97 protein-coding genes and 2 riboswitches (1 of these 99 cut by a window edge) are annotated in these 100961 nt (G+C 67.3%); of the genes, 49 read left to right on the forward strand and 48 right to left on the reverse strand.

Annotated elements, in window-relative coordinates; translation table 11 throughout:
- Nucleotides 1-214 carry the 3' end of a nucleoside deaminase gene (locus tag ACWEFV_RS21450; RefSeq protein WP_450071641.1) on the forward strand. The gene continues 266 nt to the left of window position 1, outside the view, so the window shows 214 of its 480 coding nt (coding positions 267-480); the start codon falls outside the window, past its left edge; the stop codon is at nucleotides 212-214.
- A complete protein-coding gene (locus ACWEFV_RS21455; RefSeq protein WP_450071642.1) occupies nucleotides 207-1514 on the forward strand; it encodes an alpha-amylase family protein in 1308 nt (435 codons plus the stop codon). Before ACWEFV_RS21450 ends, ACWEFV_RS21455 begins: the two co-directional genes overlap by 8 nt.
- Here ACWEFV_RS21455 and ACWEFV_RS21460 read toward each other — a convergent pair.
- Entirely contained in the window at nucleotides 1498-1938 is a 441-nt protein-coding gene (locus ACWEFV_RS21460) for a DUF1810 domain-containing protein (protein ID WP_450071643.1), read from the reverse strand. The two genes, ACWEFV_RS21455 and ACWEFV_RS21460, sit on opposite strands and share 17 nt — an antisense overlap.
- A gap of 61 nt (nucleotides 1939-1999) precedes the next feature.
- Here ACWEFV_RS21460 and ACWEFV_RS21465 point away from each other — a divergent pair, with 61 nt between their 5' ends.
- From ACWEFV_RS21465 to ACWEFV_RS21480, 4 genes are all read left to right on the forward strand, one after another.
- Nucleotides 2000-4153 carry an adenylate/guanylate cyclase domain-containing protein gene (locus tag ACWEFV_RS21465; protein ID WP_450071644.1) on the forward strand — a complete coding sequence of 718 codons (2154 nt, stop codon included), beginning with the start codon at nucleotides 2000-2002 and terminating at the stop codon, nucleotides 4151-4153.
- Nucleotides 4150-5550, forward strand: coding sequence for a mechanosensitive ion channel family protein (locus ACWEFV_RS21470; protein ID WP_450071645.1), 1401 nt, complete (start codon nucleotides 4150-4152; stop codon nucleotides 5548-5550). Before ACWEFV_RS21465 ends, ACWEFV_RS21470 begins: the two co-directional genes overlap by 4 nt.
- Nucleotides 5551-5712: 162 nt before the next feature.
- The gene (locus ACWEFV_RS21475; protein ID WP_450071646.1) at nucleotides 5713-6708 is read left to right on the forward strand and encodes an esterase family protein; all 996 of its coding nucleotides are present in this window, start codon (nucleotides 5713-5715) and stop codon (nucleotides 6706-6708) included.
- A gap of 77 nt (nucleotides 6709-6785) precedes the next feature.
- On the forward strand, nucleotides 6786-8351 hold the full coding sequence (locus ACWEFV_RS21480) for a molybdopterin-dependent oxidoreductase (protein ID WP_450071647.1): 1566 nt from the start codon (nucleotides 6786-6788) through the stop codon (nucleotides 8349-8351).
- Between the two features lie 18 nt (nucleotides 8352-8369).
- Here ACWEFV_RS21480 and ACWEFV_RS21485 read toward each other — a convergent pair whose 3' ends face one another.
- The 3 genes from ACWEFV_RS21485 to ACWEFV_RS21495 are packed head-to-tail and all read right to left on the reverse strand — an operon-like array spanning nucleotide 8370 to nucleotide 10271.
- Nucleotides 8370-8570 carry a hypothetical protein gene (locus tag ACWEFV_RS21485; RefSeq protein WP_135455037.1) on the reverse strand — a complete coding sequence of 67 codons (201 nt, stop codon included), beginning with the start codon at nucleotides 8568-8570 and terminating at the stop codon, nucleotides 8370-8372.
- Nucleotides 8571-8601: 31 nt separating this feature from the next.
- Nucleotides 8602-9348: an SDR family oxidoreductase gene (locus ACWEFV_RS21490; protein ID WP_450071648.1), complete on the reverse strand. Its 747-nt coding sequence runs from the start codon at nucleotides 9346-9348 to the stop codon at nucleotides 8602-8604.
- Entirely contained in the window at nucleotides 9345-10271 is a 927-nt protein-coding gene (locus tag ACWEFV_RS21495) for an NADP-dependent oxidoreductase (protein ID WP_450071649.1), read from the reverse strand. The genes ACWEFV_RS21490 and ACWEFV_RS21495 overlap by 4 nt, the downstream gene beginning before the upstream one ends.
- Nucleotides 10272-10383: 112 nt before the next feature.
- Between ACWEFV_RS21495 and ACWEFV_RS21500 the strand changes: the two genes are divergently transcribed.
- The 8 genes from ACWEFV_RS21500 to ACWEFV_RS21535 all read left to right on the forward strand — a co-directional run bounded on the left by ACWEFV_RS21500 (nucleotide 10384) and on the right by ACWEFV_RS21535 (nucleotide 17452).
- On the forward strand, nucleotides 10384-11022 hold the full coding sequence (locus tag ACWEFV_RS21500; RefSeq protein ID WP_450071650.1) for a VC0807 family protein: 639 nt from the start codon (nucleotides 10384-10386) through the stop codon (nucleotides 11020-11022).
- Nucleotides 11023-11050: 28 nt separating this feature from the next.
- Nucleotides 11051-13375 carry an endopeptidase La gene (gene lon / locus ACWEFV_RS21505; RefSeq protein WP_450071651.1) on the forward strand — a complete coding sequence of 775 codons (2325 nt, stop codon included), beginning with the start codon at nucleotides 11051-11053 and terminating at the stop codon, nucleotides 13373-13375.
- A 175-nt stretch (nucleotides 13376-13550) separates the two neighbouring features.
- A riboswitch (glycine riboswitch) is annotated at nucleotides 13551-13649 on the forward strand.
- A 161-nt stretch (nucleotides 13650-13810) separates the two neighbouring features.
- Entirely contained in the window at nucleotides 13811-15277 is a 1467-nt protein-coding gene (gene cycA, locus ACWEFV_RS21510) for a D-serine/D-alanine/glycine transporter (protein ID WP_450071652.1), read from the forward strand.
- A gap of 19 nt (nucleotides 15278-15296) precedes the next feature.
- Nucleotides 15297-15686 (forward strand): nitroreductase/quinone reductase family protein, encoded by a 390-nt coding sequence (locus tag ACWEFV_RS21515; RefSeq protein WP_135455044.1) that lies wholly within the window; start codon nucleotides 15297-15299, stop codon nucleotides 15684-15686.
- A gap of 1 nt (nucleotide 15687) precedes the next feature.
- Complete coding sequence (locus ACWEFV_RS21520) at nucleotides 15688-16020, forward strand: TfoX/Sxy family protein (protein ID WP_450071653.1); 333 nt, start codon at nucleotides 15688-15690, stop codon at nucleotides 16018-16020.
- A 69-nt stretch (nucleotides 16021-16089) separates the two neighbouring features.
- The gene (locus tag ACWEFV_RS21525) at nucleotides 16090-16314 is read left to right on the forward strand and encodes a hypothetical protein (protein WP_135455048.1); all 225 of its coding nucleotides are present in this window, start codon (nucleotides 16090-16092) and stop codon (nucleotides 16312-16314) included.
- 14 nt (nucleotides 16315-16328) lie between these two features.
- On the forward strand, nucleotides 16329-17201 hold the full coding sequence (locus ACWEFV_RS21530; RefSeq protein ID WP_450071654.1) for an oxygenase MpaB family protein: 873 nt from the start codon (nucleotides 16329-16331) through the stop codon (nucleotides 17199-17201).
- Complete coding sequence (locus ACWEFV_RS21535) at nucleotides 17201-17452, forward strand: hypothetical protein (RefSeq protein WP_135455052.1); 252 nt, start codon at nucleotides 17201-17203, stop codon at nucleotides 17450-17452. The genes ACWEFV_RS21530 and ACWEFV_RS21535 overlap by 1 nt, the downstream gene beginning before the upstream one ends.
- Here the strand turns inward: ACWEFV_RS21535 and ACWEFV_RS21540 are convergent.
- The gene (locus ACWEFV_RS21540) at nucleotides 17420-18106 is read right to left on the reverse strand and encodes a DUF998 domain-containing protein (protein WP_450071655.1); all 687 of its coding nucleotides are present in this window, start codon (nucleotides 18104-18106) and stop codon (nucleotides 17420-17422) included. The genes ACWEFV_RS21535 and ACWEFV_RS21540 overlap by 33 nt on opposite strands.
- 55 nt (nucleotides 18107-18161) lie before the next feature.
- Between ACWEFV_RS21540 and ACWEFV_RS21545 the strand changes: the two genes are divergently transcribed.
- The 5 genes from ACWEFV_RS21545 to ACWEFV_RS21565 all read left to right on the forward strand — a co-directional run bounded on the left by ACWEFV_RS21545 (nucleotide 18162) and on the right by ACWEFV_RS21565 (nucleotide 24688).
- A complete protein-coding gene (locus ACWEFV_RS21545) occupies nucleotides 18162-18731 on the forward strand; it encodes a hypothetical protein (RefSeq protein ID WP_450071656.1) in 570 nt (189 codons plus the stop codon).
- A gap of 9 nt (nucleotides 18732-18740) precedes the next feature.
- Complete coding sequence (locus tag ACWEFV_RS21550) at nucleotides 18741-19469, forward strand: DUF72 domain-containing protein (RefSeq protein WP_450071657.1); 729 nt, start codon at nucleotides 18741-18743, stop codon at nucleotides 19467-19469.
- A gap of 11 nt (nucleotides 19470-19480) precedes the next feature.
- On the forward strand, nucleotides 19481-20707 hold the full coding sequence (locus ACWEFV_RS21555; RefSeq protein WP_450071658.1) for an NAD(P)/FAD-dependent oxidoreductase: 1227 nt from the start codon (nucleotides 19481-19483) through the stop codon (nucleotides 20705-20707).
- Nucleotides 20708-20858: 151 nt separating this feature from the next.
- Nucleotides 20859-21503, forward strand: coding sequence for a hypothetical protein (locus tag ACWEFV_RS21560; protein ID WP_450071659.1), 645 nt, complete (start codon nucleotides 20859-20861; stop codon nucleotides 21501-21503).
- Entirely contained in the window at nucleotides 21503-24688 is a 3186-nt protein-coding gene (locus tag ACWEFV_RS21565) for a helicase HerA domain-containing protein (protein ID WP_450071660.1), read from the forward strand. Before ACWEFV_RS21560 ends, ACWEFV_RS21565 begins: the two co-directional genes overlap by 1 nt.
- 21 nt (nucleotides 24689-24709) lie before the next feature.
- Here ACWEFV_RS21565 and ACWEFV_RS21570 read toward each other — a convergent pair whose 3' ends face one another.
- Nucleotides 24710-26197, reverse strand: coding sequence for an acetyl-CoA acetyltransferase (locus ACWEFV_RS21570; protein WP_450071661.1), 1488 nt, complete (start codon nucleotides 26195-26197; stop codon nucleotides 24710-24712).
- A 10-nt stretch (nucleotides 26198-26207) separates the two neighbouring features.
- On the reverse strand, nucleotides 26208-27650 hold the full coding sequence (locus ACWEFV_RS21575) for an aldehyde dehydrogenase (protein WP_450071662.1): 1443 nt from the start codon (nucleotides 27648-27650) through the stop codon (nucleotides 26208-26210).
- A 150-nt stretch (nucleotides 27651-27800) separates the two neighbouring features.
- On the opposite strand from ACWEFV_RS21575, the gene ACWEFV_RS21580 reads away from it, so the two are divergent.
- Both ACWEFV_RS21580 and ACWEFV_RS21585 read left to right on the forward strand, forming a co-directional pair.
- A complete protein-coding gene (locus ACWEFV_RS21580) occupies nucleotides 27801-30170 on the forward strand; it encodes a phosphoketolase family protein (protein ID WP_450071663.1) in 2370 nt (789 codons plus the stop codon).
- Between the two features lie 38 nt (nucleotides 30171-30208).
- Nucleotides 30209-30973 carry a CPBP family intramembrane glutamic endopeptidase gene (locus ACWEFV_RS21585; RefSeq protein WP_135455072.1) on the forward strand — a complete coding sequence of 255 codons (765 nt, stop codon included), beginning with the start codon at nucleotides 30209-30211 and terminating at the stop codon, nucleotides 30971-30973.
- Between the two features lie 21 nt (nucleotides 30974-30994).
- On the opposite strand, the gene ACWEFV_RS21590 is transcribed toward ACWEFV_RS21585, so the two are convergent.
- On the reverse strand, nucleotides 30995-31579 hold the full coding sequence (locus tag ACWEFV_RS21590; RefSeq protein WP_450071664.1) for a CGNR zinc finger domain-containing protein: 585 nt from the start codon (nucleotides 31577-31579) through the stop codon (nucleotides 30995-30997).
- Nucleotides 31580-31697: 118 nt separating this feature from the next.
- Here ACWEFV_RS21590 and ACWEFV_RS21595 point away from each other — a divergent pair, with 118 nt between their 5' ends.
- Complete coding sequence (locus ACWEFV_RS21595; protein ID WP_450071665.1) at nucleotides 31698-32171, forward strand: hypothetical protein; 474 nt, start codon at nucleotides 31698-31700, stop codon at nucleotides 32169-32171.
- 1 nt (nucleotide 32172) lies between these two features.
- On the opposite strand, the gene ACWEFV_RS21600 is transcribed toward ACWEFV_RS21595, so the two are convergent.
- From ACWEFV_RS21600 to ACWEFV_RS21620, 5 genes are all read right to left on the reverse strand, one after another.
- Entirely contained in the window at nucleotides 32173-33201 is a 1029-nt protein-coding gene (locus ACWEFV_RS21600) for a zinc-binding alcohol dehydrogenase family protein (RefSeq protein ID WP_450071754.1), read from the reverse strand.
- Nucleotides 33202-33210: 9 nt separating this feature from the next.
- Nucleotides 33211-33513 carry a GlsB/YeaQ/YmgE family stress response membrane protein gene (locus tag ACWEFV_RS21605; RefSeq protein WP_135455078.1) on the reverse strand — a complete coding sequence of 101 codons (303 nt, stop codon included), beginning with the start codon at nucleotides 33511-33513 and terminating at the stop codon, nucleotides 33211-33213.
- 231 nt (nucleotides 33514-33744) lie between these two features.
- On the reverse strand, nucleotides 33745-34773 hold the full coding sequence (locus ACWEFV_RS21610) for an APA family fibronectin-binding glycoprotein (RefSeq protein WP_450071666.1): 1029 nt from the start codon (nucleotides 34771-34773) through the stop codon (nucleotides 33745-33747).
- 235 nt (nucleotides 34774-35008) lie between these two features.
- Entirely contained in the window at nucleotides 35009-36106 is a 1098-nt protein-coding gene (locus tag ACWEFV_RS21615) for a sulfate/molybdate ABC transporter ATP-binding protein (RefSeq protein WP_450071667.1), read from the reverse strand.
- Nucleotides 36097-36891 carry an ABC transporter permease gene (locus ACWEFV_RS21620; RefSeq protein WP_450071668.1) on the reverse strand — a complete coding sequence of 265 codons (795 nt, stop codon included), beginning with the start codon at nucleotides 36889-36891 and terminating at the stop codon, nucleotides 36097-36099. Before ACWEFV_RS21620 ends, ACWEFV_RS21615 begins: the two co-directional genes overlap by 10 nt.
- Nucleotides 36892-37068: 177 nt before the next feature.
- On the opposite strand from ACWEFV_RS21620, the gene ACWEFV_RS21625 reads away from it, so the two are divergent.
- The 3 genes from ACWEFV_RS21625 to ACWEFV_RS21635 all read left to right on the forward strand — a co-directional run bounded on the left by ACWEFV_RS21625 (nucleotide 37069) and on the right by ACWEFV_RS21635 (nucleotide 40191).
- Complete coding sequence (locus ACWEFV_RS21625; RefSeq protein WP_450071669.1) at nucleotides 37069-37743, forward strand: SDR family oxidoreductase; 675 nt, start codon at nucleotides 37069-37071, stop codon at nucleotides 37741-37743.
- Nucleotides 37744-37761: 18 nt separating this feature from the next.
- Nucleotides 37762-38688, forward strand: coding sequence for an LLM class F420-dependent oxidoreductase (locus ACWEFV_RS21630; protein ID WP_135455087.1), 927 nt, complete (start codon nucleotides 37762-37764; stop codon nucleotides 38686-38688).
- Between the two features lie 129 nt (nucleotides 38689-38817).
- The gene (locus ACWEFV_RS21635) at nucleotides 38818-40191 is read left to right on the forward strand and encodes an NAD(P)/FAD-dependent oxidoreductase (protein WP_450071670.1); all 1374 of its coding nucleotides are present in this window, start codon (nucleotides 38818-38820) and stop codon (nucleotides 40189-40191) included.
- Here ACWEFV_RS21635 and ACWEFV_RS21640 read toward each other — a convergent pair.
- The 8 genes from ACWEFV_RS21640 to ACWEFV_RS21675 all read right to left on the reverse strand — a co-directional run bounded on the left by ACWEFV_RS21640 (nucleotide 40188) and on the right by ACWEFV_RS21675 (nucleotide 45940).
- Nucleotides 40188-40844, reverse strand: a complete 657-nt coding sequence (locus ACWEFV_RS21640) for an urease accessory protein UreD (protein WP_450071671.1) — start codon at nucleotides 40842-40844, stop codon at nucleotides 40188-40190. The genes ACWEFV_RS21635 and ACWEFV_RS21640 overlap by 4 nt on opposite strands.
- A complete protein-coding gene (gene ureG, locus ACWEFV_RS21645; protein WP_135455094.1) occupies nucleotides 40844-41530 on the reverse strand; it encodes an urease accessory protein UreG in 687 nt (228 codons plus the stop codon). The genes ACWEFV_RS21640 and ureG overlap by 1 nt, the downstream gene beginning before the upstream one ends.
- 29 nt (nucleotides 41531-41559) lie before the next feature.
- Nucleotides 41560-42195, reverse strand: coding sequence for an urease accessory protein UreF (locus tag ACWEFV_RS21650; RefSeq protein WP_450071672.1), 636 nt, complete (start codon nucleotides 42193-42195; stop codon nucleotides 41560-41562).
- Nucleotides 42196-43917 (reverse strand): urease subunit alpha, encoded by a 1722-nt coding sequence (locus ACWEFV_RS21655; protein ID WP_450071673.1) that lies wholly within the window; start codon nucleotides 43915-43917, stop codon nucleotides 42196-42198.
- Entirely contained in the window at nucleotides 43914-44228 is a 315-nt protein-coding gene (locus ACWEFV_RS21660) for an urease subunit beta (protein ID WP_135460081.1), read from the reverse strand. Before ACWEFV_RS21660 ends, ACWEFV_RS21655 begins: the two co-directional genes overlap by 4 nt.
- A 7-nt stretch (nucleotides 44229-44235) precedes the next feature.
- A complete protein-coding gene (locus tag ACWEFV_RS21665; RefSeq protein ID WP_135455099.1) occupies nucleotides 44236-44538 on the reverse strand; it encodes an urease subunit gamma in 303 nt (100 codons plus the stop codon).
- Nucleotides 44539-44611: 73 nt separating this feature from the next.
- Nucleotides 44612-45013: a PaaI family thioesterase gene (locus ACWEFV_RS21670; protein ID WP_135455101.1), complete on the reverse strand. Its 402-nt coding sequence runs from the start codon at nucleotides 45011-45013 to the stop codon at nucleotides 44612-44614.
- Between the two features lie 156 nt (nucleotides 45014-45169).
- A complete protein-coding gene (locus ACWEFV_RS21675) occupies nucleotides 45170-45940 on the reverse strand; it encodes an iron reductase (protein ID WP_450071674.1) in 771 nt (256 codons plus the stop codon).
- A 224-nt stretch (nucleotides 45941-46164) separates the two neighbouring features.
- On the opposite strand from ACWEFV_RS21675, the gene ACWEFV_RS21680 reads away from it, so the two are divergent.
- From ACWEFV_RS21680 to ACWEFV_RS21705, 6 genes are all read left to right on the forward strand, one after another.
- On the forward strand, nucleotides 46165-46581 hold the full coding sequence (locus ACWEFV_RS21680) for a BlaI/MecI/CopY family transcriptional regulator (protein WP_044518806.1): 417 nt from the start codon (nucleotides 46165-46167) through the stop codon (nucleotides 46579-46581).
- Between the two features lie 14 nt (nucleotides 46582-46595).
- The gene (locus ACWEFV_RS21685) at nucleotides 46596-47567 is read left to right on the forward strand and encodes a M56 family metallopeptidase (protein WP_450071675.1); all 972 of its coding nucleotides are present in this window, start codon (nucleotides 46596-46598) and stop codon (nucleotides 47565-47567) included.
- Nucleotides 47568-47618: 51 nt separating this feature from the next.
- Complete coding sequence (gene gndA, locus ACWEFV_RS21690; RefSeq protein WP_450071676.1) at nucleotides 47619-49073, forward strand: NADP-dependent phosphogluconate dehydrogenase; 1455 nt, start codon at nucleotides 47619-47621, stop codon at nucleotides 49071-49073.
- Nucleotides 49074-49087: 14 nt separating this feature from the next.
- Nucleotides 49088-50524 (forward strand): GuaB1 family IMP dehydrogenase-related protein, encoded by a 1437-nt coding sequence (locus ACWEFV_RS21695; protein WP_135455109.1) that lies wholly within the window; start codon nucleotides 49088-49090, stop codon nucleotides 50522-50524.
- Between the two features lie 239 nt (nucleotides 50525-50763).
- The gene (locus tag ACWEFV_RS21700) at nucleotides 50764-52131 is read left to right on the forward strand and encodes a hemolysin family protein (protein ID WP_135455111.1); all 1368 of its coding nucleotides are present in this window, start codon (nucleotides 50764-50766) and stop codon (nucleotides 52129-52131) included.
- Nucleotides 52124-53176 (forward strand): hemolysin family protein, encoded by a 1053-nt coding sequence (locus ACWEFV_RS21705; RefSeq protein ID WP_135455113.1) that lies wholly within the window; start codon nucleotides 52124-52126, stop codon nucleotides 53174-53176. The genes ACWEFV_RS21700 and ACWEFV_RS21705 overlap by 8 nt, the downstream gene beginning before the upstream one ends.
- A 9-nt stretch (nucleotides 53177-53185) precedes the next feature.
- Here the strand turns inward: ACWEFV_RS21705 and ACWEFV_RS21710 are convergent, their stop codons facing one another.
- A complete protein-coding gene (locus ACWEFV_RS21710) occupies nucleotides 53186-53803 on the reverse strand; it encodes a TetR/AcrR family transcriptional regulator (protein ID WP_135455115.1) in 618 nt (205 codons plus the stop codon).
- 171 nt (nucleotides 53804-53974) lie between these two features.
- On the opposite strand from ACWEFV_RS21710, the gene ACWEFV_RS21715 reads away from it, so the two are divergent.
- The 4 genes from ACWEFV_RS21715 (at nucleotide 53975) to ACWEFV_RS21730 (ending at nucleotide 60652) form a co-directional block, all read left to right on the forward strand.
- Nucleotides 53975-55048, forward strand: coding sequence for a zinc-binding dehydrogenase (locus tag ACWEFV_RS21715; protein ID WP_450071677.1), 1074 nt, complete (start codon nucleotides 53975-53977; stop codon nucleotides 55046-55048).
- Between the two features lie 86 nt (nucleotides 55049-55134).
- Complete coding sequence (locus ACWEFV_RS21720; RefSeq protein ID WP_450071678.1) at nucleotides 55135-56037, forward strand: 3-methyladenine DNA glycosylase; 903 nt, start codon at nucleotides 55135-55137, stop codon at nucleotides 56035-56037.
- Nucleotides 56038-56115: 78 nt separating this feature from the next.
- Nucleotides 56116-58314 carry a malate synthase G gene (locus ACWEFV_RS21725; RefSeq protein ID WP_450071679.1) on the forward strand — a complete coding sequence of 733 codons (2199 nt, stop codon included), beginning with the start codon at nucleotides 56116-56118 and terminating at the stop codon, nucleotides 58312-58314.
- A gap of 55 nt (nucleotides 58315-58369) precedes the next feature.
- Entirely contained in the window at nucleotides 58370-60652 is a 2283-nt protein-coding gene (locus ACWEFV_RS21730) for a substrate-binding domain-containing protein (RefSeq protein WP_450071680.1), read from the forward strand.
- Between the two features lie 154 nt (nucleotides 60653-60806).
- On the opposite strand, the gene gcvP is transcribed toward ACWEFV_RS21730, so the two are convergent.
- From gcvP to secA2, 11 genes are all read right to left on the reverse strand, one after another.
- Nucleotides 60807-63638 (reverse strand): aminomethyl-transferring glycine dehydrogenase, encoded by a 2832-nt coding sequence (gcvP, locus tag ACWEFV_RS21735; protein ID WP_450071681.1) that lies wholly within the window; start codon nucleotides 63636-63638, stop codon nucleotides 60807-60809.
- A gap of 153 nt (nucleotides 63639-63791) precedes the next feature.
- Nucleotides 63792-63890, reverse strand: a riboswitch (glycine riboswitch).
- Nucleotides 63891-63996: 106 nt separating this feature from the next.
- Complete coding sequence (locus ACWEFV_RS21740) at nucleotides 63997-64617, reverse strand: MerR family transcriptional regulator (RefSeq protein WP_135455129.1); 621 nt, start codon at nucleotides 64615-64617, stop codon at nucleotides 63997-63999.
- A gap of 255 nt (nucleotides 64618-64872) precedes the next feature.
- Nucleotides 64873-65367, reverse strand: coding sequence for a bifunctional nuclease family protein (locus tag ACWEFV_RS21745; protein WP_019346056.1), 495 nt, complete (start codon nucleotides 65365-65367; stop codon nucleotides 64873-64875).
- A gap of 123 nt (nucleotides 65368-65490) precedes the next feature.
- Nucleotides 65491-66243: a transcriptional regulator FtsR gene (gene ftsR, locus ACWEFV_RS21750; protein WP_450071682.1), complete on the reverse strand. Its 753-nt coding sequence runs from the start codon at nucleotides 66241-66243 to the stop codon at nucleotides 65491-65493.
- Between the two features lie 3 nt (nucleotides 66244-66246).
- Nucleotides 66247-66726, reverse strand: coding sequence for a glycogen accumulation regulator GarA (garA, locus tag ACWEFV_RS21755; protein WP_036449747.1), 480 nt, complete (start codon nucleotides 66724-66726; stop codon nucleotides 66247-66249).
- Between the two features lie 189 nt (nucleotides 66727-66915).
- Complete coding sequence (gcvH, locus tag ACWEFV_RS21760; RefSeq protein ID WP_450071683.1) at nucleotides 66916-67311, reverse strand: glycine cleavage system protein GcvH; 396 nt, start codon at nucleotides 67309-67311, stop codon at nucleotides 66916-66918.
- A 36-nt stretch (nucleotides 67312-67347) separates the two neighbouring features.
- Entirely contained in the window at nucleotides 67348-68100 is a 753-nt protein-coding gene (locus ACWEFV_RS21765) for a DUF881 domain-containing protein (protein WP_450071755.1), read from the reverse strand.
- A gap of 178 nt (nucleotides 68101-68278) precedes the next feature.
- The gene (locus ACWEFV_RS21770; RefSeq protein WP_003882035.1) at nucleotides 68279-68611 is read right to left on the reverse strand and encodes a small basic family protein; all 333 of its coding nucleotides are present in this window, start codon (nucleotides 68609-68611) and stop codon (nucleotides 68279-68281) included.
- A 28-nt stretch (nucleotides 68612-68639) separates the two neighbouring features.
- Nucleotides 68640-69539, reverse strand: coding sequence for a DUF881 domain-containing protein (locus ACWEFV_RS21775; RefSeq protein ID WP_135455135.1), 900 nt, complete (start codon nucleotides 69537-69539; stop codon nucleotides 68640-68642).
- Nucleotides 69536-70159 carry a CDP-alcohol phosphatidyltransferase family protein gene (locus ACWEFV_RS21780; protein WP_135455137.1) on the reverse strand — a complete coding sequence of 208 codons (624 nt, stop codon included), beginning with the start codon at nucleotides 70157-70159 and terminating at the stop codon, nucleotides 69536-69538. Before ACWEFV_RS21780 ends, ACWEFV_RS21775 begins: the two co-directional genes overlap by 4 nt.
- A 10-nt stretch (nucleotides 70160-70169) precedes the next feature.
- Entirely contained in the window at nucleotides 70170-72527 is a 2358-nt protein-coding gene (gene secA2 / locus ACWEFV_RS21785; RefSeq protein ID WP_450071684.1) for an accessory Sec system translocase SecA2, read from the reverse strand.
- A 120-nt stretch (nucleotides 72528-72647) separates the two neighbouring features.
- Between secA2 and ACWEFV_RS21790 the strand changes: the two genes are divergently transcribed.
- Nucleotides 72648-74579 (forward strand): ABC transporter ATP-binding protein/permease, encoded by a 1932-nt coding sequence (locus ACWEFV_RS21790; RefSeq protein WP_450071685.1) that lies wholly within the window; start codon nucleotides 72648-72650, stop codon nucleotides 74577-74579.
- A 41-nt stretch (nucleotides 74580-74620) separates the two neighbouring features.
- Nucleotides 74621-76525 carry an ABC transporter ATP-binding protein/permease gene (locus tag ACWEFV_RS21795; protein WP_450071686.1) on the forward strand — a complete coding sequence of 635 codons (1905 nt, stop codon included), beginning with the start codon at nucleotides 74621-74623 and terminating at the stop codon, nucleotides 76523-76525.
- Here the strand turns inward: ACWEFV_RS21795 and ACWEFV_RS21800 are convergent.
- From ACWEFV_RS21800 to ACWEFV_RS21825, 6 genes are all read right to left on the reverse strand, one after another.
- Nucleotides 76522-77997, reverse strand: coding sequence for an FAD-binding protein (locus tag ACWEFV_RS21800; protein WP_450071687.1), 1476 nt, complete (start codon nucleotides 77995-77997; stop codon nucleotides 76522-76524). The two genes, ACWEFV_RS21795 and ACWEFV_RS21800, sit on opposite strands and share 4 nt — an antisense overlap.
- Nucleotides 77994-78488, reverse strand: coding sequence for a VOC family protein (locus tag ACWEFV_RS21805; protein WP_135455148.1), 495 nt, complete (start codon nucleotides 78486-78488; stop codon nucleotides 77994-77996). Before ACWEFV_RS21805 ends, ACWEFV_RS21800 begins: the two co-directional genes overlap by 4 nt.
- A gap of 104 nt (nucleotides 78489-78592) precedes the next feature.
- A complete protein-coding gene (locus ACWEFV_RS21810; RefSeq protein ID WP_135460083.1) occupies nucleotides 78593-79255 on the reverse strand; it encodes an Rv1815 family serine proteinase in 663 nt (220 codons plus the stop codon).
- A 188-nt stretch (nucleotides 79256-79443) separates the two neighbouring features.
- Nucleotides 79444-80052 (reverse strand): LysM peptidoglycan-binding domain-containing protein, encoded by a 609-nt coding sequence (locus ACWEFV_RS21815; protein ID WP_135455150.1) that lies wholly within the window; start codon nucleotides 80050-80052, stop codon nucleotides 79444-79446.
- Between the two features lie 303 nt (nucleotides 80053-80355).
- Nucleotides 80356-81267 carry a sterol desaturase family protein gene (locus ACWEFV_RS21820; protein WP_450071688.1) on the reverse strand — a complete coding sequence of 304 codons (912 nt, stop codon included), beginning with the start codon at nucleotides 81265-81267 and terminating at the stop codon, nucleotides 80356-80358.
- Nucleotides 81268-81310: 43 nt separating this feature from the next.
- Nucleotides 81311-82882 carry a carboxylesterase/lipase family protein gene (locus ACWEFV_RS21825; RefSeq protein ID WP_450071689.1) on the reverse strand — a complete coding sequence of 524 codons (1572 nt, stop codon included), beginning with the start codon at nucleotides 82880-82882 and terminating at the stop codon, nucleotides 81311-81313.
- A 75-nt stretch (nucleotides 82883-82957) separates the two neighbouring features.
- On the opposite strand from ACWEFV_RS21825, the gene ACWEFV_RS21830 reads away from it, so the two are divergent.
- Together ACWEFV_RS21830 and ACWEFV_RS21835 are read left to right on the forward strand one after the other, a co-directional pair.
- On the forward strand, nucleotides 82958-83293 hold the full coding sequence (locus ACWEFV_RS21830; protein ID WP_135455156.1) for a DMT family transporter: 336 nt from the start codon (nucleotides 82958-82960) through the stop codon (nucleotides 83291-83293).
- Nucleotides 83293-83622 (forward strand): DMT family transporter, encoded by a 330-nt coding sequence (locus tag ACWEFV_RS21835; protein ID WP_167858136.1) that lies wholly within the window; start codon nucleotides 83293-83295, stop codon nucleotides 83620-83622. Before ACWEFV_RS21830 ends, ACWEFV_RS21835 begins: the two co-directional genes overlap by 1 nt.
- Here ACWEFV_RS21835 and ACWEFV_RS21840 read toward each other — a convergent pair.
- The 3 genes from ACWEFV_RS21840 to ACWEFV_RS21850 are packed head-to-tail and all read right to left on the reverse strand — an operon-like array spanning nucleotide 83566 to nucleotide 86371.
- Nucleotides 83566-84828: an MFS transporter gene (locus ACWEFV_RS21840; RefSeq protein ID WP_450071690.1), complete on the reverse strand. Its 1263-nt coding sequence runs from the start codon at nucleotides 84826-84828 to the stop codon at nucleotides 83566-83568. The two genes, ACWEFV_RS21835 and ACWEFV_RS21840, sit on opposite strands and share 57 nt — an antisense overlap.
- A gap of 29 nt (nucleotides 84829-84857) precedes the next feature.
- Nucleotides 84858-85766 (reverse strand): SDR family NAD(P)-dependent oxidoreductase, encoded by a 909-nt coding sequence (locus ACWEFV_RS21845; protein ID WP_450071691.1) that lies wholly within the window; start codon nucleotides 85764-85766, stop codon nucleotides 84858-84860.
- The gene (locus ACWEFV_RS21850; RefSeq protein ID WP_450071692.1) at nucleotides 85763-86371 is read right to left on the reverse strand and encodes a TetR/AcrR family transcriptional regulator; all 609 of its coding nucleotides are present in this window, start codon (nucleotides 86369-86371) and stop codon (nucleotides 85763-85765) included. Before ACWEFV_RS21850 ends, ACWEFV_RS21845 begins: the two co-directional genes overlap by 4 nt.
- Nucleotides 86372-86449: 78 nt before the next feature.
- Here ACWEFV_RS21850 and lysA point away from each other — a divergent pair, with 78 nt between their 5' ends.
- The 5 genes from lysA to ACWEFV_RS21875 all read left to right on the forward strand — a co-directional run bounded on the left by lysA (nucleotide 86450) and on the right by ACWEFV_RS21875 (nucleotide 92517).
- Nucleotides 86450-87724, forward strand: coding sequence for a diaminopimelate decarboxylase (gene lysA / locus ACWEFV_RS21855; protein ID WP_450071693.1), 1275 nt, complete (start codon nucleotides 86450-86452; stop codon nucleotides 87722-87724).
- A 33-nt stretch (nucleotides 87725-87757) separates the two neighbouring features.
- Entirely contained in the window at nucleotides 87758-89899 is a 2142-nt protein-coding gene (malQ, locus tag ACWEFV_RS21860) for a 4-alpha-glucanotransferase (RefSeq protein WP_450071694.1), read from the forward strand.
- 79 nt (nucleotides 89900-89978) lie between these two features.
- The gene (locus ACWEFV_RS21865) at nucleotides 89979-90389 is read left to right on the forward strand and encodes a hypothetical protein (protein ID WP_135455168.1); all 411 of its coding nucleotides are present in this window, start codon (nucleotides 89979-89981) and stop codon (nucleotides 90387-90389) included.
- A 98-nt stretch (nucleotides 90390-90487) separates the two neighbouring features.
- The gene (locus ACWEFV_RS21870; protein ID WP_135455171.1) at nucleotides 90488-91387 is read left to right on the forward strand and encodes a metal-dependent hydrolase; all 900 of its coding nucleotides are present in this window, start codon (nucleotides 90488-90490) and stop codon (nucleotides 91385-91387) included.
- 11 nt (nucleotides 91388-91398) lie between these two features.
- A complete protein-coding gene (locus ACWEFV_RS21875) occupies nucleotides 91399-92517 on the forward strand; it encodes a PDR/VanB family oxidoreductase (protein WP_450071695.1) in 1119 nt (372 codons plus the stop codon).
- Nucleotides 92518-92521: 4 nt separating this feature from the next.
- Here ACWEFV_RS21875 and ACWEFV_RS21880 read toward each other — a convergent pair whose 3' ends face one another.
- Nucleotides 92522-93019: an NUDIX domain-containing protein gene (locus ACWEFV_RS21880; protein ID WP_450071696.1), complete on the reverse strand. Its 498-nt coding sequence runs from the start codon at nucleotides 93017-93019 to the stop codon at nucleotides 92522-92524.
- A gap of 298 nt (nucleotides 93020-93317) precedes the next feature.
- Here ACWEFV_RS21880 and ACWEFV_RS21885 point away from each other — a divergent pair, with 298 nt between their 5' ends.
- Together ACWEFV_RS21885 and ACWEFV_RS21890 are read left to right on the forward strand one after the other, a co-directional pair.
- A complete protein-coding gene (locus ACWEFV_RS21885; protein ID WP_450071697.1) occupies nucleotides 93318-93617 on the forward strand; it encodes a hypothetical protein in 300 nt (99 codons plus the stop codon).
- A gap of 101 nt (nucleotides 93618-93718) precedes the next feature.
- On the forward strand, nucleotides 93719-94489 hold the full coding sequence (locus tag ACWEFV_RS21890; RefSeq protein WP_450071698.1) for an SGNH/GDSL hydrolase family protein: 771 nt from the start codon (nucleotides 93719-93721) through the stop codon (nucleotides 94487-94489).
- On the opposite strand, the gene ACWEFV_RS21895 is transcribed toward ACWEFV_RS21890, so the two are convergent.
- From ACWEFV_RS21895 to ACWEFV_RS21905, 3 genes are all read right to left on the reverse strand, one after another.
- Nucleotides 94486-94887, reverse strand: coding sequence for a DUF732 domain-containing protein (locus tag ACWEFV_RS21895; RefSeq protein ID WP_450071699.1), 402 nt, complete (start codon nucleotides 94885-94887; stop codon nucleotides 94486-94488). The genes ACWEFV_RS21890 and ACWEFV_RS21895 overlap by 4 nt on opposite strands.
- Nucleotides 94888-94931: 44 nt before the next feature.
- Entirely contained in the window at nucleotides 94932-95495 is a 564-nt protein-coding gene (locus ACWEFV_RS21900; protein ID WP_135455180.1) for a hypothetical protein, read from the reverse strand.
- 71 nt (nucleotides 95496-95566) lie between these two features.
- A complete protein-coding gene (locus ACWEFV_RS21905; protein WP_450071700.1) occupies nucleotides 95567-96367 on the reverse strand; it encodes a ketosteroid isomerase family protein in 801 nt (266 codons plus the stop codon).
- An 89-nt stretch (nucleotides 96368-96456) separates the two neighbouring features.
- Between ACWEFV_RS21905 and ACWEFV_RS21910 the strand changes: the two genes are divergently transcribed.
- The 3 genes from ACWEFV_RS21910 (at nucleotide 96457) to ACWEFV_RS21920 (ending at nucleotide 99166) form a co-directional block, all read left to right on the forward strand.
- Nucleotides 96457-96843 carry a hypothetical protein gene (locus ACWEFV_RS21910; protein ID WP_135455184.1) on the forward strand — a complete coding sequence of 129 codons (387 nt, stop codon included), beginning with the start codon at nucleotides 96457-96459 and terminating at the stop codon, nucleotides 96841-96843.
- A 113-nt stretch (nucleotides 96844-96956) separates the two neighbouring features.
- Nucleotides 96957-97394 (forward strand): hypothetical protein, encoded by a 438-nt coding sequence (locus ACWEFV_RS21915; protein WP_450071701.1) that lies wholly within the window; start codon nucleotides 96957-96959, stop codon nucleotides 97392-97394.
- Between the two features lie 101 nt (nucleotides 97395-97495).
- Nucleotides 97496-99166, forward strand: a complete 1671-nt coding sequence (locus ACWEFV_RS21920) for an acyl-CoA synthetase (protein ID WP_450071702.1) — start codon at nucleotides 97496-97498, stop codon at nucleotides 99164-99166.
- Nucleotides 99167-99192: 26 nt separating this feature from the next.
- Here the strand turns inward: ACWEFV_RS21920 and ACWEFV_RS21925 are convergent, their stop codons facing one another.
- Both ACWEFV_RS21925 and ACWEFV_RS21930 read right to left on the reverse strand, forming a co-directional pair.
- Nucleotides 99193-99651 (reverse strand): SRPBCC family protein, encoded by a 459-nt coding sequence (locus ACWEFV_RS21925; RefSeq protein ID WP_450071703.1) that lies wholly within the window; start codon nucleotides 99649-99651, stop codon nucleotides 99193-99195.
- A 4-nt stretch (nucleotides 99652-99655) separates the two neighbouring features.
- Nucleotides 99656-100840, reverse strand: a complete 1185-nt coding sequence (locus ACWEFV_RS21930) for a cytochrome P450 (protein WP_450071704.1) — start codon at nucleotides 100838-100840, stop codon at nucleotides 99656-99658.
- Nucleotides 100841-100961 lie beyond the last annotated feature (121 nt).

A 100961-nucleotide genomic window follows, 5' to 3' on the forward strand; every position in this document is an offset into this window, starting at 1 on the left:
CTCTGCCGCGCACGCCTGGGTCGGCCTCGGCCGGATTGTCTACGCCACCTCCTCGGCGCAGCTGAGTGGCTGGCTGTCCGACTGGGGCGCGCCTGCCGGTCCGGTGGCACCGCTGCCGATCACCACCGTGGCACCGGACATCGAGGTGGACGGCCCGGCGCGGGAGCTGGCCGAGACCATGAAGGATCTGTACGCGGCGAAGTTCCGTGCCTGAGCCCGCCTGGATCGCGCACGCCATCTGGTGGCAGATCTATCCACTGGGTTTCGTCGGTGCGTTTCCGGCCGACCAGCCACCGTCCACCGACGAGCACCGGTTGCGCCGGATCGTCGATTGGCTCGATCACGCCGTGCAGCTCGGCGCCTCCGGCATCGCGCTCGGCCCGATCTTCGCGTCACGAACCCACGGTTACGACACCACCGACCACTTCCGCATCGACCCGCGCCTGGGTGACGACGACGACTTCGATCACCTGGTTGCCGAGGCCCGACAGCGCGGACTCCGCGTCTTGCTCGACGGCGTGTTCAACCACGTGGGCACCGACTTCCCCGCGTACCGGCAAGCGCTCGACGGCGGGCCGGATCACCCCGCCGCGAACTGGTTTCGGCACGGCGGCAACGCATCCCAGTTCGACACATTCGAAGGGCACGGGGAGCTGATCGCGCTCAATCACGACGAGCCCGCGGTGGTGGACTACACCGCCACGGTGCTACGGCACTGGTTGAGCCGCGGCGCCGACGGTTGGCGCCTGGATGCCGCGTATGCGGTGCCCGACCGGTTCTGGGCGCAGGTGTTGCCGTCGGTGCGTCGGGAGTTCCCCGATGCCTGGTTCGTCGGCGAGGTGATCCACGGCGATTACTCCGCGACCGTCCGCGCCACCACCTTCGACTCGGTGACCCAGTACGAGCTGTGGAAGGCCATCTGGAGCAGCCTCAACGACGGCAACTTCCACGAACTGGACTGGGCGCTGAAGCGGCACAACGACTTCCTCGACACCTTCGTGCCGCTGACCTTCGTGGGCAACCATGACGTGACCCGGATCGCCAGCCAGTTGGAGAACTCCGCGCACCTCGAACACGCCCTGGTGCTGTTGCTCACCACCGGTGGGACACCGAGCATCTACTCCGGCGACGAGTCGGCCTACCGGGGCGTCAAGGAGGAACGTCGCGGCGGCGACGATGCCGTGCGGCCGGAATTCTCCACTCCCCCAGATGATTCCGATGCGCTCCGGCTGCATCAATATCTGATCGGGCTGCGCCGTCGGCACCCGTGGCTGCACACCGCCACGACGTCGCCGTTGCTGCTGACCAACACGCACTATGTCTACCGAACCAGTGCAGGTGCCGAGTCCCTGATCGTGGCGCTCAACATCGGTGACGCGCCACTGCGGCTGTCGCTGCCCGATCTCGCGGCAGCATCCGGCCGGGTGATCGCGGGGTCGGGTGCACCGCCGCACGAGGACATCAGCCACACGGAGGTTCCTCCACACGGATGGCTGATCATCCAGCCGCACTGAGCATTTCGAGAGTCATCTGATCCTCCAGCCCGTCATAGAACTTGTCCAGCACGGCCTGGAAGTCGACTCGCTCGGCCGGGTCCGCGGCGGCCTCGGCGAACAACGTCATGCTGGAGCGCACCTTCAGCCAGTCCGGCCAACCGAAGATCTGCTCGGCGGAGCGCCCGTCGATCTGCGCAACCAACCGGGCGCATTCCCGCAGCCTCGGCCCCAGCGTCGGGTGCGCCAGGTAGGCACGAGCCTCCTGGGCTGAGGCGATGCCGTAGTGGGCCGCGGTCGGGCTACGGCCGAGCCCCCGCAACTGCGGGAAGATGAACCAGATCCAATGGCTGCGCTTACGGCCGTCCCGCAACTCGCCGCAAACTTCGGCGTAGACGCCGGCCTGGGCATCGACGAACCTCTGCAAGTCGAATGGGTCGCTCATACCTCAAGTTTGTCGCGCAACCTCACGCAATACATCGCGACAAGCTAATCTTCGGGATTCAATGACTACAACTGCCGACGTCGAGCACGTCGCTCGTACCAGAAGTCCGCGTCGGCGCGTCCTGTCGCGGATCAGCATTCAGTCGAAGCTGCTGGTGATGCTGTTGATGACCAGCATTCTGTCGGCTGCCATCGTCGGTGCGATCGGATACCAGTCCGGCAGGTCGTCGCTTCGTCAGTCGGTATTCGACCGGCTGACCGAAGTTCGGGAATCGCAAACCCGGCAGTTGGAGTCGAAGTTCGCCGACCTCGAGGATTCCCTGATCGTCTACACCCGGGGGACGACGACCATCGAGGCCGTCGAGGCGTTCTCCGGTGCGTTCGGTCAGCTCAACAACTCGACGATCAACCCGCAGCAGTGGCAGTCGATCGTCAACTACTACAACACCGAGTTCGAGCCGCAGGAACAGAAGCAGACCGGCGACGCCGTGGACGTGTCCCGGCTGCTGCCCACGACCAACGCGCAGAAGTACCTCCAGGCGTACTACACGGCGCCGGTCGCCGACCCGGAGAAGGCGATCAGGGCCGACGACGCCCGTGACGGCAGTGCATGGTCGGCCGCGAATGCCCGGTTCAACGACTACTTCCGGGAGATCGTCGAACGATTCCAGTTCGAGGATGCGCTTCTGCTCGACACCGCAGGCAACGTCGTCTACACCGCGTACAAGGGCATCGACCTCGGCACCAACGTCGTCACCGGGCCGTACCGCCAGAGCCTGCTGTCGGACGCGTACGAGAAGACCCTGGCGTCGAACGCGGTCGACTATGTCGGGATCACCGACTTCGGTGACTATCAACCGGCCGATGAGCCCACAGCCTGGATGATGGTGCCGGTCGGCCCGCCCGGCCGGGTTGAGGGCGTACTCGCCCTGCAGTTCCCGATCTCCAAGATCAACCGGCTCATGACGGCCGACAAACAATGGGAAACCGCCGGGATGGGTGCGACCGGCGAGACGTTCGTGGTCGGTCCCGACGGTTTGATGCGGTCCGATTCACGGCTGTTCCTGGAGAATCCGGAGAAGTTCGAACGCGACGTCGTCGATGCCGGCACTCCACCGGCGGTGGCGGCGAAATCACTCCGTCAGCACGGGACCACGCTGGTCCAGCCGGTCGAGACGACAGCGACCCGGTTGGCCCTGCGCGGCCAGAGCGGCACCGTGATCGAGGACGACTACCTGGGCAAGAAGACGCTGCAGGCCTACGCACCGGTCAATCTGCAAGGGCTGAACTGGTCGATCATCGCCAAGATCGACACGGCCGAGGCATTCGCTCCCGTCGCGACGTTCACCCGCACCCTGGTGTTGTCGACCGTCATCATCACCTTCATCGTGTGTCTGGCCGCCATGATGTTGGCCCGACTGTTCGTCCGACCGCTGCGCCGGCTGGAGGCCGGCGCCCAACAGATCGGCGCGGGCGATTACGACATCTCGCTGCCGGTGCAGTCGAGGGACGAGTTCGGTGATCTGACAACAGCATTCAACGACATGAGCCGCAATTTGGCGATCAAGGAAGATCTGCTCGCCGAGCAGCGTCGGGAGAACGACCGCCTGCTGCGCACGCTGATGCCGGAGTCGGTGGTACAGCGTTACCGCGACGGCGAGGAGACGATCGCGCAGGACCACCACAACGTGACGGTCCTGTTCGCCGACACCGTCGGCCTGGACGAGCTGACATCCGAAATGTCCTCCGAGGAAGCGCTGGCCATCGTCAACCGCTTGGTGCACCAATTCGACGCCGCCGCAGATGATCTGGGAGTGGAACGGGTCCGCACCCTGCGCAACGGCTACTGGGCCAGCTCCGGGTTGAGCGTCCCGCGGCTCGACAATGTCCGCCGTACCGTCGACTTCGCTCTCGAAATGCAGCGCATCATCGAACGGTTCAACACCGAGGCCGGGACCGCACTCAACCTGCGCGCGGGCATCGACACCGGCGCGGTGAGCAGTGGCCTGGTCGGACGCTCCAACCTGGCCTACGACATGTGGGGCTCGGCGGTCAACCTCGCCTACCGGGTTCAGCGGGGCTCGCCACAGCCGGGGGTGTACGTCACCGAGCGGGTGTTCGAGGTGATGGGCGATACCCGCGACCTCGAGCCGGCGGGCACCGTGCACGTCGACGGTACCGACCAGCCGATCTGGAAACTGCAGGACCGACGATGACCGGTCTGCTCGATGCTCCCTGGTTCTACTGGGCGATCGGCGTCGCGGTCGGATTTCCCGTCTGTCTGGTGCTCCTCACCGAACTCCACAACGCGCTCCGCAGACGGGGCAGCTTCCTGGCCGGCCCGGTGCACCTGGTCCGGACCTACATCCTGCCGCTGGGTGCGCTGCTGATCCTGCTGAGCCAGGCGATGCAGATCTCCGGGGAAACCACGCCGGTGCGGATTGTGGCGACGGTGTTCGGCTTTGTCGTACTGGTCCTGTTGCTGTCCGGACTCAACGCGACACTGTTCCAGAGTGCTCCGGAAGGCAGTTGGCGCAGGCGCATTCCGTCGATCTTCCTCGACGTCGCCCGGTTCGCACTGATAGCCATCGGCATCGGTTTGATCTTCGCCTACATCTGGGGCGCCAATATCGGCGGGCTATTCACGGCCCTGGGAGTGTCGTCGATCGTGCTGGGCCTGGCCCTGCAGAACTCGGTCGGCCAGATCATCTCCGGGCTGCTGGTGTTGTTCGAGCAGCCGTTCCAACTCGGTGACTGGGTCGATGCGCCATCGGCGCGCGGGCGCGTGGTGGAGGTGAACTGGCGCGCAACCCATATCGACACCGGAAGCGGCCTGCAGGTGATCCCGAACTCCGTGCTGGCCGGCGGATCGTTCACCAACCTGAGCCGCCCGTCAGGCGCGCACACCATTTCTGTGATCACGGTGTTCGCCGTCGATGATGCCCCCGACGAGGTCTGCCGCGTACTCAACGAAGTGGGCTGCCGCCTACCTCAACTACGAAGCGACGGAACGGTATCCACCGTTGCGGCCGGCTCGTTGCAGTACAAGACGCTCATCCCACTGCACTCGCCCGCCGATGATTTCAGCGCGAGATCCACGTTCCTGCGCTGGACGTGGTACGCCTCGCGGCGTGCCGGTCTGCATCTGGACGAGGCCGAGGACGAGTTCGAGACCAGCGAACGTGTAGAGCAGACGCTCCGTCTGATCGCACCGACACTCCGCCTGAGCGCCGAGGACCAGCAGGATCTGGCACCGTACGTCCGTCTCACCCGGTACGGCACGGACGAGATCATCCAGGTCGTCGGTCAGGTTCCCAAGAAGATGACGTTCGTCGTCGCCGGCACGGTACAGCTGGCCGTTGCCGACGCGGACGATCTGTTCGTCCCGGTCCTCACCCTGGAACAGGGTGACTTCCTCGGGCAGACCGCCCTGACCCGCGAGCCGGTCATCACGACGGCCTACGCGCTGACAGAGGTCACCGTCGCGCAGTTCGACCGCGAATGCATCGAGGATCTGGTGGCGCGGAAGCCGGTACTGCTGCAGGACATCGGCCGGGCGATCGAGGAGCGCCGGGCCAGCGTCAGGCAGGCGCTCGTCGCGGCCGCTCGCTGAATGCGGTCGCCGAGGGTCTCGGCGCCGAGTTCCAACCGTTAGTAAACCGCGATCTGCATGTGCGGTGTTGTTACGCGTGTGACTGATGGGACGCGTGTTTCACTACGGAAGCAAGCGGCAAACTGCTTGGGATACGTGCAGAAAGGACGGTTGGTTGCCGTTATGAAGTTCCTCAACAAGATTCGCGGAGCGTGGACGCGCCGACTGGCGGCGGGGGCAATGGCTGCCGCCACCCTGCCCGCGCTGATCGGTCTCGCAGGAGGTTCGGCGACCGCTGGCGCGTTCTCCCGCCCGGGTCTTCCGGTCGAGTACCTCGACGTGTTCTCGCCGTCGATGAACCGCAACATCCGCGTCCAGTTCCAGGGCGGCGGACCACATGCCGTGTACCTCCTCGACGGCCTGCGGGCCCAGGACGACTACAACGGTTGGGACATCAACACCCCCGCCTTCGAGTGGTACAACGGATCGGGCCTGTCGGTGGTCATGCCGGTCGGCGGCCAGTCCAGCTTCTACACCGACTGGTACCAGCCCTCGAAGGGCAACGGTCAGGACTACACCTACAAGTGGGAGACCTTCCTGACCAATGAGCTGCCGACCTGGCTGGCCGCGAACCGCGGCGTGTCGCAGACCGGCAACGCGGTCGTCGGCATCTCGATGGCGGGCAGCGCAGCGCTGACCTACGCGATCCATCACCCGCAGCAGTTCATCTACGCCGGAACGCTTTCGGGCTTCCTGAACCCGTCCGAGGGCTGGTGGCCGATGCTGATCGGGCTGGCGATGAACGATGCCGGCGGCTACAACGCCGAGAGCATGTGGGGACCGTCGACCGACCCGGCGTGGAAGCGCAATGACCCGATGGTCAACATCAACCAGCTGGTCGCCAACAACACCCGCCTCTGGATCTACTGCGGCACCGGCACCCCGTCGGATCTCGACTCCGGGACCAACGGCGGCAACCTGATGGCAGCTCAGTTCCTCGAAGGCCTGACACTGCGCACCAACGTCACCTTCCGGGACAACTACATCGCCGCCGGCGGCACCAACGGGGTGTTCAACTTCCCCGCCAACGGCACGCACGCCTGGAGCTACTGGGGACAGCAGCTCGAGCAGATGAAGCCCGACATCCAGCGGGTGCTGGGCGCGCAGTCGGCCACCTAGAAGACCACCCACCCAGGGAGCCTGTCGTCACCCCTACGGCAGGCTCCCTGCCCTGTGTCCGGAGTACGTTGGTGGCGATGACTGAGTCCCCGTCGAGGTCCTCGTCCGGGCCCTCGCCGAATGCACGGATGCTCGGCGGAGTTGCGGCCGCCGCGGTCTCGCTCGGTGTCGCGGCGGTTGTCGGCATTCCGTTCCCGACTCAGGCCCAACCGCTCGGCGCGGTCGGCGCGGTGATCGTCGACCGCACACCAGGCCCCGTCAAAGAATGGGTGATTCAAACGCTGGGCGGCCTGGACAAGCTCTTCCTCGTCGTCGTCCTCCTGGTGGTGATCGCGGCCATCGCCGCCCTCGCCGCGACCTACGAAACCCGGCGCCGGCCGGTCGGCAGCGTGATCTTTGTCATCGCAGGACTTCTCAGCTGTGCCGCCGTGCTCTCGCGGCCCGGCGCGACCCTGCCCGACATCGTGCCGACGGTGGCGGGCACCGCATGCGGCGTGGCAGTGCTGCGCCTCCTTGCGCTGCGGCTGTGGACGGTCCCCGAGACCGGCCCCGCCGACGGCGGTGACGAACCCGACGTCACCCGACGAATGTGGCTCACCACCGGCGGCCTGCTGGCCTTCGGGGCGGCGAGCGGGCTGCTGGGTGTCGTCATCGGCCGCTTGACCAATTCCGTGGCGGCCGAGCGCGATGTCTCGGTGATCCCGCGTCCGCACATACCCGCTCCGCCGATACCGGCCGGTGTGCAGCCGAAAGATGTTGCCCTGCCGAGCTTCATCACCGATGGTGCCGACTTCTACCGGGTCGACATCGCGCTTTCCGTTCCCCAGCTGAGCCGCGACGAATGGCGGCTGCGCATTCACGGCATGGTGGACCGCGAGATCACCTACAGCTTCGCCGACCTGGACCGATTCGAAGTCGTCGAGAAGGCGGTGACGCTGACGTGCGTCTCCAATCCGGTTGGTGGCGAATATATCTCGACGGGAATGTGGACCGGTTATCGACTGTCCGACCTGCTGCGGGCCGCCGGGGTATCTCCCGATGCGGACATGCTGCTGTCGAAATCCGTCGACGGATTCACTGTCGGCACGCCGGTGGAGGCCATCGGCGACGGCCGCGACGCGATGTTGGCCGTCGGCCTCAACGGGCAACCGCTTCCCGTCGTGCACGGCTACCCGGCCAGGCTGGTGATGGCCGGACTCTACGGCTACGTGTCGGCCACCAAATGGGTCACCGACCTCGAACTCACCCGCTTCGACCGGGCTGAGGCGTACTGGACCAAACAGGGCTGGGCACCGCGGGGCCCGATCAAAACCGAGTCACGCATCGACGTTCCCAAACGCGGCCAACAAGTACCGGTAGGGCCGACGACGTTCGGTGGAGTGGCGTGGGCGCAGAACCGCGGCGTGCGCGGCGTCGAGGTCCGAATGGACGACGGCCCGTGGCAACCCGCCCAACTCGGGGACGCGTACTCCAACGAGACATGGCGGTTGTGGAGCTTCGACTGGCAGGCGAACAGCCCGGGCGGACACACCATCACGGTGCGGGCGACCGACAACACCGGAGCTGTCCAGACATCAGACGAAGCCCCTACGGTGCCCGACGGCGCGACCGGTTGGCATTCGGTGAATTTCACCGTCGCGTAACGCAGGCCCTTGCTACGGCTACTTCGACGAGATCTTGCGCCAACTCAACGCCGCGATCACGACACCGATCACCGCGGTGATCGGTCCGATGATCGACCAGGTGGTGGTGTTGCTCATCGGGCTGCCCTGCACCACACCGAATCCCTGTAGCGCCCACAGCAGGCCGAACAAAGCCACGATCACACCGACTGCGAACGCCACGACGTATCCCCTGTTCATGGCTGGATGCTACGCGCAAATGTGCGTCAACTCAGCCCTGAACGGTGGGCCGGATGACGATTTCGCCGATCTCGACATCGCGTGGCTGCTCTATCGCGAATGCCACCGCACGTGCCACCGCTTCCGCCGGGAGGCCGAATTCGTCCATGTTGGAACGTATCCGGGCGCGCAGCACCGGATCATCTATCGAGCCGTCGAGCTCCGTACGGACAAATCCCGGTGAGATGGAGGTGGTCCGGATGACACCGTCGGTGGATTCCTGTCGCAGTGCCTCCATCACGGTCCGTACCGCATTCTTGGTCGCGGCGTAGACGCCCATATCCGGCACGATCTTCAACCCGGCGGTCGACACCGTGGTGACGAAATGCCCGTGGCCCTGGCGCCGGAACACCGGTGCGGCCGCTGCGATTCCGTGCAACACGCCGCGCAGATTGACGTCGATCATCGCCGACCACCCGTCGACGTCACCATCGGACAGCGGCCCGATCTTGCTGATGCCCGCATTGTTCACCAACACGTCCAGCCGGCCGAACTCGTTCGTCGCCGCTTCGACGAACATTTCGACGTCGGCCCGGCGGGTGACATCGACAGCCAGCGCGACCACGCTCGATCCCGCCGCTACGAGTTCGGCGGCGATCCGCTCAAGGCGGTCCTCTCGCCTGGCGCCCAAGACCAACCTCGCGCCCCGCGCTGCCAAAAGTCGCGCCGTCGCTTCACCGATGCCACTGCTGGCTCCGGTGACTGCGACCACCGTTCCGGCGATCGGTTCATCGGTCACGGACGCAGTACCAATTTCCCTCTGGTATGCCGCTTTTCCAGCTCGGTGTACGCGGCCCGGACGTCGTCGAGGGCGAACACCCCGGCGATCGGCACGTCGAGTTCCCCGTTGGCGGCGAGATCGGCCAGCTCGGCGATGATCGCGATGTCGGCCCCCTCGGCATTGCCGGCCCCCTGGACGCCGAACTCCTCGATGGCGCCGAAGTCGATGATGGTGTCGACTCGCTCCGGCGCGACGCCCAACTCCTCGACGGCCAGCTTCACGTATCCGCCGCCGAAGAAATCGAGGAGGGCATCGACGCGACCCGACGGGGACGCGGCGCGGAGGCGGGCGGCCAGATCGTCGCCGTAATTGACCGGGACGGCGCCGTGCCGGGTGAGCCAGTCGTCGTTGTCGGGCCCGGCGATGCCGAGCACGGTGGCGCCGGCACGCTTGGCGAGTTGCACGGCGATGGTGCCGACACCACCCGCAGCACCCGCGATCGCCACGGTGTCCCCGGGTTGCAGCCGCACGGCCCGCACCGCCGCATAGGCGGTGGCACCCACGACATACAGCGATCCGGCGACCTCCCACGGCAGGCCGGCAGGTTTGGGAGCCAACTGGGTGGCGGGCACGCTCACATACTCGGCGTGGCTGGCGCGATCGTCGGTGAATCCAAGTACCTCGTCACCGATGTCGAACCCGCTCACACCGGGCCCGAGTTCGGCCACCACACCCGCGAGGTCGCTGCCTTCGCCGGACGGAAATGCGGCCGGGAACCGGTCGTGCAGCGCGCCACGGCGAATCATGGCCTCGCCCGGGTTGATTCCAGCGGCCCGGACCTGCACGAGCACCTCGCCTGCCGCCGGAACCGGCCTCGGCACGTCACGCACCTGCAGGACGTCGATCCCGCCGTATTCATCGAATTGGACTGCTTTGCTCATAAGGCCTAAGACGACCCACCGGCCGAAAACATTCCGAAGTGGTCGCGAAACCGATCCACCGTTCCCCAAAGCGCACAGACAGTTCACAGGGTGTGTCCATATCTTCGTGGTGGTGAGCCAAGATCACTCACTGCGTCCCGTGATGCGGGGCATCCTCTTTGATGTCGCCCCTCCACTGATCGCCTACTACGGGCTGCGCGCCGCGGGCATCTCCGAGTACGCCGCACTGCTGACGGCGACCGTGGTCGCGGGAATCAAGGTCGCCTATGACGCGATCAAGGCTCGCCGGCTCGATCCATTCGCGGGCTACCTGATGCTCAGCTTCGGTCTGAGCCTCGCGGTGGGCCTGGCCACCTCGGACGCCCGGATGCTGATGGCGGGCAACACCCTCGTCGGCGGCATCGGCGGTCTGGTTTTCCTCGGCAGTTGTTTCATCGGCAAACCGCTGACCCAGATCGTCGCCGAACGGGTCCGCTTCGCCTCCGACGAGGCTCCCGAACCCGGCGAGGCGGCGTTCAGGCACCGGGTCCACGTTTCGCTCTCAGCGATGTGGGGCATCGGCTTGCTGATCGGGATGTTGATCAGCCTGGCGATCATCTTCTCCCTGGCCATAGACGTCGCGAATGGCGTGAACACGGTCGTCTCGCTGGGTTTCACGGCCCTGCTGATGGCGGCGACTGTCGTGGTGGCCAAGCGGGCCAGGGCCAAGGGGGAACTCCTCCGGGAACAAACGGGAGCCCGCCAAGGTTGAGCGCATCAGACTGAACTTTGGAGGTTTGATGTCCCAATCAAACGCAGTGCCCATCCTGTTCCTGAGCGAACCGATCGTCCTGCCCGGAATGGTGGTGCCCGTCGAGCTCGACGACGCTGCCCGCGCGGCGGTCGACGCCGCCCAGGCCAGCGAATCCGGCAAGCTGCTGATCGCCCCGCGCCTGGACGACCGCTACCCCACTCACGGTGTGATCGCGTCGATCGTGCAGGTCGGGCGCATGCCCGGCGGTGCGGAAGCCGCCGTCGTCCGCGGTGAGCGCCGTGCCCACATCGGTTCCGGAACCACCGGACCGGGCGCAGCCCTGTGGGTCGAGGTGGAGGAAGCCGCCGAGCCCGAATCGGCGACCGACGAGACCAAGGCCTTGGCTGCCGAATACAAGAAGCTGCTGCTGGCCATGCTGCAGCGGCGCGAGGCCTGGCAGATCGTCGACGTGGTCAACAAGATCACCGACCCGTCCGCATTGGCCGACACGGCCGGTTACGCCTCGTACCTGACCGACGTGCAGAAGCGTGAGCTGCTGGAGACCTCAGATGTGGGTCGCCGGCTCCGTCTGCTGATCGACTGGACCGGCGAGCACCTGGCCGAGGTCGAGGTCAACGACAAGATCGCCGAGGACGTCCGGGCCGGGATGGACAAGCAACAGAAGGAATTCCTGCTGCGCCAGCAGTTGAACGCCATCCGCAAGGAACTGGGCGAGGGTGAACCGGAAGGGTCCGATGATTACCGGGCCCGGGTGGAGGCCGCCGACCTGCCCGAGAAGGTTCGCGAGGCCGCGCTGCGCGAGGTCGGCAAGCTGGAACGCTCCAGCGAGCAGAGCCCCGAGGGCGGCTGGATCCGCACCTGGCTGGACACCGTGCTGGATCTGCCGTGGAACGTGCGCACCGAGGACTCGACCGATCTCAAGGGTGCCCGCGAGATCCTGGACGCCGACCACCACGGTCTGGACGACGTCAAAGACCGCATCGTCGAGTACCTGGCCGTGCGAGCCCGTCGTGCGCAGCGCGGCATGGCCGTCGTCGGTGGGCGCGGTTCGGGCGCCGTGATGGTGCTGGCCGGGCCGCCCGGGGTCGGCAAGACCTCGCTGGGCGAGTCCGTCGCCCGCGCGCTGGGCCGCAAGTTCGTGCGCGTCGCCCTGGGCGGCGTGCGTGACGAGGCCGAGATCCGTGGCCACCGGCGTACCTACGTCGGCGCGCTGCCCGGCCGCATCGTGCGGGCCATCGGTGAGGCGGGTTCGATGAATCCCGTTGTGCTGCTGGACGAGATCGACAAGGTGGGCTCGGACTACCGCGGCGATCCGTCGGCCGCCCTGCTGGAGGTGCTGGACCCGGCGCAGAACCACACGTTCCGCGACCACTACCTGGATCTGGACCTGGACCTGTCGGATGTGGTGTTCCTGGCGACAGCCAACGTCATCGAGAACATCCCGTCGGCCCTGCTGGACCGGATGGAGTTGGTGCAGATCGACGGCTACACCGAGGACGACAAGGTCGCCATCGCGCGTGACTACCTGCTATCCCGGCAGGCCGAGCGTGCGGCGCTGACCGACTCCGAGGTGAGCGTGACGGACGCGGCACTGCGCAAGATCGCCGCGGACTACACCCGCGAGCCGGGCGTGCGGCAGTTCGAACGGCTGCTGGCCAAGGCGCTGCGCAAGGTCACGACCAAGTTGGACTCGACGGCCGCTCCGGTCGTCATCGATGAGCCGGATCTCGTTGAGTACCTGGGCCGTCCGCGGTTCACACCGGAATCCGACGAACGCACCGCGGTGCCCGGCGTGGCGACCGGCCTGGCCGTCACGGGCCTGGGCGGCGATGTGCTCTACATCGAGGCCAACGGGAACGACGGCGAACCGGGTCTGAAGCTGACCGGTCAATTGGGTGACGTCATGAAGGAGTCGGCACAGATCGCGCTGTCCTATGTGCGGGCCCACGCCGAGCAGTTGGGTGTCGACCCCAAGACGCTGGACCGCCAGATCCACGTGCACGTCCCCGCGGGCGCGGTGCCGAAGGACGGTCCCTCGGCCGGCGTCACGATGGTGACGGCACTGGTGTCGATGGCGACCGGCCGGCAGGTGCGCGGCGATGTCGGCATGACCGGTGAGGTCACGCTGAACGGCCGGGTGCTGCCGATCGGCGGCGTCAAGCAGAAGCTGCTCGCGGCACAGCGAGCCGGTCTGAAGACGGTGTTCATCCCGGTGCGCAACGAGCCCGACCTGGACGACGTGCCGGCCGAGGTGCTCGATGCGCTGGAGGTCAGGCCCATGACCGACGTGGCTGACATCATCGCGGCGGCGCTGGAGCCGGCTGCCGAGCTCGCGACAGCCGCCGCGTAAGGACGGCCACCGCTCGGGCGACCGTGAATGTGCGCAGGTGACTGCCGGTCACCGTACAGACACGGTCGCTCGGCGGGCAGGGCTTGACCAGGGGGGGTGCGCATTCCGCACTCGGCTGCTAACGTGACGCGCGGCACACTCCGGGTTCGGGGTGGCCCACAACTCAAGATGCCGTTGAGTCGCGGCGGGAGAGTCCCGCCCCATCCAGCCGGCGGGCGCCGCAGGAGCAAATCCTCCCCAGGAATCTCTCAGGCCCCCGTATCGCCGCGACTAGGCACCTCTGGAAAGCAGTCGGCCAGTCCAGGACCGGCTCACCGAAGGGGCAGGTGAAGCGCCGATAGCGGCGGTTCGTGAAAACTCTCAGGTTCAAAACGACAGAGCGGGGAGGCGCCCGCAGTCCGCGCGCCCCATGGGGCCTGAGATCCTTAGGTTGTTATGTCCCAATCCAGTGATCTGTCCGCTGATTCAGCGGAATCGCCGGCATCGTCCGGCGAGCCACAACACCTCTCGCGCCAGCTGTCCAACCGGCACATCCAGCTGATCGCGATCGGCGGTGCGATCGGAACGGGCCTGTTCATGGGGTCCGGCAAGACCATCTCGCTGGCCGGCCCGTCGGTCCTCTTCGTCTACATGATCATCGGCTTCATGCTGTTCTTCGTGATGCGGGCCATGGGCGAGCTGCTGCTGTCCAACCTGCATTACAAGTCCTTCGCCGACTTCGCCGCCGACCTGCTCGGCCCGTGGGCCGGCTTCTTCACCGGCTGGACGTACTGGTTCTGCTGGATCGTCACGGGCGTTGCCGACGTCGTGGTGATCGCCGGGTATGTGGCCTTCTGGTGGCCGGATCTCCCGCTGTGGATACCGGCACTCGCGACGGTCGTGGTGCTGATCGGTCTGAATCTGCCTACTGTGCGAGCCTTCGGTGAGACCGAGTTCTGGTTCGCCCTGATCAAGATCATCGCGATCGTGACGTTGATCGTCATCGGCCTTGTCATGATCTTCACCAGTTTCGAAGCGCCCACCGGCGCCCAGGCCTCGTTCGCCAATCTGTGGAACGACGGCGGGTTCTTCCCCACCGGCCCAATGGGATTCGTGGCAGGCTTCCAGATCGCCACCTTCGCGTTCGTCGGAATCGAATTGGTGGGCACCACCGCGGCCGAGGCCAAGGACCCCGAACGCAACCTGCCCAAGGCGATCAATTCGATCCCCGTACGCGTCATGCTCTTCTACGTCGTCGCCCTGACCGTCATCATCGCGGTCACGCCGTGGCGCGAGATCGATCCCAAACTCAGCCCGTTCGTGGCCATGTTCAGCCTCGCAGGCCTGGGCATCGCGGCATCGGTGGTCAACTTCGTGGTGCTGACCTCGGCGACGTCGTCGGCCAACTCCGGCATCTATTCGACCTCCCGGATGGTCTACGGCCTGGCCACCGAAGGTGACGCGCCGAGTCTGTTCGGCCGGCTCACCTCGCGGCGCGTGCCCGCAAACGCATTGTTCCTGTCCGGGGTGTTTCTGCTGTCGGGTGTGGTCATGGTCGTGGCCGGCGACTCGATCGTCGCGGCCTTCACGTTGGTCACGACCATCTCGTCGCTGTGCTTCATCTTCGTCTGGTCGGTCATCCTGATCAGCTATCTCGTGTACCGGAAACGCCGGCCGGAACTGCACGAGGCCTCGAAGTTCAAGATGCCCGGCGGCGTCGTGATGTGCTACGTCGTCCTGGCTTTCTTCGCCTTCCTGATCGTGGCGTTCGCGTTGAAGGAAGACACCCTGCAGGCCGAGCTGGTGACGCCGGTGTGGTTCCTGGTCCTGGGTATCGCCTGGCTGGTGCTACGGCGTCGCCCGCAACATCTGGCCCGCGAAGCCAAGTTCCGCGCCGAGCTGGAGTCCACGGATTCCGACTGACGCTCGGTAGGGTGGCGCCATGGTGGATCTTCGTGATCTGAAGCGACGCATCGTCCATGGCGCCCAACGCCGGTTCGTCAATCCGGTCGGCCGTCAACTGCCCGTCACCATGCTGGAGACCATTGGCCGCAAATCCGGCGAACCACGGCATACCGCTGTGGGCGGCCGGGTGATCGGCGATCAGTTCTGGATGGTCTCCGAGCACGGCGAGCGATCCCACTACGTGCTGAACATCAAGGCCAATCCTGCTGTCCGGCTCCGGATCAACGGTCACTGGCGGACCGGGACGGCGCACCTGCTGCCCGACGACGACCCGGCCGCGCGGCTGAAGGAGCTGCCGACGCTCAACAGCGCGGTGGTCCGCGCCGTGGGCAGCGACCTGCTGACCCTCCGCATCGACCTCGACTGACATGGCCTTCGATCCGGACCTGGCCGACCGCATCCGCGAGTTGACGGCATCCGAGAGCGGTCTCGACGAGAGGCGCATGTTCGGTGGGCTGGCTTTTCTGGTCAGCGGCAACATGGCCGTCGCGGCGACCCGGGAAGGCGGCCTGATGGTGCGGGTCTCGCGCGACGACGGCGAGAAACTGCTGCAACGCGATCACGTCGAGCCGATGGTCATGGGCGGCCGGGAGATGCGGGGCTGGCTGCGGATCGCCGGCCCCGGCATCAAGACCCGGCGGCAGCTCCAGTCGTGGGTCACCCGCGGCATCGATTACGCCAAGGGACTGCCGCCCAAGTAATTTCCGGCGCGGCCGAGGAGAATCCCCATTAACATAGAGCGTGCCTGACAACGACGGGGGCCCGCTCTGATGTTGACCGCAGTACGTAAGATCCTCGGCTTCCAGATGACGATCGCCGAGTGGCTCGGCACCGCCATCATCCTGGCGGTGCCTTACCTGCTCATCGGCCTGATCTGGTCACTCACCCACACCAGCCACCTGGCCGGCCTGCACGGCGCCGACACCGTGGTGTCCTTTCTGGGCTCCATTGTCTCGTGGCCGGTCCTGCTCTTCACCAACGTGTGCATGAGTTGACGAGGAGCCGACGAATGCCTTCCGACGAAACCTCCGCCAACCGGATCTCGATCACCCGACGCACCGCGCGCTGGTCCGACGAGGACGTCACCATCGCCGATGCGATGGACCTGTGGGGCTTCGCCGCCGGCGCGGCCAACGTGATCATGCAGCTGTCCTCGCCGGGCGTCGGCTACGGGGTCGTGGAGAGCACGGTGGATTCCGGCAACCTGCTCAAACATCCGTGGAAGCGGGCCCGCACCACGCTCAGTTATCTGGCGGTGGCCATCCTCGGAGAGCCCGAGGACCGGGCCGCGTTCCGCGACGCCGTGGACGCGGCCCACCGGCAGGTCCGCTCCGGGCCGGCAAGTCCCGTGCAGTACAACGCCTTCGACCGCGACCTGCAACTGTGGGTGGCGGCCTGTCTGTTCGTCGGACTGGAGGACGTGTACCAGCTGTTACGCGGTGAGATGACCGCCGCGCAGGCCGAGCAGTTCTACCGATCCGCCGCCACCCTGGGCACCACTCTGCAAGTCGACCCGGAGCAGTGGCCGGCGACTCGGGCCGAATTCGACACGTACTGGGACACCGCGTGCGAGCAGATACAGATGGACGACGTCGTCAGGCGGTATCTACACGACCTGGTGGATCTGCGGATGATCAACCCGCTGTTGCGAATACCGTTTCGGCCGCTGCTGAAATTCCTGACCACGGGATTTCTGGCGCCGGTGTTCCGGAATGCCGTCGGCTTCGGCTGGGGCCGTCGCCGGCAGCGGCTGTTCGAATGGCTGTTCCTGGCGGTGGCATTCGGCAACCGGTTCCTACCGGTGTTCGTCCGCCAGGGCGGCAGTTACCTGCTGCTCGCCGATGTCCGCCGACGTGTGGCCGCCGACAAGGCACTGATCTGATGGACCGGATCCGCCACATCTTGAGCTACAAGCTCAGCGTCGAGCAACTGCTCGAGACTTTGATGTGGATATCCCTGCCCTACCTCGTGATCGGCCTGGTCTGGACGTTCTTCCACCCCGAACAGGTGCAGCTCATCGAGGCGAGCCTGCTTACCAAATTCCCGGCCGGTGCCGATCTGGTGGCCTTCGGTCAGGTGACGCTGCTGTGGCCGGTGCTGCTACTGGGTGCCGACATATGCGTCGCGATGTGAATGCAACAGTCGCGCGGCCACAGCCGCGACAAACAGCCACAGCACCGCACCACTGATCCACGTCGGCACAAAGTTGAACGTCTCGGTATGTGCACCGGCGTCGAGGCCCATGTACGCACCCACCGACAACACCGCGACGCCGACCCCGGCCGACATCGCCATCCACCCCCGGTCTCCCATTTGCGCGAAATACCTTGCCAGCGCGAAGCATCCGCAAGTCGCGGCCAGGAAGCCGAGCCCACCGGCCACGCCGTGGATCTTCGCCGAGGTACTCAGCTCCTCCACCTCGGGATAGCCCGGCGGGAACCCGAAACCCGGATCGGTCGGGTTGAGCCCCACGACCACACCGGCCAGTAACCCGTAGAGCGTCACGCACATCGCCGCGACCCGGCCGGACAGCACGCCCGAGGCCACGCGCCAGATCCCGAACCCGAACCCGATCAGCAACAGCCCGCACACAACGAAGTTCACCGTCTGAATCCAGCCCCAATCACCGAGAACCAGCATGGAATTGGCATGTCGGGTCAGGTCGAAGCCGGGACGGGTGAACGCCAGGGTGAGCGAAACCGTGGTGATCGACAATCCGGCGCCCAGCCCGGCCGCCAGCAACGCCGTGGTGAGTCGGGAAGCTGCGGGGCGTGGGGCAGGTGTCACGGAAACTCGACGCTACCGTCCGGACGGCCGGGGCGATTGACTAGGGTCTTGCGTCGTGAAGGCTTGTCTCGTCGTAGTCGCCGCCGCTGCGGCGCTCGCCGGATGTACGTCGGGAACCGTCGTCAACACCGACGACGCCGCGGCGCCGCCGCCCACGAGCACCACCGCGGCGCCACCGGCGTTCGGCACCGCCCACCTGGTCAACGCCGCCGACTACCTGCTCGACGTCAACGGGCGCAAGGCCTATTACTTCAGCACCCCGAGCGGCCGGTGGCAGTGCGCGATACTGCCCCGCGATCGCGCGGGCTGCCAGGCGGCGGGCGGCGCATCGGCGATGGCGGTGACGGGAGCGCCGACGGAGGTGCCCGACGCGACCGGTGGGACGGCAGCACCGAATGCCCTTGTGCTCGACCGGGACAACGACGCCCAGTTCGTCAACCTGGCACAGCCCGAATTCGCGCAACCGACCGCCGTCGCGCTGCCGTTCGGGAAGGTGCTGGCGGTCGCCGGATTCCGGTGCAACGTCCAGGAGCAGTCCGGGGTGTCCTGCGTACGGGAGCTGACCGGCCGAGGTTTCACCTTCTCGGCCGAGGGCTACACCCCGCATTACACCGACGTCCCCTAGCGATGGCACATGATCCGGATCGGCACCTCGGGCTGGTCATACGACCACTGGACCGATGTGCTGTATCCGCGGGGCACACCGGCGAAGACCCGGCTGGCCCACTACGTCGACGAGTTCGACACCGTGGAACTCAACGGCAGCTTCTACCGCTGGCCCACTGACGCCACGTTCACCGGGTGGCGCGAACAGATGCCCGCCGGTTTCACGATGTCGGTCAAGGCCCACCGCGGGTTGACCCACTACCGGCGACTGCGGTCACCGGAGAGCTGGACGCCGCGGTTCGAGCGCTGCTGGCAACTGCTCGACGCACACAACGAAGCATTACTGGTCCAGCTTCACCCCGCCCTGGAGCGCGACGACGAGCTGCTCACCGCGTTCCTGTCCCAACTCCCCCGCCAGATCCGGGTCGCGATGGAACTACGTCACCCGTCCTGGCACGAGCTTGCGGTGTACGCCGTGCTGGAGCAGTACGGCGCGGCGTACGTCGTGATGAGCGGCCCCGGGCTGACCTGCCGCCCGGTGGCCACCGGTGATCTGGTCTATCTCCGGATGCACGGTCCGGGCGACGACGGCATGTACACCGGCTGCTACTCCGACGACGAGCTGAGCGGGTGGGCGCAGCAGATCCGGCAGTGGGACCGCGACGGCCACCGCGTCGTCGTGTACTTCAACAACGATCTCGGTGGTCATGCGGTACGCAACGCCCGAAAACTGAAGCAGTTGGTATCGGGCGAGTAGGCTGAATCGACATGACAACGTCGTCCACATTCGCGATCGTCGGTGGCGGCCTGGCCGGCGCCAAGGCTGCTGAAGCTCTGCGGGACAACGACTTTGACGGCCACGTCGTGGTTTTCGCCGCCGAAGACCAGCTCCCCTACGAGCGTCCGCCGCTGTCCAAGGAGTACCTGGCCGGAAAAAAGAAGCTCGATGACTTCACCGTCGATCCGGCGTCCTGGTACCGCGACCACAACGTCGAGCTGAGGTTGGGAACCGAGGTCACCGCCGTCAACGCCGCCGAGCACACGCTCGCACTGCCCGACGGCACCACCGTCGGTTACGACAAGCTGCTGCTGGCCACCGGTTCCTCGTCACGCCGGCCACCGATCCCTGGATCAGACGCCGCGGGCGTGCACTATCTGCGCACCATCGACGACGCCGCGGCCCTGAGCGCCACGTTGACCCCGGGTTCGACGCTGGCCATCGTGGGCGGCGGCTGGATCGGGCTGGAGGTCGCCGCCGGTGCGCGCGGCCGCGACGTGAACGTCACGGTCGTCGAGGCCGCGCACCTACCGCTGCTGGCCGCCCTCGGCGCCGAGGTGGGTGAGGTGTTCGCGCAATTGCACCGCGAGCACGGGGTCGATCTGCGGCTGGACCAGTCGGTGAAGGAAATCACCACCGACAACGGCACCGCCACGGGACTACGCCTCGGGGACGGCTCCACCGTCACCGCCGACACGGTCCTGATCGCCGTCGGCGCGGCACCGAACATCGGCCTGGCCGAAACCGCCGGGCTGGCCATCGCGGACGGCGGCGTGCTCGTCGACGCCTCGCTGCGCAGCAGCGATCCCGACATCTACGCCGTCGGCGACATCGCCGCCGCAGAGCATCCGTTCTTCGGAGTGCGAATCCGCACCGAACACTGGGCCAACGCGCTCAAGCAGCCCGCGGTGGCCGCTGCGGGGATGTTGGGCAAGCAAGCCGAATATGACGAATTGCCCTATTTCTTCACCGATCAGTACGACCTCGGCATGGAGTATGTCGGCCACGCACCCGAATATCGGCGAGTGGTGTTCCGCGGCGACGTTGCTGGGCGCGAGTTCGTGGCATTCTGGCTCGACGCCTCCAACCGTGTCCTGGCGGGGATGAACGTCAACGTGTGGGATGTCCTTGACGACGTCAAGGCACTGATCCGATCAGCCGAGCCGGTCGACCCGGAACGCATCGCCGACCCGGCGCAGCCGTTGCCGGTCGGGTAGCTGCGGGCACTGGGCCTGCCGCGCGGGCGAAATCCGTGCAGCGCAACAACATTCTCCTGCGGTCAGGGGTACGCGCTAACGTGCATGAGACACGTGCCGGTATCGCCCCGCCCGCGTGCCCAAACCACGACGGCAGGAAGGTGAGCATCCGGTGAATGTCGCGCCCGACGAGCTGTCCGGCACCGAGCAGGCAGTCCTGCTGGTACTGATGGCCGAGTCCCGCCCGGTGCCCAACGCTGAACTGGAGCGGCTCGGGCCCAAACTCGACAAACCGAAGCGCGACCGGCTCAACCGGTTGGGCCTGATCGAGTCGACCGGGACCCGCCCCCTCGTCCACGAACTGACCGACACGGGGTGGGCGCTGTGCCGATCCCTGTTCGGCGCCGGCGCGCCGCCCCGGTCCACCGGGCAGGGCAAGGCCCTGTACACGCTGCTGGGTGCGCTGCACCGCTATTTCGAACACGCCGACCTCGTTCCCTCCGACGTATTCCTGCCCGCCGAGGTGCCCGTCCAGGCGGCCGCGCCGGCTCCCGAAGCCGGTCCCGAAATCCAGCTGCGCACCGCCTATGCCGGGCTGACCGCCCGGCCCGGAGGCTGGGTGAGTCTGCTGCGCCTGCGCCAGGCCGTGCCCGGGCTGCCCCGACCCACCGTCGACGCCGCGCTGATCAGCCTCTATCAGCAACCCGGCGTCAGCCTGATCCCCGAGGAGAACCAGAAGGTGCTCACCCCCGCCGACCGCGAAGCCGCGGTGGAGATAGGCAACCAGGACAAGCACCTGATCGCGATCGAGTCCTGATGGAGTTACAGCACCGCGAAGCGCTCAGCGCGCTTCGCCTGACCTGGGCGCCGACCGCCGACGATCTGTGGCATTCGCAGGGCGCGCTGCACGTGCGCGGGCTGCACGACCGGCCGATGTGCGATGTGATGGCCGCGTTCGGCGATGCCGAACGGGAGATCGACTCCAGCCCGCTGGGCGTGGTGGTACGGGGCCCGGCCGGGTCCGGCAAGACCCACCTGCTCGGTCAGGTGCGCGAACAGGTGCAAACCGGCGGCGGTTTCTTCTTTCTCGTCGAGTTGCTCGATGCGGCCAGCTTCTGGCAGTCCGCCCGCGCGGGCATCCTGGAAAGCCTGGGCCGGCCGGGCAGCGAGCGCGAAACCCAACTCAAAGACCTGCTGTGGGAACTGTCCTCGGTGGCCCACATCTCCCGCGCCAATCGCCGGGCCGTGATCGGCGACGACGACCTGACCCCCGAGATCCTCACCGACTTCGTCAACTCCCTGCACAAGGTCCATCGCCACACCGTCAAGCGCGCGCACCACACCCTGCGCGCCCTGGTGCTGCTGGGTGCCGGAGACCTCGAGCTGCAGGACGTCGGCGAGGCGTTCCTGACCGGCAGCGGCGAACGGGAGGCCTGGGGGCTGCCCGCGCCGGTGCTCACCCCGCAGGAATCGGTACGCGACATCTCCCGGCTGATCGCCCTGGCCGGGCCGTCGGTTCTGGCCCTCGACCAGATCGACACGCTGCTGGCCCAATCCACCGAGCGCACCGACACCGCGGGCGCCGTGTCCGGCGCCGACCCCGGTCGAACTGCCCGCTCCGCGGGCGATGGCGGAACTGCCCACTCCCCGGGCAACCGCGACCTCGAGCACATCGCGCACGGGCTGATGTCCATCCGCCAAACCATGCGGCGCACGGTGGGTGTGGTGGCCTGCCTGCCCGCAGCCTGGGAGGCGATCCAGGACCGGGCCACCGCCACCGTGCAGGACCGGTTCCGGACCACCGCGCTGCTGCAGGGCCTGCCGACGCCGGAGGTCGGCCGAGCCATCCTGGAACGGCGGTTCACCGCGAGTTACGCGTCCATCGGATTCACCGCGCCGTACCCGAGCTGGCCGATCCTGCCCTCGGCGTTCGACGACGCCACCCAATACACGCCGCGACAACTGCTCAAGCGGGCCGACACCCATGTCCGCCGCTGCCTGGACCGCGACACGATCGAAGAGCTGTCCCAACTCACCGGCGAGGTGGCCGAACCACACGAACGCGCTACGGGCGCCGCCGCCGGCGACACCGGCGAGTTGGACCGTCGCTTCGCCGACTACCGGCGCCGCGCGGTGACCGTCGCCGCGCTCGACCCCGACGGCGAGGACACCACGATGCCCGGCCTGTTGTCGGCGGCATTGGATGCGTGGATCACCGAACTCGGCGAGGCCGGGCAGGCGTTTCGCCCCGATCCGCTGCCGGGCCAACGGGTGGTGCTGCACGGGCGGCTGCGCCAGACGCTCGACGCCGCCACCGACGACGAGCGGCACTGGGCATTTCGCGCGATCTCGTCCGGCAATGCCGTCGCGGTACAAAACAGGATTCGGAAAGCCTGGGAAGCAACGGGTTTCAACCCTGACCGGCGTCGGCTGTTCCTGCTCCGCAACACCGCGTGGCCGAAGGGCGCGAAAACCGCGGTGGTGATCGCCGAGTTCGAGGCGGCCGGCGGCCGAGTGTTGCCGATGAGCGAGGACGACGTACGCACCATGACGGCGCTCCGCGATCTGATCGACGACAATCACCCCGACCTGCCCGAGTGGCTGCGCCGGCGCCGCCCCGCCCACGGGATCGGCTGGCTGCGATCCGCACTCGGGGACATCGCGGGTGATCCGCCGCCACCGGCCCAGATCGATGTGGAGGCCGAGCTCGCGACCGGGCCGATACGGGTACAGCCGCCCGCGCCGTCGATCGAGCATTCGCCCATCGCCGTCACCCTGGGCCTGGACAGTCCCGGCGGGCGCCCGGTATCGGTGGACCTGGCCGCGCTGCGTAAGCACACCGCGATCTTCGCCGGCTCCGGATCGGGCAAGACCGTGCTGATCCGACGCCTGGTCGAGGAGTGCGCGCTGCGCGGCGTGTCGTCGATCGTGTTGGACCCCAACAACGACCTGTCCCGGCTGGGAGCCCGTTGGCCCGACAATCCCCCGGGATGGAACCCGGCCGACGACGAACGCGCCGACGCGTACTTCGACAACGCCGAGGTCGTGGTGTGGACGCCGGGCCGGTCGACCGGCCGCCCGCTGTCCTTCCAGCCACTCCCCGACTTCGCCAGTGTCATCGATGACGCCGATGAGTTCTCCGACGCCGTCGAATCCGCCGTCGCCGCACTCGAACCCCGCGCCCTGATCGCCGGCAACACCGCCAAGGCCGAGCGGTCTCGCGCGGTGCTGCGCGAGGCGCTGCGGTTCTACGGTGCGAGCCCCTCGGTGTCCCTGGGCGGATTCATCGACCTGCTCGGCAATCTGCCCCCAGAGGTCAGCGCACTGAGCGGGGCGCACAAACTGGCCACCGAACTGGCCCAGAATCTTCGGGCCGCGACCGTCAACGATCCGCTGTTCGGTGGCTCCGGGACTGCCGCCGACCCCGGCGTGCTGTTGACACCGTCACCGGGCTACCGGGCCCGGGTGTCGGTGATCAGCATGGTCGGTCTGACCAGCGATCAACAGCGCGAAGGGTTCGTCAACCAGCTGCAGATGGCCCTGTTCGCCTGGATCAAGCGCAACCCGGCCGGCGACCGGCCGCTGGGTGGGCTGCTGGTGATGGACGAGGCGCAGAACTTCGCGCCTTCCAGTCACACGACTGCCTCCACACACAGCACCCTGGCGCTGTCCTCGCAGGCGCGAAAGTACGGGCTGGGACTGGTGTTCGCCACGCAGTCTCCACGCGGTCTGCACAACCACATCCCGGGCAATGCCACCACGCAGTTCTACGGTCTGCTGAACTCCCCCGCGCAGATCGCCGTGGCCCGGGAGATGGCCCGGGTGAAGGGCGGCCACGTACCCGACATCAGCAAGCTGCGGTCGGGCCAGTTCTATGTGGCGTTGGAAGGCAACGCCTTTCACAAGATCCAGACGCCGTGGTGCCTGTCCAACCATCCGCCCAGCCCGCCGACGACCGACGAGGTCCTCGCGCTGGCGCAGCGAGAGCCGGCGACGCGCTGAGCCGTTGACCCGATCCGAGGCTCATAGGAGGGTCGCGCTGCCGTCGGCGTGAACCTGCACCTTCGCGCCGGCGATGTCCTCGGACATGGTCGCCGCGGCCTGTGACTCGTCGACGATCCGGGCCAGTGTGCGACCGTCCTCCGGGGTGCGCACCGCCAGGAATGCCCGCTCCGCGGTGCCGTCGCGACCGACCGGCGTGGTCCAGGATTCCACGGTGCCGGTGCCCGCGAATTCCACCTGCAGCTGACGTGTGGGCTCGGCGTCCACCTCGGATTGCACGTCCTGCCAACGGAATTCATGAGTCGGTGGCTCGGTGCCGTATACACCGAAACTGTGCTTGGTGAGGTAACCGCCGTTGGCGGTGATCAGCCCCCGGGTCCCGGGATTGGCCACGAGCCGCTCGGCCATGGTGGCGATCGAATGGGACACGTAGTTGTTCCACGGCCCGCCCGCGAACGTCAGCCCGCCGGTCACCGTCAATGGCCGCGACGGATCGGCCAGAGGCAGACCGATTTCGGCCGCCGCCACCTGCACCGCCGACGGGAAGCAGGAGTACACGTCGACGAAGTCGACCTCGTCAACTCCCACACCGGCCAGTTCCAGAACCCGGCTACCGGCGATCCGGATCGCTGGCGACCGGTAGAGCTCGGCCCGCTCGCCGATCGCATAGGTGTCGTGCGAATCCGTCCCGGCATACGGGAAAACCCAACGGTCGGTGGGGATCTGAAGATAGGTCGCCTTCTCGACTGTGGTCAGGATCAGCACCGCGCCCTGGTCCACCATGTTGTTGGAGTTCATCAGCTTCGTGTAGGGCCAGCTGATCATCCGGTTGTCCGGGCCCGGCTGCCAGATCTGCTCGGCGGGCACGGCTTCCCGGCTCCAGGCATGCGGATTGCCCGCCGCCACGGCACTGAACTGTGACCACAACTCGCCGATCCGCCTGCGGTGCTCCTCACTGGTCTCGCCGGCCGCGATCCGCAGCGCCTGCTCGAACATCGGGTACACGTAGGCCGGGCGGTCCAGCTTGATCCGGATCTCGGCCTCACCGGCCATCGGCACACCTTCATGCGCACCCGGGGCCTCCGGCACGGATTCGTCTTGGCGCGTCCAGTCCGGTTTGGCCCCGGCCGCGCGCAGCCGACTGCGGGTACGCCACGTCTCGGCGCCGGCGATCAGCACCACCTCGGCCCGGCCGCCCCGCAGATCCAGGCAGGCTTCGTTCACCAGTGTCTGCGGTACGTTTCCGCCCACCCCGGTGTAGCGCGTGGCGGCCTTGTCAGCCCGGATGCGCTGGGCCAACAGCAAACCCGGATCGCGGTAGTGCCAGGACAGTAGATTGACGATCCGTACCGAGTCGACCGCTTCCAGAACCCGCGGGTCGGCGGCGGCCCGGGCCGCCTCCACCATGAGATCGACCGGCTCGACGTCCGGCTTCTCCTCCCGCTGGTTGACCTGGCCGTAGCCCACCAGTACCGGGGTTCGCGGGTCGAGAGTCCTGGGCAGGGTCATGCCCACGAACCTAGCCGACGCGGTAGATGGACTTGAGGATCTGGTAGGCGGCCAAACCCTCGGGCCCCAATTCGCGCCCCATGCCACTGGATTTCACGCCGCCGAACGGCGCGCCCATGTCCAGTTGATAGTCGTTGATCCCGATGGTGCCGGTGTGTACCGCCCTGGCGATGTTCGTGGCCCGCTCCACGTCCGTGGACCACACGCTGCCGCCGAGACCGAACTCGCTGTCGTTGGCGATGGCCACCGCATCGTCGTCGCCGTCGTACGGGATGACCGTCAGCACCGGCCCGAAGATCTCCTCCTGCGCGATCCGCGCCGAGTTGTCCACCTCGGCGAACACGGTCGGCGAGACGAACCAGCCGCGCGGTTGATCGGCGGGAACCGACCCGCCCGCCACCAGCTTGGCTCCCTCACCCAGTCCCACCTCGATGTAGTCCAGCACCCGCCGTCGCTGCCGGGCGCTGACCAGCGGCCCGACCTCGGTCGCCGGGTCCAACGGATCACCCACCTGCAACCCGTCGGCCAGAGCCGCCACCGCCTCGACCACCTCGTCATATCGCGAACGGGGGGCCAGCACGCGCGAATTGAGATGACAGGTTTGACCGTTGTTGACGAACGACGCGCTGCGTAGCCCGCGGATCGTCGCGCCCAGGTCGGCATCGTCGAGCACGATCGCCGCCGACTTCCCGCCGAGCTCCAGGGTGACCGGACGCATCAGCCGCCCGCACACCTCGGCGATCTTGCGCCCGGCCGCCGTCGACCCGGTGAAGGCGACCTTGTCGATCCCGGGATGCGACACCAGATGCGCCCCGGCATCGGGTCCACCGGCCAGCACGTTCAACACCCCCGGCGGCAGTCCGGCCTCGGTCGCCGCGTCCCCGAAAACCAGTGCGTCCAGGGCTGTTTCCGGTGCCGCTTTGAGTACCACGGTGCAGCCCGCGGCCAGTGCGGGCGCAAACTTCATCGCGGCCAGCGCCTGCGGGTAGTTCCACGGGATGACCGCCGCGACCACGCCGACCGGTTCACGCCGCACGATTGTGTGGCCGATCATGCTCGGCCGGGTCTCCTCGACGCCGGTCTCCACGATCAGCGCGGCGTAGTAGCGCAGCAGCGCCGCGGGAAATGCGCCGTTTGCCCCGCGCGACAGGGCGAGCGGCATCCCGTTCTCCCGGCTGCACAGTTCCCTGGTTCTGTTCGCCCGGGACTGCAGCGCGTCGGCGAACCGGATCAGTACCGCGGCACGCTCGGCCAGCGGAACCTCCCGCCAGCCGGGCAATGCGGCGCGGGCCGCAGCGACCGCCCGGTCGACCTCGGATTCATTTGCTGCACAGCCTGATCCGAGGGGTTCGCCGGTGCCGGCCTCGATCACCGGCTCGGCCCGCTCGGCAGTACGGAACGCACCGTCAATGAACAACTGGGCGGGCTCGCCCGGCGCGGGAACGCGATCCATGATGGGCTCCGATCTGCGTGAGTTCTCAGGCTGTGAATAGCACATCGGGCCGGGTGCGGCGGGGTATTTCGCGCGGCGTTGGTTGACCCGTACGAAATCAGGTACCCGGATCGTGGGCGCCATTCACCGACACCCGCCACTATGGAGAACATGAGCGACGCGACCCTCTCACCGGCACTGACCGACACAGAACTCGAGCAGCTCAACGCCTACTGGCGGGCGGCCAACTATTTGTCCGTCGGCCAGATCTATCTTCTGGACAACCCGTTGCTCCACGAGCGGCTGGCCGCGGAGCACGTCAAACCGCGGCTGCTGGGCCACTGGGGCACCACTCCGGGTTTGAACCTGCTGTACGCGCACCTCAACCGGATCATCCGTGAGCGCGACGCGAACGTCATCTACGTGACCGGGCCCGGTCATGGTGGTCCGGGCCTGGTGGCCAACGCTTATCTCGAAGGCACCTACAGCGAGGTCTACACCGGTATCGGGCAGGACACCGATGGCCTGCGGAAACTGTTCCGCCAGTTCTCGTTTCCCGGCGGGATTCCCAGCCACGTGGCCGCCGAGACACCCGGCTCCATCCACGAGGGCGGCGAACTCGGGTACGCACTGGTGCACGCCTACGGCGCCGCGTTCGACAATCCGGACCTCGTGGTGGCCTGCGTCGTCGGCGACGGTGAGGCCGAGACCGGCCCGCTGGCCGCCAGCTGGCATTCGAACAAGTTCCTCAACCCCGTCGTCGACGGTGCGGTGCTGCCGATCCTGCACCTCAACGGCTACAAGATCGCCAATCCCACAGTGCTGTCCCGCATTCCGGCCGAGGAACTCGAATCGCTGTTCTACGGCTACGGCTATCGCCCCATCACCGTGGCCGGGGACGACCCGGCCATTGTGCACCAGGAGCTGGCCGCGGCCATGGACGAAGCGTTCGACGAGATCGCGGCGATCCAGCGCGCGGCCCGCCTCGACGACGAGCCGGGCCGTCCGCTGTGGCCGATGATCATCCTGCGCACTCCCAAGGGCTGGACCGGCCCCCACGAGGTGGACGGGAAACTGGTCGAGGGCACCTGGCGCGCACACCAGGTGCCGCTTTCCGAGACCCGGACCAACCCGTCGCACATGGCGCAGCTGGAGACGTGGCTGCGCAGCTACCGGCCCGAGGAGTTGTTCGACGCAGACGGGGCGCTGCGGCCCGATCTGCGGGCCCTGGCGCCCTCGGGCACCCGGCGGATGAGCGCCAACCCGCATGCCAACGGCGGACTGCTGTTGCGTGACCTCGACCTGCCCGACTTCACCGACTACGCGGTCACCGTCGAGAGCCCGGGCACCGGGATGGCCGAAGCCACCCGGGTGCTCGGCACGTTCCTGCGTGATGTGATCGCCGACAATCCGGACCGCTTCCGGCTGATGGGTCCGGACGAAACCGCCTCGAACCGTCTGGCCGCGGTGTTCGAGACGACCGACAAGGCCTGGGAGGGCGAGATCCTGCCCGTCGACGAGAACCTGGCCCCCGATGGCCGGGTGATGGAAGTGCTCTCTGAGCATCTGTGCCAGGGCTGGCTGGAGGGATATCTGCTGACCGGACGCCACGGGTTGTTCAACTGCTACGAAGCCTTCGTCCACATCGTCGACTCCATGCTCAACCAGCACGCCAAGTGGTTGTTCAGTAGCTCGCATCTGACCTGGCGCCAGCCGATCGCGTCGCTGAACTATCTGCTGACCTCCCATGTCTGGCGCCAGGACCACAACGGTGCCTCGCATCAGGATCCGGGCTTCATCGACCACGTCGCCAACAAGCGTCCCGAGGTGGTGCGCGTCTACCTGCCGCCGGACGCCAACACCCTGCTGTCGGTCGCGGACCACTGCCTGCGCAGCCGCCAGTACGTGAACGTCATCGTGGCCGGAAAGCAACCGGCCCTGACATACCTGACGATGGACGAGGCGGTCGCGCACTGCACCCGCGGGCTCGGGATCTGGGAGTGGGCCGGCAATACGACCGGGGAACCCGACGTGGTGCTCGCCTGCGCCGGGGACATCCCGACGCTGGAGACGCTGGCCGCCGCCGACATCCTGCGCCGTCGACTCCCCGAGGTGAGAGTCCGGGTGGTCAACGTCGTCGACATCATGCGCTTGCAACCCGAGTCCGAGCATCCGCACGGGCTGTCCGAGCGCGAGTTCGACTCGATCTTCACCACGGACAAGCCCATCATCTTCGCCTATCACGGCTACCCCTGGCTGATTCACCGGCTGGCCTACCGGCACACCAACCACGCCCAGCTACACGTGCGGGGGTTCAAGGAGCGGGGCACGACAACGACGCCGTTCGACATGGTGATGCTCAACGACCTCGACCGGTTCCACTTGGTCATGGATGTGATCGACCGAGTCGAGGGGCTCGCGGTCAGCGCCGCGGGGCTCCGTCAGGAAATGGTCGACGCGCGACTCGCCGCCCGGCGCTACACCCGGGAACACGGCGAGGACGATCCGGCGATCTCCCAGTGGACGTGGAATGCGGTGTGACCTGGGTAATTGCGCCGCACCGGTACGATTGGCAAGTTATGTCTGATCAGAGCGCCGTGGCCGCGCATCCCCATCCGCTGGTGGCCCAGCTCTCGGCATTGCACCATTTCCGGATCTACGCCGACATCGGCATCGTCGTCGTCATCCTCACGCTGACCAACCTCATCGCGCACTTCACCACCCCGTGGGCCAGCATCGCCACCGTCCCGGCGGCCGCGGTGGGCCTGCTGGTCCTGGTGCGGGCCCGCGGCCTGGGCTGGGCAGAGCTGGGGCTGGGCCGCGAACACTGGCGCTCCGGCGCCGGGTACGCCCTGGGTGCCGTCGCACTCGTGGTCTCGGTGATCGCGATCGGCGCGGCGCTGCCGTGGACCCGGCCGATGTTCATGAACGACAACTACGCGACCGTCTCGGGTGCGCTGCTCGCGTCGATGGTGATCATCCCGCTGCAGACCGTGATCCCCGAGGAGTTGGCGTTTCGCGGTGTGCTGCACGGAGCCCTGAACCGGGCCTGGGGTTTTCGCGGCGTCGCAGCCGGTGGTTCGCTGTTGTTCGGCCTGTGGCACATCGCCAGTTCGCTCGGGCTGACGAGTGAGAACGTCGGCTTCACGCGACTGTTCGGTGGCGGCGTGTTCGGCATGCTCGCCGGTGTGGTGCTGGCCGTGGTGGCCACCGGCATCGCCGGTTTCGTGTTCACCTGGCTGCGGCGGCGCAGCGGCAGCCTGATCGCCCCGATCGCCCTGCACTGGTCACTCAACGGGGTGGGTGCACTGGCGGCCGCCCTGGTCTGGCATCTGTCGACCTAATTCGCGCCTCCGGCACGGGACCTAATTCGCGCCTCCGGCACGGCGACGCGCCCGGAACTCACGGTTCTTCAGCTTGTTCCCACACTCGGACATCACGCACCAGGTACCGCCATGGTTGCGGGACCGGTCGTAGAACGCCCACGTGCATTCATCGTTCGCACACGCCTTGAGCCGTGCCCACGTACCGTCCTGCTGCGCGTCGCGCATCACCAGCAGCAGCTCCAGCAGGCGCTCGCCCACGCCCTCTCCTGCGGCTGACAACCGCACCTGCCCGTCGGGGTTCACGTCGACCTTTGCGGTGGACGCGTCGGTGAGCGCCTGCAGCACGGCGAGCTGACCGGCATCCGGCGGTGCACCGCCGGTGTTGTGAATCAGCAGCGCGCGCAGTGCTTCGCGCACCCGGCGCACCAGGTCCAGTTCGGCTGCGGTCGGGCTTGCCCCTACGGCGAGCAACCCGTTGGCCGCCAGCCAGGGCGCCGCGTCGTCGGGATCTGCGAGGCGGTCGATTCCGGCAGGTAACTCGATCGTGTTGACCAGGGCCTGAATCCGGGCCAGCGGTCCGGGCGCGGGTTTGGTCTCGGAGTCACCGGCCCACGTCGTCGTCATCGCTCCAGCGTACCGCCGTGACCACTAAATTGGTTTGACTAGTCATTCATGACCAGCGTACGGTAATAGATAGTCACGATCTCCGGACTGGGCATACGGAAAAATACGAGGTATCGCCGTGAACGACAACCGAATTTCTGCGACACCCGCGACCTCAGTCCGCCGTGTACCCATCCCCTGCCGCGCCTCGATCCGCGCCCGCCTGACCGCACGCATCCGGTCGGGTCGCCTCGACGCCATGCTTGCCGTCGGCGCGCCGATCACCCCGGGCAGCGCGATCGCCGCGCGCGCGGCCCGGCTGACGTCGGCCTCCGAGCGCGAGGCGATCGCCCGCGTACTGCGCCGCTGCGTGCGTGATGCCGCCAACGACACCATCTTGTGGTCGTCGCGAATCCCGTTACACCGGAAGAACATTGCCGCAGCGGAGATGATGATCGACGCGATCACCCTGCGGCTGCACTCACCTGCGCCGGTGGACGCGCGCGGCATGGCCCGGCTCAGCCGGGTGATCAATGACGGACTCGGACCGATGTACGCGTTCGGCCACGGTGACCTGAACGGCAGATTGGGCGCTGCGCTAGCCGCGCTCTGAACTACACCCGCAGCACCGCAGCACCCGCGACATGGCCGGCGCTCAGATCGGCCAGCGCCTCGTCCGCACGGTCCAGGCCGTACACGGGAGTGCTGACCGCCATCCGGTGGCCACCGGCGAACGTCAGGAATTCTCGGGCGTCGGCACGGGTGTTGGCGGTGACCGAGCGGATCTCGCGTTCCTGGAACAGGTGCCGTTGATAGTTCAAGGTCGGGATGTCGCTGAGGTGGATGCCCGCGATCGCCAGCACGCCCCCACGGTCCAGTGCCGCCAGAGCGGGCAGCACCAGATCCCCCACGGGAGCGAACAGGATCGCGGCATCCAATGGCTCAGGCGGCATGTCGGCGCTGCCCTGCACCGACGACGCACCCAGTGCCAGCGCGAGTTCGCGGGAGCGCTCGCCACGGGTCATCACATGCACGCGGGCCCCCTGCGCCAACGCCACCTGAGCGGTCAGGTGCGCACTACCGCCGAAGCCGTAGATACCCAGCCGCCCACCCTGCGGTAGGTCGGTGCGCAACAGCGACCGATAGCCGATGATCCCAGCGCACAACAACGGCGCCAGCTCGACATCGGAGTAACCGGTCGGCAGCCGGAGCGCGAATGCAGCCGGGACGGTGGTGAATTCGGCATAGCCGCCGTCAGCATCCCAGCCCGTGTACCGCGAGGACGGACAGAGATTCTCCCGACCACGCACACAGTAGGCACACCGCCCACACGTGTGGCGCAGCCAGGCCACGCCGACGCGATCACCCGGCGCGAACCCGCCGCCGGCCTCGGGGCCGACCGCGATCACCTCACCGACAACTTCGTGCCCGGGTATCACCCGCGGCCGGTGCACGGCCAAATCACCTTCCGCCACATGCAGATCCGTACGACACACCCCGCAGGCCAGGACCGCGACGAGCAGCTCGTCAGGCCCCGGTCGCGGGGTGGACACGTTAACCCGTTGCAGCGGATGCGAACTCACCGGACCCGGGCTGACGACCTGCCAGGCCGTCATGGTCCCAGCGGTTCCGGTCGGCATCAGCCGCTCCGGTCAGCTGCGCTTACGTACCAATCCGACAAGCCAGAGCAGGATCACCGATCCGAGGATCGCGGTGAACAGGGTGAACCACCACCCGCCGCCGGCAGTGTTGAGGAAAAAGCTGAGTAGGAACCCGCCGATGAGCGCGCCGATCACACCGATGACGATGTTCATCAGAATGCCCTGGCCGCCGCCCTCGACGATCTTGCCGGCGATCCACCCGGCGATCGCGCCGATGATGATGTAGCCGATCCAGCCGACACTCGTCAGTGTGGAGGAACGCGCCAGGATTTCGGTAGCCGCCATTACGTCCATTGCAGGTCTCCTGCCTGTCACTGGCCATGCTCAGCGGGCTCGCTGAGCCTCACCCAAGGTGTACCTCCCGAACGTAACGATTCGGTTGGCTGTTTGGGAACGATCAACGTTCACCTATGGGTTTCCCACGGCACAGACAGGTCACACCTGTGTGTGCAGACGAAAAATCACGTGGCTTAGAAATGTCTCACGCCGACCCTGAACAGGGCCGGCGTGAGCAATGAACGGATATCAGGCCGGGGGCTGCATCTCCGGCGGAGCGTTGGTGACCGGCACCGGCACCCCGACACCCGGACGGGCAGGCGGCGCGTTCGGGTCGGCCGGCGGCGGTGCCGCATTGGGATCGCCTGCGGGTGGCGCCGGCGGCGTCCACGGCCGGATCGAGTTGGCCAGCGTCGCGGCGGCAGCCTTGTCCACCGGATGGCTGGCCGACCCCAGCCAGACCACGAACCAGCGTTCCGGTGCGCGTTGCCCGCGCGGGGTTCCCGGGGCGGGCGGCGCGCCGACCACACCGGCCCAGATCTGGCCGTTGGGCTTGTTGGTATCGGTGAACTTCACCTCGTAGTACGAGGCGACGCCGCTGAGCCCGTTGGCGTCGAGCGGCACGGTCTCCTGATTCACCCGGGTCCCGGGGAACGGCATGAAGAACTCACCCATGTCGGAGGCCAGGCGGACGGCAGCCTTGGCGTTGTCAGACTCGGCGCCTGCGAACAACTTCAGGTCGAGGCGCCCGAGCAGCACACTGGTGTCGTTCGGCGGTTCAGGCGTGCCCTCCGGCGGGATCTTGGTCAACAACGCCTGCCCATAGGACAACTGGGTCGCGTCGGACACCTTCCAGCCTCCGGGGACGACGTAGCTGAACCCGCCTGCGGCGTTGTCGATGCGGCCGGGCTCCGGCGCGGGAGCAGCAGGTGCCGCGGCCGGGGAGTTCGGGTCAGCAGGTGCCGGGGCCGGCGCGTTCGGGTCAACGGGAGCCGGAGCCGGCGCGGGAGCCGGAGCGGGTGCATTGGGATCGACAGGCGCCGCCGCGGCCGGGGCCCCGGGAGCGGGAGCGGGAGCGGGAGCGGGAGCGGGAGCAGGTGCGGCCGGGGCACCGGGCACTGCCGGGGCGGGCGCCGGCACCGGGGGCGCCGGCTCGGGATCCGCATACGCCACCGCCGGCAGCGCAACGGCCGCGGCGGTCGCGCCGGTCATCGCAACCAGCGCCAGCTTCTTCGACAGACCTCTGCGCCGATGTGACATCGCATCCGACTCGTCCATGGGGAAGAAACTACCGTGTTACGGCCGTGACGCAAGTGTGAGTTGCTCTTAGAGTGCCAAAAAGTGCGATTGCGACAGATGAGATATGCCCAGCTAGGCAGCAGGGTGACAAGTTGCTGAAGCGTGGGTGTGTCGGGCGCCACGCCGGACCTGGCAACCCACCTTCGACACCCGCGGTGCCGCGACCCTCACAACGTGATTCGGACGTGCGCGCACATGCGTTACGCCGCGCAGGTCAGTTACTTCCGGCGCCCGCAGGGTGGACAGCAACCTCCTGCGCCTTCACCGAGAAGTACACCGTGTCCCCAGGGGTCAGTCGCAGCTCGGCGGCCGATTCGGCGGTGATGTCAGCGGCCAGGCCCGGTGCACCGTCGGGCTGTTCATCGGCCCGCACCCGGATGCCGGGCCCCCGGCTGTCCAGCTCCGCGACCGTCACCGCGACGGTGTTGCGCGGACTGCCATGTGGCTCGTCCCGGTACACCGAGACCGACGCCGGCGAGAACACCGCTACCACCGGCGCCCCGGGCCGGACCTCGACCGCCGGCGTGCCCTGCCAATTCGCTTCCCATGCGGTGACCACCACGCCGTCGCCGGCAGCCGTGCCGCCGATCAGGTTCACCCCGGCGAACCGCGCCCCGAAATGACTCTTGGGCGTCGCCAACACCTCTGCAGCAGAACCACTTTCAATGATCCGCCCGCTCTCCACCACAATCACCCGATCGGCCAGCGTGAGTACGTCGAGCAAGTCATGGGTGATCAGCACCGCACACCTGCCGCCCGTCGTCAGCACCCGCCGCAACACCCTGCGCATCGACGCGGCCACGGCCACGTCCAAACCCGCCAGCGGTTCGTCGAGCAACAGCACCTCGGGATCGGCGGCCAACGCCCGGGCCAGCGCGACGCGCTGAGCCTGGCCACCCGACAACTGGCGCGGCCGCCGGTGGGCCAGATCCGTGGCGTCGACCTCGGCCAACCACCGGTGCGCGGTCTCATGCGCGGCGCGTCGCCCGAGCCGGCGCCCGCTGCGGGCACCGAATGCCACATTGGCCAGCACACTCAGATGCGGAAATAGCAGGGAGTCCTGCAACAGCAGGCCGACCCGGCGGGCATGGGTCGGCACCTGCACACCCGCTGCCGCGTCGGTGAGCACCCGATCACCCACCTGGATGCGCCCGGCGTCCAGGCCGACCAATCCGGCGATCGAATGCAGGGTGGTCGACTTGCCCGCGCCGTTGGGGCCCAGTACCGCGAGCACCTCTCCGGCCGCCACACCGAACTCCAGGTCCAGGCCGCGGTTCTCGACGACAGCGCGCACATGCAGCGTCATGCCCATCCCCCGGCCCGCAGCCGTCGACTGCCGAGACCGATGACCACCACCGCAGCCACCACCACCAACAGCACCGACAACGCCACAGCGGCGTCGGCGTCACTCTCGCGCTGCAGGTAGATCTCCAGCGGAAGGGTGCGGGTGACGCCCTGGCGCGACCCCGCGAACGTGAGCGTGGCGCCGAACTCGCCGAGGGAGCGCGCGAAGGCCAGCACGGCTCCCGAGATCAGGCCGGGTCCCAACAGCGGGAGGGTCACCCGCCACCACACCGTCGCCGGCGACGCACCCAGCGTCGCCGCCACGACCTCGAAATCGGCGCCGGCGGTGCGGGCCGCCCCTTCCAGCGAGATGACCAGGAACGGCAACGATACGAACGTCTGCGCCAGCACGACCGCCACCGTGGTGAAGGCGATCTGCACCCCGGCGCCCTCCAGATACCGGCCGACCAGCCCGAGCCGGCCGAAGGCGTACAGCAGCGCGATGCCGCCGACCACCGGCGGAAGCACCAGCGGCAGCAGGATCAGCGGCCGCACGATCCGGGCGACGAGCCCTTCGGCGCGGGCCAGCACCAGCGCGAGCGGGACACCGAACAGCACGCACAACACAGTGCTCGCCAGCGAGGTCTCCAGACTGAGTTTCAACGCCGCGGTGGACGACGTGCTGGTGACCAGCGACCCGAACTGCGGCCAGTTCACCTTCGCCACCATCGCAACCATCGGTAGCACGACGAATATCGCGCCCGCCGCGGCAGGGAGATAGATCCAGCGCGGAAGCCGTGGCGGATTCGTCACGATGTAGCCCCGGTGACGACGTCGACGCAGATGAGAGCGCTGGGTCGGGTCATCCGCGCAACCTTAGGTGAGCCGGCACGGGCGCGCCGGGTTTCGTCTCCTAGCTACTGTCCAGTAACATTGGCCGATGGTCGCCCCCGTCCGGCGCGGCGATCCCCGGGTACATGGAGGTACATCATGGCGGAGGTGCTGGTCACCGGCGGCGACACTGAACTGGGCCGCGCGATCGCGGCAGGTTTTCTCGACGCAGGCCACAACGTGGTCATCGCCGGCGCCCGCCGCGAAGATCTGGAATTGGCCGCCAAACAGCTCGACGTCGCGTCGATCGTGTTCGACAACACCGATCCCGCCAGCCTCGAGAGCGCCCGCGCGCTGTTTCCCCATCACCTCGACACCCTTGTGAACGTCCCGGCCCCGTTGTTCGAGGCCAAGGACCCCCGCACGTTCACGCTGACCGATCTGGCCACCGCGTGGCGCAATGCGCTGGATGCCAACGTGGTCTCCGCGGTGCTGACCGTGCAGATCGTCGGCGATCACCTGCGCTCGGGCGGTTCCATCATCAACGTCGTGCCCACAAGCCCGCGTGAGGGCAGCGCAGAAGCTGCCGTCAAGGCGGCCATCGGCGATTGGACCGCCGGTCAGGCCACATACTTCGGCACCCGCGGAATCACCGTCAACGCCATCGCCCCCGGCCTGTCGGCCGAGCCCGGCTACGACGGCCTGGGCAGCACGCCGCCGTCCGTCGCCGACGAATTCGCCCGTCTCGCAGTATTTTTGAGCACCCCGGCGGCTCGCCACATCACCGGGCAGACGATGCACGTCAGCCGCGGAGCATTGGCCACTCTGGGCTAGAGGGTTACGGTAGATGGAGTGACGATCCGACTCGGACTCCAGATACCCAATTTCTCCTACGGCACCGGTGTCGCCGAACTGTTCCCCACCGTCATCGCCCAGGCGCAGGAAGCCGAGGCCGCGGGCTTCGACTCCGTCTTCGTGATGGACCACTTCTATCAGTTGCCCGGCCTCGGCACCCCCGACCAGCCGATGCTGGAGGCCTACACCGCACTGGGTGCGCTGGCCACCGCGACGCAAAATGTGCAGCTGGGCACCCTGGTCACCGGCAACACCTACCGCAACCCCACGCTGCTGGCCAAGGCCATCACCACGCTCGACGTGGTCAGCGCGGGCCGAGCGATTCTGGGCATCGGCACCGGATGGTTCGAGCTCGAGCACGACAGCCTCGGCTACGAGTTCGGAACCTTCACCGACCGCTTCAACAAGCTCGGCGAGGCGCTGCAGATCATCCTTCCGATGCTCGCCGGCGAGCGCCCGACGTTCAGCGGCAAGTACTATCGCACGGTCGAGGCGATGGCCAATCCCCGCTTCCGCGATCACATTCCGCTGATGATCGGCGGCAGCGGAGAGAAGAAGACGATCCCGCTGGCCGCGCGGCATTTCGACCATCTCAACATCATCGCCAACTTCGACGAACTGCCCCGCAAGCTCGACGTCATCCGACAGCAGTGCGAGCAGATCGACCGTGACCCGGCGACGTTGGAAACCAGCATGCTGGTGATCGCCCTGATCGGCGAGCAGTTCACCGCCGACGCCATCCCGCCCGACTTCCAGCAGCGCGCCGTGTTCGGTAGCGCCGAGCAGATCGCCGAGCAGCTCAAGACCAAGCTCTTCGACACCGGGGTCGACGGCGTCATCCTCAGCCCGGTGACCATGGGCGGATACGTGCCGGGCGGTATCACTGCCGTGGCCGAAGTCTTGAAACCACTGATTTCGGGGTAGCTGAAGTCTTGAAACACTGATTTCGGGGTAAACGTTCGGTGCGGTTGCCCATCTCACCGCGCTGCGGGGAATCGCGCCGACTAACCTATCGGTTGTATCGAGTGGCAAACACGTCCGCGAGGAGCAGCAATGAGCCATCCCGGAGCTACGGCATCGGATCGGCATAAGGTAGTCATCATCGGATCGGGTTTCGGCGGTCTGACCGCCGCCAAGACCCTCAAACGTGCTGACGTCGACGTCAAGCTGATCGCCCGCACCACCCACCACCTGTTCCAGCCGTTGCTGTACCAGGTGGCCACCGGCATCATCTCCGAGGGCGAGATCGCCCCGGCCACCCGCGTGATCCTGCGCAAGCAGAAGAACGCCCAGGTGCTGCTGGGCGACGTCACCCACATCGATCTGGAAAGCCAGACGGTGGATTCGGTGCTGCTCGGACACACCTACTCCACTCCGTACGACAGCCTCATCATCGCCGCGGGCGCCGGGCAGTCCTACTTCGGCAACGACCATTTCGCCGAGTTCGCTCCCGGTATGAAGTCGATCGACGATGCGCTGGAACTCCGTGGCCGCATCCTCGGCGCGTTCGAACAGGCCGAGCGTTCCAGCGACCCGGTGCGCCGGGCCAAGCTCCTGACCTTCACCGTGGTGGGCGCCGGTCCGACAGGTGTCGAAATGGCCGGGCAGATCGCCGAGTTGGCCGACCAGACCCTGCGTGGCAGCTTCCGCCACATCGATCCCACCGAGGCCCGGGTGATCCTGCTCGACGCCGCGCCCGCGGTGCTGCCGCCGATGGGCGAAAAGCTGGGCAAACGGGCCCAGGCCCGGCTGGAGAAGATGGGGGTCGAGGTTCAGCTCGGCGCCATGGTGACCGACGTCGACCGCAACGGCCTGACGGTCAAGGACTCCGACGGCACGCTGCGACGCATCGAATCGGCCTGCAAGGTGTGGTCGGCAGGCGTCTCGGCCAGCCCGCTGGGTAAGGATCTGGCCGAGCAGTCCGGGGTCGAACTGGACCGGGCGGGCCGGGTAAAGGTGGATCCCGACCTGACGATCCCCGGTCATCCCAACGTGTTCGTGGTCGGCGACATGGCCGCTGTGGACGGGGTGCCGGGCGTCGCCCAGGGCGCGATCCAGGGCGGCCGCTACGCGGCCAAGCTGATCAAGCGCGAGGTCGCCGGCACCAGCCCGAAGATCCGAGCCCCGTTCGAGTACTTCGACAAGGGCTCGATGGCCACGGTGTCGCGGTTCTCTGCGGTCGCCAAGGTCGGCCCGATCGAGTTCTCCGGGTTCTTCGCCTGGGTGTGCTGGTTGGTGCTGCACCTGGTGTACATCGTCGGGTTCAAGAGCCGGCTGGTGACGGTGCTGTCCTGGGGTGTGACGTTCCTGAGCACCAAGCGGGGGCAGCTCACCATCACCGAGCAGCAGGCCTACGCCCGCACCAGAATCGAAGAACTCGAGGAAATCGCGGCTTCCGTGCAGGAAACCGAGAAAGCCGCGTCCTAGGCCTCTGTGCCTTCTGCTGTCTGAGGCGGCAGCCGGTCCCCCTGCCAGGTGGCCAGGCTGCCGCCGCGGGCCAGCTCCAGCACAGTCCCGTGCGCCTCGAATGAAGCTGCGGGATAACGCAATTCGCTGATGCAGGCCCGAGGTGCGGCCAGCACATCGTCGCCCACGGCCCCGCAGCCGAGTTCGATGCGATGACGCAACAGCGGCGTCGATTCGACGTCGGCGTACAGCGCTGACGACCAGAACCCTTCCTGCTCACCGGACCTGCCGATCTGGACCCGCTCCCGTATCCGCACCTGCGCGGACTCGGCGAGTCGCAGTCGTGTCGTGGTGTGATGCACCGAGCCGCCGGCCACGACAGTCGGCTGCGGATCGAGGTCCAACTGGCCGGCCACCTCGATCTCCCACTGCGCTACCGACCGCAACGTGTGGCCGCCGGGCAGCACCATCGTCGCGGCCGCGGTGCGGATACGCAGCCGGGCACCGGCTTCCACCACCACGCGCACCGTGAGCGTGTCGCCGCCGAGCGGCGTGGCCGCCGTGGAGATCAGATGCAACGTATCGGGTTCGGTGCAGCGTCCCGCCAGCCCGCCGCGCGCCTCGATCCGCGGCAACCGTCCCGGCGAGGCCACGACAACCACGTTCGGATGCATCACGCCGACGGCGCCTGCGCGACCTTCAACTGCTCACGCACCCAGGCCAGCACCGGACCCGCCGACGGATCCTCGGTCAGTGAGATGAGCGCCGTCGGTCTGTCTGCGCGGACCTTGGCCGCGTCGCGTCGCATCACGTCCAGATCGGCACCCACCAACGGCGCCAGATCGGTCTTGTTGACCACCAGCAGGTCCGAGTACGTCACGCCGGGCCCACCTTTGCGGGGCACCTTGTCTCCGCCGGCCACGTCGACGACGAAGATCTGAACGTCCACCAGGCCCGACGAGAACGTCGCGGTGAGGTTGTCACCACCGGATTCGACGAGGATCAGGTCCAGTGCGGGGTTCGCCTCGATCAGGTCGTCGATGGCATCGAGGTTGGCGGTGATGTCGTCTCGGATCGCGGTATGCGGACATCCCCCGGTCTGGACCGCGGCGATCCGCTCGTCGGGCAGCACCGCATGCCTGCGCAGGAAGTCGGCGTCCTCGGTGGTGTAGATGTCGTTGGTCAGCACGGCCAGCGACAGGTCATCGCGCAACTGCCGGCACAGGGCAGCCACCAGCGCGGTCTTTCCGGACCCGACGGGGCCGCCGACGCCGATGCGCAGCGGCTCGCCGGGGTGGCGCACCCGCTTGGGCCGGTCGACGTGGGTGTGGGGCTCGCCGTCGAGGAAATGCGGTGGCATGGTGGGCCTTTCGAGATCGAACTACGGGTTTACGAGACGAACAGCGGCCGGTCACGTTCGGTGTGCCGCTGCGCCAGGACGTCGAGCAAGGGATCGGACAGGTCGGCCAGTCCGGTGACCGCCTCGGCCGCCACCGCGTCACACAACCCCGACAGCTCGAAGGTCAGCGCCGCGACATCGGCCGGATCCAACGCGAGCAGACGCTGCGCGGCGGTGGCCGAGCCGGTCATGGTGGTGTACACCACCGACAGTGCCGTCTGGCCCGGATCCAGCGCGGCGGCTGCCCCGACGGCGCCGGCCGCCACCGGCAGATGCGGCCGGGGTCCGAGCGCGTCCCACGACTCCTGAGGCCAGACCCGCCGGGCCAGCCGGACCAATCCGCGGCCCTGGGCGCGCGAGGCCTCGCGCGCCGCCGGAGCTGGTGTGCGGGCGTCGGTTTCGACGTCGGCAACCTCGGGGCCCAGGGTCCCGGTCTGCACCGCCACCGCGATCGAGGCGGCGACCAGCCCGCTGGTGCGAACCCGCCGGACCAGGTATGCGCGCACGGTGGCGACGTCGGTGAGCAGACCGCTGGTGATCGCCTCCTCGACGCCACCGGAGTGCACGTGACCGCCGGTCGGCAACCGCGAGTCGGCCAGGGTCAGAAGCGTTGCCAGGCTGCTCATCTAGAACAGGAAATATCGCTGGGCCATGGGCAGTTCGACGGCGGGCTGTTCCTGCCAGACCTGCCCGTCGATCCGAACGGTGAAGGTATCCGGCTCGACCTCGATGTGCGGCAACGCATCGTTGAGCGGCATCTGCGCCTTGCCTACTTGCCGAACGTTCTTGACCGCAGCCAGCTTTCGACGAATGTCGAGGCGGTCCGCCAAGCCGTCCCCGATGGCCTGCGGTGCGACGAAGTGCACGGAGGTGGCGGCCGCGGCGGCCGGGGCCGCACCGAACATCGGCCGCGGCAGCACCGGCTGCGGGGTGGGGATGGACGCGTTGGCGTCACCCATCGCCGCCCAGGCGATCATGCCGCCCTTGATCACCGCGTGCGGGCGCACTCCGAAGAACGCGGGTTCCCACAGCACCAGGTCGGCCAGCTTGCCGACCTCGACCGACCCGACCTCATCGTCGAGGCCGTGCGCGATGGCCGGGCAGATGGTGTATTTCGCGACATACCGGCGGACGCGGTTGTTGTCGGCCTGACCGTCCCCTTCGAGAGCTCCGCGTTTGCGCTTCATCACGTGCGCGGTCTGCCAGGTCCGCAGTACCACCTCGCCGACTCGCCCCATCGCCTGCGAGTCGCTGCCGATCATCGAGATGGCCCCGATGTCGTGTAGTAGATCCTCGGCAGCGATCGTCGACGGCCGGATCCGGCTTTCGGCGAATGCCAGGTCCTCGGGCACGCTCGGATTCAGGTGATGGCACACCATGAGCATGTCGAGGTGCTCGTCGAGGGTGTTGACCGTGTGCGGCCGGGTCGGATTGGTGGAGCTGGGCAGCACATTCGGATGCGAGGCGACGGTGATGATGTCGGGTGCGTGCCCGCCACCGGCGCCCTCGGTGTGATACGCGTGGATGCCGCGGCCCTTGATCGCGGCCAGCGTGTCCTCGACGAAACCGGCCTCGTTGAGGGTGTCGGTGTGAATGTTGACCTGCACCCCGGCGGCTTCGGCGACCGTGAGGCAGGCATCGATGGCCGCCGGCGTGGTGCCCCAGTCCTCGTGCAGCTTGAATCCCGCTGCGCCACCACGCAACTGCTCCCACATCGCCTCGGAACTGACAGTGTTGCCCTTGCCGAGCAGCGCGACATTGAGCGGCCAGGAATCCAGCGATTCGAGCATCCTGGCCAGGTGCCAGGCGCCCGGGGTGACCGTAGTCGCCTTGCTGCCCTCGGCCGGGCCGGTACCGCCGGCCACGATCGTGGTGATGCCGCCGCCGAGGGCCTCTTCCATGATCTGCGGACAGATCAGGTGCACGTGGCAGTCGATCGCGCCGGCGGTCAGGATGCGACCGTTGCCCGCGATGATCTCGGTCGACGGACCGACGACCAGATCCGGGTGCACACCGGTCATGATGTCGGGGTTGCCGGCCTTACCGATGGCGGCGATGCGGCCGTCGCGGATCCCGATGTCGGCCTTGATGATTCCCCAGTGGTCGATGATCACCGCGCCGGTGATGACGGTATCGGGCGCGCCGTCGGCGCGAGTCGCCCGCGACTGCCCCATCGACTCACGCAAGACCTTGCCGCCGCCGAACACCGCCTCGTCACCGGCCAGGCCCGGGCCGCCACTGCGGTCCTCGGTGATCTCGATGAACAGGTCGGTGTCGGCCAACCGGATCCGGTCACCGGTGGTGGGGCCGAACAGTGCCGCGTAGCGGGCCCGGGTCAATTCGGTCATTCGGTTCCCAATCGGCCGGGCGGGTCGAGACTGATCCCGTGAACCTCGCGGGCGCCGCCGAGTGGAACCAGTGAAACGCGCTGGGCGACACCGGGTTCGAATCGAACCGCGGTACCGGCCGGGATATCGAGGCGGTGACCGCGGGCAGCGGACCGGTCGAAGTCCAGGGCGGCGTTGGCCTGCGGCAGGTGCACATGGCTGCCGACCTGCACCGGACGGTCACCGGTGTTGACGACGTCGAGCATCAACCGCGGCGCACCGGCATTGAGCGCGATGCCACCGTCACCGAACACGATCTCGCCGGGAACCATGGCGATCTCAGGCAATCGGGTGGTGGACGGTGACCAGCTTGGTGCCATCGGGGAAAGTGGCCTCGACCTGCACGTCATCCAGCATCTCGGGCACTCCCTCCATGACCTGCTCGCGGGTCAGCACATCGCGTCCGCTAACCATCAACTCGGCAACCGTCCGACCGTCACGGGCACCTTCCAACAGGTGATCGGTGATCACCGCGACGGCCTCGGGATGGTTGAGCAGCAAGCCGCGAGCCTGTCTGCGCCGCGCCAGTTCCGCGGCATACGAGATGAGCAGACGATCCTGCTCATGCGGGGTCAAACGCATAGTGCGCGATCCTGCCACGGCGAGCGGGGTTCGGCAGCGCTCGCTGTCCCGGCCCGACCGGCGGGCGAATTCGCTACTCGGGAATGTTCTGCAGCCGAACCTGACCGCGGGCCACGAGCTTGCCGTTCTCATCGGTGATGGTGATCAGCCACAGCTGCTGGCGGCGGCCCCGGTGGATCGGCTCCGAAACCGCTGTGACAGTGCCGGATCCGATCGCGCGCAGGAAATCGGTGTTGTTGTTGACCCCGACCACGGTGCCGCCGCCGTTTTCCGACAGCCACACATGGGCCGACACACTGGCCAGGCTTTCGACGATCGAGCAGTACACGCCACCGTGCACGATGCCCCAGGGCTGCAGCAGCTTGTCATGGATCGTCAGCTGTGCGCGGCCGCCGTCGGGGGTGAGCTCGAGATAGGTGAGGCCTAGTTCGGTGTCGAAACCTTTGCCCAGACCTTCGGGGAAATCAGTGGTCACAGTCCTCGTGTCTACACGCCGTATTGCCACAAAGATGCGGGCGGGTCCCGCGCATCAAACGCGGGACCCGCCCTCGAGCGGACCGGGGGTCTCTGCAGCCCTCAGGACTCCGGCACGGTCCGTTAGTCTCGTCCCTACATACTAGGCAAGGCTATCCTAATTAAGCAAGACCTTCCCCGCCCGGCCCGAGCCGCGGACCGGCAGACCGAACCCCACCAGGGCATCGAGCACCGCCTGGCCACGCCGCATGCTCACCACCTCACTGGACCCGGCCAGCAGCGGGACCTGGGTGGCCGCACCGACCACTGCCGCGCCCACCATGTGCCACATGGTCGCGACCGACACAGCGCCGTCACTGATCTGCACCAACCGGCCGAACAGCGGCTCAAGCGCGCGATGACTGCGATGCGCCACCCAGGTGGTCAGTGCGGCCTCGCTGGGCAGCGCGACGATCCCGTCATGGGATGCGTTGACAAACCGGGCGGCCCGGCCCGCGAAATAGGGGTCTTCGGGCAGCCCACGCAGGGTCGGATCGATGACACCGACCCAGTCGATCGCCCCCTCGGAATCGACGTGGACCCAGAGGTTCTCCAGGCCTGTGTCCCAGGCCCGCCCTTCCAGCACCAGCAGCGGCACCACCCGGCCGATCACCACATGGGTGAACGTGGCAGCCAACTGCTGGGCGACGGCGGCGCGATTACCCGTCTCGGCCATCGCGGCGTCGAACATGCCTTGCAACCGATCGGCGGACAACGCCTCGGCCAGCGGCCACCACCGCCGGCGCGACAGGTCCCCCACGACGGCCACACCGTAGACCCGCGGACACTCCGGATACAGCTCACGTAAACGCCGACTCGACTCGTGCAACGGCAGCGTCCGCTCGATGGCCATACCCGCGATCAGCGGATCTTCGATCAAGACCGTCATGTCACCTCCGAAGGCTCCAGTTTGACTTAGGTTAGCCTTACTATAGTCACGTGAAGGATGAGAGCTACCTCCTGTGACTCGATTCACAACGGACCCCATATATGGCGCTGACCTTGCCCTAAACCGCTTCGGAAGGCAGTTGGAGCGCCGTCGCCAAACGCATACGACGCGCGGTAGTAAACCCGTAGTACGCTGGCTTTACTGCTCAGGAGAGTGAACGGAACATGGCCAAAATGACGCGTCTCGGGGAGCTTGAGCGCGAGGTGATGGACCACTTGTGGTCCGCGCCCGAACCCCAAACAGTGCGCCAAGTCCATGAGGCGCTGGCCGCCCGCCGCGACTTGGCCTACACCACGATCATGACCGTGCTGCAACGACTGGCGAAGAAGAACCTGGTCGTACAGCACCGCGATGACCGTGCGCACCGCTATGCGCCCACCAACGGCCGCGACGAGCTGGTCGCCGGCCTGATGGTCGATGCCCTCGACCAGGCCGCGGACTCCGGCAGCCGCCAGGCCGCCCTGGTCCATTTCGTCGAGAGAGTCGGTGTCGACGAAGCCCGGGCACTGCGCCGGGCGCTCGCCGAACTGGAGAGCAAGCACCAGCTGCCCCCACCGGCTGGCAATTCGGGCACTGCCTGAGAGAGACTTACGGCGTGTCCGCGCTGGCCTTCACTCTCGTCGCGCTGGCCCTGGTGGGACCAGTGCCGGCAGTGCTGGCCCGTGCGGCGTGGCCGCTGCGCGCCCCTCGTGCGGCGATCGTCCTGTGGCAATCGATCGCACTGGCCGCGGTGCTCTCGGCCTTCTCGGCCGGTATCGCGATCGCCAGCCGCCTGTTCGTTCCCGGTCCTGACGGCCGGCCGACCGCAACCATCACCAGTGAGATCGACGCTCTCGGTTTGCCGTTGTGGCTGCTCTACGTCGTGGTGTTCACCCTGACCCTGTTCATCGGCGGGCGGCTCTGCGTAGCGGTGATCCAGGTGGCGGTGGCCACCCGGCGCCGCCGCGCCCATCACCGCATGATGGTCGACCTGCTCAGCAAGTCGCGCGACGCGGTGCCGGCCCACCTCTGTACGGCCCACCGCCCGCTCGCCGGCGACGGGTTGCGCATCCTCGACGTCGCACAGCCTCTCGCCTACTGCCTGCCCGGGGTCCGCAGTCGCGTCGTGGTCAGTGAGGGAACACTGACCACGTTGTCCGACAACGAGGTCGCCGCGATCCTCACCCATGAGCGGGCCCACCTGCGCGCACGCCATGATCTGGTCCTGGAGATGTTCACCGCCGTCCACGCCGCCTTCCCTCGGTTCGTCCGCAGCGCCAACGCCCTGGACGCGGTCCGGCTGCTGATCGAGCTGCTGGCCGACGACGCCGCGGTACGGACCGCGGGCCCCACTCCCCTGGCCCGGGCGTTGGTCGCCTGCGCGGCCGGCCGCACCCCCTCCGGCGCGCTGGCCGCCGGCGGACCGACCACCGTGATCCGGGTGCGCCGCCTCGGCGGCAAGCCCAACAGCGTGGCCATGGCGGTCACCGCCTATCTGACCGCGGCCGCGGTTCTGGTGGTACCCACCGTCGCCGTCGCCGTCCCCTGGCTCACCGAGCTTCACCGCCTGTTCTCCGGACTCGGATAAAGCGCTGCACGACAGGCGTTCTGCTACAACAAAACAACGAAAGGCTGCTGCATGAGCAAGACCAGCACTTCCGGTACGGCGCAGATCGGAGTCACCGGCCTGGCCGTGATGGGCTCCAACCTCGCTCGCAACTTCGCCCACCACGGCTATACCGTTGCGCTGCACAACCGGTCGATCGCCAAAACCGATGCACTCCTGGCCGAACACGGTTCCGAGGGCAAGTTCGTGCGCAGCGAGACAATCGCGGAATTCCTTGACGCCCTGGAGAAACCACGCCGGGTGATCATCATGGTCAAGGCCGGCGACCCGACCGATGCCGTGATCAACGAGTTGGCCGACGCCATGGAGCCCGGCGACATCATCATCGACGGCGGCAACGCCCTCTACACCGACACCATCCGCCGCGAGAAGGCGATCCGCGAGCGCGGCCTGCACTTCGTCGGCGCGGGCATCTCCGGCGGTGAGGAGGGCGCACTCAACGGCCCGTCGATCATGCCCGGCGGCCCCGCCGAGTCCTACAAGTCCCTCGGCCCGCTGCTGGAGGAGATCTCCGCCCACGTGGACGGTGTGCCGTGCTGCACCCACATCGGCCCGGACGGGGCGGGGCACTTCGTGAAGATGGTGCACAACGGCATCGAGTACTCCGACATGCAGCTCATCGGCGAGGCCTACCAGTTGCTGCGCGACGGGCTGGGCAAGTCCGCGCCCGAAATCGCCGACGTGTTCGCCGAATGGAACAAGGGCGAACTGGACAGCTACCTGGTCGAGATCACCGCCGAGGTGCTCCGTCAGGTCGACGCCAAGACCGGCAAGCCGCTGGTCGACGTGATCGTGGACGAGGCCGAGCAGAAGGGCACCGGGCGCTGGACCGTGAAGTCCGCACTCGACCTCGGGGTTCCCGTCACCGGTATCGCCGAAGCCGTGTTCGCGCGGGCACTGTCCGGTTCGGTCACCCAGCGCAAGGCCGCCACCGGTCTGGCCTCCGGCGAGCTCGGTGCAATGCCCGGTGACGCAAAGCAGTTCACCGAGGATGTGCGCCAGGCGCTGTATGCGTCCAAGATCGTCGCCTACGCACAGGGCTTCAACCAGATCCAGGCCGGCAGTGCCGAGTACAACTGGAACGTCAATCCCGGCGATCTGGCCACCATCTGGCGCGGCGGCTGCATCATCCGGGCCAAGTTCCTCAACCGGATCAAGGAAGCCTTCGACGCGGAGCCGGAGCTGGCCACATTGCTCGCCGCCCCGTACTTCCGCAGCGCGGTGGAGTCGGCGATCGACAGCTGGCGCCGCGTAGTGGTGACCGCCACCCAGCTCGGTATCCCGGTCCCCGGTTTCTCGTCGGCACTGTCCTACTACGACGCGCTGCGCACCGAGCGGCTGCCCGCGGCACTGACCCAGGGCCTGCGCGACTACTTCGGCGCGCACACCTACGGACGCACCGACGCCGAGCCCGGTCAGAAGTTCCACACGCTCTGGAGCGGCGACCACAGCGAAGTGCCTGCCTGAGTAGATTCGTTGGTGTGAGGTTTTTGAACGGACACATCCCGCCGTACGACCTGACCTACAACGACGTCTTCGTCGTGCCCGGACGGTCGGATGTGGCATCGCGCTTCGACGTCGATCTGTCCACCTCCGACGGGTCCGGCACCACCATCCCGGTGGTGGTGGCGAACATGACGGCGGTGGCGGGTCGACGCATGGCCGAGACGATCGCCCGGCGCGGCGGCATCGTGGTGCTGCCGCAGGACCTGCCGAGCGGCGTGGTCGCTGACACCGTGCAGTTCGTCAAGAGCCGCGATCTCGTGGTGGACACGCCTGTGACGCTGGGCCCGGACGACTCGGTGTCCGACGCCGCGGCGTTGCTGCACAAGCGTGCGCACGGCGCGGCGGTGGTGGTGTCCGAAGGACGCCCGATCGGACTGGTCACCGAGGCCAATTGCGCCGGGGTGGACCGGTTCGCCCGGATCCGTGAGGTCGCGGTGACGGACTTCGTCACTTCGCCGGTGGGCACCGATCCCCGGAAGGTATTCGATCTTCTCGAGCACGCGCCGATCGATCTCGCGGTGCTCACCGAGCCGGACGGCTCCCTGGCCGGCGTGCTGACCCGCACCGCTGCGGTGCGGGCCGGCATCTACACCCCGGCCGTCGACTCCGCCGGGCGGCTGCGCATCGCCGCAGCCGTCGGCATCAACGGCGATGTCGGCGCGAAGGCCCGCGCGCTGGCCGAGGCCGGGGTCGACCTGCTCGTCATCGACACCGCCCACGGTCATCAGCTCAAGATGCTCGACGCGATCAAGTCGGTGGCGGCCCTGGATCTCGGCCTGCCGCTGGCGGCGGGCAATGTAGTCTCCGCCGAGGGCACCCGCGATCTCATCCAGGCCGGCGCCACGATCGTCAAGGTCGGCGTGGGGCCCGGCGCGATGTGCACCACCCGGATGATGACCGGCGTCGGCCGGCCGCAGTTTTCCGCAGTCGTCGAATGTGCCGCTGCGGCAAAGGAACTCGGCGCTCACGTGTGGGCCGACGGCGGAGTGCGGCACCCGCGGGACGTGGCGCTGGCGCTGGCCGCAGGGGCGTCGAACGTGATGATCGGCTCCTGGTTCGCCGGAACCTACGAGTCCCCCGGCGACCTGATGCACGACCGGGAGGAACGCCCGTACAAGGAGAGCTACGGCATGGCCTCCAAGCGTGCGGTGGCCGCCCGGACCGCCGGAGACGGCCAGTTCGACCGGGCCCGCAAGGCCCTGTTCGAGGAGGGCATCTCGTCCTCACGGATGAGCCTCGACCCGGGCCGCGGCGGTGTCGAGGACCTGCTCGACCACATCACCTCGGGGGTGCGCAGCACCTGCACCTACGTCGGCGCCACCAACCTCGCCGAGCTGCACGAGAACGTGGTGCTGGGCGTGCAGTCGGCCGCTGGTTTCGCCGAGGGGCATCCGCTACCGACGGGCTGGTAATCCGCCGAGTCGCGATACTATTGGGTTTCCTGGATACCGAGTGGACGATGGCAGATTGACCATTTCGCCCGCTCGGTCAGATCGAACGAAAGGGTTCACGTGCCGCAGGCACCCACCGAGGCCTCCGGTTCTGAACTGGCCTTCCGGGTGGAACAGCAGTCACTTCTGAGCGCCGAAGCTGACGACCCCTCTTCTAGTCGGCCGGGCCCCGGGCCCGGCGTACCCCTGGTGAGAATCTGATGGGCAGCTCAGCGGACGTGTTTCTCTCGTTGCTGTCGATCCTGGCGATCGTCCTGCTCACCTTCGGCACCGCGGTGTTCGTGGCCGCCGAGTTCTCTCTGACCGCACTCGAGCGCAGCACGGTCGAGGCCAATGCCCGCACCGGGGACCGCCGCGACCAGCTGGTCCGCCGCGCCCACCGCACGCTGTCCTTCCAGCTCTCCGGGGCCCAGGTCGGCATCTCGATCACCACCCTGGCCACCGGTTATCTCGCCGAACCCGTCGTCGGGGAACTGATCCGCCCCGGCCTGGATGCCATCGGCATTCCTGCCAGATTCACCGGCGGCCTGTCCCTGTTCCTTGCCATCCTCATCGCGACGTCACTGTCGATGGTGTTCGGCGAGCTCGTGCCGAAGAACCTGGCGGTGGCCCGCCCGGTCCCGACGGCCCGCGCGTCGGCACCGTTCCAGCTGCTGTTCTCGATGCTGTTCACCCCGGTCATCCGGCTGACCAACGGCACCGCCAACTGGATCCTGCGCCGGCTGGGCATCGAACCGGCCGAGGAGCTGCGGTCGGCGCGCTCGGCGCAGGAACTGGCGTCACTCGTGCGCAACTCGGCCCGCAGCGGGTCGCTCGACCCGTCCACCGCGTTGTTGGTGCACCGCTCGCTGCAGTTCGGCGAGCGCTCCGCCGAGGAACTGATGACCCCGCGCTCCAAGATCGAGGTCCTCGACGCAGGCGACACCGTCGCCGACCTGATGTCGGCGGCGATCCGCACCGGCTACTCCCGATTCCCGATCGTCGAGGGCGACCTCGACGAGACCATCGGCGTCGTCCACATCAAGCAGGTGTTCACGATTCCGCGCGAGGACCGGGACAAGACCCGGCTGGCCGCCCTGGCACTGCCGGTGGCCACCGTGCCGTCCACCCTCGACGGCGACGCCGTGATGACCCAGATCCGTGCCAACGGATTGCAGACCGCGCTCGTCGTGGACGAATACGGCGGCACCGCGGGCATGGTGACGGTCGAGGACCTGATCGAGGAGATCGTCGGCGACGTGCGCGACGAACACGATGACGCCACCCCCGACGTGGTGCCGGCCGGGGACGGCTGGCAGGTATCCGGGCTGCTGCGCATCGACGAGGTGGCGACCAGCACCGGATTCCGGGCTCTCGAAGGCGAATACGAGACCATAGGAGGCCTGGTCCTGCAGGAACTCGGCCACATACCGGAGCCCGGCGAATCCGTGGAGCTCGCCGCCTTCGATCCCGACGGAGACCCCGACAAACCGACGCACTGGCTGGCCACGGTGGTGCGGATGGACGGCCGTCGCATCGACCTGCTCGAGCTGACCAGCCTCGGCCACCGGGAGAACAGTCATGGGTGACATCCTCGGTGTGCTGTTGACCGTGCTGCTGCTGGCCGCCAACGCCTTCTTCGTGGCCGCGGAGTTCGCGCTGATCTCGGCCCGCCGGGATCGGCTGCAGGCCCTGGCAGAACAGGGCAAACGCAGCGCCGTCACCGTCATTCGGGCCGGCGAGCGCCTTTCACTGATGCTGGCCGGCTCTCAGCTGGGCATCACGATCTGCTCGATCCTGCTGGGCCGGGTCGGCGAACCGGCCGTGGCGCATCTGCTGGAGAAGCCGTTCGCGTTGGTCGGCGTGTCCGACACCGTGCTGCACACGGTCTCGTTCTTCGTCGCGCTGGCCATCGTGGTGATCCTGCACGTGCTGCTCGGTGAGATGGTGCCGAAGAACATCGCCATCGCGGGACCCGAAACCGCCGCGATGCTGCTGATCCCGCCATATCTGGTCTACATCCGCGCGGCCCGGCCGTTCATCGCGTTCTACAACTGGTGTGCCAACGCCACCCTGCGGGCGTTCCGCGTCGAACCGAAGGACGAGCTGGAATCGGCCGTGTCGACCGTCGAACTGGCCGAGATGATCGCGGAGTCGGTATCCGAGGGCCTGCTCGACACCGAAGAGCACGGTCGGCTGACCCGGGCCCTGCAGACCCGCAGCCGCTCGGTCAGCGATGTCGCGATGCCGTTGAACGAGATTCACGCCATCCGGGTGGCCGCGCCGGGTTCAGGACCGACCGTCGGCGATGTGGAGCGGGCCCTCACCGAGACCGGGTACTCACGCTTCCCGGTGGCGGATTCGTTCGGCGAGTTCATCGGATATCTGCACATCAAGGATGTGCTGCCACACATCAACGACCCCGATGCGGTGCTGGATGTGTCCATGGTGCGTCCGCTGCCGCGGGTCCCGGCCTCGACGCCGCTGCCCGACGCATTGTCGCGGATGCGGCGGAGCAACAGTCACCTCGCGCTCGTGACCGGAGCGGACGACACCGTCACCGCGATGGTCGCACTGGAGGACCTGGTAGAGGACCTGGTCGGAACGGTGCGCGACGGTACGCACCGCATCTGAGCGCGGGGACTATCCCCCGGGTCGATCGAGCAGGCCACGCAGAATCAGGTCGGCCAGTTCGACGGCCGCACTTTCGATGGCCTGTTCCGCGTCGTCGATCCCGCGCACGCACACGGCGTACAGGGCTGCCCCGCCGATCGCATCCATGATGGTGTCGACATTGACCTGCCGACGGACCAGCCCCTCAGAGGCGGCGGCGGTCACGAGTGACGCGAGCTGCGTGCGCGCGGCGGCGTCGAGCCGCTCCGTCATGAGCCTGCGGATGTCGGAGTCCGCCCGCAGATCGGTCAACAGACCCGGAATCGATTCCCGCACAGCGGGATCGCAGAACATCAGAAATGCACCGCGACACAGCCGGGTGACCTCGGTGGCGACGTCGTCGCTCGGGGCAGCGGGGTCCAGATCCGGGAACACCGCTTCGTGGACCAGGAGCGCCTTGGATTTCCACCTGCGATAGATGGTCGGCCGGCTGACCCCGGCCGTGCTGGCGATCAGGTCGATGGACGTCGCCGCGTAGCCACGCTGCACCAACAGTCGGCGGGTCGTACTCAGCACGGCCTGATCGATCGACGGATCTGGACGTGACCCCTGCCGCCGATGGCGAGTGCCGGCCGAACGCGTCGCCACGCTGTCTCCTCACATCGCCGGGCAGGTCAGCCGAGTCTGGCACACCGTCCATCTCCAGCGGCGCCACCACCTATTGCCATGGTGCCACATTTGTTGTTACATCGTGTAACAACAAATATTCATAGGAGCCCAAGCGACTTCCCTCAACATCAACCATGAAATGGAGAAACAGTGAACGAGACTGCAGCCAAACCGATTTCGGCTGAAGCCTGGGTGGCCACTGCCCTCGGCGATCCGGCGAAGGTGCTCGAGCGCCAGACCGTGGAGGTCCGCGCACCCGGGCCGGGTGAGATCCGGGTCGCGGTGCGGGCCTTCTGCCTGAACTTCAACGACATCGACGTCATTCAGGGCCGGTACACGACCATGCCCCTGCAGCCGCCGTTCATCCCCGGCATGGAGGCCGTGGGCGTCGTCGAGAGCGCCGGGCTCGGCGCCGAGCACCTGGTGGGCCGGCGCATCGTGGGCATCCCGTCGATGGCCTTCGGCGGGTACGCCTCGTACGCGATCGTCGATGCGGCGACCGCCCTCGAGCTGCCCGACTGGGTCAGCGACGCCGACGGAGCCGCCCTGCACTACCCGTTCCATCTGGGTTGGTTCGCGCTGCACGAGAGGGGCCGGCTCAAGCCCGGCGAGACGCTGCTGGTGCACGCGGCGGCCGGTGGAACCGGATCGGGCGCGCTGGTGCTCGGCAAGGCTCTCGGCGCCCGCGTGATCGCCACCGCGGGCAGTGACGAGAAGCTCGACTTCTGTCGCCGGCTCGGTGCCGACCACGCCATCAACTACCGCAACGGCGACTGGGTGGAGCAGGTCATGGACCTCACCTATGGCCGCGGCGTGGACGTCGCATTCGATGCGGTCGGAGGGAGCGTGACCACCGATACCTTCCGCTGCATGGGTTTCAACGGGCGTCACCTGATGGCCGGATTCGCCGAGGACATCGCGCTGGAGGACGGCGACTACCTCTCGCCGCGTCCCATCGCCTACGGCAACTTCGACGTGTGCGGGGTATGCCTGGTCTACGTGACCGACCCGCTCGCGGTCCGCCGCACCCTCGGGTTCAACTGGCCCGCCCGCTCCGAGGGCCTCGATGCCCACGTCAAGTTGCTCGAAATGCTGCGTACCGGGGCCATCCAGACCGTCATCGGCGCCCAGGTGGCCTGGTCGGACCTGCCGGCACAGCTGGAGCGGATGCAGGCCCGGCAGACCACGGGCCGGCTGGTGGTCACCACCGGCGCGCACGGCTGAGCCCGCAACGCCACAGGTAGGCTCAAGCCGCACGGCGGCGGCGGGCCACCCAGTGGAGGAGACATGGAAGAGCGACGGGATGCACCATGCCCGGGCTGACCCTTCCGGGTGTCGCCGAAGCCGAAGAGGTATTGGCGGCCCCGGACTGGGCGGCCCGAGCAGAATCACACCGGCGCCGCACCGACGACTTCCTCACACCACACCTGCGCCGCCAACACGCCGGTGAACCGCATCCGGTATGGGATTTCCTGTTCACTTATTACAGCCTCCGTCCCCGGCAGCTACGGCGATGGCATCCGGGGTTCGGGGTGGTACTCGCCGGCGAGAACGCCGGCTCCTATCTGCAACGCACCGGGTACGGCCGACACCCGCACGGCGTCACGGTCCGGGACGAATACCTGCGCTCGCGCATCGAGACGGTCCGATTCGTGGCACGTCTGATGCGCGCGACCGCCACCCGGGCACCCCGGATGAACTGCTTCGGCCTACATGAATGGGCAATGGTCTACCGGACTCCCCAGCTACGCCACGACCAGGTTCCACTGCGCCTCGGCACCGCCGGAACCGATGCCGTCGTCGAATCAATGCCGTTGCGGTGCAGCCACTTCGATGCATTCCGGTTCTTCACCGACGCTGCCGTTCCCCGCAACGACCGGCAACTGAGCCGGGACCAGCAGATCGACACCGAACAGCCCGGCTGCATCCACGCCGCCATGGACACCTACAAGTGGGCCTACAAACTGGGTCCGCTGGTGCCGTCGGAATTGGTGATGGACGCGCTCGATCTCGCGGCCGACGCGCGGGCGCTCGATATGTGTGCCAGCCCATACGACTTGAAGCAGTATGGTTTCGAGCCGATCGCCATCGAAACACCGGCCGGGCGTGCCGAATACGTCAGGGCCCAACAGCGCATCGCCGAGCGGGCGGCTCCGTTGCGGGTCACTCTGGCAAACCGGTGTGAGCTGTTGCTCACCAGGCTGGACGGCTGAAAGGCCGACGTTACCAATGGGTAAGCTGGATAAACGGCAGGCATCGCACGGTGCCTGGAGCCGAGGGAGGAAACGCGCATGACCAATCGCGTGACTGTCGGAAACCTGCGCGTTGCACAGGTGCTGCACGACTTCATCACGAACGAGGCACTGCCGGGCACCGGCGTCGACCCGGACAGCTTCTGGTCCGGCGTCGACAAGGTCGTCGCCGACCTCACCCCCAAGAATCAGGACCTGCTGGCCCGTCGCGACGATCTGCAGGCGCAGATCGACAAGTGGCACCGCGCCCACGTGCTCGAGCCGGTCGACCCCGAGGCCTACAAGCAGTTCCTCACCGATATCGGCTACCTGCTGCCCGAGCCCGCCGACTTCACCATCACCACCTCCGGCGTGGATGACGAGATCACCTCGACCGCCGGCCCGCAGCTCGTTGTGCCGATCCTCAACGCCCGTTTCGCGCTCAATGCCGCCAACGCCCGCTGGGGCTCGCTCTACGACGCGCTGTACGGCACCGACGTCATCAGTGAGGAAGACGGCGCCGAGAAGAGCAAGGGCTATAACCAGGTCCGCGGCGACAAGGTGATCGCCTATGCGCGCAACTTCCTGGATCAGGCCGTGCCGCTGACCGCGGGCTCGTGGAGCGATGCCACCGGTCTCAAGATCGACGAAGGCCAGTTGCTCGTCGAGTACGGCGACGGTCTGTCCGCCGGCCTGGCCACCCCCGAACAGTTCGTCGGTTACACGGGTGAACTCGGGCAGCCGCAGTGGTCGGTGCTGCTGGTCAACCACGGCCTGCACATCGAGATCCTCGTCGACCCCGACTCCCCCGTCGGCTCCACCGACGCCGCCGGCATCAAGGACGTCGTCCTGGAATCCGCGATCACCACGATCATGGACTTCGAGGACTCGGTGGCCGCCGTCGACGCCGATGACAAGGTGCTCGGCTACCGCAACTGGCTGGGCCTGAACCGGGGCGATCTAACGGAAGAGGTCGCCAAGGGCGGCAAGACCTTCACCCGCGTCCTCAACCCCGACCGCACCTTCACCACCCCCGACGGCGAGGGCGAGCTGACCCTGCCCGGACGCAGCCTGCTGTTCGTGCGCAACGTCGGACACCTGATGACCAACGACGCGATCGTTGATGCGGACGGCAACGAGATCCCCGAGGGGATCCAGGACGCGCTGTTCACCGGACTGATCGCCATGCACGGGCTGAAGTCCACCGAAGAGAACGGCGAGCTGACCAACAGCCGGACCGGCTCGGTCTACATCGTGAAGCCCAAGATGCACGGCCCCGACGAGGTCGCCTTCGCCTGCGAGCTGTTCGGCCGCGTCGAGGACGTCCTGGGCCTGCCCGGGGGCACCCTCAAGGTCGGCATCATGGACGAGGAACGCCGCACCACGGTCAACCTGAAAGCCTGCATCAAGGCAGCGGCCGACCGCGTGGTGTTCATCAACACCGGCTTCCTGGATCGCACCGGCGACGAGATCCACACCTCGATGGAGGCCGGCCCGATGATCCGCAAGGGCGGCATGAAGACCCAGCCGTGGATCAAGGCGTACGAGGACAACAACGTCGACGTCGGCCTGGCCACCGGCCTGGCCGGTAAGGCCCAGATCGGCAAGGGCATGTGGGCCATGACCGATCTGATGGCCGACATGGTCGAGCAGAAGATCGGTCAGCCCAAGGCCGGCGCCACCACCGCGTGGGTGCCGTCGCCGACCGCGGCCACGTTGCACGCGATGCACTACCACCAGGTGGACGTCGAGGCCGTGCAGAAGGAACTGGCCGGCAAGAAGCGCGCCACGATCGAAGAACTGCTGACGATCCCGCTCGCGGACTCCTCCCTGACCTGGTCACCCGAGGAGATCCACGAAGAGGTGGACAACAACTGCCAGTCGATCCTGGGCTACGTGGTCCGCTGGATCGACGCCGGCGTCGGCTGCTCGAAGGTGCCCGACATCCACAACGTCGCGCTGATGGAAGACCGCGCCACGCTGCGGATCTCCAGCCAGCTGCTGGCCAACTGGCTGCGTCACGGCGTCATCACCGAAGAGGACGTCAAGGCCAGCCTGCGCCGGATGGCCGCCGTCGTCGACGAGCAGAACGCCGGTGATCCCGACTATCTGGCGATGGCACCGAACCCGGATGCCAGCATCGCGTTCGGCGCGGCGCAGGAGCTGATCCTGTCCGGGGCCCAGCAGCCCAACGGCTACACCGAGCCGATCCTGCACCGGCGCCGCCGCGAGTTCAAAGCGAGCACCGCCGGGAAGTGATTAGACTTCGGCGGGTCCGGATGACTAGTCGGCGCGAGACGTACAGGGGTTAGGAATGGGCAGGCACAGCATTCCCGACCCTGAGGATGCTCCCGACGAGCCGCATGTCGGCGAGCCCGGGTATTCCGACGGCTACGAACCTCCCCGCCGCGAGCAGTCACGGCGCGCCGCAGACGATTTCGACACGTCCGGGCATCAGGCCGATCGCGGGTACCGGGATGCACCGGCATACCGCGAAGAGCCTGACTACCGGGGCTACCGGGCCGAGCCCGATTACCGTGCGCCCCAGTACGCCGACGGTGACGACGACTACGAATCGGACTATCGCGAACCGTATGCCGATTACGACGAAGCGGACTACGTCGAGGCCGATTACGCCGACGCCGACGCCGACGGCGACGGTTACGAGGACGAGTACGTCGACGGTTACCGCGGCAAGTACGCCGATGCCGACGACGACTATGCCGCGGAGTACTCCGACGAGTATTCCGAGGGCGACTACGCCGATGATCAGCCGACCGCGCAGTTCGGCGCCGTCTCCGAGCCACCACCCCCGTCCGCCCCGTCGAGCCGCCAGCACGGCGGCGACTGGGACGGCGGCGAGTGGACCGGCAGCCACCGCGCCGTTCAGTCCGGGCGGCGCGGTGTCAGCGTCGGCGTGATCGTCGCGCTTTGCACCGTGGTGGCCGTGGTCGGCGCGATGATCCTGTGGAAATTCTTCGGTGACGTCCTCGCCGGCCGCAGCGATGCCGCGGCCGCGCGCTGCGTCGACGGCGAACTCGGAGTCGCCGTGATCGCCGACCCGACCATCTCGACGCACATCGAGGGACTGGCCAACACGTACAACGAGTCGGTCAGCCCCGTCGGTGACCGCTGCGTCAAGGTGCGCGTGCAGTCCGCCGAATCCGACCGGGTGGTCGGTGGCTTCGCCAACACGTGGCCGAGCGAGCTCGGCGACCGTCCGGCACTGTGGATTCCGGCCTCCAGCATCGCCGAGGCGCGGCTGGAGGCGACGGCAGGCGCCAAGGCCGTCAGCGACAGCCGCTCCCTGGTCACCTCACCGGTCCTGCTCGCGGTCCGTCCGCAGCTCAAGGACGCACTGGCACAACAGTCCTGGGCCACCCTGCCGCAACTGCAGAGCAGCCCGGCCGCGATGAACGCGCTCAAGCTGCCCGGTTGGGGCACACTCAAACTCGCGTTGCCGACCCGCAGCAACGGCGATGCCGCTCCCCTGGCCGCCGAGGCCGTCGCTGCGGCATCCGCCCCCGCGGGCGCGCCGGCCACCTCGGGCATGAGCGGCGTCAACAGCCTGCTCCGCGGGCAGCCCAAGCTCGACGACACCGAGCTGGGAACCGCCTTCGATGCGCTGCTCAATGCCTCCGATCCGGCGACCGCGCCGGTGCACGCGGTGGCCACCACCGAACAGCAGATCTTCCAGCGGGGCAGCTCGCTCGATGACGCCAAGGGCTCCCTGGCCGGCTGGGTGCCGCCCGGCCCGACGGCCACCGCCGACTACCCGACGGTTCTGCTGGCCGGAGACTGGCTGGAGAAGGAGCAGGTCACTGCGGCCAGCGAATTCGCCCGCTACCTGCGCAAGCCCGAGCAGCTCGCCGTGCTCGCCAAGGCCGGATTCCGGGCTGAGGGGACGACACCGCCGTCCAGCGATGTGACCGCTTTCGGTCAGCTGGCAGCGCCGTTGTCGATCGGCGACAACACCATGCGGGTGACGCTGGCCAACGCGACAGCTACGCCGACGGGAAGCCCCGCCGTCACCATCATGCTCGACCAGTCGATGCCGACCGAGGAGGGCGGCAAGTCCCGGTTGGCCAACGTGGTGGCTGCGCTCAACAGCCGGGTCAAGGCACTGCCGGACACCGCGGCGGTCGGCCTGTGGACCTTCGACGGCACCGAAGGCCGCTCTGACGTCTCGACGGGGCCGTTGGCCGAGCCGGTCGGCGGTGAGCGTCGCTCCGATGCGCTGACCTCGACGCTGGACCAGCAGTCGGCGTCCGGAGGCGGTGCGGTGTCGTTCACGACGCTGCGGATGGTCTACACCGAGGCGCTGTCGAAATATCGTGAGGGCCAGGCTAATTCCATTCTGGTGATCACCACCGGCCCGCACACCGATCAGAGCCTGGACGGGGCGGGACTGCAGGAGTTCATCCGCGGCGCATTCGACCCAGCCCGTCCGATCGCGGTCGACGTGATCGATTTCGGCAGCGGCTCGGACCGGACCACCTGGGAAGCCGTCGCACAGGCGAGCAGCGGCACGTATCAGCACCTCTCCAGCTCGACCTCGCCCGAACTGGCCACCGCCGTCAACACCATGCTGGGCTGAGCCTCACCACCCTGCCGCGCCCGTCCCCCGGTGACGCATCAACGCGCTGATGCGCCGCTTTCTACCCCAGGGCTGTTCGCCGCGACCGAGCGCAGCCTTGGGGTAGAAAGCGACGTACGAATCCCGCGACCGGTACACCGGCCGCGGGTCTGCATCAAGCGAATGCCTCGACCGGCGGGCAGGAGCACACGAGATTCCGGTCGCCATAGGCGCCGTCGATACGCCGCACCGGGGGCCAGACCTTGGGACGGTATCCCTTGCCCAACGGGTAGGCGGCCTGTTCGCGGGTGTACGGGTGATCCCAGTCGGCCACGAGCAGGCACTCGGCCGTGTGGGGAGCGCCGCGCAGCGGGTTGTCATCCACCGGCCACTCCCCCGAACCGACCCGGTCGATCTCGGCGCGAATCGCGATCATCGCGTCGCAGAACGCGTCGACCTCGGTCAGGCTCTCACTCTCGGTCGGCTCGACCATCAACGTGCCGGCCACCGGGAAGCTCATGGTCGGTGCATGGAATCCGTAGTCCGCGAGGCGCTTTGCCACATCGTCGACGGTCACGCCGGTGTCCTTGGTGATCCCGCGGAGGTCCAGGATGCACTCGTGGGCGACCATGCCGTTCTCGCCGGTGTAGAGCACCGGGTAGTACTCGTCGAGCCGGCGGGCCACGTAGTTGGCTGACGCGATCGCAGTCAGAGTCGCCTCCCGCAGGCCGTCGGCACCCATCATCCGGATGTAGGCCCAGGTGATCGGGAGGATCGACGCCGACCCGTACGGGGCGGCCGAGACCGTGTGCTCATCGGGCAGTTCGTCCGCGAGCGGATGGCCCGGCAGGAAGGGAGCCAGATGGGATCGAACCGCGACCGGCCCGACCCCCGGGCCGCCACCGCCGTGCGGGATGCAGAACGTCTTGTGCAGGTTCAGGTGGCTGACGTCACCGCCGAATCGGCCCGGCCGGGCCAACCCGACCAACGCATTGAGGTTCGCGCCGTCCACATAGACCTGGCCGCCCACGTCGTGCACCGCAGCGCAGATGTCGGCGACGTCGTGCTCGTACACCCCGTGCGTCGACGGGTAGGTGATCATCAGCGCCGCAACGCGATCCGCATGCTCGGCAATCTTCGCGCGCAGGTCGTCGAGGTCGACGTCGCCGTTCTCGCGACAGGCCACCACCACGACCCGCATCCCGGCCAGTGCCGCCGAGGCCGCGTTGGTGCCGTGTGCGCTCGACGGGATCAGGCAGAGGTCACGGTCGACGTCACCGCGGGAGACGTGGTAGGCCTTGATCGCCAGGAGTCCGGCGTACTCACCTTGCGAACCGGCGTTGGGCTGCAACGAAATCTGGTCGTAGCCGGTGATCCCGGTGAGCCAGTCCTGCAGATCGGCGATCAGTTTGCGCAGCCCCGGGTTGTCCGACGCCGGTGCGAATGGGTGCTGACTGCCGAATTCGGGCCAGGTGATCGGCTCCATCTCTGCGGCCGCGTTGAGCTTCATCGTGCAGGAGCCCAGCGGAATCATGCTGCGGTCCAAGGCAATATCCTTGTCCGCCAGCGACCGGAGGTAGCGCATCATCTCGGTCTCGGTGCGGTAGGAGTTGAATGCCGGATGAGTCAGGAACTCGGAGGTTCGCGTCAGGATGCCGGCGGACACCGGAGCGGCGGGCGAAACCTCGAACGCCTCCACGACCGCAGCCACATGCGCACCGGTGGTCGCCTCGTCGCAGGACACGGACACGTGGTCGGCGTCGACGCGCCACAGGTTGATCCCCTTGGCCTTGGCCGCAGCGATCACATCGTCGGCGCGTCCGGGAACCCGGGCCAGCACGGTGTCGAAGTACTTGTCGTGCACCAACGCGTCTCCGAGCGCGCCCGCGATGGCTGAGGCATGACCGTGCACGCGGCGGGCGATGGCGGTCAAACCCGGTGCACCGTGATAGCTGGCGTACATCGCGGCCATCACCGCCAGCAGCACCTGCGCGGTACAGATGTTGCTGGTCGCCTTGTCCCGGCGGATGTGCTGCTCACGAGTCTGCAGCGCCAGGCGGTACGCCGGGGCCCCGTCCGCGTCGACGGACACGCCGACCAACCGGCCCGGAAGCTGCCGGGCGTGCTTGGCGTGCACGGCGAGATAACCGGCGTGCGGACCGCCGAATCCCATTGGCACACCGAACCGTTGGCTGGTTCCGAAGGCCACGTCGGCCCCGATCTCCCCCGGCGGGGTGATCACGGTCAGCGCGAGCAGATCGGCGCCGACGGCGACGAGCGCGTCCCGCTCGTGGGCCGCACTGATCAGTCCAGCCCAGTCATCGACACGTCCGCTCGCTCCCGGCAGTTGCACGATGACGCCGAAGAACTCGCCGTCCGGAAGTCCCTGGCGCAGATCGGCCGTGACGATCTCGATGCCGAGCGGCTCCGCACGGGTGGCCAGCACGGCCGCGGTCTGCGCATACACGTCGGTGTCGACCAGCAGTCGATTCGCCTTCGACTTGGTCGCGCGGTGCATCAGCGTCATGGCCTCGGCCGCGGCGGTGCCCTCGTCGAGCATCGAGGCGTTCGCCACCTCGAGTCCGGTCAGATCCGACACCATGGTCTGGAAGTTCAGCAGCGCCTCGAGGCGGCCCTGGCTGATCTCGGGCTGATACGGCGTGTACGCGGTGTACCAGGCGGGGTTCTCAAGAATGTTGCGCCGCAGCACAGCGGGCGTGAAGGTGTCGAAGTAGCCCTGGCCGATCATCGAGACCGCGGTCGTATTGGAGTCGGCCAACGCGCGCAACTCGGCCAGCGACTCCTCTTCGGTGGCCGGCGCGGGCAGACCCTCCAGGCCCGGGGCGACACCACCGGAGGACAGCGCGTCGAGGATGCCTGCCGGAAGCGCCTTGGCGGCGAGCTCGTCGAGGGAGGCCACGCCGATCACGTCGAGCATGGTGCTGACGGCGGAGGCGTCCGGGCCGATGTGACGATCGGCGAAACGCGATTGATGCTGGTCGGACACGACACTCTCCTGAGGCGCAGACGTGCTCAGACGTCGTAGCAGTCCCTCTCCCTCTGTCGTCGACCCGGTCCGGGCGCCTGAGAGATTCAGCCCCGGTACAGGACTTTTCCCCATGGGCGGGTACCCGATGGGCACCACTTTCCAGAGGCATCGGGGCCTGGCGCGGTCCTGGGTGCCTGAGAGGTTGACGGAGAGGTATTGCTCCTTCGGCGTCCGTGGCTGGCTGTCACGAAACTCTCCCGCACGAGGGCGATGCGTCGATAATTCTACCGGCCGCTCACCTATGCCCGCGAACAGACGCGCAGCTGCCCCACATCGCTGGATGCGGGGCAGCTAGGTGTCTGTTCGCGAGGGGAGATCAGCCGATCTTGCGGTCGCGGCTTTTGCGGCGCGACGCCAACTCATCCTCGGGTGATGCGATGGACTCGCCGCCGTCGGCACGCTCGCCCGGGAAGTCGGCGATGGTGCCGGTCAACTCACGCATGGCGCCGGATACCGCGATGCCGAACACGCCCTGGCCGCCCTGCAGCAGATCGACAACCTCTTCGGCCGAGGTGCACTCATAGACCGTGGTGCCGTCGGAGAACAGGGTGATGTTGGCCAGATCCTGCACGCCCCGCTGACGTAGGTGGTCGACCGCGACCCGGATGTTGTGCAACGAGATACCGGTGTCCAGCAACCGCTTGACGATCTTGAGGACCAGGACGTCCTTGAACGAATACAGGCGCTGGCTGCCCGAGCCGGCCGCGCCGCGGATCGAGGGAACCACCAGGGAGGTGCGGGCCCAGTAATCGAGCTGCCGGTAGGTGATACCGGCGATCTGGCATGCACTGGGACCGCGGTAACCGACCAGTTCGTCGGGCACCGAATCGTCGGGGAACAGGCCTCCCTGCACGGGTTCGCCAGATGGCCTGACGGGCGGCTCCGCGCCGCTCCCGGTGGTCAGATCCAGCTCTTCCTGCCGTGGCGTGTCACCCACTGTGAATCCTCTCGCCGTTCGAACTCGCACGCACCGTACTCCTATGTCCTGCAACGCGGCGATCTCTGCCGCGACGGTTTGCTGCGAGCTCGAATGTGTCGAGCATACGCTTCCCGCCGGGCCCTGATTGCCCGCTGCGAAGAAAGTATGGCGCCCGAATTCCCGCCGGATTGTCTCCCGCGCCGCGTGTTGACACCGGTATGCGCACTTGAGACGTATCCGTGATCTGCGGCCGCGCAGCGGGGGGCGGGACGGTCATGTCGCCTTGAAGTCGTCCGGCGAAACGCTGTCCAGGAACTCCTTGAACTTCTCCACCTCGTCCTCACGGACGGTGCCTGCGGCTTCTTCGTCGTTCTCGTCGGGAATCAGCAGGCCGGCCTCGGCAAGCACCGCTTCCTCCACGTAGATCGGCACGCCGACGCGCAGGGCGATCGCCACCGAGTCCGACGGCCTGGCCGAGACCTTGATGTCACGGTCGAAGATCAGGTCGGCGTAGAAGGTGCCTTCCTGCAGGTCCACGATCCGCACCTCCTTGAGCGAATGCCCAAGGGCGGCAATGACATCTCGGATCAGGTCGTGAGTGAGAGGCCGGGTGGGTTCGACACCCTGCTGTTCCAGCGCGATCGCGGCGGCCTCCGACTGCCCGATCCAGATCGGTAGGTAACGGTCACCGTTGGACTCCCGCAAAAGCAACACGGGTTGGTTCTGCGGTTGCTCCACCCGAATGCCGACCACGCGAACCTCAGCCATCTGTGCCTGCCCTCCGCACCGCCGTGCCGTTTCGTCGAATCTTCGTCCGTCGCGCAGTCCGCCAGTTACCGATCGCCAGGGGTCCCGACTTAGACGAACTGGCCGTCGAAACGAGTCTAGTCCTCAGCGATCCAGAACGTCGCGTACGGCGGACTTGATCAGAGACGTGTGCAAAGTGATGGCCAAGGCGGCCACTTCACGAGCCAGATCGTCGGCTCGGTCGCGGGCTCCGGCCTTGCCCGCCTTGCCCACTGGGCCTGCGATCTGGGCGATCAGATCGGATTGCCGGTCGGCCGCGGAGCGGAATGCCCGCAGGTGTCGGGGCTCGACGCCGTAGTCGCCCAGGGCCCGCGCACACTGGGCGATCACCACGGAATGTTCATCGAAAAACCCGGCGGGCCCGGCGATGATGATGCCGTTGCGGACCAGCGCCCCCAGCGTCTCATCGTCGATGCCCGACCGGGCCAACAGGTCTTCGCGGGACAGCCGTACATGGGTCGGCGCCACCGCCGCGACGACGGCAGCCCCGGACCCGGCCGCATCGGCGCCATCACCGGATACCGGCACCAGACGCGGTACCCCGTAGGTGGATCCCGCCTGAGGCAGCTCCCCGTCGGGTAGCGCGTCCAGCTGCGCCTTGATCACCTTCAACGGCAGATACTGGTCACGCTGCGCGGTCAGGATGAATCGCAACCGCGCACAGTCGTACGCCGTGAACCGCCGGTACCCCGACGCCGTCCGCTGCGGCGTCACCAGCCCCTCGGCCTCAAGGAACCGAATCTTGGAGATGCTGATGTCCGGAAAGTCGCCCCGGAGCAGGTCCAGCACTGCGCCGATCGACATCCCGGCCAGTGCAGGTCTGTCGGGGGCAGTCATCGGCTAGCTGGTCTGGCCGCTGTCGTCGTCAGAACGAGGGCCCGTCAGGAACACCAGGCGGAACTTCCCGATCTGCACTTCGTCACCATTGGCGAGTACGGCCGAATCGACCGGCTCGCGGTTGACGTAAGTTCCGTTGAGGCTGCCGACGTCGACAACCTGGAACTCACCGCTCTCCAACCGGAACTCGGCGTGCCGACGGCTCACCGTGACGTCATCGAGAAAAATATCGCTGTCCGGGTGGCGCCCCGCCGAGGTCGTCGGCTGATCGAGCAGAAAACGCGATCCGGCGTTCGGTCCGCGCTTGACGACGAGCAATGCCGAGCCCGCGGGCAGGCCCTCGACACCGGAAACGGCGCCTTCGGTACCGGCCGTCGCGGGCGCATCCAGTTCGTTCAGAAAGTCCGCGCGGAAAACCGATGTGGTTTCCACCGTCACGTCTTCCGACTGGTCGGCCCCCAAATTGCTGTCCTTGTCCGTCACCCGCTGCTCCTCACTGGCTGCTGTGGCGTTGCCCGGCGTGGCCCCAGCCCATCGTCGGTCTCACGTCGACCGTACCGCGCATCAGCCATCATTGGGTCCACCACCGCCGGATCCGATGGTGAAGATATCTGCGCGCAGGTTACGGCCCAACCGGTCTTTGCGACCGGCCCTCGAAACCCTAACAATTCCTTACTCGGTCACGGCGGCGCGGTAGCCGTCCGCGTCGAGCAAACCGGCCAGGGCGTCCTCGATCGTGCCCTCCTCGAGCCGCAGATCGACCAGCCAGCCTTCGCCGTAGGGGTCGGAATTGACCAGCTGCGGACTGCCGTCCAGATCACCGTTGACCGCAACGACTTTCGCCGCCACGGGGGCGTACAGGTCCGACACCGACTTGGTCGACTCGACCTCGCCGAACGCGTCACCGGAGGCCAGCTGGGCCCCGACTTCGGGCAGTTGGACGAACACCACATCGCCGAGTGCGGACTGCGCGTAATCGGTGATGCCGACGCGCACCGTGTCGGCACCGGTACGCGACACCCACTCGTGCTCCGAGGTGTAGTACAGGTCGGCTGGGATCTCGCTCACGGTGCTCCTTATGGTCGGGAGAGTTGGTTGCTCTGCTCACTTGACGGGCTGAGCGTATTGGCGTGGTTTCGGTTGCCGCAAGGCGGTGACGTCGACGCGCTCGGCTTGTTGTACCACCATCGTGCCGCCGACACGTTTCACACTGTCCATTGCCCCGCCGGGAATGTTCATCGCGGCCGCCAGCGTGGGCGGATCCCCTATCACCAGAACCGAATACGGCGGCCGCAGGGTCACATCGTCGACCGTGAGCTGCCCGGGGGTGCCGATGATCCAGGTGTCGAGGCCCACCCGCACGGCGGATTGCTGATCCCCGCCGCGGATCTCGACGGCCTCGGCGCCGGCCGCGCGCAGCTCGTTGATCACATCGAGCATGGTCTCGGCGGGCACCCCGGGCGCATTGTCTTCTATGGTGAGCGTCACTCCGGGACCCGTCGCAGCCACCGTCCCGATCTGGATGGACAGCGCCTCCAGCCGGGACTGGGCATTCTCGATCGCGGCCTGATCACTGCTGCCCGAGGCCTGCAACTGTTGCAGTGTCCGCTGTAGATCGCCGACCTCGGTGTTGAGCGAGGCTTCACGTTGCTGCAGGGAATCGAGCAGCACGAGCAGATCCGCCGGCCGCGCGGTCTCCAGCGAATCCCCCGACTCGTTCTGGCGGACCTGCGTGACGATCGCCATACCGAGCAGGATGCACAACAGCACGCCGAGACCGCCGAACACGAGCTGCGTGCGGCTGCGGCGCACGATTCGCAGATTCCGGAACCGGCGTGGCGAGACATCCGCGGGCATCTCATGACGGCCGTGGTGCTCGGCGTGGTGTTCGGGCTTGTGTTCGGGCTTGTGTTCGGGCTTGTGTTCCGCCTCGGCCTCCGGCTGAGGCTCCGGCCGGTCTTCGGGCTGGTCCGGTTCGGTGGTGCCGGACGGCGGGTCCGGCTCGGCCGGGGGTTTGGACTCCGATTCGCTCATGTCAGGCGCCGAACAACCTGCGCCGCAGTGCGGCGGCATTACCGAAGATCCGGATACCGAGAACCACGATGATCGCCGTCGACAACTGGGTACCGACACCCAGCTGATCGCCGACATACACGATCAGCGCCGCCACCAACACGTTGAACACGAACGACACCACGAACACCTTGGCGTCGAATATCCGCTCCAGATATGCCCTCAACCCGCCGAAGACCGCGTCCAGCGCGGCCACCACCGCGATCGGAAGGTACGGTTCGACGAACTCGGGAACGCTCGGATGGAACACCAATCCGAGCACGATCCCGACGACCAGTGCGACGATCCCGATCATCTAACGGTCAATCCTGTGCACGTCAGGCCTATCCAATCTGTTTGGCGAAGTTGACATCCCGTACCGACACCGCGGGCACGGTCAGACCGTCGCCCGCGCTCACGTTCGCCCCGACCCCGTAGGAAGTCTCCAACAACCGCAGCCGCTGCAGACCCGGAGTGCGATCGAACGTATCGGCCATCCCCTTCGGCGGTCCGATGGCCACAATGACATACGGACTCGTGATCGGCTGGTTGTCGACCAGAATCCCGCCACCCGCCTGGCGGATCGTGACGCCGGCGCCGACCCGCACCCCGCCCACCGAAACCGCCTCTGCCCCACTGGCCCACAGTGAGTTCACCACCAGCTGCAGGTCCCGGTCGAGGATGATCTGCTGATTACCGGCGACCCGCTGTTTGGACACGTCGCTGAGGTCCTTTGACAGACCCGGATCCGTGACCGTGACGGTCAGCCCGGGACCGATCATCGGAATGGCGGCCGCTTCGATGTTGGCCGTGTCCAGACTGCCGAGCAACCGCTGGCCGTTCTCATCCATGCCGAGCCTGCTGCGCCGCTCGGCGTCCAGCTGATCGACGAGCGCGTCGCGCTCGGTACTGGCCGTGTCGGCACCGGCCTGAGCCGCTCGAACCCGCCCGGCGAGCGTGTGCTGGGCAACGCGTGCGGCCGGGGCCGCCGTCTGAGCCTGCCCCGCTGCGACCGCAAACACCGTGGCAATCGCGCCTGCGCCCACCAGCAACCACCCGATATCGGTGAACCGCCGGCGGGGCCGGTCACCGGCCTCACGTGCGGCAGCGGCCGCGGCATAGCCCGGGTCGAGGTGCTCCGACAGCAATGACCGCAGGAGCGAGGGCAGCGGAATGCGCTTGGGGGCGTGGGCCTCATGGTCGTTGAGCCCTGCCCCCGACTCGTAGCCGCCCAGGGTGCTCATGATCTGACGGGGAGTTGTCGCACCACCATCGTCACCTGGATCAGGTAGAGCACCGCAGACCACAGGTACAACGCCACGCCCCACAGCAGGAAGGCCCATCCGCAGGCCAGTGCCACCCGGCTCCACGTCGTGTCCCACTGACCGAGCAGCACCCACGGGAAGGCCGACATCAGGGCAAAGGTCGCGGCCTTGCCCACATACGTCACCGGCAGCGCCGTCAGGCCCCGGCGACGCAGGATCGGCAGCGTGGCGGCGAGCAGCACATCGCGGCCCAGCAGGGTCAGCACCAACCACCACGGCACCACGCCGTACAGCGCCAGGGCGACCGGAACCGTGACCATGTAGATCCGGTCGACGAGCGGATCGAGCAGCTCGCCGAGCCGCGACGACTGATTGTCGACCAGGCGCGCGATCTTCCCGTCGGCCCAGTCGGAGAAGCCGCTGAACATCAGGACCGCTACGGCCCACCCGTTGGCGTGCGCACCGAACAGCAGCCACAGGAACACCGGTACCAGCAGCAGGCGCAGCACACTGAGCGCGTTCGGCACGGTGAATACCCGGTCGCGTGCGTCAGTCGGCGGCGGTGCGCTCCTGCCCTCCGGAGCAGGCGCGTGGTCCATGCCTTAAAACCTAGCGGAACACGCCCGGCAGGCTCAGTGCCGACATGGTGTCGTCGTTGAGCGGATTGTCGTGGACCATGTACGTCCACGTCGACGTCGGCCGCGCGAGCTTGGACAGATCGATGCCCGGTTCGGCCTCGATCTCCTCCGCCGTGTCGAAGGTCTGCTGGGCGGCCTCGATGGCATCGGCGGCCAGCGAGGCGAAGGCGTCGACGGCCATCCGGTGGAATTCGTCGAGCGGGTTCTGGCGACCCAACGCCCGCAGGTGGATGCTCTCCCGGATGTCGGCGAGGAAGGCCAGATGGTCACACCAGCCGCGGTCCAGGTGGTAGAGCATGATCAGCCGGCAGATCTTCTCCAGCTTCTCCTCGCCGTCCTCCCCCAGTTCCTCGGCCAGCTTGGCGTAGCGCTCCGGTGACCGGGCCTGAAGCTCCTGGCGTGCGGTGTCGGTGCGCAGCAGGGTTTCGCGGCGGTCCACGATGATGGCGCGCTGCTGCGCGATCAGCTGGTTGTAACGCCAGGTGTTGGCGTGCACGTCGAGCAGCCGGCCCTCGGCGACGCGCTGCGCGTGGTCGAGCAGACCCGCGGCCTTGGGCGCGGTGATCCGGCCGTCCTCGTCGGTTTCAGTCGGCAGCTTGGTGTCGTCGAGGTGGGAGGCCACGACCTCGTCCTCCCAGCTGGAGAAGAAGACCGTGGACCCGGGGTCGCCCTGGCGCCCGGACCGTCCGCGCAATTGGTTGTCGAGGCGTTCGGTGTGGTGACGGCCCGTGCCGACCACATGCAACCCGCCGAGATCGGCCACCTTCTGCTTTTCCGGCGAGTCGTCGGCCGCATCGGATCCGCCGAGCCGGATGTCGGTGCCGCGACCGGCCATCTGGGTGGACACCGTGACCGAGCCCAGCTTGCCCGCCTCGGCGATCACGGCCGCCTCCTCGGCGTCGTTCTTGGCGTTGAGCACGACGGCGGGTACGCCCGCCTTGACCAGCCTGCGGTGCAGGTCCTCGGACTCGGCCACGTCGTGGGTACCGACGAGCACGGGTTGACCGGTCTCGTGCACCTCGGCGATGTGTTCGACGATGGCGTGGTTCTTGGCCGCCTCGGTGAGATAGACCCGGTCCGTCTCGTCCTCGCGGACGTTGGGCTTGTTCGGCGGGATCGGCGACACCCCGAGCTTGTAGAACTGGCGCAGCTGCTCGCCGGCGGCCAGCGCGGTACCCGTCATGCCGCAGACGGTCGGGTACCGGTTGACCAGTGCCTGCACCGTGATGGTGTCGAGCACCTCACCGGTCTCGGTGGTCTCGATGTCCTCCTTGGCCTCGACGGCGGCCTGCAGGCCGTCCGGCCAGCGCTGCAGCGAGGCGATCCGGCCACGGGACGCGTTGATCAGGTGGACCGCGCCGTCACGGACGATGTAATGCACATCGCGCTGCAGCAGCACGTGCGCGTGCAGCGCGACGTTGACCTCGGTGAGCGTGGTGGCGACGTGTTCCTCGGAGTACAGGTCGATATTGCCCAGGCGGGCCTCGAGCTTGCGGGCCCCGGCCTCGGTGAGGTGCACGTTGCGGTTGTCGTCGTCGGTCGCGAAGTACTCGTCAGAACCGGTTCCGCTGATCAGCTCGCCGACCATCCGGATGATCTCGACGCGCGGCTGTTCTCGGTGACTGGTGCCGGCCAGCACCAGCGGCACCAGCGCCTCGTCGACCAGCACCGAGTCCGCTTCGTCGATGAGGGCCACGTCGGGATTCGGAGAGACGAGGTCGGCGACGTCGGTGACCAGCTGATCGCGCAGCACGTCGAAGCCGATCTCGTTGACCGAGGCGTAGGTGATGTCGCACTCGTAGGCCGCGCGGCGCTGCTCGGCGGTGGAGTCGGCGGTGATCCAGCCGACCGTGAGCCCCAGCGCCTCCAGCAGCGGGGTCATCCACTCGGCGTCGCGGCGCGCCAGGTAGTCGTTGATGGTGATGACATGGACGTGCCTGCCGCCGATCGCGTAGCCGGCCGCCGCGATCGCCCCGGCCAGGGTCTTGCCCTCACCGGTGGCCATCTCCACGACGTCCCCGGCAAGCATGCGCAGTGCTGCCAGCAGCTGCACATCGAAGGGACGCAGGGAGGTCGTTCGATCGGCAGCTTCCCGCGCCAGTGCCAGGAATTGCGGCATGTCCGCGGACGCGGCCAGGTCCTGCAGTTCGAGCAGCTTGGCGGCCTTGGTGAGCTGCTCGTCATCGAGTCCGGCAGCCTTGTCCTCGAATTCGGCAGCTCCCTTGACCTCGGAGAGCGACCGGGCCTGATTCCGCTCGGTGGTGGCCCCCAATAGCTTCCAGAACTTGCTGCTCACGCGGCCCGGTTTGGCGCTGGACGTCTTCGGCACATGTTCACGGTACGCGGACGCGGCGGATGCCTTTGAGCGTGACCCCGAACCGCATCGGCGGAGCCATGTCCTGGGACGTCCGACCCGGCTCATGCCAGTTGGTAGGGGTACTTTGCCCGCATGGAGATGTTCACCCCAACTCTCGACTGGGGCAGCGAGCTGCCGACATCGCTGATGTGGATCGCCAAGGGTTGGCTGATCGCAGCGGTGTCGACGATGGTGATCCTGTTCCTGATCGCACGCTTCACCGAATGGGGCAGGCAGTTCTGGCGCGTCAGCAGCGGTTACTTCACCGGCGCTGCGAGCGTCAAGGTGTGGGTGTGGCTCGCCGCGCTGCTGCTGTCGGTGATCACGAGTGTGCGGCTCAATGTGCTGTTCAGTTTCTATGGCAACGACCTGATGACCAGCTTCCAGGTCATTGCATCCGGCATCTCCAGCGGCAACGAAGCAGTGAAGGTGTCCGGTCGGGACGGCTTCTGGTTGGCAATGACCGTCTTTGCCATCCTGGCAGTCCTCAACGTCGGCCGGATCATGCTCGACCTGTACATGTCGCAGCGTTTCATGCTGCGCTGGCGCGCCTGGCTCACCGACCAGCTCACCTCCGACTGGCTGGACGGCAAGGCCTACTACCGAGCCCGCTTCATCGACGGCACGATCGACAACCCGGATCAGCGCATCCAGTCCGATATCGACATCTTCACGGGCAGCACCGACTCCCTGCCCAACAGGCCGAGCAACACCTCGACAGCGACGTTGTTGTTCGGCGCGATCAATGCCATCGCTTCGATGATTTCGTTCACCGCGATTCTGTGGAATCTGTCGGGCGAGATCACCCTGCCTTTCGTCGGAATCGACCTCCCCAGGGCGATCTTCTGGATCGGAATCGTGTACGTCCTGTTCGCCACAGTCGTGGCGTTCTGGCTCGGCCGGCCAATCATCGCTTTGTCGTTCAACAACGAGAAGTACAACGCCGCGTTCCGGTATGCACTGGTGCGCCTACGCGACGCATCGGAGGCCGTGGCGTTCTACCGCGGCGAACTCGCCGAGCGCACCGGGCTGCGGCACCTGTTCGCCCCCGTCATCGTGAACTACAAGCGCTATATCAACCGAATGACAAAGTTCCTCGGCTGGAACCTGACGATCGGCCAGGCCCAGGAGCTGATCCCGTACGCCGTTCAATTCCCGCGGTTCTACAGCGGCGAGATCACGCTCGGCGCACTCACACAGACTGCCACGGCGTTCCGCAGTCTGCTGGATGGCCTGTCGTTCTTCCGCGGCGCCTACGACAACTTCGCCGGCTACCGCGCCGCCATCATCCGCCTCCACGGGCTGGTCGTCTCCAACGAGGAGGCCAGAGAACTGCCCGAGGTGACCACCACTCCATGTGTGGACGGCACCGTGAAGCTCTCCGACATCGAGGTCCGCACACCCGACGGCAGGCAACTCGTCAACCCGCTCGACCTGCACCTTCAGGTGGGTGAAACGTTGGTGATCACCGGGCCTTCGGGCAGCGGCAAGACCACGCTGCTGCGCAGCCTCGCCGAACTGTGGCCGTTCACGTCGGGCACGCTGACCCGCCCGTGCGGCCCCAACGAAACCATGTTCCTCTCGCAGTTGCCGTACGTCCCACTCGGCGACCTTCGGGCGGTGGTGACCTATCCGGGTGAGGAAGGTGCCGTCGACGACGAGACGCTCAAGCGAACCCTCGACGAGGTGGCCCTGCCGCATCTGGTCAGCCGGCTTGACGAGGTGCAGGACTGGGCCAAGGTGCTGTCTCCCGGTGAGCAACAAAGGATTGCGTTCGCCCGGATCCTGCTCGTCAAGCCCAAGGTGGTGTTCCTCGACGAGTCGACGTCTGCGCTCGACGAAGGCCTTGAGTACATGCTGTATCAACGGGTGCGCACGGATCTGCCGAACACCATCCTGGTCAGCGTCAGCCACCGCACGACCGTCGAGCAGCACCACACCCACGAACTCCAGTTGCTCGGAGACGGGGAGTGGCGACTCGGCCGGATCGAGGACGACGCGGCCGACCTGGTCAAGCAACCCTGATACCGGCAACCAAACCGGGCGGTTCCCGGTAGTTTTCGGCCATGGAGATGTTCACCCAGTCACTGGACTGGGGCAACGAGATCCTTGCGTCGCTGTTCTGGGTCCTCAAGGCGTGGGCGATCGGCGCGGTGGCAGTGGTGGCCGTCCTGGCCGTGCTGGCTCGCATCACCACCTGGGGCCGTCAGTTCTGGCGGGTTACCGGTGGCTATTTCGTTGGGCGCCAGAGCATTCCGGTGTGGGCACTGCTCGGAGTTCTGCTCTTGTCGGTGATGCTCTCGGTGCGCATGGACGTGTTGTTCAGCTACTACCTCAACGACCAGACCACGGCCCTGCAGGTGGCGTTCTCCGGTGCCGGTTCGGGCGATGAAGCGGTGCGCCGCTCGGGAATCGACGGTTTCTGGCACTCGATCCTGATCTTCGCGATGTTGGTGACGGCGGACATCACCCGCACTTTGCTCGACCTGTATCTGATGCAGTACTTCATCGTTCGGTGGCGGGTCTGGCTCACCAACCGGCTCACCGGCGACTGGCTGGACCAACGCGCCTACTATCGCGGCCGATTCATCGGCGGGTTCGGCGGCAACCCGATCGACAACCCGGATCAGCGCATCCAGCAGGACATCGATGTCTTCACCACCGGTACCGGCCCCGAGACCAACACGCCGACCGTCGCCACCGCGCAGACGCTCATGTTCGGATCGGTGTACTCGATCGTGTCGGTCGTCGCGTTCACGCCGATCCTGTGGGATCTGGCCGGCCCGTTGACGATTCTGGGCATCACGGTGCCGAAGGCGTTGTTCTGGATCGCGCTGGTGTGGGTGGCGATGACAACCGTCGTGGCGATCTGGATCGGCAGGCCGATGATTCGCCTGACGTTCCGCAACTCACTCACCAACGCCGCGTTCCGGTACGCACTCGTGCGCGTCCGTGACGGCGCCGAGGCAGTCGGCTTCTATCACGGCGAAAATACCGAACGTGCCACGCTCGCAGACCGATTCGCCAGGGTCATCGCCAATTACCGCAGGCTCGTGCTCCGGGGAGTCGCGTTTCTCGGCTGGAATCGGTCGATCAACCAGATCATCGACCCTCTCCCGCTGATCATCCAGGCGCCACGGTTGTTCGCGGGTCAGCTGACGTACGGCGACGTCCTGCAGTCGTCGAGTGCCTTCAACCGGGTGCAGAGTTCGCTGAGCTTCTTCCGCTCGGTGTACGACGCATTCGCGGGCTACCGGGCCGCCATCATCCGCCTCGACGGTCTCGTCACCGCGAACGAACAGGCAAGGGCGCTACCGCGATTGGATACCGGGGTGAGCACCAACGGCGGAGTCGAGCTCGAGGATGTCGAAGTGCGGTCACCCGAGGGCGACCTGCTTCTGCACGATCTCGACATGAAATTGGCGCCCGGCGATTCGCTGGTCATCACCGGGCCGTCCGGTACCGGGAAGACGACGCTGTTGCGCAGCCTGGCACGGCTGTGGCCGTACGGATCCGGCACGGTGCGTTATCCCGAGCAGGGCGGGGTGATGTTCCTGTCCCAACTCCCCTACGCCCCACTGGGTGATCTACGGACAGTGGCCTGCTATCCCTCACCGGCCGGCACCTACAGCGACGACGAGATCCGGGCAGCGCTCGACGCGGTCGCGCTGGGCAACCTGACCTCCCGGCTGGACGAAGAGGCCGATTGGGGAAAGGTGCTGTCCCCGGGCGAACAGCAGCGGATCGCATTCGTCCGGGTTCTGCTGGCCAAACCGTCGGCGGTGTTCCTCGACGAAGCCACCTCGGCACTCGACGCCGGCCAGCAGTACGCGTTGTACACGACGCTGCGCACCGAGCTGCCCGACTGCATCGTGGTCAGCATCAGCCATCGTGACAGCGTCAACCGGCTCCACGACCGTCGCCTGGAACTGCTCGGCGACGGCCGGTGGAACCTCGCGTCCGTGAACTAGCGCGCCGCCGCGTGCGTACCGGCGCGGCGACCGAAGAAAGAACCTTCGCCGAGCTGCACGCCGCTGGCGTACCCCTCGCCGTCCTGGGCGATGTTGGATGCGCAGGCCCCCGCCGCATACAGGCCTGAGATAACGCTGCCGTCCTCCCGCAGGACCTCGCCGTCGATCGATACCGTCAGCCCGCCCATGGTGAATCCCGAGTACATGGCGACGCCGAGCGACAGGTCGAAGGCCGCGTACGGTCCCGTGTCCTGTGCGGCGATGTAGTCGGGTTGCTTGTGGAAGTCGGGATCCTCGCCGTCGGCCGCGTTCTTGTTGTAGCGGTCCAACGTCGCCGCCAGGTTCCCGGACGGAATGCCCAGCGCCGCTTCGACGTCGGCGACCGTCTCGTAGCCGTCGATGAACTTGATCAGCGGCATGGCCGGCATCTCCATGTGCGCCTCGTCCACGATGAGGTACGCCTGCTGATCGGGCTGCCGCAGGACGAACGCCGAGGTACGTGAGTGGTAGGAATCCTCCGCGACGAAGCGCTGTCCCTGGTTGTTGACGATGACGCCGGTCAGCAGGATCTCCGGTGGGTAGGCCGCGGCGGTGATGAACAGCTGATCCATGCCGTTGGCCACGCCGCCGGCCGCGACACCCATCCGGATACCGAGGCCGTCGTCGTTGGGGTTGCCCAGGATGTAGGGCTCGACCTCACCGTGGTGCTTGGTGCGACGCTTCTTGCCGAGCGCCGGGGTGTATTCGGCGACCATCTCGGGGTTCATCGCGAACCCGCCCGCGGTGATGATGACCGATTTCGCCTTGATGCAACCGGTTTCGCCGAAGTGCTTCCACTTGACGCCGACCACCGCTCCGTCGTCCACGATCAGGTTGGTGGCCCCGATCTCGTAGCGGATCGTGACGCCCAGTGCCTCAGCGCGTTTCAGCAGGAGGTCGATCACCATCGCGGCGCCGCCCAACTCCCCCGGCACCGGCACGGAGTGTCCGCGGGGAGCCGGCTGGGCCTGTTCGGTGAACGGCCAGACCTTCTCGTTGCCGGTGTAGGACAGCCCCTCGGTACCGGGCGGCACCACCACCTTGCCCGGGTAGAAGCTGCGCTCGAACTGGAAACCCAGCGCCTCAAGCCAATTGAAGTGCTCCACGCTGCCTTCGCTGTAGGCGCGGATCTTGTCCAGATCAGGTTCGCGGGACACGGCGACCAGGTACTTGTACATCTCTTCGGCGGTGTCCGGGTGCCCGGTCGCCTCCTGCACGGCGGTCCCGCCACCGAGATAGAAGTGCCCGCCCGCCATCGAGGTGGTACCGCCGGCCGCCGCCGCCTTCTCCAACACCAGGACGCGGGCGCCCTGTGCTGCGGCACTGACCGCTGCGCAGCCTCCGGCGATGCCGAACCCGATCACCACGACGTCGAACTCGTCGGACCAGGATTCGACGTCCGCAGCCTCGACGACCTCGGGGATTTCCTTCACTGCTGCTCCTGTTTCACATACTCGAAGAACGCCCGGATCTCGGGCGGAATGTAAGCGATCTCCAGATACGGCACCCCGGCCGCCGCGGCCGACAGGTAGGCGAATCTCATGCCCCCAGGCATGACTCCCTGGCAGACAACGGGTGTCCCGCCGCCTTCGGCGTCCCGCAGCTTTGCCTCGAACGCCTCGGGATCGGCCGCCTCGATGCAGATGTGGTGCAGGCCCGCCCCGTGGCGATCCAGGAACTCGGTGTAGACGCTCTCGCCGCGTACCGGCGCGATGAGCTCCAACTGGGTGTCACCGGCGTAGCTCAGCGAGATGTCGGCCACGAAATCGGCGGGCCGGCCGCGGTAGCTGCAGGCCTCGGGGCTGAAGTGCACCGCGGGCATACGCACCCACCGGCGCGCCCCCAGCAGGGTGGTCAGCGCCTGTTCGGTGGCGTCCAGATCGGCGGTGACCCAGGCAATCTGGACAGGTGTCTGATCAAACATCGCCATGAGAATATCGCCCACCCGGCGCGAACGCTAGAACGTGTTCTAGTTCTGCGATTCGCCCCGCCCATGACGTACACCCCCGGGCGTCCGGTTCGGAGCGGTCAGGGTTGCCCGACCAGATTCGACACCTCGCCGAGTGGCGCGCCGTCACTGCGGGCCTGCCCACTGGCGTTCTGCCACGATACGGCGGCCGGGTAGTTACCCCACGTGCTGTTGAACATCCCGACGATGGCGGCGCGGCCATCCGGCGTGACGATGTACACCGGGCCACCCGAATCGCCCTTCTGGCTGACCACGCCGTTGGCCATGGTGAACCAGCCGTTGTTGACGGCCTCGACGGTGCCGCAGGTCTCCCCGGTCACCACCCCGAAGTGGCAGACCGGGGCCCCGGGCGTCGGCACCACCGCCGCATCCTCCACGAGCATCCGACCACCCGGCAGGATGTTGTTCACCGCGACGTCGCCGGCCAGTTGGATGGTCTCCCAGTCGGAGATCATGTGATTGGTGTCGACGGTGGCACCGTCGGGCGTGTTGTCCCGGAAGGAGCCCATGTGCCCGATGGAATTGCCGTCCCGGTCGTTAACCGGTCCGCCGCCGCGGCAGTGCCCCGCGGTGAACCCGACCCGACTCACCGGGTCCACGAAGCCCAGAGTGCACAAATTGGTGCCCTGCCGGATCTCCATCCCGGGATACACCAGCGAACCCGCCGCCGCGGCCGTCGGGACCGGACATACCAGCAGCCCTGCCACCGACACCCCCGCCATCGCCCGCATCACCCCACCAAGCCAACTGTTCACGGCCGGCCTCCCTCGTTTTCGGACGTGGTGAAAGTCACCCTACCGACATCAATATCGGCCAGGCGGCAACTTCGTTACCGGGGGTACCCGTATCCACGGGCCGAAAACGACGACGGCCCGGACCATGAAGGTCCGGGCCGTGCATCTGTTCTAGGTCAGGGAATCGTCAGAACCTGGCCCGGGTGAATCAGGTCAGGGTTGGCGACGCCGCTGGCATCGGCGATCTGCTGGTACTTGTTGCCGTCTCCGTAGAACCGCTCGGCGATCGCCCACAGGGTGTCGCCGGAGACCACGGTGTAGGTCCGCGGCTCGGGTGCCGGCGGGGGTGGCGGCGGCGCGGCCGGCTCGGGCGCGGCTACCGGCTCCTCGACCGCGGCCGGGGCGACCTCGACCTCGGGCGCGGCGGCCTCGGGCGCCGGTGGCGGCGGCTCGGAGGTCTCGGTATTGGACGACCACGCGGGCCCGTCGGCGGCGTACAGCACCAGGTTGCGGTCGTCCTGGAGAACCAGCTTGACGTCCTTCTTGCCCTTGGTGTCGGTGTGCCACACGGGCTTCTCGGAGGTGTACAGCACGAAGTTACCGTCGGTCTGCACCTCCGCCCGCACCACGTCCTGGCCGTTGGTGGAAGTCGACCAGACCGCTTGGCCACGTGCCTCCAACACGAGGTTGCCATCATCCTGCAACGTCAGCGTGTACGCGCCGTTGTTGGAGGTGAGCGACCCCCCCTTCTCCAGCTTCTGACCTTCGGTCAGTGTGTCTCCCACGCATTGCCCCTTTCTTGACCGTGATCCGGATTGTGCACCCGGCTGAGTCGACCTTACTGATTTGAAGTTTGCTTTGGTGCCATTCGGCTCGGCCCGAATTCAAACGTCACACAAACACTGGGGAACACTGGGAGTTTCGACGAAAGAAGGCCCGGATCGCATCCGCGCGGCGTGTCGCAAATCGAAGCTCAGGCCGAATAGTGGACGGCGTCAATTGTTGTGCCGGCCAATGGTTATGGCGGTGACAGCAGCCGTTCATGTCCCGGGGTCACAGCGGGGGCCAGGTCGCGGCCGGCGAACGCGCTACCCGACCGGCTGGGATTCGAAAATGTCGGCGGGCTGCCAGCCCGGCGGACCGAAGATGTAGCCCAGCCGGTCACGCAGGCGGCCGGCCCGCCGCACGTCGCGAGCAATGGCCACGTATTCGTGGGTCTGCAGCTTCCAGATGTTGAACGTGCCCACCGGCTTGGTCAGCCCGTAGTGCGGCCGGAACACCTCCGGCTGGAACGTGCCGAACATCCGGTCCCAGATGATCAGGATGCCGCCGTAGTTGCGGTCCAGGTACAGCTGGTCACGTCCGTGGTGCACACGATGATGCGACGGCGTGTTGAAGATGAATTCGATTGGCCGCCATAACTTTCCGACTCGCTCGGTATGAACCCAGAACTGATAGACCAGGTTCACCGAGAAGCTGGCGAACACCAGCCACGGTGGGATGCCGAGCAGTGGCAACGGAATCCAGGCCAGGATTTCGCCGCTGTTGTTCCATTTCTGCCGCAGTGCGGTGGCGAAGTTGTAGTACTCACTCGAGTGATGGGCCTGATGCGTCGCCCAGATCAACCGCACCCGGTGTGCCACCCGGTGGTAGGCGTAGAACAGCAGATCCACCCCGACGATCGCGATCACCCAGGTGTACCACCGATTTCCGGGCAGATGCCAGGGCGCCAGATAGGCGTAGATGGCGGCATAACCCAACAACGCCAGCAGTTTCCATCCGGCGGTGGTGAGGATCGACACCAACCCCATCGAGATGCTCGCCCACGCATCGCGGGTATTGAACGCACCGGCGGGTGCCCGGTCGGATTCGAGGTGCTCCAGGCGCCGGGCCGCCACCCACTCCACGGTCAACAACACCAGGAAGAACGGGATGGCGAAGAACACCGGGTCCCGCATCGGCGGAGGCAGAAAGTCCAGTACGGACCTGATCATGTCCATGTCAACATCTTTGTCTCAGCGGATTTGTCTCATTGGTTTCGTCTTACCGGAAATTGAGTATCTGGCTCCCCCAGGCCGCGTGGATATCGCGGTCCAGGTCGGCGACCGTCTTGTCGTTCTTGTTGATCACCAGGGAGGCCCGGTCCTCCCGGCGGTACGACCGCCACACCGGTTCCCCGAGGGCACCCGAGGGCTGCCCGGTGGTGGCGAAGTTGACCCACCGACGACGCACCCGCTGCGACACCGCGCGCCCGTGCTTGAGCCCACCCAACTTGAACGTCGGGTCCCTCGGCCCGGCGACCAGATTGCCCCAGATGTAAGGCAGTTCGGTCGCATGGGCGGCGCCGAGCCGCAGTAGACGCAGCATCGGGGTGGTGAAGTCGAAGCGGTACAGATGCACGGGGGCGACGGTGCTGTGCCCCTCAGCGAACCACAGGGTCGGCATGCGGAAACCGATGTCGCGCGCCACGCCCAATCCGATCTCCTTGGGACGTAAACCCGCATAGGCGGAGGTGATCTGGGCTTCGGTCGGCAGTTGCAGGCCGGGCTGTTCGGCCGCGATGGCCGCGAACATGGACCGCAATGCACCGGGGGTGATCGGCATCAGCGGTGACTTCATCCAGCGGAACACCGTGCCTTCGTGCTCGTTGGTCCCGATGATCAGCGGCACCGGGTGGGTGCGGCCCTCGCTTGCCGCCGCGACCGGATAGTCCGGAACCACATCGCCGTCGACGATGGGGGCGAATGCCAGCAGGCCCGGCGTCTGGGTCGGCACCGCGTCGAAAACCTCCTTGGCCGCGGACAGGATGCTGGGCACCGGCGCGCCGGACAATCGCCCGACCTCGTCGCCGTCGACGCCCAGGCGCTCGAGGAACTGGGCGGCCACGGCGCGGGAGCGCTCGGCGTCGTACACCGATGTCGCAGGGGAACTCTGCGCGATCGCCGCACTGAAAAGCCCTTCGGCGGCCGGGCTGGCCAGCAGGGTGGTGACGATCCCGCCGCCGGCCGACTCCCCGAACAAGGTCACCTGTTGCGGGTCCCCGCCGAATGCGGCGATGTTGTCGCGCACCCACTGCAGCGCCGACAGCACGTCGCGCAGACCGAGGTTGGTGTCGAAACGCAGTCCCTTCGCACCGGGGCGCCCGTTGAAATGGGACAGGTCCAGGAAGCCGAACGGGCCGAGGCGGTAGTTGACGGTGACCACGACGACATCACCTTCTGCGGCCAGGACCGACCCGTCGTAGAGCGGCTGACTCCCGGAGCCCATGACGTAGGCACCGCCGTGAACCCACACCATGACCGGTTTGGCGTCGCCGGCCTCGGTTCCGCTCGGCGCCCAGACGTTGAGCACCAGACTGTCCTCGCCCTGGCGTCCACCGAGGTCGAGCGGGAGCCTCGGATCGGCGATCTGCGGGCACACCGGCCCGGCGCCGGTCGCGTCGGCGATCTCGTTCCAGCCGCCGGGAGGTTGTGGGGCCCGCCACCGCAACTCACCGACGGGCGCGGCGGCGTAGCGAATACCCATCCACTGCTTGACGATTCCGTCGTCGGTCCCGCGAATCGGGCCGTACCCGGTGTCGACGACCGGCCCGGGGGTGCGTGTCGGATCGGTCATGCGGCTCCTCGGCGAATCTGGGCGAACTCCCCCACGGTACTCACCCGCCGCCCCGCGCTCGGATAGGTTGGTCCGGTGCGGACCTGGGCGTTGTTGATCGCGGCCGTCGTCACCGAAGTCAGCGCCACGTTGTCGCTGCGCGCGTCCCAGGACCATTCGGGATGGCTGGTGCTGGTGGTGTCGGGCTATCTGGCCGCGTTCGTGTTGTTGACCCTGGTGCTGCGGGCCGGCATGCCCGTCGGCGTCGCCTACGGCATCTGGGGTGCCCTGGGTACCGCGGCGACGGCCGTGCTGGCGGCGGTGCTGTTCGGCGACCCGTTCACCTGGCCGATCGTCGCCGGCATCGGATTGATCATCGCGGGTGTGCTGCTGGTCGAACTCGGGTCACACTCGCGGCAGGCCGAATCATGATGTGGCTGGCGCTGACCGGGGCAATCCTGGTCGAGGTGTTCGCCACGCTTGGGCTGCGCGCCTCGGACGGGTTCCGCCGTAAGGCCTGGATCGCGCCGGTGGTGGCCGGGTATGTGATGTCGTTCTATCTGCTGTGGCTGGCCCTGTCCTTGGGTGTACCGGTAGGGATCGCCTACGGCATCTGGACCGCGTGTGGGGTCGCCCTCGTCGCCGTCATCGCCAAGTTCCTGTTCAAGGAGCCGCTGACCCCGGTGATGATGCTCGGCATCGGGCTAATCGTGTCGGGTGTGTTCACGATCGAGCTCGCGGGCGTCGGGCCCACGCACTGAATCAGGCACCGACGCCGGCCTCCGCGGCAGCGCCCCGGCCAGCAGGACCGCCACCAGCCCGGCCACCGGTACCGCCAGCAGTCCGGCCCGCAATCCGGCGGCATCGGCGACAAGCCCGACCAGCAGCGGTGCCCCGAAGAACCCGACCCGCATCAGCCAGGTGACCACGGTCAGACCGGTGCCGGGTCGCAGCCCGGACAGCTGATCGGCGCCGTGCATGGCGGCGGGCACCAGGGTGGCCACGCCCAGACCCGCGAGCGCGAACCCGGCGATCGTGGTGGCGATGCTAGGGAACGCCAGCGCGGACCCCATCCCGACAGCAGCGATCAAACCGCCCGTCCGCGCCACGGTGGCCTCGCCGAAGCGGTCGACCAGCCGGTCGCCGATCAGCCGGCCGATGAACATGAACCCGACCAGTGCGATGTAGCCGAAGACCGCCACCGCCGGCGGCGCGTGCAGGGTGTCGCGCAGGTACAACGTGGCCCACGAGTTTCCGGCGTCCTCGACCGTGGCGCCGGCGATGGCGATCAGCACCAGTGCCAGCAGGATCAGGTACACCCGCGGCCCGGCCTTGCTCCCCGCCGCCGCGGCGTGTGCGGCCGGGTGGTCATCATGGTCGGAGCCCGGCAGCAGGTAGCGGTAGGCGACCAGCGCCACCGCACTCAAAAGCACTCCGACCACCAAAAGGTGGATTCCGCGCGGTACGCCCAGTGCGATCGCGCCGGCACCGGTGAGCCCACCGAGGATCGCCCCGGCAGCCCAGACCGCGTGCAGGGAGTTGATGATCGAGCGACCGTGTTCGCGTTGCAGCCGCAGCCCGTGTGCGTTCTGTGCGACGTCGACCACCGAATCGCAGGCGCCGGCCAGAAACAGGGCCGCGGCAAGCATGAGCGGCGTGCCCGCGCCACCGGCTGCGACGACGAAAGCGGCCAGGGCGACGGTGCCGATGACCGCGACGCGTGCGCTGCGGAACCGTCGAATCAACGTCGCCGCAGTGAGTCCCGCGACCAGTGCCCCGCCGGCGAACGAGGCGACGGCCGCGCCGTACACCGCGTTGCTCAGATGCAGATCGGTTTTGATCTCCGGATAACGCGGCAGCAGATTGGCGAAGATCGCTCCGTTGGTCAGGAACAACGCTCCCACCGCGATCCGGGCCCGGCGCAGCACGACGGTGTCGCCATCTTCTGAAACCGGCCCGGATGTCACTGGGGCGACACTACTGCGGCCCGGGCGAGCTAGCCGACCGCCGACACCAACCGTTCGCTGACCTGCCACAGATCTGCAGCCTTCGCCGAGTCGTACGAATCGCGCGAGGAGCGGATCCGGCGAGTTCCCTCGAAGTACTCCCCTGTGACGCCGTCGAGGGCGGGATCCTCGACGAGCGCGGCGAGATGGGCTCCAGAACGCCTGGTGCTGTTCACGTTGGGCAGGATCCGCAGTGCCGGCATGAACAGGCGCCAGGCCAGCCGCTGTACGCCCCTGTAGTCCCTGGCCAGCCCCGACCCCGGCATCAGGCCCGGATCGAATGCGTTGACCGTGACTCCGCGGGCACCGTGCCCCAGCCGCCGGTCCAACTCGTAGCTGAAGAGCATGTTGCAGAGTTTGGAGGTGGTGTAGCGACGCCGGCCCTCTTCGCCCGTCAGGCCGCCCACCGGCGGACGCAGTAGTTCTTCAGCTGAATTATATTGCGGCGCAGGCATACCCGTGAACTTGTCCGGATCGTGGGTGCCGCTGCTGACCACCACGATTCGCGCGGGGGCCGTCAGGGCGCCGAGCACATGCTGCACCAGGGCGAAATGACCGAGATGGTTGACGCCGAACGTCATCTCATAGCCGTCCGCCGTCGCCGGCGAACCCGAGACCACCTGCAGCCCGGCGTTGCACACCAGCGCGGCCAACGGCGGAACCTCCAGTTGCGGCAATCTGACGGCGAAGTCGCGCACCGACCGTAGCGATGCCAGGTCGAGTTCAGCGACCGTGGTGCGTCCCGGACAGTCGAGCCGGGCCGCGGCGTCGGCGCCGCGTTGGGCGTCGCGCACCGCCAGCACCACGTGCCACCCCGGATCGGATTCCAGGAGTGCACGAGCGCATTCGAATCCCAACCCGGTGTTCGCGCCGGTGATGATCGCGGTCCTGCCGGTCACGTTTCCTCCAGGAGTATCGGGATCAGGGCGGTGACGGCTTGCCACAGCCGCTGGTACATACGCGCCACGTCGGTGCTGTCGGGCTCGAGGTGTCCGGCGAAGAACACGCCGTCGGACTGCGCGACGGCGAATGCCGCGAGTTCGGCCACCACCCGCTCCGCACGTCGTGGTGGCACATCCGCGGGCAGCTGGCCGCGCACGGCGGCCGAGAAACGCGAGATGGCAGTGTCCCGCACGCGGCGCACCACGGCGGTCACCGTCGGGTCATCGCTGCGTTCCAGCGACAGCAGGTACAGGATCCGGAGGAACTCGGGGCGCTGTGACTGCTGGTCCGCCAGGATCGCCAACTGCTCGTCGATGCTCCCGCCGCTCGGGATGGCCGCGAAGAAGCGGTCGGCTCCGCGTTCCATCACGGCGGCGAGGACGCCGTCCTTGGACCCGAAATGCCAGTAGATGGAGCTGGCCGGCAGGCCGCAGGCCTTGCGGATGTCGCTGATCGAGGTGGCGGCGTAGCCGCGGGTGGCCATCAGTCGCTCGGTGGCGTCGAGGATCTGTTCGCGAGAATCCGCGCCCTGCCGTTGTCGCCTCGTGGCTGCAGTTGTCACCTGAACCTGCCTCTGTACGGATCGTTACAGACAGGCTATCAACGCTCGTGGGCATCTCGCCAGTGGCACGCTGAACCGGTGACGATCCACAGCGAGACCACCAGCGATCTGATCGGCCTCTTCCCGCCCGGAACCCGGCAGGACGCCGACGGCACCCTGGTGGTCGGCGGCTGCCGGCTGGACGCCATCGCCGAGCAATTCGGTACCCCGGCGATCGTGGTGGACGAGGGCGCCTTGCGGCAGCGGGCCGCCGACTACCTCTCGGCGTTCCGCAGTCGCTGGCCGCGCAGCGATGTCGCGTTCGCGTCGAAGTCCTTCCCGTGCACCGCGGTCCAGCGGGTGATGGCGTCCGAAGGGCTACACCTCGATGTCGCCGGCGGGGGCGAGATCCTGTCGGCACTCAAGGCCGGCGCCGAGCCGGGCCGGCTGGTGCTGCACGGCAACGCCAAGACCGATGAGGAGCTCACCCTGGCCGTCGGGCACGGTGTGGGCCTGGTGGTGGTCGACAACTTCGACGACATCGACCGGCTGGAGCGGATTGTGCCCTCCGGCCACCGACAACCCTGTCTGGTCCGGGTGATTCCGGGCGTCGAGGCCGCCACACACGCCTCGCAGGCCACCGGCCATGCCGGGTCCAAGTTCGGCCTGATGCCCGCGGACGCCCGGGCGGCCATCGCGCGGATCGAGGCCAGCCCGCGGCTACGCCTGGACGGTGTGCACACCCACGTGGGATCGCAACTGCTCAATGTCGAGCAGTTGGCCGCGGCGGTGAAACCGATCGCCGCGCTGGGCACGTTCGAGGTCTACGACCTCGGCGGCGGGCTCGGGGTGCGCTACACCTACGACGAGCACCCGCCGAGCCTGGACGACTATGCCGAGGCGATGGTGGCCCAGGCCCGTGAGCTGTTGCCGCGCGACAGCCGGATCATCGTCGAACCCGGTCGCAGCATGGTGGCGACCAGCGCCTGCACGCTGTACCGCGTCACCACCGTCAAACGCGGGGTGATCACCCACGTGGCGGTGGACGGCGGCATGGGCGACAACCTGGAGGTGTCGCTGACCGGGCAGCGGTTCGAGGCCACCATCGCCGACCGCGTCGGCGGCGGTGAGACGGTCAGCGTCGTCGGCAGGCACTGCGAGTCCGGCGATCAGCTCATCGACGCCGTGGCGCTGCGTGAACCGAAGGTCGGCGATCTGCTGGCGGTGCCGGTCACCGGGGCCTACTGCTACACCATGTCGAATCAGTACAACGGCGCCCGGCGGGTTCCGGTTGTGTTCGCGCACAACGGAATAGCCCGGCTGGTGGTGCGCCGGGACACCTGGGAGGACCTACTGTCCCGCGATGTCGACTGACATGATCGCGTTCTGGGCAGCAAGATTGGCGTCATGAACGAACCGTCCCCGGCCCTGCTGGAGTTGGCTCGCCGCTACGGCGTGGCCGCGGAGTTCGACGACTGGACCGGCCGGCGCACCGCTGTCGCGGAGTCGACACTGGTCGCCGTGCTCGAAGCGCTCGGCGTGCCGGCCGGCACCGAGCGGGAACGCGCCGACGCACTGACCGCGCATGACCGCCAGTACTGGCAACGCCCTCTGCCGCCCATCGTGCTGGGCCGGGCGAGGGAGCCGTCGAGTTTCTGGGTGCATGTCACCCACGGGGACCCGGTCGAGCTCACGCTGTGCCTCGAGGACGGCACCGAACGCAGCGGCCTGCGACAACTGGAGAACAACCGGCCCCCGTACGACCTCGGGGACCGGTTGGTCGGTGAGGCCACGTTCGAGCTGCCGGCGGACCTGCCGCTGGGCTATCACCGGCTGCGGTTGCGGGTCGGTGAGTTCGATAGCGAAACCCCTGTGGTGATCTCCCCCGCCACGATGGAACTGCCCGCCCGGCTGGGCCAACGGCGAGCCTGGGGCCTGGCCGTGCAGCTCTACAGCGTTCGATCTCAAAGCTCCTGGGGCACAGGCGATATCACGGACCTGACCGATCTGGCGGTGTGGTCGGCGGCCGAGCACGGCGCGGGGTTCATCCTGGTCAATCCGCTGCATGCGGCCGCCCCCACCACGCCGATGGAGCCCTCGCCGTATCTGCCCACCTCCCGTCGCTTCGGCAGTCCGCTCTACCTGCGGGCGGAAGCCATCCCGGAGTTCGCCGCGGTTCCGCACCGCGGCCGTATCCGGGCGCTGCGCACCGCACTCAACAAACGTTCCGACCGCCACCCGACCATCGACCGTGATGCGGCCTGGCAGGCCAAACGCACCGCGCTGGAGCAGGTGTACCGGGTCGAACGCTCGGCGGGCCGAGAGGTGGCGTACGCCGCCTACCGGGCCCGGCAGGGCCGCAGCCTCGAAGATTTCGCGATCTGGTGCGCGCTGGCCGAACGGTACGGTGCCGACTGGCACGGCTGGCCCCACGCGTTGCAGCATCCGGCGAACCCTGAAGTCGCCGCATTCGCCGCGGCCAACCCTCAGGCCGTCGACTTCCATCGCTGGCTGCAGTGGGTGCTCGATGATCAGCTCACCGCGGCCCAGGCGACCGCGGTGCAGGCCGGGATGGAACTCGGCATCATGAGCGACCTCGCCGTCGGCGTCGATCCCGACGGTGCCGACGCCTGGGCCCTTCAGGACGTGCTGGCGCTCGGGGTCACGGCGGGCGCACCGCCGGATGAGTTCAACCAGCTCGGGCAGGACTGGTCACAGCCGCCGTGGCGGCCGGACCGCCTCGCCGAGGAGGCGTACGAGCCGTTCCGGGCGGTGGTCAACATGGCGCTCCGGCACGCCGGCGGGGTACGCATCGACCACATCATCGGCATGTTCCGGTTGTGGTGGATCCCGAAGGGGGCCGCACCGACCGAAGGCACCTATGTGCGCTACGACCACGATGCGATGATCGGCATCATCGCGCTCGAGGCGCACCGGGCCGGCGCCCTCGTGGTCGGCGAGGACCTGGGCACCGTCGAGCCGTGGGTGCGTGACTACCTGCGCGAGCGGGGCCTGTTCGGCACCTCGATCCTGTGGTTCGAGTCCGACTGGTCCGGAGGACCGTTACCCGCCGAACACTGGCGCGAGTACTGCCTGTCGTCGGTGACCACCCACGATCTCCCTCCGACGCCCGGATATCTGGCCGGCGAGCACGTGCGGTTGCGGGAACAACTGGGCCTGCTGACCCGGCCGGCCGATCAGGAACTGGCCGCGGATCGCACCGCGCAGGCAGCCTGGCTCGACGAGCTGCGCCGGGTCGGGCTGCTCGGACTCCATCCGGACACCGATCAGGTCGTATCGGCGCTGTACCGCTATCTGGGGCGCACTCCCTCGAAATTGCTGGCTCTGTCGCTGGCCGACGCGGTCGGTGAGGTGCGCACCCAGAATCAGCCCGGCACCACCGACGAATACCCGAACTGGCGGATCCCGCTGGCGGGTCCCGACGGCAGGCGAATTCTGCTCGAGGATGTGTTCGTGGATCCGCGAGCGGCGGCGTTGTGCGACGTGATGTCGGCGATCACCGCCCACCCGACCCGGGACCGGATGTAACGCGCGGGGCGTCTGCTCCGGTTTCACATTCGTCACAGCTGCGATATGTTCGCAAACGCACCCGACTGACGGAGTTCACGTGAAGAAGCTTGTTGCGCTCAGCGGCGGTCTGCTCGCCGCCGGTTCGATCGCCCTGCTGGCCGCAGGCACCGCCACCTCACAGCCGACCGCCTCCTCGGTCAACGTCGTCGGCGAGCCCTATATGAAGGCGCTGGCGATCCTGAAGAGCCAGGGCGTCAGGGCCACCTTCGGCGGTTCCTTCGGCAGCGCCCTGCCGCAGTCCGAGTGCCTGGTCGATTCCCAGAAGATCAACTCCAGCGGCAAGATGATCCTGATGCTCGATTGCAGCGAGGCCGCGGCCCAGCAGGGTGCCGATTCGGCTGTCCCGGGCGGCCCGAGGGTCGGCAGTAACGGTGTGACCACGGTGACGCCGACGCCGGTGGTCCCGATCGCCGGGGCGCCGGGCGCGGGCACCCCGCCGCCGGCCTGATCTGAACCGGGCCCGCCCCGAAAGAGGCAACCCGGTACCGCCGTTCCCACCTAAATCCGTACACTGCTGAGAGTCCACTCATCCCAGGGAGGCTCTCGATGTTGCGTCCGTTGCGGTTCGACCATGAGATCGACCCCGGCCCGGTACAGATCCAGGCCAGGAAGGTGCACTTCGATCTCGACGACATCCCGTTGCACTGGATCCCAGGCCATCCCGTGGCCTCGTCGATGGTGAATCTGTTCAACGTGGTGCTGCCGGTGGCCGAGCACTGGTTCGTCGCGACGTTCAACGAAGCGCTGCCGTATGTGCGCGATCCCAAGCTCGCCGACGACATGCGTGGCTTCATCGGCCAGGAGGCCACCCACGCCGAGACGCACGATCAGGTGCTCGACCAGTTCCTCACCAGCCACGGTGTGGATTACCAGCCGGTGCTGTCCTTGGTGGAGCACGTGTTCACCAAGACGCTGGCGCCGTCGGACTCCCCCGATCCGCGCCGCAGGCTGGCCCATCTGTGCGACCGGCTGTGGCTCATCGCCGCGATCGAGCACTACACCGCGGTGCTGGGGGACTTCGTGCTGAACTGCGCCTGGGAGGACTACGACACCGACCCGACGATGACCGACCTGTTCCGCTGGCACGGCGCCGAGGAGGTCGAACACCGCAGTGTCGCCCACGACGTCGCGGTGTACTTCCAGGACAGCTATTTCAGCCGGGTGCGGGCGATGTCGATCGCCGCGACGGCGGTCTACCTGTTCTTCCAGCGCGGCTGCTGGGCGATGGTCAAGAGCGACCCGACCCTCGACATCGGCTGGTGGCGGATGAACAAGATGCGTATGCGTGATTCCAAGCTCGGGCTGCTGCCGAAGTTCTCCCGGATGTTCGGCTCGAACACCCTGGCCTACTGCCGGCCCGGTTTCTCCCCCGAGGAGATGGGTTCGACGGCCCAGGCTGTCGCGTATCTGGCGAGTTCGCCTGCGGCGCGGGCCGCGCACCTGTGACGGGCTCAGCCATGCCGACGCTGTCACTGATATCCCGATACCGCCGGCTGCCACCGAGCATGTCGGGCCGTTTTCGCCACGATCCGATGCTCGGCGCCGCCGGTGCCGCCATCGCCACCATCTGGACGGTGGGCCGGCTCGTTCGGCGCACCAGTCCGCCGCCACCGGAGCTGGATCGCACGATCGCGCTGACGGTGACGGGCCGGCAGGTGGTGGCCCACGATCAGGACGTCATCGCGCTGACCCTGGCCGCCGCTGACGGCGAGAAGCTGCCGCAGTGGTTTCCGGGTTCGCATATCGACCTGCACCTGGCCAGCGGTCGGGTGCGGCAGTACTCGCTGTGCGGCGATCCGACGGTTACCGACAGTTATCGAATTGCGGTGCGGCGCATCCCCGATGGCGGCGGTGGCTCCGTCGAGGTGCACGACAGCCTGCAGATCGGCAGCCGGGTCAGCACCCACGGCCCACGCAATGCATTCGCCCTAACGGTGCCCGGCTACGGGTCGCCCACCCAGCGGTTCCGCTTCATCGCAGGCGGAATCGGCATCACCCCGATCCTCCCGATGCTCGGGTTGGCGGCGCGGTTGGGTATCGACTGGTCGATGGTCTACGCCGGGCGCAGTCGCGACAGCCTGCCGTTCCTGGACGAGCTCGCCCGGTTCGGCGACCGCATCGAGATCCGCACCGACGATGTCGACGGCCTGCCCAGTGCCGAGGATCTTCTCGGTGACTGCCCCGACGGCACCACGGTGTATGCCTGCGGTCCGGCCCCGATGCTGACCGGAATCCGGGCCGCACTCACGGGCCGGGACGACGTGGAGCTGCATTTCGAAAGATTCGCGGCGCCACCGGTTGTCGACGGTGCCGAGTTCTCGGTGACCATCGCCTCCACCGGCACCTCGGTGACCGTCGGAGCCGACGAGACCCTGCTCGCCGCGTTGGGCCGGGCCGGGGTGAATGCCCCGTACTCATGCCAACAAGGTTTCTGCGGAACGTGCCGGATCCGGGTGACCGACGGGACTGTGCAGCATCGCGATACGTTGTTGACCGACCCCGAGCGCGAAGCGGGCTACCTGCTGACCTGCGTGTCACGGGCCGAGGCCGGGGACCGGCTGACGCTCGATCTCTGAGTCGTCACCCGGCTTCCGGGTGACCCTCTCCGTAGCCGGCCAGCTCGGGCGCGGCCATCAACCGGTCCAACAGGGGACGCTGCCCATTCAGCAGCTTGGCGCGCGCTGTCGCCACCGAAACCCAAGCGACACGGTCGATTTCGGGGAACTCGACGAACCGCCCCGACCCTTTGGGCAACTCCACCGTGAACGTGTTGCTGACGGCCGTGGTGGTGTCGAAGTCCCCGTGCACCGCGAAGGCGGTGACCACCTTGCCGCCCGCCTGGCGTACCGGTTCGAGATCGATGCGCGGGCCTGCGGGTGGCGGGGCACCGAGCTCCTCGGTGAATTCACGTTGGGCCGCCGCCCAGGGATCTTCGCCGTCGTCGTACTCCCCCTTGGGCACCGACCACGCCCCGGCATCCTTGCGGGCCCAGAACGGCCCGCCGGGGTGGGCGATCAGCACCTCGACATCGGTTCCGGTGAAGCGGTACAGCAGCACCCCGGCACTCAGCTTGGCCACGGGTTGCACGCTACGCGGTGACGCCATTCCGGCAACATCGGTGATGCAGACCACTTTGCCAGATGTGCGTAATTCCAGTCACTTCGGCGTCGGCATCACGAACCCCGCCTGGCACCCATCCCCCAATTCCCGAATGTGACGCACCCCTCGTCAAACACTTTCGTACAGCCGGAATTTTATTTGTGAACTGCCGGTTAACTCTTAGGTAACACCTAAGAGAACTTGCTACGGCGCCAACCGACATGCGCTAACGGCGCGCCGCATGCGGCATAACAGAACAAGAAAGAAGGCACCAAAGATGATGAGACTCGGATTTGCTACAGCACTGGTCGGCGCAGCAGCCGCGGCGGTGATCGGCCTGGCCGCGCCCGCCCAAGCCGCACCCACCGGCCCGGGCAATGCCCAGCAGACCATCAGTCAATTGCAGTCGCAGGGCTACAAGGTGATCGTCAACCACGTCGGTTCCACCCCGTTGGACAAGGCCACCGTGGTCGCAGTGCGGCCGGGACAGACCTTCAGCAGGACGGATTCCAGCAGCCCGGGCGGCGATCTGCAGACCACCGTGCTCAACAGGACAGTTTACGTAGATGTGAAGTAAGCCCAAACATTGCGAAACATCAAGGAGGGGCGCCCTTTTCGGGCGCCCCTCCGACGTGTCTGGGTGCAAGGCCCGATCTGGTGCGCGCTAGAGTCCCCAGAGTGCGACGTTTCACCCGGTATGTCGCCCTCGGCGACAGCCAGACCGAAGGACTGTGGGATGGCGACGACACCGTCGGCCTGATGGGTTTCGCCGATCGGCTCGCGGTGCGCCTCGACGGGCTCTACCCGGGGTTGGGTTATGCCAATCTCGCCATTCGCGGCCACCGGATCGGCGATGTACTCCACACGCAGCTGCCCACCGCGATGTCCATGGGGCCCGACCTGGTCACCGTCTGCATCGGGATGAACGATGTGACCCGGCCCGGGCGCACGTTCACTCGGGCGTTGGGCGATCTCGAGCGCGTCTACCGCACGCTCGCGGAATCCGGGGCCACCGTCGTCACGACCACGTTCCCGGACATCACCCAGATCCTGCCCGTCGGCCGACTGCTCGGAAAGCGGGTGGTCCAGATCAACGACGCGATCAACGAGGCCGCCGATCGGTACGGCTTCCACCTTGTGGATCTGTACTCGGCACCCTCGATGCGCGAGCCGGAAACCTGGAGCCCCGACCGGGTACACGGGTCGGCGAAGGGACACCGCCTGTTCGCCGCCGCAGCTGCCGAGGCGCTCGGATTGCCTGGCAGTAACCATGATTGGGCGCTGGCAACCAGCCCCGACCAGACTCAGTCGTTCCGGTCCCGGGCGTACTCACAGGTGCTGTGGACGCAGAACATGCTCATGCCGTGGCTGTGGCGTCACTTTCGCGGGCAGTCCGGCGGCACCGGCCGCTTGCCGCGGCGGCCCGCCCTGATGTACCTGAGTGCCTAACCGAAGCCGAGGATCGACCAGGCGAGATCGGCCGGGCCGCCAGTCAGATTGCCCTCACCGGCCTTGGCCACCATCGCGGGGCAGAACGTCGAGATCGCGATCCCGGTGAACATCGTGGCCGGCCCCAGTGACATCCCGCCGGTATCGGCGACCTTGGCCGCCACATCGGCGGCGTTCTGACCCGGCTCGGCAAGCATCGGGCACACCGACTGCCCGAGCGTGACGGCCTGAGCCGGATCCACCGCGCCCACGCCCGCCTGACTCAGCGCATCGACGAAAGTCTGATCAACCGGATCGGCGTGGGCCGGCGCGGCGATCATCACAGCTGCGACCCCAGTCACCAGCGATGCCCCGACACTCGCGAGCACTCGACTGGACCGGATCACGTTGCGCTGCATGGCTTGAATCCTACGGGCCGTCACGCAGACGGCCCGCCGAGGTGTCAGATCCCGCCCCAGGCCGAGTCGAGTTCCTTCGCGACGTCAATCACCTTGGCCTGCTCGGATTCCGGGCTGTCGATCTCACCTGCCACGTGCGCGGCGATGAACCGTTTGATCTCCGCGTCGACTCCCGCCAGGATGCGCAGCACCTCGGCACGCAACGACTTGGAGGTGACATGGATCGAGATGTCGGACGGCCGCGGCTTCTTGACGTCGAGGATCAGCAGCAGCGGCTCGGCGGCCAACGCCGAGGCGCGCAAGGCGATCTCGCCGAACACCATGAACTTGGGGCGGTCGATGCGCAGGTCGATCACCATGTCGATCTCCAGCGGGATCCGGATGGAGAACGTGATGGTTTCGCCCACGATGCGACTCACCCGGGGCTTCTGGATCTTGACCCGCGCGGTGACCTTGGCGATCTTGCCTGGTCCCTGGCCGATCGGGCCCAGTTCGAACGCGTCGCCGGCGATCGCCCCGATGGCGTCGCCGACCCGGTCCTCGGATACGGCCACCTCGAAGAACCGCCGACCGAATTCCTCGTAGGTGATGTAAGCGTGATCAGCCATGATCCTTCTACGGTCTCACGCCGGGATGTGGGGACGGTGCAGCCGGGCCCGTGTGCGTGTTCATGCCGCGTTCACGTCGCGTCAGCGAAGTACCGCAACCTGGCGACCGCGCGCGGCCCGCTATCCAGATCGGCGATCAGGATGGCCCGGCGGCCGTCGCGGTCCAGCCCGGCCACCAGACTCGACCCGGACGCGATCAGTTTGCGCCAGGACGCGCCGGAGGTGAGTTCCACCAGACCGGACGCACTCAACGGTCCGTCGTCGCCGGCACAGATGACGGTGTCGGCACCCAGCCGCCGTTGTACGGCCACCGCGTCCCCGGCACACAGGTCGTCGAGCAATCCGGCGATCACGCGCTTACCCGCCCGGCCGGCGCCGCCCATCCCCTTGGCGAACCCGAGCGTGCCCGACGGCCCCTGGTTACGCAGCAACGCCACGCTCAGGCGCAGCCCGACCGGCACCGCGCCGAGTCCTGCCCGGGCGAATTGCCCGATCATCGCGGGCAGCTCCCAGTAGGCCTGCAGCTCGGCGATACGCGGCCCGGCCGACGCGGGAACCACCGCGTAGCGCAGGTAAGCGGGGATCCGCATGGTGACCGACGGGCTCATGACGACCTCGAGCTCGAGGTCGCGGATGACCGTCGACCCGCTGACGATATCGACGTCTCGGTGGAAGGTGATGCCGCGCGGGGCGATGAAGGTGTCGTAGAACCGCTCGATCTGCGCGGGCCCGCGGTGTGGCCGTGAACCCACCGGGTCCTCGACCTGTCCGCCCGCAGCGAACAGCCCCACCCATCCCTGCCGGTCGTGCGCACCCGCTGCCTGCGGTGACAACTCGACAGTGGTCAATAGCTCGTCCCGTGTGAAGACCATATGGATCGTTTACCATCCCGCCCGGCCGCGCGTGCGCGCACACTGGTGTTGGACACGTGGGATTACCCACAACCACCGAGGAGAACGCAATGAGTGGCAGTGGACCGTTCGGGTTCGACCCCGAGGACTTCGACCGCGTCGCCCGCGAGGCGGGCGAAGGGTTACGCGATGCCCTCGACGGGTTGGGCAAATTCTTGGGCAACCCCGGTCAGGGCGGCGGCTGGGCAGGACTGCTGGATGAGGTGTCCCGGTTCTCGCGGCCGAGGACACAACCGGAGACCACCGGCGAGAAGGGTGACGGGGTGTGGGCGATCTACACCGTCGACGACGCCGGCGGTGCCCACATCGAGCAGGTGTACGCATGTGAGCTCGACGCCCTGCGGGCCAACGCCGGCAACACCGATCCCACCCGCCGGGTGCGGTTCTTGCCCTACGGCATCGCGGTCAGCGTGCTCGACACCGATACCGGTGAGTAACAACGACCCCAAATGTCGACTGATCGCCTTGGCGACCGGCTAGGCTTCTGGCCCAAAGTCAACGAACTGGCCAGCCTGATGCGACTGGCGGTCGGCAATGCTGAGGGTGGAACATGATTCGCGAACTCTTCGCCACGACGGCGGTCGCCGCGGCGGCACTGGCAACAGCGATCTCGGCAGCGCCGGGCGCCATGGCCGACGACGGCAGCAACATGTATCCCGACAATCCAGGCCGCTACCCCACCGATGTCCCGGGGATGAGCTACGAGGCTTCCAACGGTGCTCCCTGCTACAGCTGGGAGCGCAACGTGTTCGGCCGCGGCCCGGGCGGCACCGCCATGCAGTGCAAGTGGATTCCCAACCAGTGGCCACCGGTCTACACCGGCTTCTGGACCTACGCCTACCCGTTGAACGGCGTGCAGGAGATCGGGTCGCCGTGCCCGGGGCCGCAGGAGGCCGCTCAGTCGCCTGACGGCCGGCCGATGCTGTGCCTCGGACCGCAAGGGTGGCAGCCCGGTGTGCTGACCGGAGACGGGTTCTTCCCGGTCTGACGGGTACCTTCGCGAGCTGAGGCGCGCGTCACATCCCCCCGGCCATACAGCCGGGTGGTGCATGTATGGTCGTGGGGCCCGAATCCGTGACCAGGAGTGCCATGAGCGACGTCAAGTTCGACCTGTCCACAGTGTTCTCCACGGTGGCCAAAGCCGTGCCCGATCAGACCTTCCTGGTGTGGCGGGACCGCCGCTTGAGCTACGCCGAGTTCGACGCGCGCGTCGACGGCTTCGCCCACTATCTGGTGTCGGCCGGCCTCGGCACGCACACCGAGCGGGATGGGTTGGCCGGGCACGAATCAGGTCAGGACCACCTCGGCATCTACCTGCGCAACGGCAACGAGTACCTCGAGTCGATGATCGGCAGCTACCGCGCCCGGGTGGCACCGTTCAACGTCAGCTACCGCTACGTGGAGGAAGAACTCCTCTACCTGCTGAAGGATTCGAACGCCCGGGCAGTCATCTACAACGCCGAGTTCGCGCCCAGGGTGGCCGCGATCCGCGACCAGCTGCCGAATCTGCGGGTGCTCATCCAGGTCGCCGACGAATCGGGCAACGAACTGCTGCCGGGCGCCGTCGATTACGAGACGGTCCTGAAAACTCCTGCGCCACAGGCGGGAATGCCGACCCCGTCGGGCGATGATCTCTACGTCCTCTACACCGGCGGCACCACGGGCATGCCCAAGGGCGTGCTGTGGCGCCAGCACGACATCTTCCTGTCCTCTATGGGTGGCCGGCCGTTCGGCAGCGACACCTTCATCGCGTCGTACGAGGAACTCGCCGAGCGTGCCCGCACCGCGGGTGGCGGCTTGTCGCTGCTGATGATCCCGCCGTTCATGCACGGCGCCGCCCAGTGGGCCGCCTACAACGCCATCACCATGGGCGGAAAGCTCGTCATCCCCGACGATGTGGTCCGCATGCGCCCCGACAACGTGCTGACACTCGCTGCGCGCGAACGGGTGCTCAGTATCCCCGTCGTCGGCGACGCGATCGCCCGGCCGCTGATCGACGAGATCGAGAAGGGCGACTACGACCTGTCCGGTCTGTTCACGATCAGCAACGGTGGCGCGCCGCTCTCGCCGACCGTGCGCGAGCGAATCCTGGCCGCACTGCCACATCTCATGCTGATCGACGCGGTGGGCGCCTCGGAGTCCGGCGCACAGATGAGCACCGCGTCGACCGCGGGCACCGAGTCCGAGGCGGCCACCTTCAACGCCCAGTCCGATACCGCGGTGGTCGCCGAGGATATGTCCCGAGTGCTCGGCCCCGGCGAAGGCGGCGGCTGGCTGGCGCGGCGCGACCTGATCCCGCTGGGCTACCTGGGCGACGAGGCCAAGACCGCACGCACCTTCCCCACCATCGACGGAGTGCGCTGGTCGGTTCCGGGTGACCGGGCAAACGTCTTGGAAGACGGACGGATTCAGCTGCTGGGCCGCGATTCTGTCACCATCAACTCCGGCGGCGAGAAGATCTTCGTCGAGGAGGTCGAGCGGGCCATCGCCGCGCACCCCGCCGTCTACGACGTGGTCGTGGTCGGCCGCCCCTCGGAGCGTTGGGGCAACGAGGTCGTGGCGGTCGTCCAGTTCGCCGAAGGCGCCTCGGCCACCGATGAGGAACTCGTGGCGGTGTGTGAGCGTGCGATCGCGCGCTACAAGATCCCGAAGGCCTTCGTCCGGTCACCCCAGATCGTGCGCTCCCCCGCCGGCAAGGCCGACTACCGCTGGGCGAAGTCGGTGGCCACCGAGCACGCCGAGGCGGTCGCCACCTCGTAGTCCGAGTAGTCCCTTTCGCGAACCGCTCAGACCGCGAACAGTTTCCCGATCGCCGCGAGCATCGTGGCGTGGGCGTCCACCGCCTGCTCCACGGTGATCGCCAACAACGGCCTGGGCGCGGCAATGGTCAGCTCCTCGGTGATCCGGGTTCCGGTCTCTGTTGCCGCGAAGTCCACTTGGCTGTCCAGTTGCACCTGCGGGAACTGCCGAGCCTGCGCGGTCACCGCGCCTGCGGTGGGAACGATGAGCCGTGTCCGGTAGGTGATCGGAAGTGCAAACGGCCCCAATGGGATTCGATCGCGGATCTGATAGTCCTGCTGATACCCGTCGGCCAGGTCCACCCGGGACGTGCTGCGCACCCACTGCACGAGCGGGTGCACCTGCGAGATGTTGTCCAGGTCGACGTAGAGGGCCCGCACCTGCTCGGGTGGTGCGGGCACCTCACCGCTGACGCTGCGCCGGGCCCGTCCGATCCAGATGTTCACGTGCTCAGTTCACCACAAGGCGCAGTTGCTCCCAGCCGCGCACCGTGGAGGTCGGAGCGAGTTGCGCACTGTCGTAGTCGATCTCCCACTCGGGGAAGCGGTTGAGCAGCTCGTCGAGCGCGACGCGACCTTCCAGCCGGGCCAGGTTGGCACCCAGGCAGTAGTGCAACCCCTTGCCGAAGGTCAGGTGACTGATGTTGTCACGGTGGATGTCGAAGGTATCGGGGTTGCGGTAGCGACGCGGGTCGCGGTTTGCGGCCCCGAACAACAGCAGCATCGCGCTCCCGGCCGGCACCGTGGTGCCGTCGTACTCGAAATCCCTTGCCAACCAACGTGCCACGTGCGGTCCGGTTGGTTCGAAGCGGAGTGTCTCGTCGACCGCTCGGGTCAGCAGTGAGCGGTCCTGGGTCACCTCGCGACGCTGGTCGGGGTGTTCGGCGAGCACTTTCGCCAGCCAGCCGATGAGCCGGCCGGTGGTCTCGTTGCCCGCCCCGGCCACCACCTGGGTGTAGTGCAGGACCTCTTTGCGCTCAAGCTTGCGGGTGACACCGAACTGGTCGGTGAACTCGACGTTGAGCAGCGCCGTCATCAGGTCGTCGGAGGGGTTGTTGGCCCGCCACTCGACGTAGTCGGCGTAGATCCGGCCGTCGGCGATACGGTCGGCCTGGACGACCTTCATCGGCGCGCCGGGCCTGGTGCGCAGATTGGCGTCGTTGGCATCCCGAACCTCGATCTGCTCGGATTCCGGTATACCGAGCAGCATTCCGATCACCCGCATCGGCATCATCGAGGCCAGTTCGGCGATGATGTCGAATCCGCTCGAGCCGACCAGCGGGTCCAGACAGCGCACGCAGAACTGCCGGATCTGATCCTCGATCTCGGCCATCCGCCGCGGCGTGAACACCCGCGACATCAGCCCGCGCAACAGGGTGTGCATGGGCGGGTCTTCGAACATCATCACGCCCGGGGGCATGTCGAAATCGGACTTGACCAGTTCGAGGATGTCACTTCGGCTGTTGGAAAAGGTTTCCCAGTCCGACAACGCCTTTTCGACATCGGCGTGCCGCGACAACGCCCAGAAGTCGTAGCGCTCGTTGTGATAGATCGGCGCCTCGTCGCGCAGGCGGGCGTACACCGGATACGGGTCGGCGACGATGCCGACGTCGTACGGGTCGTAATAGACGGTCATTTCAGGCAGCTGCCGGCATCGACGGGCAGGCGGGCGTACACCGGATACGGGTCGGCGACGATGCCGACGTCGTACGGGTCGTAATAGACGGTCATTTCAGGCAGCTGCCGGCATCGACGGG

Source organism: Mycobacterium sp. NPDC004974 (assembly GCF_053600815.1).

What these genes read in the sequence shown, in the direction of transcription:
- ACWEFV_RS21460 (WP_450071643.1), bottom strand. Translation starts at nt 1,938, where the DNA reads ATGAGCGACCCATTCGACTTGCAGAGGTTCGTCGATGCCCAGGCCGGC.
- ACWEFV_RS21465 (WP_450071644.1), top strand. Translation starts at nt 2,000, where the DNA reads ATGACTACAACTGCCGACGTCGAGCACGTCGCTCGTACCAGAAGTCCG.
- ACWEFV_RS21470 (WP_450071645.1), top strand. Translation starts at nt 4,150, where the DNA reads ATGACCGGTCTGCTCGATGCTCCCTGGTTCTACTGGGCGATCGGCGTC.
- ACWEFV_RS21475 (WP_450071646.1), top strand. Translation starts at nt 5,713, where the DNA reads ATGAAGTTCCTCAACAAGATTCGCGGAGCGTGGACGCGCCGACTGGCG.
- ACWEFV_RS21480 (WP_450071647.1), top strand. Translation starts at nt 6,786, where the DNA reads ATGACTGAGTCCCCGTCGAGGTCCTCGTCCGGGCCCTCGCCGAATGCA.
- ACWEFV_RS21485 (WP_135455037.1), bottom strand. Translation starts at nt 8,570, where the DNA reads ATGAACAGGGGATACGTCGTGGCGTTCGCAGTCGGTGTGATCGTGGCT.
- ACWEFV_RS21495 (WP_450071649.1), bottom strand. Translation starts at nt 10,271, where the DNA reads ATGAGCAAAGCAGTCCAATTCGATGAATACGGCGGGATCGACGTCCTG.
- lon (WP_450071651.1), top strand. Translation starts at nt 11,051, where the DNA reads ATGTCCCAATCAAACGCAGTGCCCATCCTGTTCCTGAGCGAACCGATC.
- cycA (WP_450071652.1), top strand. Translation starts at nt 13,811, where the DNA reads ATGTCCCAATCCAGTGATCTGTCCGCTGATTCAGCGGAATCGCCGGCA.
- ACWEFV_RS21515 (WP_135455044.1), top strand. Translation starts at nt 15,297, where the DNA reads ATGGTGGATCTTCGTGATCTGAAGCGACGCATCGTCCATGGCGCCCAA.
- ACWEFV_RS21520 (WP_450071653.1), top strand. Translation starts at nt 15,688, where the DNA reads ATGGCCTTCGATCCGGACCTGGCCGACCGCATCCGCGAGTTGACGGCA.
- ACWEFV_RS21525 (WP_135455048.1), top strand. Translation starts at nt 16,090, where the DNA reads ATGTTGACCGCAGTACGTAAGATCCTCGGCTTCCAGATGACGATCGCC.
- ACWEFV_RS21530 (WP_450071654.1), top strand. Translation starts at nt 16,329, where the DNA reads ATGCCTTCCGACGAAACCTCCGCCAACCGGATCTCGATCACCCGACGC.
- ACWEFV_RS21535 (WP_135455052.1), top strand. Translation starts at nt 17,201, where the DNA reads ATGGACCGGATCCGCCACATCTTGAGCTACAAGCTCAGCGTCGAGCAA.
- ACWEFV_RS21550 (WP_450071657.1), top strand. Translation starts at nt 18,741, where the DNA reads ATGATCCGGATCGGCACCTCGGGCTGGTCATACGACCACTGGACCGAT.
- ACWEFV_RS21555 (WP_450071658.1), top strand. Translation starts at nt 19,481, where the DNA reads ATGACAACGTCGTCCACATTCGCGATCGTCGGTGGCGGCCTGGCCGGC.
- ACWEFV_RS21565 (WP_450071660.1), top strand. Translation starts at nt 21,503, where the DNA reads ATGGAGTTACAGCACCGCGAAGCGCTCAGCGCGCTTCGCCTGACCTGG.
- ACWEFV_RS21570 (WP_450071661.1), bottom strand. Translation starts at nt 26,197, where the DNA reads ATGACCCTGCCCAGGACTCTCGACCCGCGAACCCCGGTACTGGTGGGC.
- ACWEFV_RS21575 (WP_450071662.1), bottom strand. Translation starts at nt 27,650, where the DNA reads ATGGATCGCGTTCCCGCGCCGGGCGAGCCCGCCCAGTTGTTCATTGAC.
- ACWEFV_RS21580 (WP_450071663.1), top strand. Translation starts at nt 27,801, where the DNA reads ATGAGCGACGCGACCCTCTCACCGGCACTGACCGACACAGAACTCGAG.
- ACWEFV_RS21585 (WP_135455072.1), top strand. Translation starts at nt 30,209, where the DNA reads ATGTCTGATCAGAGCGCCGTGGCCGCGCATCCCCATCCGCTGGTGGCC.
- ACWEFV_RS21590 (WP_450071664.1), bottom strand. Translation starts at nt 31,579, where the DNA reads ATGACGACGACGTGGGCCGGTGACTCCGAGACCAAACCCGCGCCCGGA.
- ACWEFV_RS21605 (WP_135455078.1), bottom strand. Translation starts at nt 33,513, where the DNA reads ATGGACGTAATGGCGGCTACCGAAATCCTGGCGCGTTCCTCCACACTG.
- ACWEFV_RS21610 (WP_450071666.1), bottom strand. Translation starts at nt 34,773, where the DNA reads ATGGACGAGTCGGATGCGATGTCACATCGGCGCAGAGGTCTGTCGAAG.
- ACWEFV_RS21615 (WP_450071667.1), bottom strand. Translation starts at nt 36,106, where the DNA reads ATGGGCATGACGCTGCATGTGCGCGCTGTCGTCGAGAACCGCGGCCTG.
- ACWEFV_RS21625 (WP_450071669.1), top strand. Translation starts at nt 37,069, where the DNA reads ATGGCGGAGGTGCTGGTCACCGGCGGCGACACTGAACTGGGCCGCGCG.
- ACWEFV_RS21635 (WP_450071670.1), top strand. Translation starts at nt 38,818, where the DNA reads ATGAGCCATCCCGGAGCTACGGCATCGGATCGGCATAAGGTAGTCATC.
- ACWEFV_RS21640 (WP_450071671.1), bottom strand. Translation starts at nt 40,844, where the DNA reads ATGCATCCGAACGTGGTTGTCGTGGCCTCGCCGGGACGGTTGCCGCGG.
- ureG (WP_135455094.1), bottom strand. Translation starts at nt 41,530, where the DNA reads ATGCCACCGCATTTCCTCGACGGCGAGCCCCACACCCACGTCGACCGG.
- ACWEFV_RS21650 (WP_450071672.1), bottom strand. Translation starts at nt 42,195, where the DNA reads ATGAGCAGCCTGGCAACGCTTCTGACCCTGGCCGACTCGCGGTTGCCG.
- ACWEFV_RS21655 (WP_450071673.1), bottom strand. Translation starts at nt 43,917, where the DNA reads ATGACCGAATTGACCCGGGCCCGCTACGCGGCACTGTTCGGCCCCACC.
- ACWEFV_RS21660 (WP_135460081.1), bottom strand. Translation starts at nt 44,228, where the DNA reads ATGGTTCCCGGCGAGATCGTGTTCGGTGACGGTGGCATCGCGCTCAAT.
- ACWEFV_RS21665 (WP_135455099.1), bottom strand. Translation starts at nt 44,538, where the DNA reads ATGCGTTTGACCCCGCATGAGCAGGATCGTCTGCTCATCTCGTATGCC.
- ACWEFV_RS21675 (WP_450071674.1), bottom strand. Translation starts at nt 45,940, where the DNA reads ATGACGGTCTTGATCGAAGATCCGCTGATCGCGGGTATGGCCATCGAG.
- ACWEFV_RS21680 (WP_044518806.1), top strand. Translation starts at nt 46,165, where the DNA reads ATGGCCAAAATGACGCGTCTCGGGGAGCTTGAGCGCGAGGTGATGGAC.
- gndA (WP_450071676.1), top strand. Translation starts at nt 47,619, where the DNA reads ATGAGCAAGACCAGCACTTCCGGTACGGCGCAGATCGGAGTCACCGGC.
- ACWEFV_RS21700 (WP_135455111.1), top strand. Translation starts at nt 50,764, where the DNA reads ATGGGCAGCTCAGCGGACGTGTTTCTCTCGTTGCTGTCGATCCTGGCG.
- ACWEFV_RS21705 (WP_135455113.1), top strand. Translation starts at nt 52,124, where the DNA reads ATGGGTGACATCCTCGGTGTGCTGTTGACCGTGCTGCTGCTGGCCGCC.
- ACWEFV_RS21720 (WP_450071678.1), top strand. Translation starts at nt 55,135, where the DNA reads ATGCCCGGGCTGACCCTTCCGGGTGTCGCCGAAGCCGAAGAGGTATTG.
- ACWEFV_RS21725 (WP_450071679.1), top strand. Translation starts at nt 56,116, where the DNA reads ATGACCAATCGCGTGACTGTCGGAAACCTGCGCGTTGCACAGGTGCTG.
- ACWEFV_RS21730 (WP_450071680.1), top strand. Translation starts at nt 58,370, where the DNA reads ATGGGCAGGCACAGCATTCCCGACCCTGAGGATGCTCCCGACGAGCCG.
- ACWEFV_RS21745 (WP_019346056.1), bottom strand. Translation starts at nt 65,367, where the DNA reads ATGGCTGAGGTTCGCGTGGTCGGCATTCGGGTGGAGCAACCGCAGAAC.
- ftsR (WP_450071682.1), bottom strand. Translation starts at nt 66,243, where the DNA reads ATGACTGCCCCCGACAGACCTGCACTGGCCGGGATGTCGATCGGCGCA.
- ACWEFV_RS21765 (WP_450071755.1), bottom strand. Translation starts at nt 68,100, where the DNA reads ATGCCCGCGGATGTCTCGCCACGCCGGTTCCGGAATCTGCGAATCGTG.
- ACWEFV_RS21770 (WP_003882035.1), bottom strand. Translation starts at nt 68,611, where the DNA reads ATGATCGGGATCGTCGCACTGGTCGTCGGGATCGTGCTCGGATTGGTG.
- ACWEFV_RS21775 (WP_135455135.1), bottom strand. Translation starts at nt 69,539, where the DNA reads ATGAGCACCCTGGGCGGCTACGAGTCGGGGGCAGGGCTCAACGACCAT.
- ACWEFV_RS21780 (WP_135455137.1), bottom strand. Translation starts at nt 70,159, where the DNA reads ATGGACCACGCGCCTGCTCCGGAGGGCAGGAGCGCACCGCCGCCGACT.
- ACWEFV_RS21790 (WP_450071685.1), top strand. Translation starts at nt 72,648, where the DNA reads ATGGAGATGTTCACCCCAACTCTCGACTGGGGCAGCGAGCTGCCGACA.
- ACWEFV_RS21795 (WP_450071686.1), top strand. Translation starts at nt 74,621, where the DNA reads ATGGAGATGTTCACCCAGTCACTGGACTGGGGCAACGAGATCCTTGCG.
- ACWEFV_RS21805 (WP_135455148.1), bottom strand. Translation starts at nt 78,488, where the DNA reads ATGTTTGATCAGACACCTGTCCAGATTGCCTGGGTCACCGCCGATCTG.
- ACWEFV_RS21810 (WP_135460083.1), bottom strand. Translation starts at nt 79,255, where the DNA reads ATGGCGGGGGTGTCGGTGGCAGGGCTGCTGGTATGTCCGGTCCCGACG.
- ACWEFV_RS21820 (WP_450071688.1), bottom strand. Translation starts at nt 81,267, where the DNA reads ATGGACATGATCAGGTCCGTACTGGACTTTCTGCCTCCGCCGATGCGG.
- ACWEFV_RS21825 (WP_450071689.1), bottom strand. Translation starts at nt 82,882, where the DNA reads ATGACCGATCCGACACGCACCCCCGGGCCGGTCGTCGACACCGGGTAC.
- ACWEFV_RS21835 (WP_167858136.1), top strand. Translation starts at nt 83,293, where the DNA reads ATGTGGCTGGCGCTGACCGGGGCAATCCTGGTCGAGGTGTTCGCCACG.
- malQ (WP_450071694.1), top strand. Translation starts at nt 87,758, where the DNA reads ATGAACGAACCGTCCCCGGCCCTGCTGGAGTTGGCTCGCCGCTACGGC.
- ACWEFV_RS21870 (WP_135455171.1), top strand. Translation starts at nt 90,488, where the DNA reads ATGTTGCGTCCGTTGCGGTTCGACCATGAGATCGACCCCGGCCCGGTA.
- ACWEFV_RS21875 (WP_450071695.1), top strand. Translation starts at nt 91,399, where the DNA reads ATGCCGACGCTGTCACTGATATCCCGATACCGCCGGCTGCCACCGAGC.
- ACWEFV_RS21885 (WP_450071697.1), top strand. Translation starts at nt 93,318, where the DNA reads ATGATGAGACTCGGATTTGCTACAGCACTGGTCGGCGCAGCAGCCGCG.
- ACWEFV_RS21895 (WP_450071699.1), bottom strand. Translation starts at nt 94,887, where the DNA reads ATGCAGCGCAACGTGATCCGGTCCAGTCGAGTGCTCGCGAGTGTCGGG.
- ACWEFV_RS21900 (WP_135455180.1), bottom strand. Translation starts at nt 95,495, where the DNA reads ATGGCTGATCACGCTTACATCACCTACGAGGAATTCGGTCGGCGGTTC.
- ACWEFV_RS21905 (WP_450071700.1), bottom strand. Translation starts at nt 96,367, where the DNA reads ATGGTCTTCACACGGGACGAGCTATTGACCACTGTCGAGTTGTCACCG.
- ACWEFV_RS21910 (WP_135455184.1), top strand. Translation starts at nt 96,457, where the DNA reads ATGAGTGGCAGTGGACCGTTCGGGTTCGACCCCGAGGACTTCGACCGC.
- ACWEFV_RS21915 (WP_450071701.1), top strand. Translation starts at nt 96,957, where the DNA reads ATGATTCGCGAACTCTTCGCCACGACGGCGGTCGCCGCGGCGGCACTG.
- ACWEFV_RS21920 (WP_450071702.1), top strand. Translation starts at nt 97,496, where the DNA reads ATGAGCGACGTCAAGTTCGACCTGTCCACAGTGTTCTCCACGGTGGCC.
- ACWEFV_RS21930 (WP_450071704.1), bottom strand. Translation starts at nt 100,840, where the DNA reads ATGACCGTCTATTACGACCCGTACGACGTCGGCATCGTCGCCGACCCG.